General features: G+C 38.4%; 101 protein-coding genes, 1 tRNA gene, 3 pseudogenes and 1 other annotated feature (1 of these 106 running past the window's edge). Of the genes and pseudogenes, 27 read left to right on the top strand and 78 right to left on the bottom strand.

The annotated features are described in order from the left end of the window. From JHE06_RS00520 to pth, 3 genes are all read right to left on the bottom strand, one after another. Window positions 1-1,065, bottom strand: the 5' portion of a protein-coding gene (locus JHE06_RS00520) for a putative polysaccharide biosynthesis protein (protein ID WP_201088989.1). It extends 522 nt beyond the left edge of the window; 1,065 of the gene's 1,587 nt are visible here — the first part of the coding sequence; its start codon is at window positions 1,063-1,065; the stop codon falls past the left edge of the window. Window positions 1,066-1,134: 69 nt separating this feature from the next. Further along, window positions 1,135-4,659: a transcription-repair coupling factor gene (gene mfd, locus JHE06_RS00515; RefSeq protein WP_201088987.1), complete on the bottom strand. Its 3,525-nt coding sequence runs from the start codon at window positions 4,657-4,659 to the stop codon at window positions 1,135-1,137. A gap of 97 nt (window positions 4,660-4,756) precedes the next feature. Then, a complete protein-coding gene (gene pth, locus JHE06_RS00510; RefSeq protein WP_058920300.1) occupies window positions 4,757-5,323 on the bottom strand; it encodes an aminoacyl-tRNA hydrolase in 567 nt (188 codons plus the stop codon). Window positions 5,324-5,634: 311 nt separating this feature from the next. Between pth and JHE06_RS00505 the strand changes: the two genes are divergently transcribed. Beyond that, entirely contained in the window at window positions 5,635-6,612 is a 978-nt protein-coding gene (locus tag JHE06_RS00505; RefSeq protein WP_058919665.1) for an L-lactate dehydrogenase, read from the top strand. A gap of 56 nt (window positions 6,613-6,668) precedes the next feature. On the opposite strand, the gene JHE06_RS00500 is transcribed toward JHE06_RS00505, so the two are convergent. The 5 genes from JHE06_RS00500 to glmU all read right to left on the bottom strand — a co-directional run bounded on the left by JHE06_RS00500 (window position 6,669) and on the right by glmU (window position 13,000). Continuing rightward, window positions 6,669-8,012, bottom strand: coding sequence for a M20 family metallopeptidase (locus tag JHE06_RS00500; RefSeq protein WP_201088985.1), 1,344 nt, complete (start codon window positions 8,010-8,012; stop codon window positions 6,669-6,671). Window positions 8,013-8,048: 36 nt separating this feature from the next. Beyond that, window positions 8,049-9,689, bottom strand: coding sequence for a peptide ABC transporter substrate-binding protein (locus tag JHE06_RS00495; RefSeq protein WP_201088983.1), 1,641 nt, complete (start codon window positions 9,687-9,689; stop codon window positions 8,049-8,051). A gap of 242 nt (window positions 9,690-9,931) precedes the next feature. Then, entirely contained in the window at window positions 9,932-10,363 is a 432-nt protein-coding gene (locus tag JHE06_RS00490) for a NusG domain II-containing protein (RefSeq protein ID WP_201088982.1), read from the bottom strand. Between the two features lie 173 nt (window positions 10,364-10,536). Continuing rightward, window positions 10,537-11,517: a ribose-phosphate diphosphokinase gene (locus JHE06_RS00485; RefSeq protein WP_058919661.1), complete on the bottom strand. Its 981-nt coding sequence runs from the start codon at window positions 11,515-11,517 to the stop codon at window positions 10,537-10,539. 115 nt (window positions 11,518-11,632) lie between these two features. After that, on the bottom strand, window positions 11,633-13,000 hold the full coding sequence (glmU, locus tag JHE06_RS00480; RefSeq protein ID WP_058919660.1) for a bifunctional UDP-N-acetylglucosamine diphosphorylase/glucosamine-1-phosphate N-acetyltransferase GlmU: 1,368 nt from the start codon (window positions 12,998-13,000) through the stop codon (window positions 11,633-11,635). A 283-nt stretch (window positions 13,001-13,283) separates the two neighbouring features. Here glmU and JHE06_RS00475 point away from each other — a divergent pair, with 283 nt between their 5' ends. After that, a complete protein-coding gene (locus JHE06_RS00475) occupies window positions 13,284-13,790 on the top strand; it encodes a cupin domain-containing protein (RefSeq protein ID WP_058919659.1) in 507 nt (168 codons plus the stop codon). Window positions 13,791-13,842: 52 nt separating this feature from the next. Here JHE06_RS00475 and purR read toward each other — a convergent pair whose 3' ends face one another. The 10 genes from purR to JHE06_RS00425 all read right to left on the bottom strand — a co-directional run bounded on the left by purR (window position 13,843) and on the right by JHE06_RS00425 (window position 23,566). Beyond that, window positions 13,843-14,661, bottom strand: a complete 819-nt coding sequence (gene purR / locus JHE06_RS00470; RefSeq protein ID WP_058919658.1) for a pur operon repressor — start codon at window positions 14,659-14,661, stop codon at window positions 13,843-13,845. Window positions 14,662-14,844: 183 nt separating this feature from the next. Beyond that, on the bottom strand, window positions 14,845-15,711 hold the full coding sequence (locus JHE06_RS00465) for a metal ABC transporter permease (protein WP_058919657.1): 867 nt from the start codon (window positions 15,709-15,711) through the stop codon (window positions 14,845-14,847). Continuing rightward, on the bottom strand, window positions 15,657-16,364 hold the full coding sequence (locus tag JHE06_RS00460; protein ID WP_201088981.1) for a metal ABC transporter ATP-binding protein: 708 nt from the start codon (window positions 16,362-16,364) through the stop codon (window positions 15,657-15,659). The genes JHE06_RS00465 and JHE06_RS00460 overlap by 55 nt, the downstream gene beginning before the upstream one ends. A 282-nt stretch (window positions 16,365-16,646) precedes the next feature. Next, window positions 16,647-17,498 (bottom strand): 4-(cytidine 5'-diphospho)-2-C-methyl-D-erythritol kinase, encoded by an 852-nt coding sequence (gene ispE / locus JHE06_RS00455; protein WP_201088980.1) that lies wholly within the window; start codon window positions 17,496-17,498, stop codon window positions 16,647-16,649. 200 nt (window positions 17,499-17,698) lie between these two features. Continuing rightward, window positions 17,699-17,956, bottom strand: coding sequence for a Veg family protein (locus JHE06_RS00450; RefSeq protein ID WP_058919654.1), 258 nt, complete (start codon window positions 17,954-17,956; stop codon window positions 17,699-17,701). A 164-nt stretch (window positions 17,957-18,120) separates the two neighbouring features. Continuing rightward, window positions 18,121-19,008 (bottom strand): 16S rRNA (adenine(1518)-N(6)/adenine(1519)-N(6))-dimethyltransferase RsmA, encoded by an 888-nt coding sequence (rsmA, locus tag JHE06_RS00445; protein ID WP_201088979.1) that lies wholly within the window; start codon window positions 19,006-19,008, stop codon window positions 18,121-18,123. Then, a complete protein-coding gene (rnmV, locus tag JHE06_RS00440) occupies window positions 18,995-19,561 on the bottom strand; it encodes a ribonuclease M5 (RefSeq protein ID WP_201088978.1) in 567 nt (188 codons plus the stop codon). Before rnmV ends, rsmA begins: the two co-directional genes overlap by 14 nt. Beyond that, complete coding sequence (locus JHE06_RS00435; RefSeq protein WP_201088977.1) at window positions 19,549-20,328, bottom strand: TatD family hydrolase; 780 nt, start codon at window positions 20,326-20,328, stop codon at window positions 19,549-19,551. The genes rnmV and JHE06_RS00435 overlap by 13 nt, the downstream gene beginning before the upstream one ends. 127 nt (window positions 20,329-20,455) lie before the next feature. Then, window positions 20,456-22,480, bottom strand: coding sequence for a methionine--tRNA ligase (metG, locus tag JHE06_RS00430; RefSeq protein WP_201088975.1), 2,025 nt, complete (start codon window positions 22,478-22,480; stop codon window positions 20,456-20,458). A gap of 246 nt (window positions 22,481-22,726) precedes the next feature. After that, window positions 22,727-23,566, bottom strand: a complete 840-nt coding sequence (locus JHE06_RS00425) for a Cof-type HAD-IIB family hydrolase (protein WP_201088973.1) — start codon at window positions 23,564-23,566, stop codon at window positions 22,727-22,729. Window positions 23,567-23,792: 226 nt separating this feature from the next. On the opposite strand from JHE06_RS00425, the gene JHE06_RS00420 reads away from it, so the two are divergent. Continuing rightward, window positions 23,793-24,644: a DUF72 domain-containing protein gene (locus JHE06_RS00420; protein WP_201088971.1), complete on the top strand. Its 852-nt coding sequence runs from the start codon at window positions 23,793-23,795 to the stop codon at window positions 24,642-24,644. Between the two features lie 81 nt (window positions 24,645-24,725). Here the strand turns inward: JHE06_RS00420 and JHE06_RS00415 are convergent, their stop codons facing one another. Beyond that, window positions 24,726-25,718 carry an LLM class flavin-dependent oxidoreductase gene (locus JHE06_RS00415; protein ID WP_201088968.1) on the bottom strand — a complete coding sequence of 331 codons (993 nt, stop codon included), beginning with the start codon at window positions 25,716-25,718 and terminating at the stop codon, window positions 24,726-24,728. Between the two features lie 192 nt (window positions 25,719-25,910). Between JHE06_RS00415 and JHE06_RS00410 the strand changes: the two genes are divergently transcribed. From JHE06_RS00410 to JHE06_RS00390, 5 genes and pseudogenes are all read left to right on the top strand, one after another. Beyond that, window positions 25,911-26,429 carry a VOC family protein gene (locus JHE06_RS00410; RefSeq protein WP_058919646.1) on the top strand — a complete coding sequence of 173 codons (519 nt, stop codon included), beginning with the start codon at window positions 25,911-25,913 and terminating at the stop codon, window positions 26,427-26,429. Between the two features lie 212 nt (window positions 26,430-26,641). Then, window positions 26,642-26,859, top strand: a binding site (T-box leader). Window positions 26,860-26,922: 63 nt separating this feature from the next. Beyond that, on the top strand, window positions 26,923-28,185 hold the full coding sequence (gene tyrS / locus JHE06_RS00405; protein WP_201088966.1) for a tyrosine--tRNA ligase: 1,263 nt from the start codon (window positions 26,923-26,925) through the stop codon (window positions 28,183-28,185). A 92-nt stretch (window positions 28,186-28,277) separates the two neighbouring features. Beyond that, on the top strand, window positions 28,278-28,772 hold the full coding sequence (locus JHE06_RS00400; RefSeq protein ID WP_058919644.1) for a GNAT family N-acetyltransferase: 495 nt from the start codon (window positions 28,278-28,280) through the stop codon (window positions 28,770-28,772). Window positions 28,773-28,911: 139 nt separating this feature from the next. Next, window positions 28,912-30,372, top strand: a complete 1,461-nt coding sequence (locus JHE06_RS00395) for an amidase (protein WP_201088964.1) — start codon at window positions 28,912-28,914, stop codon at window positions 30,370-30,372. 344 nt (window positions 30,373-30,716) lie between these two features. Beyond that, a pseudogene (locus JHE06_RS00390) lies at window positions 30,717-31,126 on the top strand (RidA family protein); the annotation flags it as partial. 460 nt (window positions 31,127-31,586) lie between these two features. On the opposite strand, the gene JHE06_RS00385 reads toward JHE06_RS00390, so the two are convergent. From JHE06_RS00385 to JHE06_RS12280, 6 genes and pseudogenes are all read right to left on the bottom strand, one after another. After that, a complete protein-coding gene (locus tag JHE06_RS00385) occupies window positions 31,587-32,231 on the bottom strand; it encodes an SDR family oxidoreductase (protein ID WP_058919641.1) in 645 nt (214 codons plus the stop codon). Window positions 32,232-32,318: 87 nt separating this feature from the next. Continuing rightward, on the bottom strand, window positions 32,319-33,509 hold the full coding sequence (locus JHE06_RS00380; protein ID WP_058919640.1) for an amidohydrolase: 1,191 nt from the start codon (window positions 33,507-33,509) through the stop codon (window positions 32,319-32,321). Window positions 33,510-33,645: 136 nt separating this feature from the next. Next, window positions 33,646-34,815, bottom strand: coding sequence for an amidohydrolase (locus tag JHE06_RS00375; protein WP_236253525.1), 1,170 nt, complete (start codon window positions 34,813-34,815; stop codon window positions 33,646-33,648). A gap of 163 nt (window positions 34,816-34,978) precedes the next feature. After that, window positions 34,979-35,422: pseudogene (locus tag JHE06_RS00370) on the bottom strand (glycosyl hydrolase); the annotation flags it as partial. 79 nt (window positions 35,423-35,501) lie between these two features. Then, window positions 35,502-35,666: an MFS transporter gene (locus JHE06_RS12105; RefSeq protein ID WP_236253524.1), complete on the bottom strand. Its 165-nt coding sequence runs from the start codon at window positions 35,664-35,666 to the stop codon at window positions 35,502-35,504. Then, window positions 35,667-35,792, bottom strand: coding sequence for a hypothetical protein (locus JHE06_RS12280; RefSeq protein WP_268905513.1), 126 nt, complete (start codon window positions 35,790-35,792; stop codon window positions 35,667-35,669). Window positions 35,793-36,533: 741 nt separating this feature from the next. Here JHE06_RS12280 and JHE06_RS00360 point away from each other — a divergent pair. Then, a complete protein-coding gene (locus JHE06_RS00360; RefSeq protein WP_201088960.1) occupies window positions 36,534-37,298 on the top strand; it encodes an IclR family transcriptional regulator in 765 nt (254 codons plus the stop codon). Between the two features lie 214 nt (window positions 37,299-37,512). Here JHE06_RS00360 and JHE06_RS00355 read toward each other — a convergent pair whose 3' ends face one another. The 4 genes from JHE06_RS00355 to JHE06_RS00340 all read right to left on the bottom strand — a co-directional run bounded on the left by JHE06_RS00355 (window position 37,513) and on the right by JHE06_RS00340 (window position 40,884). Further along, window positions 37,513-37,695 (bottom strand): hypothetical protein, encoded by a 183-nt coding sequence (locus JHE06_RS00355; protein WP_201088958.1) that lies wholly within the window; start codon window positions 37,693-37,695, stop codon window positions 37,513-37,515. A gap of 10 nt (window positions 37,696-37,705) precedes the next feature. After that, window positions 37,706-38,398 (bottom strand): NAD(P)H-dependent oxidoreductase, encoded by a 693-nt coding sequence (locus JHE06_RS00350; protein ID WP_058919635.1) that lies wholly within the window; start codon window positions 38,396-38,398, stop codon window positions 37,706-37,708. A gap of 185 nt (window positions 38,399-38,583) precedes the next feature. After that, entirely contained in the window at window positions 38,584-39,624 is a 1,041-nt protein-coding gene (locus tag JHE06_RS00345) for a DUF7309 domain-containing protein (RefSeq protein ID WP_058919634.1), read from the bottom strand. A gap of 174 nt (window positions 39,625-39,798) precedes the next feature. After that, window positions 39,799-40,884: an FtsW/RodA/SpoVE family cell cycle protein gene (locus tag JHE06_RS00340; protein WP_268905533.1), complete on the bottom strand. Its 1,086-nt coding sequence runs from the start codon at window positions 40,882-40,884 to the stop codon at window positions 39,799-39,801. Window positions 40,885-41,175: 291 nt separating this feature from the next. Between JHE06_RS00340 and dhaK the strand changes: the two genes are divergently transcribed. From dhaK to dhaM, 3 genes are read left to right on the top strand one after another with little or no spacing between them, the layout of a single operon-like run. Then, on the top strand, window positions 41,176-42,165 hold the full coding sequence (dhaK, locus tag JHE06_RS00335) for a dihydroxyacetone kinase subunit DhaK (protein WP_058919632.1): 990 nt from the start codon (window positions 41,176-41,178) through the stop codon (window positions 42,163-42,165). Window positions 42,166-42,184: 19 nt separating this feature from the next. Then, a complete protein-coding gene (dhaL, locus tag JHE06_RS00330; RefSeq protein WP_201088956.1) occupies window positions 42,185-42,772 on the top strand; it encodes a dihydroxyacetone kinase subunit DhaL in 588 nt (195 codons plus the stop codon). Next, window positions 42,765-43,139 carry a dihydroxyacetone kinase phosphoryl donor subunit DhaM gene (dhaM, locus tag JHE06_RS00325; protein ID WP_201089888.1) on the top strand — a complete coding sequence of 125 codons (375 nt, stop codon included), beginning with the start codon at window positions 42,765-42,767 and terminating at the stop codon, window positions 43,137-43,139. The genes dhaL and dhaM overlap by 8 nt, the downstream gene beginning before the upstream one ends. Window positions 43,140-43,227: 88 nt before the next feature. On the opposite strand, the gene JHE06_RS00320 is transcribed toward dhaM, so the two are convergent. From JHE06_RS00320 to JHE06_RS00300, 5 genes and pseudogenes are all read right to left on the bottom strand, one after another. Continuing rightward, window positions 43,228-43,959 (bottom strand): MIP/aquaporin family protein, encoded by a 732-nt coding sequence (locus tag JHE06_RS00320; RefSeq protein WP_058919629.1) that lies wholly within the window; start codon window positions 43,957-43,959, stop codon window positions 43,228-43,230. 91 nt (window positions 43,960-44,050) lie between these two features. After that, window positions 44,051-45,546, bottom strand: a pseudogene (gene glpK, locus JHE06_RS00315) (glycerol kinase GlpK). Between the two features lie 270 nt (window positions 45,547-45,816). Next, window positions 45,817-47,499 (bottom strand): peptide ABC transporter substrate-binding protein, encoded by a 1,683-nt coding sequence (locus JHE06_RS00310; RefSeq protein ID WP_201088954.1) that lies wholly within the window; start codon window positions 47,497-47,499, stop codon window positions 45,817-45,819. A gap of 45 nt (window positions 47,500-47,544) precedes the next feature. Next, window positions 47,545-48,423 carry a C40 family peptidase gene (locus JHE06_RS00305; protein ID WP_236253585.1) on the bottom strand — a complete coding sequence of 293 codons (879 nt, stop codon included), beginning with the start codon at window positions 48,421-48,423 and terminating at the stop codon, window positions 47,545-47,547. A gap of 44 nt (window positions 48,424-48,467) precedes the next feature. Further along, window positions 48,468-49,286: a serine hydrolase gene (locus JHE06_RS00300; protein ID WP_201088950.1), complete on the bottom strand. Its 819-nt coding sequence runs from the start codon at window positions 49,284-49,286 to the stop codon at window positions 48,468-48,470. 324 nt (window positions 49,287-49,610) lie between these two features. On the opposite strand from JHE06_RS00300, the gene JHE06_RS00295 reads away from it, so the two are divergent. Continuing rightward, window positions 49,611-50,522, top strand: coding sequence for a 1,4-dihydroxy-2-naphthoate polyprenyltransferase (locus JHE06_RS00295; RefSeq protein ID WP_201088948.1), 912 nt, complete (start codon window positions 49,611-49,613; stop codon window positions 50,520-50,522). A gap of 199 nt (window positions 50,523-50,721) precedes the next feature. Continuing rightward, window positions 50,722-52,155: a SulP family inorganic anion transporter gene (locus JHE06_RS00290; protein ID WP_201088946.1), complete on the top strand. Its 1,434-nt coding sequence runs from the start codon at window positions 50,722-50,724 to the stop codon at window positions 52,153-52,155. A 79-nt stretch (window positions 52,156-52,234) separates the two neighbouring features. On the opposite strand, the gene JHE06_RS00285 is transcribed toward JHE06_RS00290, so the two are convergent. Beyond that, window positions 52,235-53,125 carry a LysR family transcriptional regulator gene (locus JHE06_RS00285; protein WP_058919622.1) on the bottom strand — a complete coding sequence of 297 codons (891 nt, stop codon included), beginning with the start codon at window positions 53,123-53,125 and terminating at the stop codon, window positions 52,235-52,237. A 125-nt stretch (window positions 53,126-53,250) separates the two neighbouring features. Between JHE06_RS00285 and JHE06_RS00280 the strand changes: the two genes are divergently transcribed. Beyond that, on the top strand, window positions 53,251-54,441 hold the full coding sequence (locus tag JHE06_RS00280; protein WP_058919621.1) for a coenzyme F420-0:L-glutamate ligase: 1,191 nt from the start codon (window positions 53,251-53,253) through the stop codon (window positions 54,439-54,441). Between the two features lie 72 nt (window positions 54,442-54,513). On the opposite strand, the gene JHE06_RS00275 is transcribed toward JHE06_RS00280, so the two are convergent. The 3 genes from JHE06_RS00275 to JHE06_RS00265 all read right to left on the bottom strand — a co-directional run bounded on the left by JHE06_RS00275 (window position 54,514) and on the right by JHE06_RS00265 (window position 58,176). Continuing rightward, window positions 54,514-55,131, bottom strand: coding sequence for a GyrI-like domain-containing protein (locus JHE06_RS00275; protein WP_201088944.1), 618 nt, complete (start codon window positions 55,129-55,131; stop codon window positions 54,514-54,516). Window positions 55,132-55,250: 119 nt separating this feature from the next. Then, window positions 55,251-55,652 carry an SRPBCC family protein gene (locus JHE06_RS00270; RefSeq protein WP_201088941.1) on the bottom strand — a complete coding sequence of 134 codons (402 nt, stop codon included), beginning with the start codon at window positions 55,650-55,652 and terminating at the stop codon, window positions 55,251-55,253. A gap of 505 nt (window positions 55,653-56,157) precedes the next feature. After that, on the bottom strand, window positions 56,158-58,176 hold the full coding sequence (locus JHE06_RS00265) for a Na+/H+ antiporter (protein WP_201088939.1): 2,019 nt from the start codon (window positions 58,174-58,176) through the stop codon (window positions 56,158-56,160). A gap of 491 nt (window positions 58,177-58,667) precedes the next feature. On the opposite strand from JHE06_RS00265, the gene JHE06_RS00260 reads away from it, so the two are divergent. Further along, entirely contained in the window at window positions 58,668-59,522 is an 855-nt protein-coding gene (locus JHE06_RS00260) for a DegV family protein (protein ID WP_201088937.1), read from the top strand. A gap of 119 nt (window positions 59,523-59,641) precedes the next feature. Here the strand turns inward: JHE06_RS00260 and JHE06_RS00255 are convergent, their stop codons facing one another. The 3 genes from JHE06_RS00255 to JHE06_RS00245 form a co-directional block, all read right to left on the bottom strand. Next, window positions 59,642-60,865, bottom strand: a complete 1,224-nt coding sequence (locus tag JHE06_RS00255) for an ISL3 family transposase (protein WP_201088935.1) — start codon at window positions 60,863-60,865, stop codon at window positions 59,642-59,644. A 141-nt stretch (window positions 60,866-61,006) separates the two neighbouring features. After that, a complete protein-coding gene (locus JHE06_RS00250; protein WP_201088933.1) occupies window positions 61,007-62,515 on the bottom strand; it encodes a DUF1846 domain-containing protein in 1,509 nt (502 codons plus the stop codon). Window positions 62,516-62,858: 343 nt separating this feature from the next. Next, window positions 62,859-63,383, bottom strand: coding sequence for a DUF1456 family protein (locus JHE06_RS00245; RefSeq protein ID WP_058919614.1), 525 nt, complete (start codon window positions 63,381-63,383; stop codon window positions 62,859-62,861). Between the two features lie 319 nt (window positions 63,384-63,702). Here JHE06_RS00245 and uraA point away from each other — a divergent pair, with 319 nt between their 5' ends. After that, a complete protein-coding gene (uraA, locus tag JHE06_RS00240) occupies window positions 63,703-64,977 on the top strand; it encodes a uracil permease (RefSeq protein WP_201088931.1) in 1,275 nt (424 codons plus the stop codon). Window positions 64,978-65,052: 75 nt separating this feature from the next. Here uraA and JHE06_RS00235 read toward each other — a convergent pair whose 3' ends face one another. Then, the gene (locus JHE06_RS00235; protein WP_058919612.1) at window positions 65,053-65,622 is read right to left on the bottom strand and encodes an NUDIX hydrolase; all 570 of its coding nucleotides are present in this window, start codon (window positions 65,620-65,622) and stop codon (window positions 65,053-65,055) included. Between the two features lie 225 nt (window positions 65,623-65,847). Continuing rightward, complete coding sequence (locus tag JHE06_RS00230) at window positions 65,848-67,359, bottom strand: BCCT family transporter (RefSeq protein ID WP_058919611.1); 1,512 nt, start codon at window positions 67,357-67,359, stop codon at window positions 65,848-65,850. A 174-nt stretch (window positions 67,360-67,533) separates the two neighbouring features. Between JHE06_RS00230 and JHE06_RS00225 the strand changes: the two genes are divergently transcribed. Beyond that, window positions 67,534-67,902: a hypothetical protein gene (locus JHE06_RS00225; RefSeq protein WP_201088929.1), complete on the top strand. Its 369-nt coding sequence runs from the start codon at window positions 67,534-67,536 to the stop codon at window positions 67,900-67,902. Window positions 67,903-67,990: 88 nt separating this feature from the next. Here the strand turns inward: JHE06_RS00225 and JHE06_RS00220 are convergent, their stop codons facing one another. Beyond that, window positions 67,991-68,551 (bottom strand): DUF488 domain-containing protein, encoded by a 561-nt coding sequence (locus JHE06_RS00220; protein WP_201088927.1) that lies wholly within the window; start codon window positions 68,549-68,551, stop codon window positions 67,991-67,993. 181 nt (window positions 68,552-68,732) lie between these two features. Between JHE06_RS00220 and JHE06_RS00215 the strand changes: the two genes are divergently transcribed. Beyond that, entirely contained in the window at window positions 68,733-68,936 is a 204-nt protein-coding gene (locus JHE06_RS00215; RefSeq protein WP_058919608.1) for a hypothetical protein, read from the top strand. A 259-nt stretch (window positions 68,937-69,195) separates the two neighbouring features. Here JHE06_RS00215 and allD read toward each other — a convergent pair whose 3' ends face one another. Continuing rightward, the gene (gene allD / locus JHE06_RS00210) at window positions 69,196-70,254 is read right to left on the bottom strand and encodes an ureidoglycolate dehydrogenase (protein WP_156413285.1); all 1,059 of its coding nucleotides are present in this window, start codon (window positions 70,252-70,254) and stop codon (window positions 69,196-69,198) included. Window positions 70,255-70,643: 389 nt separating this feature from the next. On the opposite strand from allD, the gene JHE06_RS00205 reads away from it, so the two are divergent. After that, window positions 70,644-72,593: a glucose PTS transporter subunit IIA gene (locus JHE06_RS00205; RefSeq protein WP_201088925.1), complete on the top strand. Its 1,950-nt coding sequence runs from the start codon at window positions 70,644-70,646 to the stop codon at window positions 72,591-72,593. Between the two features lie 180 nt (window positions 72,594-72,773). Here JHE06_RS00205 and JHE06_RS00200 read toward each other — a convergent pair whose 3' ends face one another. Both JHE06_RS00200 and JHE06_RS00195 read right to left on the bottom strand, forming a co-directional pair. Then, window positions 72,774-73,031 carry a cupin domain-containing protein gene (locus tag JHE06_RS00200; RefSeq protein ID WP_201088923.1) on the bottom strand — a complete coding sequence of 86 codons (258 nt, stop codon included), beginning with the start codon at window positions 73,029-73,031 and terminating at the stop codon, window positions 72,774-72,776. A 359-nt stretch (window positions 73,032-73,390) separates the two neighbouring features. Then, window positions 73,391-74,347, bottom strand: coding sequence for a 2-hydroxyacid dehydrogenase (locus JHE06_RS00195; RefSeq protein ID WP_201088921.1), 957 nt, complete (start codon window positions 74,345-74,347; stop codon window positions 73,391-73,393). A 521-nt stretch (window positions 74,348-74,868) separates the two neighbouring features. Here JHE06_RS00195 and JHE06_RS00190 point away from each other — a divergent pair. Together JHE06_RS00190 and JHE06_RS00185 are read left to right on the top strand one after the other, a co-directional pair. After that, a complete protein-coding gene (locus JHE06_RS00190) occupies window positions 74,869-75,336 on the top strand; it encodes a hypothetical protein (RefSeq protein ID WP_201088919.1) in 468 nt (155 codons plus the stop codon). A 68-nt stretch (window positions 75,337-75,404) separates the two neighbouring features. Further along, the gene (locus JHE06_RS00185) at window positions 75,405-75,647 is read left to right on the top strand and encodes a PspA/IM30 family protein (RefSeq protein WP_201088917.1); all 243 of its coding nucleotides are present in this window, start codon (window positions 75,405-75,407) and stop codon (window positions 75,645-75,647) included. Window positions 75,648-75,737: 90 nt separating this feature from the next. On the opposite strand, the gene gloB is transcribed toward JHE06_RS00185, so the two are convergent. Continuing rightward, on the bottom strand, window positions 75,738-76,442 hold the full coding sequence (gloB, locus tag JHE06_RS00180) for a hydroxyacylglutathione hydrolase (protein ID WP_201088915.1): 705 nt from the start codon (window positions 76,440-76,442) through the stop codon (window positions 75,738-75,740). Between the two features lie 259 nt (window positions 76,443-76,701). Here gloB and fabV point away from each other — a divergent pair, with 259 nt between their 5' ends. Beyond that, window positions 76,702-77,898 carry an enoyl-ACP reductase FabV gene (fabV, locus tag JHE06_RS00175; RefSeq protein WP_201088913.1) on the top strand — a complete coding sequence of 399 codons (1,197 nt, stop codon included), beginning with the start codon at window positions 76,702-76,704 and terminating at the stop codon, window positions 77,896-77,898. 218 nt (window positions 77,899-78,116) lie between these two features. On the opposite strand, the gene yghU is transcribed toward fabV, so the two are convergent. Further along, window positions 78,117-78,905, bottom strand: a complete 789-nt coding sequence (gene yghU, locus JHE06_RS00170) for a glutathione-dependent disulfide-bond oxidoreductase (protein WP_201089886.1) — start codon at window positions 78,903-78,905, stop codon at window positions 78,117-78,119. A 225-nt stretch (window positions 78,906-79,130) separates the two neighbouring features. Between yghU and gloA the strand changes: the two genes are divergently transcribed. After that, the gene (gene gloA, locus JHE06_RS00165; RefSeq protein WP_058919599.1) at window positions 79,131-79,511 is read left to right on the top strand and encodes a lactoylglutathione lyase; all 381 of its coding nucleotides are present in this window, start codon (window positions 79,131-79,133) and stop codon (window positions 79,509-79,511) included. A gap of 254 nt (window positions 79,512-79,765) precedes the next feature. Here the strand turns inward: gloA and JHE06_RS00160 are convergent, their stop codons facing one another. The 11 genes from JHE06_RS00160 to JHE06_RS00110 all read right to left on the bottom strand — a co-directional run bounded on the left by JHE06_RS00160 (window position 79,766) and on the right by JHE06_RS00110 (window position 92,523). Beyond that, window positions 79,766-80,581: a hypothetical protein gene (locus tag JHE06_RS00160; protein WP_201088911.1), complete on the bottom strand. Its 816-nt coding sequence runs from the start codon at window positions 80,579-80,581 to the stop codon at window positions 79,766-79,768. A gap of 317 nt (window positions 80,582-80,898) precedes the next feature. Then, a complete protein-coding gene (locus JHE06_RS00155) occupies window positions 80,899-83,448 on the bottom strand; it encodes a P-loop NTPase fold protein (protein ID WP_201088909.1) in 2,550 nt (849 codons plus the stop codon). Window positions 83,449-83,607: 159 nt separating this feature from the next. Further along, window positions 83,608-84,087 (bottom strand): 23S rRNA (pseudouridine(1915)-N(3))-methyltransferase RlmH, encoded by a 480-nt coding sequence (gene rlmH, locus JHE06_RS00150; protein ID WP_201088907.1) that lies wholly within the window; start codon window positions 84,085-84,087, stop codon window positions 83,608-83,610. 64 nt (window positions 84,088-84,151) lie between these two features. Next, window positions 84,152-84,334 carry a CxxH/CxxC protein gene (locus JHE06_RS00145; RefSeq protein ID WP_201088905.1) on the bottom strand — a complete coding sequence of 61 codons (183 nt, stop codon included), beginning with the start codon at window positions 84,332-84,334 and terminating at the stop codon, window positions 84,152-84,154. A 194-nt stretch (window positions 84,335-84,528) separates the two neighbouring features. Beyond that, a complete protein-coding gene (locus JHE06_RS00140) occupies window positions 84,529-85,776 on the bottom strand; it encodes a S1C family serine protease (protein WP_236253522.1) in 1,248 nt (415 codons plus the stop codon). A gap of 275 nt (window positions 85,777-86,051) precedes the next feature. Continuing rightward, a complete protein-coding gene (locus JHE06_RS00135; protein ID WP_201088901.1) occupies window positions 86,052-86,864 on the bottom strand; it encodes an MBL fold metallo-hydrolase in 813 nt (270 codons plus the stop codon). 164 nt (window positions 86,865-87,028) lie between these two features. After that, window positions 87,029-87,922, bottom strand: a complete 894-nt coding sequence (locus JHE06_RS00130) for a two-component system regulatory protein YycI (RefSeq protein WP_201088900.1) — start codon at window positions 87,920-87,922, stop codon at window positions 87,029-87,031. Next, window positions 87,912-89,219 (bottom strand): YycH family regulatory protein, encoded by a 1,308-nt coding sequence (locus tag JHE06_RS00125; RefSeq protein WP_201088899.1) that lies wholly within the window; start codon window positions 89,217-89,219, stop codon window positions 87,912-87,914. The genes JHE06_RS00130 and JHE06_RS00125 overlap by 11 nt, the downstream gene beginning before the upstream one ends. Further along, window positions 89,216-91,060 (bottom strand): cell wall metabolism sensor histidine kinase WalK, encoded by a 1,845-nt coding sequence (walK, locus tag JHE06_RS00120; protein ID WP_058919589.1) that lies wholly within the window; start codon window positions 91,058-91,060, stop codon window positions 89,216-89,218. The genes JHE06_RS00125 and walK overlap by 4 nt, the downstream gene beginning before the upstream one ends. Window positions 91,061-91,066: 6 nt before the next feature. Then, a complete protein-coding gene (gene yycF, locus JHE06_RS00115) occupies window positions 91,067-91,774 on the bottom strand; it encodes a response regulator YycF (protein WP_058919588.1) in 708 nt (235 codons plus the stop codon). 227 nt (window positions 91,775-92,001) lie between these two features. Then, the gene (locus tag JHE06_RS00110; RefSeq protein ID WP_058919587.1) at window positions 92,002-92,523 is read right to left on the bottom strand and encodes a PTS sugar transporter subunit IIA; all 522 of its coding nucleotides are present in this window, start codon (window positions 92,521-92,523) and stop codon (window positions 92,002-92,004) included. Between the two features lie 254 nt (window positions 92,524-92,777). Here JHE06_RS00110 and JHE06_RS00105 point away from each other — a divergent pair, with 254 nt between their 5' ends. Both JHE06_RS00105 and JHE06_RS00100 read left to right on the top strand, forming a co-directional pair. Continuing rightward, on the top strand, window positions 92,778-93,224 hold the full coding sequence (locus tag JHE06_RS00105; protein WP_058919586.1) for a DUF948 domain-containing protein: 447 nt from the start codon (window positions 92,778-92,780) through the stop codon (window positions 93,222-93,224). 29 nt (window positions 93,225-93,253) lie between these two features. Continuing rightward, the gene (locus JHE06_RS00100; protein ID WP_058919585.1) at window positions 93,254-93,679 is read left to right on the top strand and encodes a YtxH domain-containing protein; all 426 of its coding nucleotides are present in this window, start codon (window positions 93,254-93,256) and stop codon (window positions 93,677-93,679) included. Between the two features lie 70 nt (window positions 93,680-93,749). Here JHE06_RS00100 and JHE06_RS00095 read toward each other — a convergent pair whose 3' ends face one another. After that, window positions 93,750-95,219: an alpha-amylase gene (locus JHE06_RS00095; RefSeq protein ID WP_236253521.1), complete on the bottom strand. Its 1,470-nt coding sequence runs from the start codon at window positions 95,217-95,219 to the stop codon at window positions 93,750-93,752. 607 nt (window positions 95,220-95,826) lie between these two features. Between JHE06_RS00095 and JHE06_RS00090 the strand changes: the two genes are divergently transcribed. Next, window positions 95,827-96,042 carry a DUF378 domain-containing protein gene (locus JHE06_RS00090; protein WP_058919583.1) on the top strand — a complete coding sequence of 72 codons (216 nt, stop codon included), beginning with the start codon at window positions 95,827-95,829 and terminating at the stop codon, window positions 96,040-96,042. A 109-nt stretch (window positions 96,043-96,151) separates the two neighbouring features. Here the strand turns inward: JHE06_RS00090 and JHE06_RS00085 are convergent, their stop codons facing one another. The 17 genes from JHE06_RS00085 to dnaA form a co-directional block, all read right to left on the bottom strand. Beyond that, window positions 96,152-96,964: a ZIP family metal transporter gene (locus JHE06_RS00085; protein WP_231726799.1), complete on the bottom strand. Its 813-nt coding sequence runs from the start codon at window positions 96,962-96,964 to the stop codon at window positions 96,152-96,154. Between the two features lie 181 nt (window positions 96,965-97,145). After that, window positions 97,146-97,556, bottom strand: coding sequence for a general stress protein (locus JHE06_RS00080; RefSeq protein ID WP_058919581.1), 411 nt, complete (start codon window positions 97,554-97,556; stop codon window positions 97,146-97,148). Window positions 97,557-97,797: 241 nt separating this feature from the next. After that, window positions 97,798-97,870 (bottom strand) — tRNA-Lys (locus tag JHE06_RS00075). 241 nt (window positions 97,871-98,111) lie between these two features. Further along, window positions 98,112-98,930: an aldo/keto reductase gene (locus JHE06_RS00070; RefSeq protein ID WP_058919580.1), complete on the bottom strand. Its 819-nt coding sequence runs from the start codon at window positions 98,928-98,930 to the stop codon at window positions 98,112-98,114. 193 nt (window positions 98,931-99,123) lie between these two features. Next, window positions 99,124-100,416: an adenylosuccinate synthase gene (locus JHE06_RS00065; protein WP_058919579.1), complete on the bottom strand. Its 1,293-nt coding sequence runs from the start codon at window positions 100,414-100,416 to the stop codon at window positions 99,124-99,126. 189 nt (window positions 100,417-100,605) lie between these two features. After that, complete coding sequence (gene dnaB, locus JHE06_RS00060; RefSeq protein WP_058919578.1) at window positions 100,606-101,988, bottom strand: replicative DNA helicase; 1,383 nt, start codon at window positions 101,986-101,988, stop codon at window positions 100,606-100,608. Window positions 101,989-102,211: 223 nt separating this feature from the next. Continuing rightward, window positions 102,212-102,664, bottom strand: a complete 453-nt coding sequence (rplI, locus tag JHE06_RS00055; RefSeq protein ID WP_058919577.1) for a 50S ribosomal protein L9 — start codon at window positions 102,662-102,664, stop codon at window positions 102,212-102,214. Window positions 102,665-102,666: 2 nt separating this feature from the next. Further along, on the bottom strand, window positions 102,667-104,664 hold the full coding sequence (locus JHE06_RS00050) for a DHH family phosphoesterase (protein WP_058919576.1): 1,998 nt from the start codon (window positions 104,662-104,664) through the stop codon (window positions 102,667-102,669). Between the two features lie 388 nt (window positions 104,665-105,052). Then, the gene (gene rpsR, locus JHE06_RS00045) at window positions 105,053-105,289 is read right to left on the bottom strand and encodes a 30S ribosomal protein S18 (protein WP_058919575.1); all 237 of its coding nucleotides are present in this window, start codon (window positions 105,287-105,289) and stop codon (window positions 105,053-105,055) included. Window positions 105,290-105,326: 37 nt separating this feature from the next. Beyond that, on the bottom strand, window positions 105,327-105,845 hold the full coding sequence (gene ssb, locus JHE06_RS00040; protein ID WP_058919574.1) for a single-stranded DNA-binding protein: 519 nt from the start codon (window positions 105,843-105,845) through the stop codon (window positions 105,327-105,329). 48 nt (window positions 105,846-105,893) lie between these two features. Further along, the gene (rpsF, locus tag JHE06_RS00035) at window positions 105,894-106,193 is read right to left on the bottom strand and encodes a 30S ribosomal protein S6 (RefSeq protein WP_058919573.1); all 300 of its coding nucleotides are present in this window, start codon (window positions 106,191-106,193) and stop codon (window positions 105,894-105,896) included. Between the two features lie 229 nt (window positions 106,194-106,422). After that, entirely contained in the window at window positions 106,423-108,990 is a 2,568-nt protein-coding gene (gyrA, locus tag JHE06_RS00030; RefSeq protein WP_058919572.1) for a DNA gyrase subunit A, read from the bottom strand. A 23-nt stretch (window positions 108,991-109,013) separates the two neighbouring features. Then, on the bottom strand, window positions 109,014-110,951 hold the full coding sequence (gene gyrB, locus JHE06_RS00025) for a DNA topoisomerase (ATP-hydrolyzing) subunit B (RefSeq protein ID WP_201088897.1): 1,938 nt from the start codon (window positions 110,949-110,951) through the stop codon (window positions 109,014-109,016). A 2-nt stretch (window positions 110,952-110,953) separates the two neighbouring features. Beyond that, window positions 110,954-112,075, bottom strand: coding sequence for a DNA replication/repair protein RecF (gene recF / locus JHE06_RS00020; RefSeq protein ID WP_058919570.1), 1,122 nt, complete (start codon window positions 112,073-112,075; stop codon window positions 110,954-110,956). Continuing rightward, on the bottom strand, window positions 112,075-112,326 hold the full coding sequence (gene yaaA / locus JHE06_RS00015) for a S4 domain-containing protein YaaA (RefSeq protein ID WP_058920298.1): 252 nt from the start codon (window positions 112,324-112,326) through the stop codon (window positions 112,075-112,077). The genes recF and yaaA overlap by 1 nt, the downstream gene beginning before the upstream one ends. Window positions 112,327-112,595: 269 nt before the next feature. After that, a complete protein-coding gene (gene dnaN / locus JHE06_RS00010; RefSeq protein WP_058919569.1) occupies window positions 112,596-113,738 on the bottom strand; it encodes a DNA polymerase III subunit beta in 1,143 nt (380 codons plus the stop codon). A gap of 267 nt (window positions 113,739-114,005) precedes the next feature. Next, window positions 114,006-115,343, bottom strand: coding sequence for a chromosomal replication initiator protein DnaA (gene dnaA, locus JHE06_RS00005; protein ID WP_201088896.1), 1,338 nt, complete (start codon window positions 115,341-115,343; stop codon window positions 114,006-114,008).

The raw sequence follows: 115,343 nt of genomic DNA, 5'->3' as shown, positions 1-115,343 counted from the left end.
GCCAAATAATAAATGGTTAAGGTAAGGCATCAGCACCACTAACCCAGTGGTTGCGGCCATCGCAAACGTCATCGTGATGCGAATCAGCGAATGTGCTGCTCGAAAAAATTCTACTTCCCGTCTTTGGACAAACGCTCGGCTCAATACCGGAACTAAACTGGCTGAAAAAGCTGTAGCCACCACCATTCCCAATTGAACTAACGGCTGGCCGCGATCGTAGATTCCTTTAGCATTTTTAGCTAATTCAGGCAATTCTCCAGCTTGAATCAACCCTTTGTACAAAGTGAATGAATCTACCAATTGCAATAAAATCAGCATTGCACTCAGCAAGCAAATAGCTAATCCTTCCGTCATAAACCGTTTTGCCAACGAACCGTAACCAATCGAGACGGATTGCTCTGAATCAATAGCTAGTTCGCTATCACTTTGTTTAGTTGTTCTAAAAAACGCGACTCCTAAAACGATACAAGCAGCTAACCCAGCAATCCAAGAACTGCTCATAGCCGCTGCACCCATCTGATAATCGTCCCATCCAATGCGGGTATACAGAAAAGCCGCAGTCAAAATAACAGCCACCCGCACAACTTGTTCGATGACTTGTGACACAGCAGTCGGCAGCATGCGAAAAGTACCTTGAAAATAACCGCGTCCCGTTGCCAATACGGGTACCAGCAAAAACAGCCACGCAACCGATTGAATGATCGGCGTTAGTTGCGCATCACCCATTTCTTGAGCAATCATTTTTGCGCCAAAGTAACTAAACGAAAACAAGCCAATTGAAACGATGCTCAGCAACAAAAAGGATTTTTTCATCACTTTTTTTTGCTGCTCGCTGCTTTTGGTTTCGGCAAAGACTTTGGACAAAAAAACGGGGAAACCATTTAAAGCAATCGTCATGCCGATGCCGTAAATAGGGTAAACTTGTTGATAAACATAAAACCCGGTATTGCCGACCATATTCTGAAACGGCACGCGGTATACAGCACTTAGTATTTTGGCAATCAAAGCTGCTAAAGACAGTAGTAAAGCGCCGTTCATCATTTTTTTCATTTGTTGATTGCTCACATAAAGCCTCCTAAATTCCACAGATAGGATTTTTCTCGTTGCCTTGTTTCCAGTCTAGGTGTTCAAGCATTAAGCAGCTGTTTTTTCTTTGCGGTAAAGCGTGATGGCTTTCACGAATTTTTGGATAGCGTTCAGCCATTGATACGTATATTCTTTTCCAATTTGCAAAGTGACCACATACTGTTCTTTTTTCACAGCCATATTAGCTTTCAAAGAGACTTCACTTAAGGCTCTAAAAATTTCTTCGGCCGGCAATGAGTTCGTGCCAGATACCGAAAAGGTTAAGTCGATGTGATCGTCCGTCCGTTTGATCGTTTCGACCAAGGCTTGTTCACTGTACATTTTAATTAATCCAATCGTCAGCAAATCGGCTACTTCATCAGCGTATTCGCCAAATCGATCAATGATTTCATCTTGCAAGAGAGTATACGTTTCTTCGTCGTGCAGCTCTCGAATGCGTTTATAGATTTCGATTTTTTGACGTTCGTCTTCAATGTAACTGCCTGGCAAATAAGCATCAATGCCTAAATCGATTTCTACTTGGGTTTTCTCTTCTTTATTTCCAAGTCCTCGTTTACGGGCAACAGCTTCACTTAACATTTCTGAATACAAATCGAACCCGACTGAATCAATGAAACCGTGTTGTTGTGAGCCTAATAGATTTCCCGCGCCGCGAATCGATAAGTCCCGCATCGCAATTTTGAATCCTGATCCCAATTCAGTGAAATCCTTGATGGCTTGCAGTCGTTTCTCGCTCACTTCGTTCAAAACTTTATCCGCTTGGTACAAGAAATAGGCATAGGCTACGCGGTTGCTTCGTCCTACACGCCCTCTCAATTGGTAAAGCTGCGATAAGCCCATATGGTCTGCATTCTCGACAAATAACGTATTGACGTTTGGTATGTCTACTCCGGTTTCTATAATCGTAGTGGTCACTAAAACATCGTATTCGCCTTCAATAAATTGGAAGAGGATATTTTCTAATTGGCCTTCTGACATTTGCCCATGCGCATAACCGATTCGAGCTTCCGGTACCAGCATTTGCAATTCTTCTACTTTTTTCTCAATGGTCGCGACACGATTGTACAAGTAAAAAGCTTGTCCGCCGCGTGCCATTTCGCGTTCGATCGCTTCTCGAATCGCTCCTAGATTTTGCTCCATCACGTAAGTCTGAACCGGGTAACGGTTAGCCGGCGGCGTTTCGATCACAGATAGATCCCGCACACCTAACATTGACATGTGCAGTGTTCTTGGGATCGGCGTCGCGGTCAGTGTCAGTACATCCACTTGAGCTTTCAGCTGTTTTAATTTTTCTTTGTGTTTCACGCCGAAACGCTGTTCTTCATCAACAATCAAGAGTCCCAGATCTTGGAATTCAATATCTTTCGATAAAACGCGGTGTGTTCCGATTACAATATCTACTTGGCCTTTTTTTAAGCCCGCAATCGTTTCTTCTTGTTGTTTCTTCGTTCGGAAACGGCTCAATAAACCAATTTCCACTGGAAAATCAGCAAACCGCTGAATCATGGTTTCATAATGCTGCTGTGCTAAAATCGTTGTCGGAACCAAGAATGCTGCTTGCTTGCCTTCTTGAACCGCTTTAAAAACCGCCCGCATGGCTACTTCTGTTTTACCATAACCCACATCACCGACTAATAAACGATCCATCGGTTTTTTGCCTTCCATATCGTGTTTGATTTCGGCTGTGCTACGCAATTGATCATCTGTTTCAGTATAAGGAAAAGCATTTTCGAATTCTTCTTGGTACTCACTATCCGGTGCATACGCATAACCCACTTCTGCTTCACGTGCTGCATATAATTCAATCAAATCATCGGCAATGTCTTCAATTTTACTGGCTACTTTTTTCTTCGTCTTCGCCCATTCTGTCCCGCCTAGTTTATTGATCTTAGGGGTCTTAGCTTCTGAAGAAACGTATTTTTGCAATAAGTTTAATTGCGTTACCGGAATAAATAATTTTGCATCGTCTTTATAAATGATGGACATATAGTCTTGGTGAACACCATTGATCGTTAAAGTTTCCATTCCCATGTATTTTCCGATTCCGTGATTGACATGCACGACGAAATCGCCTGGGTTTAATTCACTGTAGCTTTTCAAGCGTTCTGCATTGGATAATGTTTGTCGTCTGGCTATTTTTTTAGTGATTTTATTGAATAATTCTCTTTCAGTCAACACGACCAATTTGTCTTGCGGCAGTTCAAAACCGTTTTGGATAGAACCTTCCATAACCTGTACTTTTCCAATTTCTATACGGTTTGGTTTCACTACTTTGCTGACGATCTCAAAGTCTTTAAAAATCTGATTTACTTTATCGGCCCGTTCAGCGTTGGGTACCATTACAATAACCGTGTTATTTTGTTTGATCCAACGTTCCATCTCCGTTTTCAATAAGGGCATCTGACCAAAAAACTGCTGCATATTGCGGTATTGGAATGGATGGATATGTGAAAACCGGAGATTTCCCATTCCTTTTTGAAATAAAGAAAAATACAAAACATCTTGTTTTATCTCTTTCATTTTGGCACGGAAATCATTTGAAAAAGCTTGTTTTTGCAAAATACGGCGTTCTGCTAATTTTTCAGTCGCCCATTCTGCTTCTTCTTCGCTTAACCGTCTTTCGGTTTCCAAAATACGAGGGTATTCATCCAAGATCACGACGCTTTTTTTATGGATATAATCTAAAATACTCGTGCGTTCAGGGTAAACGAAATCAGTAAACATCGCTAGTTCATCTGTGGGCTCTCCTTTATCGAAAGCATCCACCACAGGCGTTAAATTTCTAGTGAAAATTTGTCGGTCTTCTGCATGCTGGATCAAACCCAAGTTGCGTTCTACCGCTTGAGAAAACTTTGGCGCCGCTGCTGTCAGCAAATCATGTGTATATAACGTATCGATAGCCGGTAAAATCGTAATCGCATCAATATTTCGAATCGAACGTTGGTTATCTGCATCAAAGTAACGCAAAGAATCAATTTCTGTATCAAATAAGTCGATTCGAACCGGGTGTTCTTCTGTTAAAGGATAAATATCGATGATTCCGCCCCGGATACTGAACTCTCCTGGGCTTCCAACTAATTGTTGGCGCACGTAACCCATATCCACTAGTTTTCGTGCTAAAGGAGTCGGATCCAATTCGCCGCCTGGCTTAACTTCAAAACGAGCAGCTTTCCAGATTTCTTTAGGCGGTAAAAGCTTCCTTACTCCAGCTAAAGGCACAATAACGATTCCTGGCTTGCCGGAAAGTAAAAAATTCAAGGCAGCTACCCGGTCTGTCCTTGCTTCAGGTGAAGCAATCGACATTTCGGCGTACAACATTTCTTCAACCGGAAACAAATGTAGTTTTTCTTCCTCTACAAGCCCAGAAAAGTCTTCCATTAATTGCTGGGCATGAAATAAATTGTGCGTTACCAAAACAATTGGCCGCTTCTTTTTTTCTAAAATAGTGCTGATAACTAAGGTTCTGGCTGATCCAGATAAACCAGTGACCAGCTGTGTATGCTGTTCCCCGATTTGGGCCAGCAGCTCTCCGACATCAGGTGATTCGGCTAGTATTTTTTTGATATCTCCCACTGTAAAGACTCCTCTGCTTAATGTATGTTGTTCATTTTATTTTTTAGATGGTAAAAGAAGCTCAGACATTCTCACTGGGCTTCCATATACGTTTATGCTATTTTTTGTTGTACTGATTCATTGTATCAAGAAAATTGTGGCCATTGACCCAATACTCTATCGCTGCCACGCTGTCTTTTATCGAGAACAGCACATCTTCTTGTTGTTCCTTTGGAAAACCACTCAATACATGGTTAACGACCGTTTGACTGGCATAAGGACGGTCGATTCCGATTCGAATACGATTAAAGTTTGCAGTTCCAAGGTGTTGGATCAAACTTTTAATGCCATTGTGGCCTCCTGCACTGCCTTTTTGACGCAACCGGATTTTACCGAGCGGCAAATCTAAATCATCGTAAATGACTACTAAATCCTCTAGTGCAACATTAAAGTAGTCCATCAACGGTCGAACCGCTCGTCCAGAGTCATTCATAAAGGTCTGAGGTTTGACCAATAGAACTTTTTCCGTTCCGATAAACGCTTCGGTATATACTGCTTCAAATTTGCTTTTATTAAATGCCAAATTTTGCTGCTTCGCATATTCATCCAAAGCCATAAAACCAATATTGTGTTTTGTGTTTGCGTATTTTGAACCTGGATTCCCTAAACCCACAATCATCTTCATCATTTACCTTCTCCATCTGTTTAATTAGTCATTTTTATTCGCTGTTTTACAGCCGATCCTTTTTGCAAATGTACGCAAAAAAGCGCTGCACGAAGTTTTTATCGTCCAGAAACAATTTCGTCTAGTATACCATATTTTAATTGTGAATAGGAACAAGACTGTTTGGCTTCGATGAACATTCACTACAGCTGTTTTTTTCTTTTTCAGCCCGCCATTAAAAATCGGCCAAAATAAGACTTCTATTGCCTCTTTCGCTTGTGAACTGGTATACTTGCTTTGTATGACAAAGTTTATTAAGGAGGAAATTTGATATGGTTAAATCTGAAATAAAAGATCATCAAAAAATCATTATTGTAGGTGATGGAGCGGTAGGTTCAAGTTACGCTTTTGCTCTGGTTACACAAAACATTGCTCAAGAACTTGGGATTATTGATATCGATACCGACAAAACAGAAGGCGACGCAATGGACCTTTCCCACGCACTAGCCTTTACTTCCCCTAAAAAAATTTATTCCGCCAGCTACAGCGACTGCCATGATGCAGATATCGTCGTTATTACAGCAGGCGCTGCTCAGAAACCTGGTGAAACCCGGTTAGATTTAGTTCAAAAAAACTTAAAAATATTTAAAACGATTATTGATCAAGTTATGGCCAGCGGCTTCGACGGTATTTTCTTAGTAGCGACCAACCCAGTCGATGTCTTGACGTATGCAACTTGGAAATTCTCTGGTTTGCCGAAAAGCCGTATCATCGGTTCAGGAACCTCTTTGGACAGTGCGCGTTTCCGTCAAGCTATTGCTAAACTAGTAGGGGTAGATGCACGAAATGTCCATGGCTATATTTTAGGAGAACACGGCGATACAGAATTTCCTGTTTGGTCTCATGCCAACATTGCCGGACTGCAGATCTATGAATGGATCAAAGACAATCCGGGAGTTGACGAAGCCGCATTAGTCGATGTCTTCTTTAACGTTCGCGATGCCGCTTACGATATCATCGAGAAAAAAGGGGCAACGTTTTACGGGATTGCCGTTTCAATGACTCGAATCACCAAAGCCATTTTAAATGATGAAAACTCTGTTCTGCCTCTTTCAGTCTATTTAGATGGCGAATACGGACAGGAAGACATCTTTATCGGAGCACCGGCGATCGTAAACCGCCAAGGCATTCAACAAGTCATCGAAATTCCGTTAAACGATGCCGAAAAAGAAAAAATGAACCATTCAGCTGATACGCTGCGTAAGATTACTCAAGACGCTATGAAAAAGTTAGACGAAGAAACAAATTAATTCAATGACAAACCCTCCCAATCAAGGTAGTTTCATCCTTGGTTGAGAGGGTTTTATTATTCTTCTTCGCAGCACAATTGCACGATGGTTTCAGCATAAATATCCATTGCTTGAAACAATTCAGCTAAAACAATGCCTTCGTTAGCCTGATGAGCCAAACTTTTGGTATTAGGAAAATGGGCGCCAAAAGCAACCATATTTTTCATGGTTCGGGCATAAGTAGCTCCACCTGAAGTGAGCGGCTGGGCTTTATCTCCTGTTTTATTTTGATAGATCGCCATCAGCGTTTGAACGAGGTCGCTTTCTTTCGGAACATATAAAGCCGGTACATGGTCAAATTCTTCATACGTTAACCCGTAAGCCGCAGCCGTTTTTTCAAGAATAGCTGCCAAATCTGCTGCTGGGTAACTGACCGGGATACGTAAATCCAATTCTATTTCCGACTTTGTTTCATCTACTTTGATCGTAGCCACATTAAAGGTCAGCTCTCCCGTCATCTCATCTTTCACTTCGCCAAAGATCCTGAAACCATTCGTTTCTGCACCAACTTTTTCGGCTAAAAATTGCAGGATTGGATGCGGATGCACTTGGACCAAACCTGTTGCCAATTGATTGATTGCATTTATTCCTTGTCCAGCAGCACTCGCGTGAACAGCTTTGCCGCTCACTGTAACTGTCTGATTTGCAAGTGTCTGGCTGATGTCCAATTCAACTAATTTTTGACTTACTTGTTGAGCATCTTGACCTTGGTACTGTGCATTGCCTGGCACGACATTAAAAGCATCGCCGCAATCCAGTGCAAAAGCAGAGCTTCCAGGTCCTACCAGCTTAGCTTGCAACAGACCTTTTTCAGCATATGTTACCGGGAATGCACTATCTGGTACAAATCCTTTTGTCGGCTGTTCTTCTTTTAAATTGTAGTGCGCCATGCACCGCCATAATGTTTCTTCATCTGTTCCAAAAACAAACCGGATGCGTTTATTAAAAGTAAATCCAGCATCCACGACCGCTTTAAAGGCATACAAAGCCGCAATCGTCGGTCCCTTATCGTCTTGGCTGCCGCGTCCGTACATAACGCCGTCTTTCACGACTGCTTGAAAAGGATCTGTTTCCCACAGAGCTAAATCGCCGGCCGGAACGACATCCAAATGACATAAAATAGCAATCAACTCTTCCCCTTCTCCATAGTCAGCATAACCATAGAAACCTGCTGGATCATGATAAGTAGTCATTCCCAAGGCTTCACAAATGACTAATGCTTCTGTCAAACAGTCTTCGATCGCTTTCCCAAATGGCGGGAAGCTGGTTCCATCAGCGGTATTCACAGAGGGAATATCGATCAAGCGTTTTAATGCAGCTAAACTTTCTTTTTGATGCTTTTCCGTTACCCAAGTTTCCATATAAATAAACAGTCCCCTTTTTGGTTTTTAGTTTTTCTATTCTTCAATTGATACATATTTTAAGTTTACACTGTTGATTTGACTCATATGGTAATTTTTAACGGAACTTCTTAACAACATAGCTTGTGCCTGCTGGTAAAGCGGGATGATTCCTGCATCTTCTAACAGGATTTTTTCAGCCGCTAAATCATTGGCCCATTTTTTAGCTGGATCTCCGCTGTCTTCTCCCATTGAGGCTTCAACTAAAGCATCATAATCTTCATTAGAATATTTTCCGCCGTTAAAGACAGAACCGGATAAGAACAAACTTAAAAAATTATTGGTATCGTTCGTATCTGCACCCCAACCAGACAACAACAAATCAAAATCGCCATTATCGCCTAGTTCGATGCGGTTCTTGAAAGGAACACTTTTAATCGTAATTTTTACACCTGCCAGATTTTCTTCAATCGTATTTTGTAAATATTGGCTCACTTTTTTTGTAACTTCATCATCATCTGCTACTAATTGCAATTCGACTGTTGAGACCCCTAATTCTTGCTGGGCCGTTTCCCATAGCTGAGCCGCTGTTTCCGGATCATAATCTAAATAAGAACCAGCTGTTTCTCTGAAATCTTCACCGGTTTGAGGGTCTTCGACTAATCCGCTAGTCACTAGTCCCCCAATGGGTTTAGATCCATTAGCAATGATGCTTTCGGTTAATTCTTCACGTGAAATAGCTGAAGCAAGTGCTTCTCTTAAGCTTTTGTTTTTTAAGGCTGGGTTGTTAACATGATCCAGTTCTAAGTAAACCGATTTGGCCGTTAACGGAGCCATAAATTCAGGATCTTGGTTGTATTGTTGGGCAAATTCTCCAGTTAAAGTAACCAGATCGATTTGGCCGTTATTGTATAGATTCAATCCTGTCGACGTTTCTTTGATCACTTGGTTGGTCACAGTGGTTAACGCTACGTTTTCTTGATCCCAATACTGATTATTTTTTTCGTAGGTCCAAGATAAACCTGTACCATCCCAATCTTTTAAGACAAACGGCCCATTATAAAGAGCAGAATCGCTGCTCGTCCCAAACCCAGAACCTTCAGCAGTAACAAAAGTTTCTTTCTGAGGAGAGAAAGTTGGTTTAGTAATTAATTTCAAGAAATTTTCTACTGGCTTTTCTAATGTGATTTCAAGTTCTGAATCGCTTAACGCTTCGATCCCTAAACTATCGACTTCTGCTTCGCCAGCTAAGATTGTTGAAGCGTTTTTAATATCTGTCATCACAAAAGAATAATTGGCTGCAGTAGCCGGGTCAACGATACGTTTCCAGCCAAATTCAAAATCATGAGCCGTTAATTCGCTTCCATCTGACCATTTTAACTCTGGTTTTAAAGTAAAGGTATATGTTAATTGGTCTTCACTGATCTTCGGCTCCCCTTCAGCCAAAGCCGGAATCGGATTTTCTTGTGTATCTAAGCGGTACAAGCCTTCCATCACTTGATTCAAAGCCGTAAAACTAATCGTATCTTGTGATAAAGCCGGGTCGATCGTAGGCAATTCAGACTTAACACTCAAGTGCAGCGTCTGCTCCGAGTTTGTCTCACCAGCTCCGCTGACGCTATCTTCTCCATTTGCTTCTCCTGCTGTACATCCCCCTAAAATAAACAACGCTGCGGCAAAAAAAGTTGCTTTTTTCATTGTTCTTCCTCCCTATTCTTTTTAGTCGTATCCCCATACTTCTATCAGTCGTTTAAATCTTTTCACTATCATACACTATTTATTATAAATATACAATATTAACCCGCTTTTTTGTTATTTAAATGAAATATATACAAATATACTGTATATTACAGAGTATCGTCGCTTTTTATTCAACAAAAAAAGTTGGAACCAAAGCATTTTCTCGCTTTGGTCCCAACTTCCGCTCGTTTCTTCAATTTCTACAAAGGCACAATGATATCGTCTTCAGAATCTTCAATCGGAGAATCAGCTTTTATCTCAATAATGAGTTTGTGCGGCAAACAAATACTTGTTTCTCCTGGTTTGCTGATCCAACCTGTTTTTACTGCAATTTGATCCGGACTATTGTCTTCTTTATTTCGAATCTTTTTTCCGTCTACTTCAATGATGTTGTATTGCCCCTCTGCCGGATGAAACGTAAATTGTTCATGCGGTGTCTCTTCTGATAGTCGCACTCGCTTTACTTCTTCGCCATCAATAGAGATGACCGCAACGACTTCACTTGTTTCATCGATCGAACGCGTTTGTCTTCCAAAAATATAATGCGGAATAAACGAACCGATCATTAACAGTACGACGATGACGACATCTAGCGGACGAACGAGCTTGGCATATTTTTTAAAATTAGTCATATTGATTGGCTCCGTTCATTCTAAAGCTCTTCAGCTAAACGATTGCTTTGGCTGATTTGAACAAGCAACTGATATTTCCCAATAAGTAAAGACACCTTCGCTTTACTCTAAACAAAAAACGCGATCAGAAGCTGTTTAACCTCTCATCACGTTTTTTAAAATTACGGTAAACTTTAGCGTGTTTCTTTAAATTTTCTTTCAAAAAGTGGGCTGACAGATTTATTTTCATGAATCCGCGTCACAGCATCGGCCAATAATGCACTGACACTAATTTCAACGATTTTATCAATTTTCTTCTCTTCAGGGAGATAAATAGAGTCTGTAACCACCAATTGTTTGATTGCAGAATTTTGAATGCGTTCAATCGCTGGGCCAGATAAAACAGGATGTGTGCAACAAGCATAAACTTCCGTTGCGCCAGCTTCTTGCAATGCTTTAGCAGCTAACGTGATCGTTCCAGCGGTATCAATCATGTCATCGATCAAAATACATTTTTTACCTTCAACTGAACCAATAATATTCATGACTTCCGCAACGTTTGCTTTTGGACGACGTTTGTCGATAATAGCAATCGGCGCTTTTAAGAATTCCGCTAATTTACGCGCACGTGTTACTCCACCATGATCTGGTGAAACAACCACGACATCTTCTTCTGCAAGTCCGCAATTTAAGAAGTAGTTCGCCAAAAGAGAAGCACCTAATAAGTGATCTACTGGCATATCGAAAAACCCTTGAATTTGAGAAGCATGTAAATCTAATGTCAAAATACGGTCTGCACCTGCAGCTGTTATCATATTCGCAACTAATTTTGCAGTGATCGGTTCTCTAGAACGGGCTTTCCTGTCTTGTCTAGCATAGCCGTAATAAGGAATCACTAGATTGACTGTTTTAGCACTTGCTCGTTTTAAAGCATCGATCATAATCAACATTTCCATCAAATTGTCGTTTACTGGACTAGAAGTTGACTGAATAATATAAACATGGTCTCCCCGAATACTTTCTTCAATATTGATTCGAATTTCTCCATCGCTGAACTGATCCACTGAGAGTTTTCCTAATTCTACTCCTACCTCTTTAGCAATTTTCTCCGCTAAGGGTCTGTTTGAGTTTAACGCAAAAATCTTTAACTTTGGATCAAAATAATGTTCTGACATAGTGACCTCCACTTTCTTTATTTGCAAAAAGTTCTTTTATCTCACTTTAATACTATTCATTTTCCCTGAAGAAATCAAGTAAATTCTAGCTTTGCTTTGAATTATCAATCGTTTTCTAATGTGGCAATTGATTGAAATAATTCAACTTGTTTTCTTGACGAGCTCTGGCAATCGCCAATGCTTCCGTAGGGACATCTTTAGTGATAGTTGACCCAGCAGCGATGTAAACATTTTCTTCAACGTTGACCGGTGCGACTAAATTAACGTTGCATCCGATAAAAACGTTGTCTCCAACTGTCGTACGGTGCTTATTTTTGCCGTCGTAATTAACAAAAACTGTTCCACAGCCAATGTTAATGTTCTTTCCTAAATCGGCATCGCCAACGTAAGTTAAATGACCAACTTTTGTACCGGCACCGATTACGGCATTTTTCACTTCAACAAAGTTGCCGATGTGAACCGATTCACCGACTTGGCTGTGTGGGCGCAAATGGCTGTTAGGCCCAATGTTGCTGTCTTGCTCCATAACCGAATCTTTGATGTTTGAGCTTGTAACCCGCACGCGATCGCCAATGGTACTGTTTAAAACTTCAGAGTTTGCTCCAATAAAGCAATCTTCTCCAATGACAGTGTGTCCTTTTAAAGAGACATTTGCTTCAACTACCGTATCAGCGCCAATCGTCACATCGCTATCAATGTACGTTGTAGCTGGATCAATCAGCGTCACACCATTTTGCATATGGCGTTGATTGATTCGGGTCCGCATCAAACGAGTAGCTTCAGCTAAAGCTATCCGATCATTCACTCCCATACCTTCTGCTTCATGTACCATTTTATAGGCATCTACCACTTCATTTTGGCTTTTTAGGATCTCAATAACATCTGGCAAGTAATATTCTCCTTGAACATTTTCATTGCCGACTAGAGACAATGCTTCAAACAATAAACGATTATCAAAACAATACGTTCCAGTATTGATTTCTTGAACCAGCTGTTCTTGTGCGTCTGCATCTTTTTGTTCCACTATTTTCTCAACAAAACCTTGCTCATTGCGGATAACCCGGCCGTAACCTGTAGGATCTTCGGCATGAGCAGTTAAGATGGTAGCTTTCGCACCTTGTTTTTGATGGTAATCGAACAAGTTCGTTAATGTTTCAGAGGTCAACAAAGGAGTATCGCCGCAAATGACTAATGTGATTCCTTCTTTTCCCTTTAACTGTGCTTCAGCTTGAATGACAGCATGGCCAGTTCCCAATTGTTCTTCTTGTAAAGCATATTCAGAACGGTCGCCTAAGTATTCTCTTACTTTTTCAGCGCCAAAACCAACGACCGTCACAATTTTGTCGGTACCTGCAGCTTCTACTTGTTCAATCACATGTCCAACCATGGGTTTGCCTGCAATTGGGTGTAAGACTTTGTATAGTTTTGATTTCATTCGTGAACCCTGTCCTGCTGCTAACACCACTGCATATCTTTGTGTCATCTTAGCGACTCCTTCTTTTTCACTTTTTTATTTTTAACGTTTAATGGGTATTCTTTTATTTTTTAGGTTTTAGCTAACAACCTCTCGCTTTTTGGCTTTAGCTCTTCAATGATAGCCTAAAAACTCAGTATTTTCAAGGTTAATCCCGTTACTTTATCCTTTATTCTTAAGTCTTTAAATGAAGAAAACGATTTTATTTAGTTGGCTGATACGCTCGTCGCTGTTGCCCGTTTCAAAAATCTTGTATACTGATTTAAAGCGACACAAAAAGGAGGAAGTAGTGATGAACGTAAAACCTGAACATTATTGGATCGAAAAATTGGAACTTGTGCCTCATTCTGAAGGAGGGTATTTTAAAGGTGTCTATCAAGCTTCTGAAACAGTGACCACGGCTGAACAAAACGAACGGAAACGATACACTAGTATTTATTTCTTATTGAACCAAGAAAGTCCTTCACATTTTCATCGTTTGAAATCGGATGAAATCTGGTATTTCCATACTGGCGACGCTTTAACCATCCATATGATCCATCCAGACGGGCGCTATGAACAGGTTGCATTAGGAATGGACCCCGAAAAAGGCGAAACCTTGCAATACGTTGTTCCAAAAGGCGTCATTTTCGGCTCAAGCGTTGATAAAGACGGTATTTATGCTTTAGTCAGCTGCATGGTCGCACCTGGTTTTGATTACCAAGATTTTGAGCTGTTTACACAAGCCGATCTGTTAGCCCAGTATCCAGAAAACCATGACATTATTAAACGGTTAGCCTTTGAAACATTGCCAGAATAAGATAAAAAAATCAGAAATCCCGTCTGTATTAGAGGCAGGGTTTCTGACTTTTTTAATCTTTAAAATAGTTTCCCGGTTTAACATAGATCGTTTTATCGCGAATATCCACTTCATCCACACATAAAAGCGAAGTATAATCAGCAATCATTCGATCTCCGCTGAATGTTGATTCAGCAAAAACCGTTACGCCAACTAATTCTGCTTCAAACTCTTCAATCAAGCTCTTCATCCCGTTGACGGTTCCTCCGCCTTTCATGAAGTCATCCACGATCAATACCCGTGAACCGCGTTTTAAACTCCGTTTAGATAGTTCCATTTTTTCCACTCGTTCAGATGAACCCGATACATAATTGATACTGACTGTCGAGCCCTCAGTGATTTTCGAGTCGCGACGAACGATAACGAAAGGCACATTCAAGTAGCTTGATACTGCTTGGGCGATTGGAACCCCTTTTGTCGCAACCGTCATAACAGCATCGATTGACTCATGCAAGTATTGCGAAGCAATAATCTTGCCGATTTGGCGCAAAATCTGAGGATGTCCCAATAAATCGGATAAGTACACATAACCACCCGGCAATAAACGATTCGCTTCTGATAATCGTTCGCACATTTCATCAACAAACTCTTTAGCTTCTTCTTTTGCGATTTCAGGAATATACCGTACGCCGCCCGCTGCTCCAGGGACTGTTTCTAATGTGCCCGTTTTACGTTCTTTAAATGTTTTTTTCACAATCGTCAAATCTTCACTGATAGAAGATTTGGCAGAATCGTAACGATTAGCGAAATAAGTCAATGACACCAATGTGTGCGGTCTTTCTAACAAATAGCGAGTCATATCGATCAATCGTTCACTTCTTTTTACTTTCAAATCTTTCACCTCTTCATAAATTCCTTTTAATTTTAACTATCTCATGCGTCCGACCTTATTATAATCGTATTTAACGAAAAAAGGTAGGTATTTTTGCTTGAAATATCAAAATTGTTCGTTTTTGTTATTATTTTCTCATAAAAAAAAGTACGAACTTTCGGATTCGCACTTTTTCTCTGTTTTTTATTTTTTGTTTTCTGGTTTTTCAGAATAGGCTAACGGTGTCCGGCTTTTTTTGTATTTCACTTGATTAACGCTTTTTTTGATAAAAATGGTGATAATGAAAATAACAATAAACACTAACGTGATCGTCGCTCCTGGCGGTGTTCCGTATTGATAAGAAGCGGTCAGACCTGTAAACATGCCAATGATCCCAATAATGACTCCCATCAAAATAACAATGTTAAAACTTTTGCTTAAACGCATTGCAATGGCGGCCGGCAAAATGATGATCGCCGAAACCAATAATGCGCCTACGATCGGCATAACGACTGCTATTGTAACACCCGTGATGACATTAAAGATAATAGACATCAATTTCGTTGGCAATCCGGCTGTAAAAGCCGTATCTTCATCAAACGTCAAGACATACATCGGTTTACGAAATACTAAAAAGAGCCCTACGACCATCACAAAAAGTGCCCCTAATAAATAAACTTGTTCTTGATTGATGGTCACAATCGAACCAAATAAGTATTGTTGGATACTAGCGTTGGATCCTCCATCGTTTAAACTCATCAGAACCAGCGCTATTGCCATTCCAGCTGACATAAGGATAGCGATTGAGATTTCTGTATAAGACTTGTACAGCATCCTCAAATAGTCAATGAGCACAGCAGCTATAACGACGACGACCAGTGTCATAACGGTGGGATTGATATTTAACAACAACCCCAAAGCAATTCCGGCTAACGAAATGTGCGAAAGAGTATCCGCCATTAAAGATTGCCTTCTTAAAATTAAAAATAAACCTAAAATTGGTGCAATAACAGCGATCAAGAATGAAGCTTGGAATGCTCGCTGCATGAATCCATAGAAAAACATCTCCATGGTGAATCCTCCTTCCGAATCAACTGGATGTGGCGATCCGCATATTGTTTAATGTCTTCATGATCATGGGTAACCATTAAAATGCCTTTGCCATGGGCACGACTATTGTGTTGCAATAATTCATAAAATTCATGACGTGAATCAACGTCCATACCCGTTGTTGGTTCATCTAAAACAAATAGATCAGGGTCCGTTGCGAAAATCCGAGCCAATGAAATCCGTTGTTTTTGACCACCGGAAAGTTCACCGATTTTTTTATGGCGAATGTCCCACATTCCCACTGATTTCAATGCTCGTTCGACATGAACATGATCTTCTGCATCTAATCGTTTAAACCATTTGCCTCTTTGGTAACGGCCTGAACGAACCAATTCTAGTACTGTACTTGGAAAGCCAGCATTAAAAGAAGCGACTTGTTGAGGGATATAGCCGATAGCTAATGGTTCATTTCGATTGTTCATAGGCGAAATGAACGCTGTCCCTTTAGTTGGTTTTAACAATCCCAAGACATTGCGTAGTAAAGTCGATTTTGCTGCACCATTTTCTCCAGTCAGCATAACGAATTCTCCAGCATCAACGGTAAAAGAAATATTTTCTAAAACGGGTTCTTCATCATAGTAAAAAGATAAATCATTGACTTCAATATAATGCAAACTTTTTTCCTTCTTTCTCTATGCTTGTTTAACAGAAAAAAGACGCACGAGTAAGAGTTGTGACCGTCCACTCATCCGTTTCCTGCTGTCAATTATTTTATTTTTTTGCTGCCATAGTGTACGTTCGCAGCTCTTATCTAGCACCATTGTTCGTTTTGAGACCGCTCCGCCACAAAACGTAATGATTACTATTTACGCATTTCTTTAGTAGCATATCATCCTCGTTATTATTCGTCAAGAAAAAAAAGCGAAACAAGCTCAAGTCTTGTTTCGCTTCTCTTCTTACTTTAATGTTCGGACTAAGTAGACTTCATTACAAAAACCTTTTAGCCCATTGTACACTCGTTGAGCTCTGGAGTATTTACGGCAAAGAGCAAAAATAGTCGGCCCGCTGCCGCTCATCAGTGCTGTATCTGCTCCAAACTGCAGCATCTTTTGCTTGATCGTTTCAATAGCCGGTTGTCGGATAATAGACGTTTTTTCCAATGCATTGCCGGCATACTGTGTCATTTTGTTGTAATTTTGTGTTTTGATCGCTGCTAACATCGCTTGCGTGTCCGGATGCTCAATCGTGTCGTAGGCCAAGGCACTAAAAACTGTCCCGGTCGAGATGCCTTTTTTAGGTTTCACTAACACAACCCAGCATTGCGGGATCTCATCCAATGGTTCAATTTTTTCGCCACGTCCAGTTGCAAAAGCCGAACCGCCATAAACACAATAAGGCACATCCGAACCGATTTCAGCGCCTAAAACAGCTAATTCTTCGAGCGTTAAGCCCAGATCCCATAGTTGGTTTAAACCTCTTAACGTCGCTGCTGCATCACTGCTGCCGCCAGCTAATCCTGCTGCGATCGGGATTTTCTTTTCAATCACGATGTCCACACCCAGTTGAATGTCAAACGTTTCTTTGATCAGCAACGCTGCTTTATACGCATGGTTTCTTTGATCCAATGGAAGAAACCCATTATTTGAACGGATGCTGATTTGGTTATCAGCTATCGTTTTCAATGTCACACGATCCGCTAAATCGATTGAAGTCATCACCATTTCAAGTTCATGATAACCATCTTCGCGTTTCTGCAATACATCCAAGCTTAAATTAATTTTAGCCGGGGCTTTTTCAATTACTTCCATACTGGTCTCTGCACTCCTTTCATTTTTTTCATTGTCTCTAGTATGTAGAACATACTAGCTTAAAAAAAATGATTTGCAAAGAACGAATAGGAGAATTTAACGGAACTGTTAGAAAAAACGGTCACATTCAGCTGATTTTATAGTAAAATCCTCTTTTAAAGCAAAAAAAAACGAGCTCATTTCAGCTCGTGGTCTTACGATTAAGCATATTGTAGACTTTCTTCGTCTAGAAATTGGATTTCTACTGATTGAGTCAAAACATCTGTATAACTATAAGAAACACGTTCAAAAGCATTTTCATCTTGGTCTAACTCCACAACAAAAACAGATGGATACGTTTCGGTCAAAATGCCTTTACGTTCTGTTTTTCTCTTGCGACCAACTTGTGCGGTCAACATAATCTTTTTACCTAACTTATGATCTAAACCTTCTTTAATACTAGCTAATGTAATTGGCATCAGATTCACCTCACTAATCTAATGCTATTATAACATACTTTTACAAAACGGACAAGTATATCATAAGAAAAACTTAGACGCAACCAATAATTCTCTAATAATAAAAACCAGTAATCCCTTGGCAATCCAAAGGTTTACTGGCAAACTCAACTTTATTCTTAATGTTAATTTAATACTTTCAAACAAATTCCGTCCGCTAGTTTTCCGAATTCTGTCAGGCTTAATGTTTCGCCGCGGCGTTTCGGATCTATTCCGGCATAGTCTAATGCTTGAATCAATTTCTCTTTCATCGCTTCTTCTTTGCCGTACTTTCCTAGCAAATTATTCCACAACGTTTTTCTGCGTTGCACAAAAGCTGCTCGAGTCAATTCAAAAAACACTTTTTCATCCATTACTTCTACGCTTGGTGTCGTTCTGCGCGTCAATTTGATAATGGCTGAATCCACATTGGGCTGGGGCATAAATACCGTCTTCGGAACAATAAAGGCAATCTCCGCATCCATATGGTATTGGACAGCAATCGTCAGCGATCCATAAGCTTTGCTGCCAGGAGCGGCTGTAATGCGTTCTGCGACTTCTTTTTGCATCATGATCACTAAAGCATCAATGCGCACCACCGACTCCAAAAAGTACATCACAATGGGCGTCGTAATGTAATAAGGCAAGTTCGCTACAACCATCAGCGGTTCTGCAAGATCTACTTTTTCAGTTAGCACTTCTTTCAAGTTTGCTCGCAAAACATCTTGGTGAATAATCGATACATTGTCATAAGGACTTAAAGTATCGGCTAAAACCGGCAAAAGACGATCATCGATTTCAAAAGCAATGACTTCTTTGCTGGCTCTCGCTAAATGTTCCGTTAATGCTCCGATTCCGGGGCCTACTTCAACCACATTTGTCTCTTTGTTTAAACCAGCTGCTTCCACGATATTAGAAAGAATGTTGGTATCAATGATAAAATTTTGTCCTAAGCTTTTCTTTACTGAAAAACCATATTTCTTTAAAATTTCCTTGGTTCTTATAGGTGTTGCAATATCTTTATGATTTGTCATGTTCTTCCTCCAAAATTTGCTGCATCGCTTGAATCACTTCTTCAGGAGAGATTTGGAACATTTGCAGTCTCTTTTGAAGTTGCTTTCCATTCGTATATCCAATATTAAGGCGTTCGCCTAACTTTTCGCGTCTTTTTTTTGCAAATGCTCCCATAATCAACCCTGCATCCATCAACAATTCACGGGAAATCAATGATTCTTGTTCTAAGGTCTCTGTATAACTTTTTGCTAAAGCTGCACGAATGGCTTCAGGCGAAGCGTGTTCGATCCCTAAACTTCCTGAGCCTTTCGGCTTTGCTTCATCGATCGTCAAAAAAGCATGCTTTACACCGGGAACAGCTCGAGAAATTGTCTTACGGATTTTTTCACCCGGAAAATCTGGATCGGTAAAAACAATGACTCCTCTGGTTGCTTGTGCTTTGGCAATCAACTGCAGTGTTTCTTCGTTAATGGCAGAACCGTTTGTTTCAATCGTATCTGCTTCAAGCGACTCATGGATCCGGCGAGTGTCATCCCGTCCTTCGACGACAATGATTTCTTTTACTTTTTCCATTCATCTAACCTAAACAAACGATTGGCATTTTTCATCGTTTGTTCTGCTACTTCAGTATAGGAACAGTTTCTTAACTTCGCTATTTCTTCAGCTACGTATTTAACGTACGCCGGTTCATTGCGTTTGCCTCTAAAAGGCACGGGTGCTAAATAAGGCGCATCGGTTTCAATCAGCAACTTATCAAACGGAACCGCCTTTGCTACTTCTTTGGGTTCTTTCGCATTTTTAAACGTAACCACTCCGCTTAAAGAAATATGCATTCCCAAGTCTAAGAAACGTTCCATCCATTGAGTGTCTCCGCTAAAACTATGCATGATGCCGCCAATATCTTCAACGTGTTCTTCTTTCAACAATTTATACGTATCTTCAATAGCATCCCGCATATGAATGCTGACAGGCAATTTTAGTTCTTTAGCGATCCGCAATTGTCGTCTGAAAGCTTCTTTTTGGCTGTCTTTAGGTGAGGTATCCCAATGATAATCCAAACCCATTTCTCCCATAGCGACCACTTTCGGCAACTGCAATTGGTAATACAGCTGCTCTTCAATGGCATCTGTGTAAAGGTAGCTTTCGGTTGGGTGCCAGCCGATGATGCTGTAGATGTCTTTATACTCTTGGCTTAACTGTAAGGATTTTTCTATCGTAAGCGTATCGAAACCAACGACAGCCATCCGAGAAACATCATGTGCTACGGCATTTTTGATGGTTTCTAGAACGTCTTCGTCAAATTCTGCTGCATTTAAATGCGTGTGTGTATCAAATAACATACTCTCATCCTTTATTTTTAGTCTCTTTCCTCATAATAAAGCTGCACCGCTTTGTGACTATGGTAAATACCCTGCTAAATGCGTTCAGCAGGGTATTTTTTTAGCTAGTCAAGGTCAGCAGTTTCAGTTAAGCAACTTCTGATCCGTTCGGTGCTTCCATTGGAGCTTCGATCAATTGCAATTGACCATCTTTTTCAGCAGATAAAATCATTCCTTGGCTGATTTCGCCGCGCATCTTACGCGGTTTTAAGTTAGCCACAATAACAACTTTTTTGCCGATCAATTCTTCGGGGTTAGGGTACCATTCAGCGATTCCAGAAAGAATTTGTCGATGCCCTTCATCGCCAACGTCTAAACGGAATTTCAACAGTTTATCCGCTCCCTCAACTTTTCCGCAGTCGATTACTTCTGCCACTTTTAATTCCACTTTATCAAAATCTTCGTATTTGATTTGCTTTTCTTTAACAGAAACCAGTTTTGTTTCCGTTGGGTCCCATTCTGCCGGAATTTCTTCCTCTTCAGAAAGAGTGCTGGCTCCGCCGTCCATTTGCTCTTTAATATAAGCTACTTCAGCTTCTATGTCTAAACGTGGGAAAATCGGCGTTCCTTTAGCGACTACTTTCGCGTCAGCCGGGAAATGGCCAAACTGAACGGCAGTCCAGTCCTTAGCTGCTTCAGTTTCAACACCTAATTGTGCGAACATTTCTTTCGGTGCATGTGTTAAGAAAGGTTGCAGTAAAATTGCAGCAACACGCAAGCTTTCGGCTAAATGAGCCATGACGCTCGCCAATTCTGCTTTCTTACTTTCTTCTTTAGCCAACTTCCAAGGCTCTGTTTCATCGATATATTTATTCGCACGTGAAATCAGCACCCAAACATCGCTCAAAGCATTGCTGAACTGCATATTTTCCATTTCTGTTTGGTAATCTAAAATCGTTTTTTCTGCTGTAGCTTTCAGCTCTCCGTCAAAAGCTGTTACGTCTCCTGCGTAGGTAGGAATCGTTCCATCAAAGTATTTATTGATCATGGCAATAGTCCGGTTCAGTAAATTACCTAAATCATTCGCTAAGTCGTAATTGACCCGAGAAACAAAATCTTCTGGTGTAAAGACACCGTCACTGCCAAATGAAACTTCACGCATCAAATAATACCGTAATGCGTCTAAGCCATAGCGTTCCACTAACATTTCTGGATAAACAACGTTGCCTTTTGATTTAGACATTTTCCCGTCTTTCATCAATAACCAACCATGGCCGAAGATTTTTTTCGGTAACGGCAAATCCAATGCCATTAACATAATTGGCCAATAAATGGTGTGGAAACGCACGATTTCTTTTCCAACCATGTGAACATCTGCTGGCCAGAATTTATTAAATAAGCTCGGGTCATCTGTTCCATACCCTAATGCGGTAATATAGTTAGCCAATGCATCGATCCAGACATAAATAACGTGTTTGGGATTGCTTGGCACGTTGATTCCCCAAGAAAAAGTTGTCCGCGAAACAGCTAAATCTTCTAAGCCGGGCTTGATAAAGTTATTGATCATTTCATTTTTACGTGATTCTGGTTGAATAAAATCAGGATGCTCATTGTAGTAAGCCAATAAACGATCCGCATACTTACTCATTCTAAAGAAATAAGATTCTTCTTTGATCAGTTCTACTGGATGACCGCTGTCAGGAGATTTCCCGCCAATCACGTTGCCTTCTGCATCGTGTTGCACATCTACTAATTGTGTTTCTGTGTAGAATGTTTCGTCTGGAACAGAATACCAGCCTTCATACTCATCCAAATAGATATCGCCTTGTGCTACGAAACGCTCAAAAATATCGGCTACGACTTTTTCGTGGACAGGATCGGTCGTCCGAATAAATTTATCATTGCTGATTTCAAGCAAGTTCCATAAATTCTGCATTCCTTCAGCCATATCATCAACGTATTGCTGCGGCGTTATATTTAGTTCCGCTGCTTTATTTTCAATTTTTTGACCGTGTTCATCGCTTCCAGTAAGGTAAAAAACGTCAAAATCCTGCATTCTTTTGTACCGCGCCATCACATCACAAGCAATGGTTGAATAGGCATTTCCAATATGCAGTTTGCCGCTCGGATAATAAATTGGTGTTGTAATATAAAATGTTTTTCTCTCAGTCACTTAAAGTGCCTCCTTGGTTCATTTAATGAAATGTTCTCAATTTTTTAATACAAGTGCAGTTTCTTCAACAAAAACAGACGCATTTCATGAGCGTTACGTTTTTTTGTTCAACTAACGCCGCTTGTTCTTGATATTTCTGGTTTACGCTCTAAAACTATTCTCAAATAGTATACCATAGAACGGTAGAAGAATAAGGATTTTCCTTGGTATTTCTATTGCCTTTTGCAACTTTTAACGTGCTGTCCTTTAAGGCAATACCTTCAATTGCTGGAGCCCTTTTAAGATGCCGTCGTTTTCGGGAGAAACTGTAATGAAGTCAGCGATTTCACATACTTCTCTTCGTCCGCTTTCCATAGCCACTCCTATTCCGACTGTTTGCAGCATTTCAATATCGTTTAAACCGTCGCCAAAAGCTATTGTTTCTTGAAGCGAGATACCTAAGTGTTCTGTCATTTTTTGAATTCCGACAGCTTTAGAATGATTTTTTGTAATGACGTCTACCGAATAAGGATTCCACCTGGTAAAATGACAATCAGGAAATTCTTCCCGATAATAAGCATCAAACTTTTCTGAAGCATGTAAAATACATTGGTAAATAGGACGGTTCTCATAATATTCCGGTAAGACGGGTTTTTTGGTTTTAAAAGCTCCCATAAAATGACTGATGGCTGCCACAACTAATTTGGGCGGTGCAATCGGTGATTTTTGAATCAACCGTTTCAACAAACCTTGCTGGCCTAAAGTGGTCAAAGAGTTGCCTAAAATCTCTTCGCTTCCGCTAAAAGCAATGCCTTGTTGGTAAACTTCAGCTGCTTTAGTTAATCGTTCAATGGAATCACTCGACATGGGGTTGCGGTAAATCACTTCATTTTCATAAACGACGTATTGCCCATTCATAGTAATGTAGGACTGGATATTCAATTCTTCCAAAATAGCATCAATTCTAAAAGGAGGCCTGCCGGTTGCGATAACCGGAATAATGCCGTTGTCTTTTAAGTCTTGAATAGCTTGCTTAGCGGTTTCTGGAATTTTCTTTCTCGCTGTTAGTAATGTCCCGTCTATATCAAAAAAGACCATTTTATGCATTTGGCTGCTCCTTTAGCATTTTTCTTTTCCCGATTTAATAATCCAATTTTACACCGTTTCTAGGAGCAACTGCAAGAGCCCTTTCATTCTTGATTTAAAAAGAAAATGTTTCCCGTGAAACATTTCGAGTGTTTTTTGTTGTGTTAAGAGCTTTTTTTTCAATCTTATCTAGAAATACGGTACACTAAGAGTACCATCTTTTCCCTATGAAAGGAGATTGAACAAGATGATCACGATTGGTTTAACCGGGTGGAGCGACCACGAATTATTAATTACTCATAAAAAAAGAAACTTAGAAGATTATGCCTCGCATTTTCCATTTGTGGAATTAGACACTAGTTTTTATGCTATTCCTCCAACAAAAAATATTTTGAGTTGGATCGACAGGACGCCTGATGCCTTTCAGTTCTTGCCAAAAGCTTTTCAAGCCATGACCCAACACAAAGAATGGCTTGATTTTTTTCCATCTGAAGAAGCGATGTTTCAACACTATCTTGCAGCCTTCGCACCGATGATCGAAGCAAATAAAATCAAAGCTTTTTTGTTTCAATTTCCGCCATTTTTTCATTATTCAGAAGAGCACTTAACTTATTTAAGAAAAATCCGGCACTGGATGGGCGAACTGCCAGTGGCTATCGAATTTCGGCACGCTAGTTGGTATAGCGGAGAAAACCAGCCACTCACGTTGACATTCTTGGAGCAGCAGAACTTTATCCATGCAGTAATCGATCAACCTCAAACGCCCGGGAATAGTGTGCCAATGATAGCGACTGGAACGAATCCCGAACTTACCGTATTGCGTTTACACGGACGCAACTACGAAGGCTGGTTGAATGCTAGCGGCCCAAATTGGCGGGAAAAACGAACATTTTACGATTACAGCCAAGCAGAACTAGCCAGTTTTATTCCTATCATCCGTTCATTGGAAAAAGACTCTAAAGAAGTCGCTGTTATCTTTAATAATAATTCCGGAGGTCATGCTGCTGCCAACGCTAAATACTTACAAAAAATACTTGGCTTAACGTTTGATCAGCTTGGCCCTCAACAACTGGGCTTAGATTTATTCAACGACTTTTAAAAATAATAAAAAACGACTGAAACAAAGCACTAATCTTGCTTTGTCTCAGTCGTTTTAACTGTCCTTCATACTATTTTCGTTTTAAAACAATTCCTTGGCTAATAAACGATAAACATCTAGTCGTTTTTCTTGTGAATGCGGAATACTGCAAATCATTGCTTCGTCAAAGCCATAATGGGCTTGTTCCTCTTGCAAAAATGTTGCTATCTCTTTAGCCTCTCCCACTAAATGCAGTTTCCGATTTTCTTTGATAGCCATTCGGTCCATTTCAGTTAGAGGGTAATCCTGTGCTTCTTCAGGAGTCAATAATTGTCCCATCCGACCTTGCGTTAACCATAAGCGTGCAATGTCTTGCGGTAAAGCTTCGAATTCAGCTTCTTCTTTTGTTTCAGCTGTTGTGACGAGGTAAGCCACATTGATCTCGGGCTTTTCCATAAAAGCAGAAGGCTGAAAATTAGTTTTATAGTGATCAAAAATATCTTTCGTCATCCCGCCCATAAAAAATTGCGCAAAAGAATAACCCACACCCATACGAGCTGCTTTTAATGCACTGCTTCCGCTTGAGCCTAAAAGCCAGGCTTCTGGCAAAGCAATCTGAGCCGGTGTCGCAATCGTTTTACTGTACAAACGGTCTTCTGGAACTTCATCATTGATCAGTTTCAAAGCTGTATCAAACTTTTCATACATATTGTCCAGCATAGGCTGCCGTCCCTCAGACAAAGCATACATAGCATTGGTGTCGCCGCCTGGCGCTCGACCTACCCCAAAATCGATTCGTCCTGGCGATAGTGCGCTTAGCGTTTTAAAGACTTCTGCCAGTTTTAAAGGAGAATAATGCATCATCATGACGCCTCCGGTACCGATTCGAATATTTTTTGTTTTTGCGGCTAAATGAGCGGCCGTAACTTCCGGTGCTGAACTACCATATCCATTTGTCCCATGGTGTTCAGCCATCCATAAACGTTGATAGCCTAATTCATCTGCTACGATTGCTAATTCTTCTGCTTTTTTTAAAGCATCTGCAGCCGTATTTCCTTTAGTGATTGGTGCTTGATCTAATACACTTAATCTCACGTACTACTCATCCTTTCCATCGTATCCGTTTATCTTATCTCTCCAAGTATATCAGTTCATCTAAAGAATAGCACTGGATTGGTTTGGTTTAAATCAGAGACTGTTCTAAGCATAAAACACCTCTCCTCGCTTTATTTTGACTATACTAGAGATAAAGTAGCTTTACTTTAAAATGTTAGGGGAGGATACAGAATGATACGCGGAATCGATCACATTGGGGTAACCGTTCCTGATATGGAACAAGCAACAAATTTTTTTAAAGAAGCTTTTGCTGCTAAGGTTATTTACGATAATTTATCAGCAGAAGATGAACCGAAATCAGGCAAACAAGTAGAAAAAAATCTCGGGCTCAAACCTGGAACAAAAGAAATGCGCATTCGGATGCTGGCGGTCGGAAACAGTGCCAACATTGAACTGTTCCAGTTTGCCAATGTTGCGCAGCAACAACCAGTCATTGCTTCAGATTATGGCTTACAACATGTGGCTTTTTATGTGGACGACATCGATAAAGCAACTGAACGATTCACTGACGCAGGCGGAAAACTATTGTCCAAACCAAATGATTTATCTTCTTCTGCCGAAAGCGGTTCTGGAAACCAATTTGTGTATGGTCAAGCTCCTTGGGGTATGTTGATTGAAATGATCAGCTATCCAGCAGGAATAAATTATCCGGCTGACAGCCAAGCTAAACGATGGACACCACCTAAATAACGCTTTAAGCAGTCAGCAAAATCCATTGAATGACAGGTTGAGTTTTTAACTATTAATTGGTGTATGTAAATAAGCAGGTTTGTCTATTTGAGTTTCTTGGTATCTCAAAACTATTTGATCCGCTTTTAAGCTCTATTTTTCTGGTACACTATGTTGATTTGCCAATTGACAAACCCATGCTTGTTAACTATACTAAAAGCAATCTCATACTAAACATTACAATGAACGAGCACAGTAGTAAAAGATCTCTGTTGATAGAAAGCTAGTGGCTGATGGAAACTAGTACAAGTCTTTTTACGAATTACACTCTGGAGTAACTTGATTAATCTCAAGCGTCTTACTGGCGTTAACAGTCAATGAGTGGTCAACAAATTTTGCACTGAAATTTGTCGGCAAATTGGGTGGTAACACGAAAAATTTCGTCCCGATGAAAAGGTCTAACCTTTTCATCGGGTTTTTTTGTCTAAAAATATGTATTAAGGAGCTTAAAAAAATGAATATTATTGATGAATTAACTTGGCGCGACGCCATCAACCAACAAACTGACGAAATCGGATTAAGTAAATTAATCGAAAAGAAAAAAATTGCTTTATACTGTGGTGTCGATCCTACTGGTGACAGCATGCATATCGGACACTTGATCCCTTTTATGATTCTGAAAAGATTTCAATTGGCTGGACACCGTCCTGTGATATTGATTGGCGGAGCAACTGGAACCATCGGCGACCCAAGTGGAAAATCAGAAGAACGTACTTTACAAACTATGGAGCAAGTTCAGAATAACGTTAAAAAATTAAGCGCTCAAATGGTTCGTCTTTTTGATGCTGGAGAAAGCAACGGTATCAAAATGGTGAATAACTATGACTGGACTAAAGACTTGAGCTTGTTGGATTTTTTACGCGATTACGGTAAAAGTTTTAACGTTAACACGATGTTATCCAAAGATATCGTAGCCAGCCGTTTAGAGACCGGAATTTCATTTACGGAATTCACCTATCAAATTCTGCAATCTATGGATTATTTGCACTTGTACCAACATGAAGACGTCCAATTACAAATCGGTGGTGCTGATCAATGGGGCAATATCACAGCCGGTCTGGAATTCATCCGTAAACAAGAAGGCCCTGACGCTGAAGCATTTGGTCTGACAATTCCTTTGATGTTAAAAGCCGATGGATCAAAATTTGGAAAAACGGCTGGTGGAGCTGTCTGGCTGGATCCTGAAAAAACAACGCCTTATGAGTTTTATCAATTCTGGTTGAATCAAGACGATCGCGATGTTGTTAAATACTTAAAATACTTCACTTTCTTAACCGAAAATGAAATCGGCGAATTGGCTGAAAAAGTTGAATCCGAACCGCATAAACGTGAAGCTCAAAAAACATTAGCTCGCGAAATGACGTTGTTTGTTCATGGAGAACAAGCTTTAGAAGATGCAGAAAAAATTACTGCTGCACTTTTTTCTGGTGATGTAAAAAGTTTAACGGCTCGTCAAATCGAAGAAGGATTCAAAAATATGCCGACTTTCGAAGCTCTTAAAGAAGAACGCAACATTGTTGAATGGTTGGTAGATGTGGTCGGTATCGAACCTTCTAGACGCCAAGCACGTGAAGACATCACTAACGGCGCCCTTTCAATGAATGGGGAAAAAGTAACCGATGTCGATGCTGTCGTAACTCCTGAAAATTCTTTTGACGGACGATTTATTTTGATCCGCCGAGGAAAGAAAAAATATTTCTTAGTAAAATTGGTATAAAGCTAAAGGACTTTCTCTAACAGGTTCAGCAGCAGAAACGCTCTTTGTTTCTGCTGCTTTTCTATCCATTAAAACAATTAAGGAGGATTTATATGACCCAACTTAAACAAGCTACTACTCAAGAAGACGCTGATTTGATCGCTCAACTCGCAAAAGAAATTTGGGAAGAGCACTATACAGCGATTTTAGGCGAAGAACAAGTCGCTTATATGCTGACTCATTTGCAATCCGCAGCCGCTATTCACCAAGAAATACTGGATGGCAAAGCTTATTTCTTAGTTGAAAGCCATCAAACAGCCATCGGCTATCTTTCATATGCCTTGTCAGCAGAGCAGCTTTTTCTGAGCAAACTTTATTTAAAAAGCAGCAGCCGCGGCAATGGAATCGGAAAAGAGCTTATTGAAAAGCTAAAAAACACAGCAAATGAAGCAAATAAAAAGACGGTGTTTTTGACGGTCAATAAATTCAATCACCCTACTATCGCTGTTTATAAAAAATTAGGCTTTAAGATCATTGAGGAGCAAGTAGCGGATATCGGTCATGGTTATGTCATGGATGATTACATTATGGAATATCGCCTGCCATAAAAACAATACTGTCTTTTAAACCGTTCGCTTTAGCAATTAACGGCTTTTGTCCGGCTTTCTTTTTGTCTCTCCATTCAATTTTTAGACTTGTGATGCTAAACTGAATTCATTACAGAATTAAGAAATGAGGCTCTATACTATGTTTAACCGAAAAGAAGACGGATTGGCTCTTGCAAAAAAACTTCATCAAAAAGATGTTTCTCCACAAGAGTTGATTGAAACAGCCTTCAAAAAAATCGAAGCACAAAATCCTATTTTAAATGCTGTTACCCATACGCGTAAAGAAAAAGCGCTGAAAGAAGCTGCAGAACGAGATTTTTCCAGTACATTATTTGGCGGACAGCCCATCCTTATCAAAGGCATCGGACAAGATCAAATAGACGAACCAAGCACCTCAGGTTCTCGTTTGCTGCAGAACAACCGTTCTAAACAAACCAGTCACTTTGTTCGAGCGTTAGAAAAAGCCGGTTTTGTTGTGATCGGCCAAACCAATACACCAGAATTTGCTTTTAAAAACATTACGGATCCGACACTCTACGGGCCATCCCGCAATCCTTGGAATACAGCCTATTCGCCAGGCGGTTCTAGTGGCGGAGCAGCCGCTAGCGTGGTTGCTGATTTAGTGCCCATTGCTAGTGCTAGCGACGGCGGCGGCTCCATTCGGATCCCTGCTTCTTTTACCGGTTTAGTAGGATTGAAACCGACTCGTGGACGAACACCGATCGGACCTGGAGTTGGACGCGGCTGGCAAGGAGCTTCCATTTCCTTTGCTTTAACCAAAACCATTCGCGATACAGCTGCCATGATGGATGCTTTACAAACCGTCCAGCAAAGTGCTGCTTTCCAAACCCCGCTTTTTGAACGGGGCTACTTGAATGTATTAGGTGATTCTGAACCGAAAAAGTTTCGCGTAGCTTATTCGCTGGTATCGCCCGTTCATGGATCGGTCAGCGATGAAGCAAAAGCAGCGGTTTTAAAAACCGTTCGTTGGCTCGAACAAAACGGCCATCAAGTGGTTGAAGAAAAACCAGCCATTGATGGAGTCTCTTTGATGGAAAGTTACTACATCATGAATTCAGGCGAAACAGCCGCTATGTTTGCCAACATTGAAAAAGGTCTGCAGCGTCCCGTTACGAAATCAGACATGGAACTGATGACTTGGGTTTTATTCAATGCCGGACAATCTATTTCAGCGAGCACTTATTCCAACAGCATCGCTGCTTGGGATACGGCTGCAGAAGTTATGGCTGATTTCCACCAAACTTATGACTTGTATCTGACTCCTGCAACAGCTGATGTTGCTCCGCGTGTCGACGCTAAACTTCAAACGGATGAACAGTTGGAACGAATGCATCATGTTACGGAACTGAATGCAAAAGACCAGCAAAAAATTGTCTGGGATATGTTTGCTGCAAGTTTAGACATTACACCTTTCACTCAACAAGCCAACTTAACGGGACAACCTGCTATCAGCTTGCCGGTTCATTTATCTGCTAACTCCGGACTGCCGATCGGCGTTCAGTTTACTGCCCCTAAAGGCAACGAAGATTGGCTGCTGGCTATTGGCCAAGAAATGGAACAAGATGGTTTATTCACCTAAATTGATAAAGAGGTAGGGAGTGATTAACTCCTTACCTCTTTATTCGTTAAACATCTTTACGTTAAGACTCTAACAGAACCGTACTTTAGTGAGATGATTTCTTATTTGATGTGGTTCAGTTCATTGGTACGTGTATCAATTCTTGTTTTATATCCATTATAAATGGCTATCTCCAGAAACAGGTAGTCAAAGCTAGGTAAGTTTGTTACAATTTCACTTATGTAACCGTTTTATAGTTTGCTAATTAAAGTTCGCAGCAGAAATCAAGCCTTAGTATAACTCGGCTGAAACTTGAGTCCATAAACCTATCTATTAAAAATTTTAATTAAAAGGGGATTACTATAATGAGTGGCTACAACGCAGTACTAGCAAGAAATACAGAAAATGCACCAAAAAGTTCTCTATCTACACAAACGGTAGCTTTTTCTCATTACAATCATCTTTCAGCTCAATTACCTATCGATTCAACATCTGGTAAAATGGTAGCTGGTGGTGTAAAAGAGCAAGCTGAACAGTGCTTAAAAAATATCAAAACCATTGTAGAAAGTGTCGACCATGTTATGGACGATGTAGTAAAAGTAACTATCTTCCTTAAAAACATTGCAGATAGTAATGCTGTAGACGAAGTTTATGCGACATTCTTCCCAAGCGGTATTCCTGCACGGACAACAGTTGCATATTCAGCTTTGCCTATGGATGCTTTGGTGCAATTGATGTAGTTGTGTCAAATACTGAAGGAACACCTCCAGTAGCATAACAGGCCTTTATTTGTAACTACAGGAACTATCAAAGTTACTGGTTAATGCCGCCGATGAATCCGAAAACACATATCTTAATCATAAAAAGGGCAGTCTCAAATAAACATTGAGACAGCTTTCGTTTTTTAACAGCGTAGATGAAAAAGTATCGAGATTTCAGCTGGTTAGGCCAGAAACTTTGACACAAAGAAAGTAACTGACTTCGTTTGTTCAATCTCATCTAGTTTCTTTGTGTAATTTAAATTTATAGACAAACGCGCTCTTTTTCTAAGACCGTTTGTCTATTTCTATATTTTCGGGACAAACTCATCTCTTTTTTATCTTAGTTCGTCTCGGATTCACACTTTCAGGACAACTTTACCGCTTTTTAGTGCTAATGTAAAAATACAAAATGTATCTTTGTTGAATAAAAAAATCCGCTGTGTTTTCAGCGGACTTTCTCTTTTTTTATCTGTTTTAAAGTTGCGTGAAGGCTTTCTCGATAGGCGTTTCGCCGGAAACCAGATCAAACTCTTGATTTTCTGCTTTTTTATTATCCAGACTGGCAACCACTACTTTTGCTACATCTTCTCGTGGGATCGAACCTGGTGTGACGTGTTCAGCTAGATTGACTTTGCCAGTTCCTGCTTCGTTTTTCAACGCTCCAGGGCGAATGATCGTGTACGTTAAGTCCATTTGTTTTAAGATTTGGTCTGCATACCGTTTCACTGCATAATATGGTTTCATCCCTTCAGCCCATTTTTCTCTCGTATTTGAAAGAATGGAACTGACCATCACAAAACGGCTGACGCCTGCTTGTTCAGCAGCCTCCATTGTTTTAACGGCTCCATCTAAGTCAATCAGGATGGTTTTATCGTAACCTGTTGCTCCGCCTGACCCAGCGGAGAAAACTACGGCATCGATTCCTTCCATAGCTGCTGCAAGGGAATCAACGGATCCTTCTAAGTCTCCTAAATAAGTGTCGATTCCTTTAGCAGAAAAGTTATCTGCTTGTTCTTGTTTACGAACCAAAGCCCGTACGGCATGTTCTTGGCTTTCCTGCAGTAAATCGACCACTTTTTCCCCAATCTGTCCATTTGCTCCAACGACTAGTACTTTCATGTGCACTTTGTCTCCTTCCATTCTTGTTGCTTACTTAAGCCTACTAAAGAACATCAGTAAAACCAAATCTTATGATCAATGTAAAAATTATTCAATACCAAAATAACCACAAACAACTTCCCCTACTGCTTTTGCTGCAACACTGATCGCTTCCTCATCTATATCAAATTTAGGATGATGATTGTCATAAACAACGTTGTTTACAATGCCTTTTGGCCGACAGCCAATATAGAAAAAACAACCCGGTATTTTTTGTGTGTAATAAGCAAAATCTTCGTTACCAGTCAGCATCGGAGATTCAACGACATCAGTCAAGTAGTCTCCAATACCAGTCGTTAAGTAATCAACTACGCTGCTGGTCAACTCAGGGTCATTGTAGACAGGCGGACACCCTTCAAACAAAGTCAATGTTGTTTGAACGCCGAATAATTCTTCTAATCCGTTTACTAACTGATGCAATTCTTTGCTCAGTACCTCGAATAAACCTGTCGTCATATAACGCATATCGCCTTCAAGCGTAACGGCATCGTTGATCACATTGAAAGACCCTTTTCCATCAAATGATCCAACAGTGATCGCTCCTGCTTCGAAAGGATTGACACGCCGGCTGAGAATCGTTTGGAGCGTAGTCACAAAATAGGCTCCTGCAACAATGGCGTCGTTGGCTTTATGCGGTGACGAACCATGACCGCCAACTCCTTGGATAATCAATTTGAATTGTGTGCCGCCAGCCATGGCTGCTCCGCTTCGATAAGCGACCTCTCCCGCCGGACGGTCAGGAAAAACATGGATACCAATGATGTGGTCCACGTCTGCTAAAGCTTCCGTTTCCATAATGAATTTAGCACCGCCTGGTGGAGCTTCTTCCCCATGTTGGTGAATGACTTTTATAGTTCCGGGAATCTCTGCCTTTAATTCAATCAAGCAATCCGCCAAGACCATCAAATAAGCCGTATGTGCATCGTGTCCGCAAGCGTGCATGACTCCTGGAGACGTTGAGGCAAATGGTAAGCCTGTTTCTTCTTCAATCGGCAGTGCATCAAAATCTGCCCGCAAAGCTAACGTATCGCCAGAGGATGCATCGTTAATGGTGACAATAACAGCATTTCCACCAACGTCTGTTTGAACATCAACAGCTTTTCTTTGATAAAAATCGGCAATATACGCTGCTGTCTTTTCTTCGTGATAAGACAATTCAGGATGTGCATGCAAATGTCTGCGAATCGCAATCATTTCTTCTTTGCGCGCTTCTAACATCGTCATCAGTTTTTCTCTCATGTGAACTCCTCCGCCCAGTTTTCACCACAATTTTTTCTTCTTTTTATTCACTATAGCATATTTTCGATAAAGCGTTTTCTGTTTGTTTTACTGTTCCATTTAATAGTGCAAAAAAGACTACAGGGTCAGGCTCAGTTTAAATACCGAAATAACCGCAAACAATTTCGCCAACCGATTTAGCTGCGACAATTAAGCAATCCTCATCAATCGTAAATTTAGGATGGTGGTTGAAATAAGCTTCTTCAATGCCTTTTGGTTCGCAGCCAATATAGAAGAAACTACCAGGGATCTTTTCAAGATAGTAAGCAAAGTCTTCAGAACCTGATAACAATTCACTTTCAGAAATGCGCGTTAAGTAGTCCCCTTTGCCTTTTTCCAAGTAGCTGATCGCTTGTTCAGTAACTGCTGGATCATTGCAAAGCGGAGGATAGTCAGCTGTATACGTTAATTCAGAAGTTACTCCGAACAGTGTTTCAATTCCTTTAACGATTTTTTTTATTTCCCGCTCAAGCATCTCTTGAGTTTCATCTGTCATATACCGAACATCGCCTTCAAGTTCCACGCTGTCTTTAATCACCTTAAATGTTCCTTTTCCATCAAATGAGCCAATCGTTACAACTCCTATATCAAAAGGGTTTAAGCGACGGCTGATCACTGTCTGAACCGCTGTTACAAAGTGTGAAGCAGCAACAATGGCATCATTAGCCTTATGCGGCGATGAACCATGACCGCCCACGCCTTGAATCTTTAATTTGAAATACGTTCTGCCGGCCATCGCAAATCCGCTGCGGTATGAAATTTCACCAGCAGGTTTGTTTGGAAAAATATGGATGCCAAAAATTGTGCCAACGTCATCCAAAATTCCTGTTGCTAAAATGCTTTTTGCACCGCCTGGAGGCTTTTCTTCAGCATGTTGATGAACGATTTTGATCGTTCCTGGAATCTCGTCCTGCAATTGGATCAAGCAGTCCGCTAAAACCAATAGATAAGCAGTATGAGCATCATGGCCGCAAGCATGCATCACTCCTTGATTTTCCGATTTAAAAGGAACATCGGCTTCTTCAGTAATCGGCAAAGCATCAAAATCTCCTCGTAAAGCGATTGTCTTCCCTGGTTTTCCACCTTTGATAGTCACTACAACCGCATGGCCATTTCCGACTTCCGTTTGAACAAGGGCTTTTTTTCCTTCATACCATTTAGCTATATAAGCCGCTGTTTCGCTTTCTTGAAACGACAGTTCTGGATGAGCATGCAAATACCGTCTGATCTCAATCATTTCATCTTGGCGTTCTTCTAATAAAGCCATTAACTTTTCTCTCAAACGAAACGTCCTCTCTTCTTTTTGATTTTCTAAATTATACCGCATATATCGATATTACTGAAATAATAAAAAAGCACGCCAACAGACTGTCACAGTCAATTGACGCACTTCTTCATAAAGAGAAATATTCTTTTAAAATTGATTTATTCTATAGTTTAGCTTGCCATTTATTGGCCCAAACATTTTCATTTAGAGTTCCTTTAAATTCGGATTTCCCTTCAAGTTTATCAATCAATTGTTTGATATTTTCATCGTTATCATGGTATGTATTGATATATGTTTTTATCATTGTTGCATCATGCAGATGAGTTGTGAAATTCAATGAAGCAAAGACTGTTGGCACTTCGTATACGAACCAAGGAACTTCGTTAGACATTGCTGTTTTCCATTGAATGCGGTAGTTATTTTGAGCACCGTAACCAATGACACCAGCAATTTCTAGAGCTAAGTCGACCTCATTACGATAGTCCAATGTTTTGCCTTTAACACGTGTCGAACCATCGTTTAACGTTACTTTATAGCCGCGGCTTTCTAGTTCTTCCGTGATCGCTTGAGCAACATCAGATCCGGCTTCGTAAATTCCGCCTTTTTCGCTGATTTGCATCAAACTAAGAGTATCATAATTTGAAAGGGTTTCAAGTATTGTAAGAGCTCGATCAATAGTCTGAACTCTAACTGGTGAATTTGCCTTTAGGTCCAATGTTGGTTCGCGAATCGACATAAGTTCCAACCCCAGCATCTGTAACTGCATCGACGAATTTCGTAACTAGAAAAATCATTCCGCCCCAATAAGGAAAAATTCCTAAAACATCTGTATAAAATTTTAGTAAATACATTTATGCCATTTGGAACATTAACCCCTTTCCCAAATCACCTGTACCATAAGCTATCTTTTCTTTTAAACCTGATTTTGCATTTACAGTCGATGTATTTACAGTCGGTTTTTCTTTAATTGCTTCCATTCTGTGTTATTCCCCCTCTTGTATATATGTAAACCATAAAAAGCACTACATCTATTCAATACTTTTCTTCTATAAAAGCGATTTCATTTTTGGCTATAACGTTTTCATCATTTTCCGACGTCCTTGATTGACTAACATTGAGAAGCATTTATAAAATGTAACTTGCTTATTCAGAGTATAAAAATCCGCATCTTTTGCTAGATAGCCTTTTCATAAATCGCTTTCAATTGCAATTTAAAACAAACCTGATTCGCCTCTTCTTTTGCTTATAGTTAAATTTGGCAGAAATCAGATTGAAAAAGATTAAACTTTTTAAAACCGCCGAAGCCTCACTTAGTGAAACTTTATTTTGCAATACGAGTTTTGTTATAACGAGCCTCTGAATCCTTGTCAACCACTCTTTCGTTAATAAATTGTCTTGTAATGGTTGGCGAAGACAGAGTGGTTCGCAGCTTATTTTAAAAAAAAGCGAGCTGATTGAGTTGTAATCCCTTTCATTGTTTTAAAAAGAAAGGCTTATAAAACAACTTATTTTTGTACCATTGTTTGCGAGCGCTTTATCTATTTACTAAAGACATAACTATTTTCTCTTCGTAAATCGGCCGTCTTAAAATGATTTGTAAACAATTCAAGTTTTTTATTACTTGTGCTTTTAGCTTTTTCCACCTATAATTGATTTGCTTAGTACAGTTAGTTTCATATCGTGAAATCTAATTTTAAAATAAAAGGATGTTAAAAACTATGGTTGCAAATTTACCAGTTAGAGTTCAGACTATTGATCGAGCCCTTATAATACTTGAAACCCTTTCAAATTATGATACTCTTAGTTTGATGCAAATCAGCGAAAAAGTTGGTCTCCATAAAGCGACAACTCATCGTTTAGTCAACTCATTACTTGAAAACGGTTATATTGAGAAAGAACCTACTACAAAACATTATCGTATTTCTTTAAAACTATTTCAAATTGGAAATCGACGCGTCCAAAACATTGATTTTCTAAATGTTGCAAAAAGCATGATTCGTCAGTTATCTTTAGAATTAAATCAAACGGTTCATTTAGTCGTTGAAGACAATCAAGAAGTTTTGTATATTGATAAACATGATCCAAGCGATAACGAAAATCGAATGCGTTCAAAAATCGGCCAAAAAGCACCTATGTACGTCACTGCTGTTGGTAAAGCTATTTTAGCAACTAAAACGAATGCACAAATCAAAGAATATTGGGATAATACAGATATTATCGAGTTAACGACCCATACTTTTACTGACTTTGACAGCTTTTTAGCCGAAATCGAAACCATCCGCCAACAAGGTTACGCTTTGGATAATGAAGAAAACGAGTATGGCATTGTTTGTGTGGGAGCTTCTTTTGCGAGCTATAGAGATGCTGCTGCTGGTGCAATTAGTGTATCCATTCCTAGTACAGATATTGAGATGAAACCACTTTATATCAAAAAAATCATTGAAACGACTCACAAAATTTCAAATTTGTTAGGACACTTTTAAAATCAATATACAGTTCAGATATAGAATAGTGACTCTACGCTAGTAGGTGTTAGTGAATAAAAATCACTAACACCTATTTTTGTGCAAAAAAATGAAAACAAGGCTTTCAATTCTGACAATAACCGATAAAAAACCTTCGGAAGGATATCCTTTCGAAGGTTAACATAGAACTCTATTCTTTTTGGAGACCAGCATAAAAATGTCTGGATTTCATTTATTCTCCCCAATTGCTCGGGCTCCAGAGTTTCCCGTCCAGTTCGCCTTCCATTTGGTGAATACGTTTAAATTGTTCTTTGATCAGCTGACTTGTCGCTTTCAATAGCGCTTTTTGCTTATAGTCCTGGCTGTCAGCAAACAATGAATCAAGTTCTAACACTGCCCATTCTTCTTTATCCATTGCTATTCTCCTATTCCATTTCTTCTAAAGATAATTTTAAATCATCAATGGTGTCACGGTTTTCTTCAATGATTTCGATTATATGCGCTAATTTATCCGCGTCTGCCGAACCCGATGCAGCCAAATTTGTTTTTCCTAATTGTTCCAAAAACCAGTTTTCACGGCTGGCTAAGCTCGTTTCATTTTCGTGAGAAAGATAAAGTTGATACTCAATCAGTACATTCATTTTTTGCTCTTCTGTCATATAAGCAAATTGATAAATCGTAAAGGGTCTCAGGTAAGACATTCCAGTTTTTCGAGCCATTGCTTGGAAAGGTTTTGTCAATTCATTTATACTGAATCCTTCTTTTCCGCCAGCTTGGTATTCTCTTTCAGGTATACCGACTGACAGGACCAAACCAAATTCTTTTCCTTGCAAGATCTGCCCTGTTTTTCCATATGCAAAATTTTCTGTCAATACCTCATCTTGCCATTGTTTAAGCAAAGCCGGCGAACTATACCAGTAGAATGGAAATTGGAATATGATTCGATCATGGGCAGCAATTAAAGCCTGTTCTTTTGCGACATTAATTTTAAAGTCGGGATACAGTTGCTCCAAATGATGAAGCGTAACATCAGAATCCTCTGGCACAGAGCTGAGCAGGTACTGCTGGCTGCTTGATTCTTTGATATCAGGATGAGAAAGAATGACTAATGTTTTCATTTTTTATCTATCGCCTCTTTTCGTTTTTTTATTTTTCTTATTATACCTTGGGTTGCTTCCTCTTTAATAGTAACACTTTTTAATAAGAATCCAACTGTTTGGCCTAATGCTTCTTTAGCTTTATTTTTAGATAAGAAAGAACATCCATTACTATGAGCTGCCTCATTAATAATGGATGCTTTTGATTATTGTTCTTTAAAATAATCCAACATATCTTCTTTTATAACAGAAATCATCGGCAGTTTTTGGATGGGAACTAATTCAATGCCTAATTCATTCAACACACTTTCCAAATAACTAGCAATTTGAAAATAGTGATTGGCATCGACGACGATTTTTGGCGGTTTGCCATTCTCTGATAATATCAATTGAATCAAAAGCCGTTGGACTCCTTCAATATCTTCCGGCTTGATAAGTTCGCTGCAAATCACTTGACTGCTTTCGCTGTCGACAACGATTAAAACACTTGGAAAATAAGGCCGCTCATTGGTATCTGGGTGTATTGCCGCACCTACAAAATCGATATCCAGCTCCCAGACAGAAGGGACAAATTTTTGTGTATCAACACGCTTCATTTCAAAATTCGTTACTAAAATAGAGGATTCTTCTTTAGCTAGGTTCAGTCCTTCAGTGATCACCTCGGGCAAGACCAGCAAGCCATCTTCATAGCTTCCATCTTTTTTATACGTTCGAAGAAAAATTTCTACAGCGCTTCTTTCTTCTGCACAAACGACAAGCTTCTTACGAAAATCAAGAGCTGTCGGCAATAGTTTTTCCATTAAGTCGATCATTAAAGGCGTATCTTCTTCTCTCATAGGATAAGGACAGTAACCAGGGCAATAATCGATGAAGACCGGCCATGCCATTTTCCCTCTGAATGTAACGTTGCTTGATTTGATTCGTTGATAATCCGTTTTGCTTAAATTGGTGCGATCATCGTATTCAAGCGAAAGGCATTTTTTTGTTTGAAGGATTTCCATTAAAGAGCGAAATTCTCTGAATTGAGAACGTTTCACCGTTTCAAAAAAGTAAGATAACTCTTCTAAATTTCGATAAAATAAAAAACCGTAATTTTGATCGATTTTGCCCAGCACGGAAACAAATACTGGCTCACTTCGATTGGCCAATTGAATGGCAATTAAATCTTTATCCCAATAATCTTCCCAAAAATTGGCTTCATATAACTGTTTAGCTAATGAAAACAAACGCTCTTCTTGCTGCTCCATTCGTTCCCAACTTTCTTCAACGTTTTAGTTTATTCCTTTTGATGTTTGTTCCAGTTACTTTCACGTTTTCCCTTATCTCACTTTATAGTGCTAGTATACCAAAATAAACCTATCAGAATAGGTTTATTTTTCTTTTTCGATTCACCTTATTTTTATCGCTTTGATATAAATAATTTATGAACTTTTCCGCTCTTTTTTCTGGACATTTAACACCATCCCAATACAAATCGATAAGACGATCATGCTGGAGCCGCCATAACTCATAAACGGCAAGGTCACACCACTGATGGGAAGCCACCCTACTACTCCTCCAATATTGATAGCACTTTGTATCAGCAACAAGCTCGCAACTCCAATACAAATAAGCGAACTAAACGTATCTGTACTTTTAATTCCAACGTAATAAATCCTAGTGATCAAAAAGAACAATAGACTTAAAATAAAGACAACTCCTAGCAGCCCTAATTCTTCGCCAATCACAGATAGTATAAAATCAGTATGCGGTTCTGGTAAATAGCCTGTTTTTTGCACGCTCTTTCCTAATCCCACACCCGTTAAACCCCCACGGGATAAAGCGTAGTAAGAATTTATCAATTGCAGACCTGCTCCTTCTGCTAGTTCAAAAGGCGACCAAAAAGCGGCAAATCGTTCCAATCGGTAATCAGACATTCCGGGCACTTTATCTCCAAATAAATATATTGCACGGGTATATACAGCGATCAATGCAATAAATGCACCGCTGCTCATGATTCCTATACGAAAAGGCATACCGCTTGAAAACACTTGAATGGTGATGACCAAACCAATGATCGCAATACTGCCAGCATCGGGTTGTAATAATATCAGCAAAGAAGCCAGAAATAAAACCACAAAAGGCGGCCATATCCCTTGTATCCAGTTTTTTTCTATGAAATATTGTTTTCGGGAAAGTATGTAGGCTGTATACCATAATAAAATCAATTTCGTTAATTCAACAGGTTGGATATTAAAGGATCCTACTCTTATCCAGCGACTAGCTCCATTTACTTTTTCAGAAAAAAGTACGGTCACTAAAAGAAAAAACATCAATCCGAGTAAAAAGGCTAGCAGTTTCTTATTTTTCAAAAAGCTGATTTTTAAATTAAACGTTACGATCAAGCCAATCAAACCGATAAAGATATACACCAACTGGTTTCTAAAGTAAGCAGCATTCCATCCTGTATAAACAAGCGAAATATCGCTGCTGGAACTATAAACCATCAAAGCTCCTATAAAAAGCAATAAAAAATAAGGAACAACAATATAATAATCCAATCTTTTTATTTTTTATTCACCTGCTTTCTTAAACCATACAGAATAGCACTTTATCCCATATTCTCTATGACTGTATCATAGTTGTTCTTAAAATGTAAAACACAAAATAACGCTTTCAGTTTTTTGGTTTTTTATTCCATTAAAACAGCCAAAAATTTTTATCAGTTGCTTGATTACTTATATTTGTCGTTAACTATGAAAACGTTTATACTAAAAGTGTAGCAGCTTTTTGAAATAAATTATAGGAGGGTTTTATTAATGAAGAAAATTATTAACGATCCCGCAGATATTTTAGATGAAATGCTCGAGGGGCTCGCGTTTGCTTATGAAGATTTAGTTGAACGTCTGCCTGAAACGACGGTTATACACCGTAAAGTAGATCACAACGATAAGGTTGCATTGGTCAGCGGTGGAGGCAGCGGCCATGAACCTGCCCATGCAGGTTTTGTTGGAAAAGGAATGCTTTCTGCTGCCGTTTGTGGCGAGGTTTTCACTTCTCCTACACCCGATCAAATTTTTGAAGCCATCAAAGCCAGCGATGAAGGCCATGGCGTCTTTTTGATTATTAAAAACTATTCTGGAGACGTTATGAACTTTGATATGGCAAAAGATCTAGCTGAAATGGAAGATATTCCTGTTGAATTTGTCATCGTTGACGATGATGTCGCTGTAGAAGACAGCACATATACTGCTGGAAAACGAGGAATAGCTGGTACCGTATTGGTTCATAAAATTTTAGGCGGCGCTGCTGAGCAAGGATTGACGTTGGCTGAAGTCAAAGAACTGGCCGATAAACTGATTCCAAACATCAAATCGATCGGTGTGGCTTTAAAAGCTGCCACTGTTCCAGAAGTAGGCAAACCAGGGTTTGAATTAGCTGATGACGAAATTGAGTTTGGGGTAGGCATCCATGGCGAACCTGGTTACCGAAGAGAAAAAATAAAACCTTCAAAAGAATTAGCAAAAGAATTGATTGAGCGTCTGAAAGAAGAATTTCAATGGAAAAATGGCGATCAGTATGCCGTTTTGGTAAACGGTATGGGCGGCACACCTTTAATGGAACAATTTGTTTTTATGAACGATGTAAGGAACTTATTGGCTGAAGAAGGATTACACATTGATTTTAGAAAAGTCGGAGATTATATGACTTCAATCGACATGCAAGGATTGTCGCTGACTTTAGTTAAACTTGAAGACTCACGTTGGTTAGACTATTTAAACGCTCCAGTAACAACGATTAGTTGGTAGAGAAAGGATGGAAAAATAAATGGTAACTCTTGAAAATATGAAAAAATGGATGACTCTTTTTACTGAACAACTGCTCGAAAACAAAGCTTATTTAAGCGAATTGGACACTGCGATCGGAGATGGCGACCATGGCAATAATTTAGCTCGTGGAGCAACTGCTTTGAAAGAAGCTCTCACAGTCAAAGAACCGGACAACGTAACCGATCTCTTGAAGTTGACCGGTATGACCCTTGTCAGCAAAGTTGGCGGAGCTTCGGGTCCTTTATACGGTTCAGCATTCATCAGCATGGCTAAAGCGAGTCAAGAGAGCGAGGATCTGGCTGTGTTATTAGAAGCTGGATTGGAAGGCGTTCAAAAACGCGGCAAAGCTATGGCAGGCGAAAAAACGATGGTGGATGAATGGATTCCTGTGATTGAAGCAGTCAAAAATAAAAATCTAACCACTGAACTGATTGAAAAAAGTGTAGAAAAAACCATCGACATGAAAGCGACAAAAGGACGGGCATCTTATTTAGGAGATCGTTCTATTGGTCACATCGATCCAGGCGCTATGTCCAGCAGTTACCTTTTCAAAACCATGATGGAAGCAGGTGTCTATGATGAGTAAAGAGTATGGTGTTTTATTGGTCTCACACGTTGAAGGTTTGGCAGATGGCGTAGCCACTTTAGTGAATGAAGTTGCTAAAGAAGTTTCGATCAAAAGTGCCGGTGGAACTTCTGAAGGCGAAGTGGGAACCAGCTTTGAAAAAATTGAAGCTGCTTTACAGTCATTCGAAGAAGAAAACATTTTAGCTTTTTATGATCTCGGCAGTGCTAAAATGAATTTAGAATTAGCGATTGAAACATCTGACAAAACAGTCACGCTTTATGATGCGGCTTTTGTTGAAGGAGCGTATACGGCTTCTGCATTGTTACAAGCAGAAGCGCCTCTTGACGCTATCGAAGAGCAATTGAAAGCCTTAGTTGTAAAATAAGAAAAAACCAAGAGAATCATTGACCACAAAACAGCGCCTCTCCTTAACAATCAAGGAGAGGCGCTGTTTTGTGGTCTTTAATAAAAGCTTATAGCTGTGTGATCGGAATTAAAAGATATAAGAGCGCTGCGATAACTCCGCCAATAATTGGGCCGACTACAGGAACCCATGAATAGCCCCAATCTGAATCGCCTTTATTTTTGATTGGCAACAGTTGGTGAGCAATTCTCGGTCCTAAGTCCCGTGCTGGGTTAATGGCATAACCCGTTGATCCGCCTAGTGATAAACCAATGGAAACAATCAATAAACCAACAACGATTGGATTCAATCCATCGGTAAAGTCGCCACGAGTAAAAACAAGTAATGAGAATACCAATACAGCGGTTCCCAGTACTTCACTGAAAACATTCCAAACGGTGTTCCGAATAGCAGGAGCTGTAGAAAAAACTCCTAGAATTGTAGCAGGATCTTTTGTTTCTTCCCAATGAGGGTAGTAATTCAACCAAACTAAAGCAGCTCCAACGATCCCTCCTGCGATTTGGGCGACGCTATATGGAAGAACTAGTGACCAGCTAAATTCGCCTGCAACAGCCATTGCAATTGATACAGCCGGGTTTAGATGTGCCAGACTCAAGAAACTAGAGGCATAAACCCCTAATGTAACAGCAGCTCCCCATCCTAGTGCAATAGTTACCCAACCTGCTCCTTCACTTTTAGACTTTCGCAAAGAGTTGGCAGCTACAACGCCATCTCCCATCAACACCAAAACTAATGTCCCGATAAACTCACCGAGCATCTGTAACCAAACTGATGTATCCATATTGTTCTAACCCCTTTTCTTATTTTTGCTGAAAACGGCATAGTAGTCCTCCCTCTTTTTAAGCTGCTCCTTAAAAGTTATGAGGTTTGATTTATTTTTTTTCTAATGGTTTATGTTTAAACACTCTTGTTGCTGCCACGGCTTCTTGCCAGCCTTCATAAAGATTTTCACGAAGATCTTCTTCCATTTCAGGTTCAAAGATTCCGCCGCTTTCCCAATAGTTTTTAATTTCTTCTTGGTTTTTCCAAAATCCTGTTGCTAGTCCTGACAAGTAGGCTGCCCCTAAAGCTGTTGTTTCATTAACTTTTGAACGCTCGATAGTTGTGCCTAAAATGTCAGATTGGAATTGAAGCAAGAAGTCATTTTTAGCGGCTCCGCCATCCACGCGCATCGTATTGGTTTGGATGCCTGAATCTTTATTCATTGTTTCGATGACATCTCTTGTTTGGTAAGCTAACGATTCTACGGTCGCTCTAATGAAATGCTCTTTTGTCGTCCCGCGTGTGATCCCGAAAAAGGCACCACGAGCGTCTTGATCCCAATAAGGAGCTCCTAAACCAACAAAAGCCGGCACCATATAAACGTTTTCAGAAGAATCTACGCGCGTTGCATAATCTTCTGATTGCGGCGATTCTCTAAACAACCGCATGCCGTCGCGCAGCCATTGAATAGCTGAACTAGCTACAAAGATACTGCCTTCTAAAGCATACGTGATCTCGCCATTGATTCCATAACCAATCGTTGTCAATAAACCATTTTTTGATTTGATGGGTTCTTTACCAGTGTTCATGATGATAAAGGCACCTGTCCCATAAGTGTTCTTAACCATTCCTTTTTCAAAACAAGTTTGGCCAAATAAAGCAGCTTGCTGGTCTCCTGCGATCCCAGCGATAGGAACTTCAGCGCCATAAAAATGATAGGCCACAGTATGCCCATAAACTTCCGAAGAAGATTTAACTTCATGCAGCATTTCTTTTGGAATGTCTAGTAATTCTAAAATGTCATTATCCCACTCCAAATCATAAATATTGAATAACATCGTCCGACTGGCATTGGTATAGTCCGTTACATGTGCTGCGCCGCCCGTAAGTTTCCAAATCAACCAAGTATCGATCGTTCCAATAACAATTCGCCATCTTTTGCTCGCTCTCTTGAGCCTTCAACACGATCTAAAATCCATTTCACTTTTGTTACAGAAAAATAAGAATCAATAATCAGACCGGTTTTGTCTTGGACCATTTCTTTGTGTCCGTCAGCAATCAATTGATCGGCAATTCCAGATGTTTGTTTAGATTGCCAAACGACTGCATGATAAATCGGCTGCCCGGCTTTTTTATCCCAGATAACGGTCGTTTCACGTTGGTTAGTGATTCCTAAACTGTCTATTTCTTGTGGTTTTAACCCAGATTCAATCAGTACGCCAGCAATAACTGAAAGTGTTGAGATCCAAATATCGTTAGCATCGTGTTCTACCCGGCCAGGTTGAGGGAAATGTTGCGGAAGTTCTTTTTGAAATGTCCAAAGGGGTTGTCCCTTTTTATCAAAAATGATGGCCCGTGTACTCGTCGTTCCTTGATCAATTGACATAATATATTTTTTTCCATTCCTATACCTCCAGACTTTTAATAGCGCTTACATTTTTCACACATCTTTACTTTAGGGGTAATTTCACAGAATGTAAAGCGATAAGCTCAGCCCGCACCACACTTTCTGATTCTTTATAACACGGGTTTTTCACATACGATGGTTTGAATTTCCGACTACTTTTCAATAAAAAAAATCGGTTTTGTTGCACTGACTAAAAAATCTCCTTTTCTTAATGAATGATTCATTAAGAAAAGAAGATTTTTTTAAGGTTTAGTTATCCGCTGAGATCCAAGCCCATTTGTAACTGTCTGGACCAAAAACCCGTTTGTACATATCTTGCACATAAGGCTGCAGCAGATAAGATTCAGCAGATTGGTATAAAGGCGCCAAGGCCGCATCTTCGCCAAGTGCGACTTTTTCAATCTCAACGAGCGTGTTCCAACGCGCTTCATCGTTATCGTAAGTTGCTTTAGATTTTTCTACCAATGCGTCAACTTCAGGATTAGAATAATTCATTCGGTTGATGTCGGTATGGAATCGTTCAACATAATTGATGGGATCCGCAAAATCCGCAACCCATGAATTAACAGCCATATCGTAACTTCCTTTACGGACCGTATCCAGTTTCATCGAGAACGGCATGCTTCTTAACTTAACTGTCATCCCTGGCAAGTTCGTCTGCAATTCATTTTGCAGATATTCGGCTAACCGTTTTGAGCTTTCTGTATCAGAAGTGATCAATTCTAATTCGATCCCGTCAACTCCTAATTCAGACAAGCCTTTTTTCCAAGCTGTTTCTGCTTTTTCAAGATCGTAAGGCAACAGATTGCCAGCATCTTCATGGTAATCAGCATCTGTTTTAGGATTGGCTGCTAGACCAGCAGGTACAAAACCATCGATGGATTCTGAACCATCTTGCAGCACGCTGTCCACATAGGCTTCTTTATCAATTGCTGAAGCAATGGCCATACGAATATTGGGATTGTTTAATTCCGTCGTTTCCCCACTGTTAACGTTATTCATTTCAATGTAAAACGAAACAGCTTGCAAGGTCGAAACAATAGCAGGATCGTCTTTGTATTGTTCGACAAAAGAACCGCTCAATACAGCAATGTCTACATCGCCATTTTCATACAAATTTAATTCCGTTGAAACTTCTTTGATGACACTTACGGTGATTTTATCGAGTAAAACTGCTTCTTTATCCCAGTAATCGGGATTCTTTTCATAAGACCATTCTACACTGCTCGCTTGTACCCAATCCGTCAAAACAAATGGACCATTGTAAACCAAATTTTCGCTGCTCATGCCATAATCCGAACCTTGTGATTCAGCATACGCTCTATTTTGAGGGAAAAAGAAAGGCAATGTCAGCAATTGATCAAAATAAGAAGTAGGTTGAGCTAAGGTGATTTTTAATTCTTTCTCACTAACGGCTTCAATACCTAATTCGGCTGGTTCCATTTCGCTGTTGATGATTTCCGTCGCGTTTTGAATCAACCCATCGTACATATAAGCGTAACCACTAGCGGTCTCAGGATTTACTATTTTTTGCCAAGCATAAACAAAATCATCCGCTGTCACAGCCTCATTGTTTGACCAGACAGCGTCTTCCCGAATGTTAAAAGTATATGTTTTGCCATCTTCACTAATGGACGGTTTACTATCTGCTACTCCTAAAATAGGTTTGCCATCTGGGCCCAATTCATACAGTCCTTCAAAAATATTGTTCATGACAGTAAAACTTGTCAAATCTGTCGCAATAGCCGTATCAAGTGAAGGTATTTCTGAAGCTGCAGTTAAATGCAGTTCTTGTTTTTCAGCAAGATTTTTCTTGTCACTGGTTGACGATGAAGCTGAATCATTCACAACAGCCTCTTTCGTATTCCCGCATGCACTTAAAACTAGTCCAACTCCTATTACACCAATAAGTCCTTTTAACCTTTTCTTCATCTTAATTCACCCTTTCCTTATCCTGTTTGCTGATTTTTAGTTCATTCAAAAGTGACGTCTGACGGTACACAATTCTTTTGCATAATTCGTTCCAGAAATAGTCGTAATGATTACTTTTGATCCAGGTGTTTGCGAATGGATCATTTGATCGTCGCCGATGTAAATTCCTACGTGGTGAACGGCGCCTTTTCCCTCCTCGTAAGCAAAAAATAACAAGTCGCCCAGCTGTGCAGTTGAATAGTGCACTTCCGTACCCTCCAAAGCTTGTTCGTGTGCATCGCGGCTCAGTTCTCTACCGAAAACACGATACAAGCTATAAACAAAACCAGAACAATCAAACCCCACAACACTCGTTCCTGCCCAGACATAACGTAGGTGCAAAAATTCTTTTGCCAAAGAAATGATTTGTTCAGCGCTATCCTGACTAGATTGGCCGAGGAATTGAACGGCTTCTTTAGCAATCCAGCCTGGACCATCAGGAGTGAGAACATAAATGTTTTTTTCGTCTGCCTCAGTGACTGAAAAAACCGTTCCTACTGAAATCTCTTGCTTTTCATATGCCATATCAAAAAAATTCAGTTGAGCTGTTGATTTTTTAATGGCGGCTTTATCTAGTTCCGCTGACCAGTCTTCAGGAATAGGACTTAGATCGTTTGTGAACACCCATCCTGGATAACCAGCCTGATCTTTGGAACTTTTTTGATCGGGAACCACGATTTTAGTGTAGGCTCCACTGGTTTCTTTTGTATCGACTATTTCACCATAAAGCAATTCTGAATCTACTAGCCGATCTGTATATAAAGATAGGACTTCTTCATCTGTTAGTTGATAGAATTTGGCTTTTCGTTCTTGATGCATCAGCTTTTCTTTTACGGCATGCGGTTTATGATCGGACCACAAAAAAGCCGAACTCTTATTTATCATTTTTTTCACTTTTATCCGCCTTTCCTTGTTTCCTTTTTCTCACGTCACGTTGAATGAATAGACTTTGACTGAGCGTCAGCCGCTTTTAAGGTTTCAAAAGCAAGCTTGCCAATTTCTTGCATCCATTCGTATGCTTTCGCTTCTTCTTGCCCTTCTTTCGTCAAAGCTGCGATAAACAACTCTTGATCATGGTAACGAAACAATGCAACATCATGGCGAATGCCATTGTCTTCACCGGTTTTATTCAGCATTTCTAAAACAGGAATTTCTCGTTCATCTAAAGCGCCTGGTAAACCGGTACGAAATTGCTGCTTCACTAAAGGCTTTTCGATTCTATCCTTCCATAGTGGGGCTGTCTGGCCCAAGGCGATGATGTCTTGCAAGACTTGAACTGCGCCTCTTGCTGATACTTCGTTGATTAAACCAGAAGCATAATCCATCAAGTACCGTCTGAGTTTAATTTCATCTCCCCATTCTTTGGTTTTTATCCAACTTTGAAGCGTTTTCAAATCAGCGTAACGAATTAATTGATTCGTGGCTTCATTGTCTGAAACAGCGATCATCAACTGCAATAGTTCTTCTACTGTCCAACTCTCTTTCGTCGTCAGTAAATGAAGGACCCCCGAACCGGTTACGCGCCCTTCAGCTGGCAGCGTTAGCGTTTCAGACAAATCCAGTTTTCCTTCAATCGCTTTTTCGTAATAGTATAAATAAATCGGTAGTTTTATGATGCTCGCTGCCCAAATCAATTCTGCTTCCTGATCTGCTGCTAACACCTGCTTTCCATCCGTTATGTATAACGCAGAATGCATATAGGGTACAAATGTTTCTTTCAAATTTTTTGTTTCTTTCATCCAATCCATGTCTGCTCTCCTTTGCTTAAACCTTTTTTAGTTCATCACCGCCGTTCATAAAATCTCCACATTAAACTAACAGCGTTTTATTACTTTTATCTAATTATAATGAATATTTTTTCATTTCACAATTCAAATAAAACGTTTCCATCTAAGACGTTGTCTAATCGGGTGCATTGAATGCCTCTAATCGCATTGTATATGAAGTATAATTAAGATACTATTGCCAGGAAGCATCACCAAGTATATTGCAAGAAAGGTTCAGGAAACGGAAAATAAGAACAGTTATACAAGTAATTTGAATCTATTAAAGTAGGAGAGTTGAATAATTTTATGGAAGATAAAAAAGAACTAAGCTCTGCAAAACTGATGTGGAAAATGACGCGTCCACATACCCTAACAGCGACTTTTTCTCCAGTCATTTTAGGAACCGTAATAGCCATGTCCGAATCAAAAATCAATGGGCTTTTATTTATTGCTATGATGGCTGCCTGTTTAGCGCTACAAATCGCAACAAACTTATTTAACGAATACTATGATTTTAAACGAGGGCTGGATACCGCTGACTCTACTGGAATTGGCGGTGGCATCGTACGGCATAGTTTACAACCGAAAAACGTATTAGCAACAGCATTTTTATTGTACGTTCTAGCTGCTTTTATTGGTGTATACATTTGTATGAACAGCAGTTGGTTGTTGGCAGCAATTGGTTTACTGGGGATGGCCATCGGTTATTTATATACTGGCGGGCCATTCCCAATTGCGTATACTCCTTTTGGAGAATTATTCTCTGGATTATCAATGGGAATAGGTTTCGTATTGATTGCTTTTTTTATTCAGACACAGACCATCACTCTTCAAAGTCTCTTGATTTCTATTCCAATCGGGATTCTAGTTGGTGCCATCAACCTGTCCAATAACATCCGCGATATCGAAGAAGATAGTAAAGGTGGACGGAAAACATTAGCGATTCTTCTTGGAGATCAGAAAGGAATCATTGTGTTATCTATTGCATTCGCTGTTTCATATGTATGGATCGTATTTCTAGTTGCGTCGGGATATATCAGTCCTTGGGCATTTATTGTTTTCTTAACGGTGAAAAAACCGTTCGAAGCCATTCAAGGATTTCTTAGAGGGTATACTGAACCGCAATATATGCGCATAGCAATGAAATCAACTGCTCTGACCACTACCTTCTTTGGGTTCTTGTTAACTGCTGGGTTACTCATTAGTTATTTATTTTAAAGGACATAGCATTTCTGAACGGCTTTGTCAGATAAAATCAGTTCCTATTTCCTTGATGCTGCTGTCTTGTCTATTTTCTAAGAAAATATCAAGGTGCCGGCAACTACGCCTTTCTATCTTATCTGCATTTGGCTATAATGAAATCTGTATTGCTGCTAAGTTGAATAAACTGAAAATTTTAAAGAAAAGGAATGAAATAATGTTAATTGCTATAAAAAAAGAAGAATGGTTGGGAAATGTCAAAAATGATCTCCTAGCCGGAATGGTTACTTCTATTGCTTTAATACCCGAAGTTATTGGTTTTGCCATTATTGCTGGGGTTAACCCTATGACTGCTTTATTTGCATCTGTTACAACGGCACTGGTGACTTCTTTCACTGGTGGGCGTCCAGCGATGATTTCTGCTGCTGCTGGCTCTATGGCTCTAGTAATGGTGAGTCTGATCAAGAATCATGGGATACAGTATATGATTGCAGCCACTATTTTAACTGGGATCATTCAATTGATTCTAGGTTACTTAGGCATTCAAAAATTGATGCGCTTTGTTCCAAAACCCGTTATGCTCGGTTTTGTTAACTCGTTAGCTTTGCTGATTTTTACTGCTCAAATCCAACAATTGGTCGGCGGAAATCAATGGACTTACCTAATGGCCGGAGTCACTATTGCTTTAATGTATTTAATTCCCAAAATCACAAAAGCAATCCCTCCTGCACTGATTGTCATTGTTTTGATGACCGTGTGCTCAATCGTATTTCCGATGGGCATTCAAACAGTGGGGGATATGGGCGATATGAATGGCCTTTTGCCACGCCTATCGTTTCCCAACATTCCGTTAAATTTTGAAACTTTAAGAATTATTTTCCCGACAGCATTAGCTCTTTCGATCGTTGGTCTAGTAGAATCTTTATTGACCGCTCCATTGATCAACGAGATGACCGATACAACAAGCGATAACCAGCGCGAAGTCAAAGCACAAGGATTAGCGAATATCGTGACTGGTTTCTTAGGCGGTCCTGCTGGTTGTGCCATGATTGGACAAGCTGTTATCAACGTTAAATCAGGTGGACGAAAACGTTTGTCGACTTTTGCGGCCGGCTCTTTTCTTTTGTTTTTAATCGTCGTTTTAAAAGGACTGATGATTCAAATCCCTACAGCAGCCTTAATTGGAATTATGATCACTGTCGCTATTGCCACATTTGATTGGAAAAGTTTCCAGTATCTCAAAACGATGCACATCACCGAAGGAGCTATTATGCTGATTACTGTAGGAATCGTTATCTACACACATAATCTAGCCATCGGAATTATCGCAGGAGTTGTCTTAAGTGCTATAGTCTTTATGACGAAAATCTCTTTAGTCTATGTTGTAAAAGAAAATAATCGTTTTAAGATTCATGGGCAATTATTTTTTGCTTCTACTCATGACTTTACACAAGCTTTCGCAGAACCTATTCAAGATGATTTGATTATTTTGGACTTTACGCACTCGCATATCTGGGATGATTCCAGTGTAGAAGCGATCATCAAAGTAATCCAAAAACTTAAAGCACAAAATAAACAGGTTGAAATAGAAGGCTTGAATGCTCAAAGCCAAGAATTAGTCGAAAAATTAAAAGGATACTTTTTAGACTAATTCCATGATTGACACAAAACCCCCTACAAAAACAGTTGTTTTTTTAGGGGGTTTTTAAATTGGCGATAAACCAAGAAAATTAAATTTCTTGGTTTTCGATCATCTCAATAAATTTCGTGGCAGCTGAAGATAAAGGGACGCTTTTTAACGAACAGGCTCCTATGTTTCTCTGAGGTATTTCTTCAACCAAAGGAACTTCGTAGACTAATCCTTTGGTTAAATATTCTTGCGAAAACTCTTTTGTCACACAAGCGATCCCTAAATTTATTTTAGCGAATTCCAATAATAAATCATGTGAACCTAATTCAAATTCCGGTGAGATTTTTATCCCTTTGGTCAATAAATAATCTTCGACATACTTTCTAGAGATTGATTTCGGCTCAAGTAAGATAGACGGGAATGCTGCTACTTCAGTAAGAGTTAACGGTTTTGTTAAGCGGCTTTTATATTTCTCTCCGCAAACAAAAATATCTTGGATTTCCAGGCAAGGTCGTAATTCTAATGCAGGGTCATTTAACGGAAAATTACAAATAATGATATCGACTTCGCCTGATTTTAATAGTGCGCTAAGTTCTAATGTTGTGCCATTAAAAATCTTAAATTTTATCTGAGGGTAGCTATTATGAAACGCCTCTAAATAAGGCAGCAGAAAATATCTTGAAATCGTATCGCCTACTCCTATTCTCAGTTCTCCGGCCATTAAATTTTTGGATTCCACCATTTTCTCTTCTCCGATACGAAGCAAATTCAACGCTGAGTTAGCATATTCAAATAAAAGCAGCCCGTCATGAGTCAAAGTGACTCCTTTAGGTGTACGATTAAAGAGGCGTATCTCTAGTTCTTTTTCTAACTGCCTGATGGCTTGGCTTACCGCCGGCTGTGTCATGTACATATCTTTTGCTGCTTGAGAAAAGCTCTCGCTTTTGCCGACCGTACAAAATACTTTATATAAATCTAATTTGCTTACCACATAATCACTCCTTATACCTACCATTCAATAGATTAATTTTACTTATACCACTAAAATGGGGTATATTACAAGTAGATAGAATCATTGTTTAAATAAACTTTAAGAGTTATAAGGAGCGGTTTATATTGGAACGTGTAGTTGGAACAGTTACTAGAGGGCTTCGTTGTCCTATTGTTAATGAAGGAGATCGGATTGAAGAGATCGTAATGGAAAGCGTATTGGCTGCTTCAGAATCTGAAGGCTTTCAAATTCTTGATAAAGATATTGTAGCGATCACAGAATCGATCGTTGCCCGGGCTCAAGGAAATTATGCAACCACAGATCAAATTGCTCAAGATATCCAAACAAAATTTGGCCAAGAGACGATTGGCGTCATCTTTCCTATCTTAAGCCGTAACCGTTTTGGAAACTGTTTGCGCGGTATTGCTAAAGGAGCTAAAAAAATAGTTTTGATGCTTAGCTATCCAGCAGACGAAGTTGGGAATCATTTAGTTGATCTTGATATGCTTGATGAAAAAGGCGTCAATCCTTGGACTGACGTTTTAACAGAAGAAGAATTCCGCAATCATTTCGGATATAAAAAACATGCATTTACAGGTATTGATTATATTGAATTCTATAAATCATTAATAGAAGAAGCCGGAGCCGAATGCGAAATAATCTTCTCTAATAACCCAAGAACGATTCTTGACTATACAAAAAATGTTTTGACTTGTGATATCCACACAAGAAACAGAACTAAAAAAATATTAAAAGCAAATGGCGGAGAAAAAATCTACAGCCTTGATAATGTCTTAGCTGAATCAATCGATGGCAGTGGATATAATGAAGAATTTGGCCTTTTAGGTTCAAATACAGCAACGGAAGACAGCATAAAACTGTTTCCGCGCAATTGCCAACCTGTCGTAGATCAAATCCAACATATGCTTAAAGAAAAAACTGGTAAAAATGTAGAAGTCATGGTTTATGGAGATGGAGCATTCAAAGATCCAGTCGGAATGATTTGGGAACTGGCTGATCCAGTTGTATCTCCCGCATACACATCAGGACTTGAAGGAACTCCTAGCGAAGTAAAATTAAAATACCTTGCTGACAACAATTTTGCTGATTTAAGAGGCGAAGAATTGAAACAAGCCATTTCTAGCTTCATTGACAATAAAGATGTCGATCTTGTTGGTTCTAATGAAACGCTAGGAACAACTCCACGTCAATTAACGGATTTAATTGGATCATTAGCTGATTTAACTTCAGGCAGCGGAGATAAAGGCACTCCTATTGTCTTTATCCAAGGCTATTTTGACAACTATACAAACTAAAAACAGCTTTCTTTAACGAAAGGCAGTCAATTGAGAAATCACTCAATTGACTGCCTTTTTTAGTCTATAGTTCTATTTAATTGGAAAACGCAACACTGTTTTCAATTTATCTGGCGCCACTTTTCGAGCATCGGAAAGATAGATTTCCTTGTGAACGTGTCCAATACGTTCCAGACCCTGTTCGTCACAATAGTCTGACATTCGTTGGAAACTTCGAGGTTCATCATCGTAACTTCCTACATGCAGAATTTGTAAGTTGCGACCTTCCACGAGGGATCGTAAGAAGACACGGTCACGCATTTCTTTCGGCACTTTCTTCGCAACGGTTTCTTCGACTTTTTCTACTAACATTTCGGTTATAAATTCTGGTTGTCGAATCATAATACAATAAAGAAGCTGATCTTTGTCAAGAGGGGCGCCCTTAACAACCGGTACTTTGGAATCCCAAAAAGCTTCTAAAGGAAAAACAGTGTAATCATAATAACCAGCTGTTTCAATCCCTTTTCGTGGGGACATCTTTAAAGCATAAGAATAAGCGTAAAGCGCCTCAATGGTTTGAGAAAAACCACTGCCGTTAGGGTTTCCTTCCCCTTCAATCATCAAATACTGCATTTTAGGAAGTGTCACGATCGTCGGTTGTTCTTTGGGCAAGTAAATATTCTTGTCCTTTTTCCGCCATTCGTATTTCATGGAAAAAATCTCCTTTTTAACAAACTACTCTGTGTTCTCTGCTTTAAAACCACGAAAAAAAGCTGTCTAAAATTTCTTAGACAGCTTTTTTCGCATGTCTTTTTTGTACAGTGTTGGTATTACATTTCAGCTAACACGTTTTCAAGTTTTCCAACTAATGCTATCTGACCAGATTCAGCTCCTTCTAAGGCGCCTGGTCTTTCACTAATTCCGGTTTGATCAAGGTGCAAGTGAGTCGTTTCAACACCTGTTGCTGTCAGTGTCCATGTAACCGTATGGACTTCAGAACCTGTGCCCCATGTGTAAGATAATGTATTCGGAGTGTCCACCACAAGGACTTTGCCTGTTACAATTCCATCCCACCATTCATTTGGTTCCGCTTGAAATTGAAAGGTATGCCCTACACTTGGTTTAAAATCATTTTTCCATATCCATTTTTCTAACATAGTTGAATCGGTTAGTGCGCTCCAGACAGTATCGATTGAACTTTTCAACTGAAAATCTAATGAAAATTCTGCCATTATTTTCCCCACCAATAATCTTTTTTACATTTTACTATTTATTCCAAAACTTCTCCTAATAAACAATATGCATTCAAGTATTTTTTCTGTCTCTAGTATCTCATATTATTTAATTGCTGTCTTTGATGGTGACCACACTTTAGCTGATTTAACTTCTGAGAATAACCGTGCAGATTTAAAAAAGGAGTTCAAAGACTCCTATCTCATACATAAAGTCTACATGATGTTCTTATGTCCCTTAACAACAGAGATTTAACATACTTAAGGTGCTTAAATGGGGTTTGCGTACCTTATCGATAGCGTTTTGAAATCCTTACGGTACTCACAAAAAGATAAAAGAAATTTTAAAACAAACGAACAATAAAAACCTCTAAAACACCTTTATAACAGGCATTTTAGAGGTTTTCACTGTCATATATGAGACTTTATTAGATGGTTGCCTTTGTTGCTGACTACACTATGCTATTTTAACTTCTGGAAGCAAAGATAATAGCGACCTATCGTCTTATTCTTCAGCTGCTTCGTACAGAATAACATTTTCAATGTAATTGACAAACCGTCTTAAACCTTTCGATTGTTCATTGTTGATTTCTCCTGATTTGTACATGCGGCTTATTTCAAAGCGTTCTGTATCCATCACTTTAATGCATAAACCTTCTCTTAGTTCTTCTCTTTTCTCATTGTATTGAGCTCGAGTATTTACCAGTCGATTCAGCATGCGTTTATAATCCAATACAACAATATGAATCATATCCGTTTCAGGGTGTTCTTTTGCATAGCGCTCTAACTTTTCATGAGCCGCTTCAAAAGCTTTTAACTGCACATCTCTTCCCAATTGCAACTGTGCTTTGTTCGTTTCATCATTTAGAAGATAATGTCCTTTATATCGTAACCAGCCTCTGAAGGCTTTTCCCAGAATATACTTTGCGTCTGTACGAACATTGTTAGACAGCACTTCTTCTCGGTGATCAAGTGAATTTTCAACTACTTCAAACGTTTCTTGGTCAATTTGGCCTTTTTCTCTGATGTTTTGAATGTATTTTCGTTCTTCTTTTAGGCCCATTAATCTGATTTCAGTAATTTTACGTTGATATTCTTTCGTTTCGGCTACATTTTTTTCAGTCTCGATTTTCCCAAGTAACCTTCTATACTCCGCTATCAATTCATAAGCTACTAGCTCATTTTCTTCATCTACTTCTTGTCTGATCTGTTTGATTGCTTCTACAATAATTTTACGTTTCGCTTCAGTCAAATCGCTTTTAGGAACAAATTCTCCTGCAGTACTCAAAAGCGGTAAGAATATTGTTGCCACAACTAATGTAAACAGGATCACGCCTGCTGCTAAAAACAACATCAATGAACGCTCGGGAAACAGGGCGCCGCTCTGTACAACATAAGGAATTGAAAGAACACCGGCCATTGTGACCGTCCCGCGAACACCTGTTAAGCTGATCAATAAACAGGTTCTAAAATCTAATTTCTCACTACCTTTTATCTTCCCAAAGTAATATTGATAATGGAAGAAAATATAGGTCCAAACAAAACGAATAACTAAAATAGCTAAACCAATGGCTACTACGTACTCAATCGCTAAACCATTTCCGATCCTAGGATTGGAAACTGTTTCGATTACGGAAGAAGGGATATTTAATCCTAATAATAAGAAGACGATCCCATTTAGAACAAATAAAATCATCGACCAGATGTTTTCTGTTAGAAGCCGTTCCTCGGCCGCCAGAATTTCTGTTCGCTCTTCGACGATCGAATGCACTATCCCCGCTACCACTACTGCGATAACACCCGAGGCATGCAGACCTTCTTCTGTAATGATGTAAATAATAAACGGAGTCAGGATTTGCAATAACGAATGGAAAGAAGCATCACTGATTCCTTTTTTCCGCAGACTATGTTTGATCCATGTAATTATTAAACCAATCACCAGTCCAAAAAAAGCTCCTGCTATAAAGATATATGAAAAGTCGAAGATCGCTTCTTTTAATGAAAAATAACCGGTTATAACCGCAGCAATCGCGTAATTAAAGGCTACTAAGCCTGAAGCATCATTGATCAGCGATTCTCCTCTAACCAACGTCAGTACTTTTTCCGGCAAGTGGATTCGTTTTGTGATGCCGTTTACCGCTACTGGATCGGTCGGCGACAAAATAGCGGCCAAAGCAAAAGCAGCTGCAAGCGGAATACTGGGGATGATCCAATGAATAAATATTCCGCCGCCAATCGTCGTCAATAAGACCAATACTATGGCATTACCGAAAATAGGCGCGCGCATCTTCCATAATTCTTCACGAGGAAAATGCCTTCCATCATTATATAAAAGCGGTGCAACAAATAATAATAGAAACCATTCCGTCTCTAATTCAAACGAAATATCCTTAAATGAACTAGCAATAAGGATTCCTAAAGCTATTTGAATCAATGCTGTCGGTATAAAAGGGATATAGTGACTAATAACATTTGAAATCAACAAACAAACTAACAGTAATAAAACTGTCATTAATAAACTCATATTTTCCCTCCCAAATTCTCAATTTGGTTTCGTACTTTAGCATTGGCTGCCAAGCTTTCAACCTTTAACTCATGAATAGATTTTCCAGAAATACTTTACATATTTGCTACATTTTCCAAATGAAATCAAACGAATTAAAAATAAGGTAAGACCTAGTCATGCAACGAAATTCTCTTTAATAGCTGTTACATTATTTTTGAAACGTTTGAAGACAACCGTTGATCTCCGTTCATTATCCTCTTTTACTGAGAAAAACAATCAGTATGGCTGGTTTAAAGAACAATGATAAAATAATTTTACTGGAAAAAGGCCAAATCACCTAACACTTTTTAATAGGTTTTTCTGATTTTAATAAATGTTCGCTTTTCTTTGTAACTGATTTCATACAAGTATGGTGTGGCCTTTTAATATATGCTATAGTAAATAAAAAGTATAGAACGCACGGACTGTATAGAAATACTTGCAGGAGCTTGTGCATTAGGAGAAGTTTTATGAAAAAAATTGTTTTTTCAACTGAAAGTGGAGCAGATCTTCCAATAGATTTGATCCAGCAACACGCTATTCAAGTTGTCCCTATGCACGTCGTTATGGATGGAAAAGACTATCTGGATGATGGATCTACACCTGTAACAGACATTTACGATTTTTATGAACGGACAAAAACGATTCCCACGACAACTTCTACAAACCCCAATGAATACCATGAATTCTTTACAAAGATAGAAAAAGCATACCCAGACTGCATTATTGTTCATATTGGCTACACATCAAAAGCTTCTTCATCCTTCCAAAATGCACGTATCGTATCCGAAGACTTTGCAGATCTTTACCTTATTGATGCTTTAAATGTTTCTGGCGGGTTAACGGCTATTGTGATGTATGCAGTAGATTTGTTAGAAAAACAACCTAATATAGAACTTGATCAATTGCTGACTCACATTAGAGCAAGTGTCTTTAAAGCGCGTCTAGCGTTTGTACCAGGCAGCTTAGAGTTTCTAAGAGCTGGCGGGCGAGTATCAAATATGGCTTACCTTGGAGCCTCTTTATTAAAATTAAAACCACTTATTGAGTTGATTGACGGTAAACTGATGTCCACAAAAAAATACCGGGGAAAAATGAGCCGTGTGGCAGAAGAATTGCTGCACGACTACTTGAACCGTTACGACATCGATAAAGAACAACTTTACTTCCTTTACTCGCTTGGACTTGAAAAAAGCATTCAGCATCGTATGAGTGAGCTCGCAGCTGAGAAAGGTTTTAAAAATATCAAATGGATCCAGACTGGATCGGTGATCTCTACTCATGGCGGTCCAGGGGCTTTCGGAGTTGCTGGTTTAGAAAAATAATAGGGCTCTTTATCAAATCGTGTTGGTGTCTCTTAGATTGAAATTTCCTTCGGAACTTACGTGTTTGCTTGTAGAAATCCATGGGACCGCCCTGGAGGGCCCTTTGGGTCTCCAGGGATTCAAGCAGCCACTATTCTTCCAAAAATTTCAAGATTGTAGCATATAGTCATTTCATTTACCAACACCCAAAATGATAGATCTTTTTTAATGGGCTCCAGATATTTTTCAAACGTTTGAAGAACAGTTCTCGCTTTTCTTGGTAAAGCATATTTTTTTGATTCTTCTAAATATCTTTTGAATCGTTTGAAATCACGGTGTTCCAGTGCCCACTTCAATTGATTGAAAAGCCCATAGACACGTTCAAGTCTGGAATCAAGTTGCACAAGGTAATCCGCCATCATTTTTTCAGTAACAGCCCCTTCATATAACCGGTGGGTAAAATAACGGGAAAAATCTAAATCGTCTTCATTTTTAAGCACCAACTTCCATTGTTTTTTTAGTTTTCGATAATCCCTTGGCCTCGTGTAACGCAGTTCATTCATAACCTTGATTCGTTCGCTGTTCAAAGCCCGATTCATATGTTGAACGATGTGGAATCGGTCAATGATGATTTTAGCGTAGGGGAAACAATCTCTCACAAGCTGTGTATAGGGTGAATACATATCCATCGTGACCGTTTTGACTTTGTTTCTTGCTTCTACTGGATACCGCATAAAATAATCCAGCAGGTAAGGCAGTTGTCTATTCTCGACAACATCCGTCAACCGGTGGGTTGACGCATTAATAAACAGGAAGCTCATCGCTCCGGATACATCCTTGACCGACTTGAATTCATCGATGGAAAGATGTTGGGGCAGTTCCTGATTGTTTGGTTCAAGCGTCTCCCCCACTTGGCGCATTACCCGAATCACAGTAGGAGGAGAAACGGACAGGTGCTGGGCGATAAGTGTCATGGATTGTGTCTCTTTCAATTCCATGGCAATAGTTGTCTTGATCGAATTAGAGATGAAGCAATGGCGATCGACCAGGGAGGTTTCCGCTATGAAAGTCGAATCACAGTGCTTACAAAGAAATCGCTGCTTTTTCAATCGGAGCAGTACAGGCTGGAAATTGACATGAGTCAGTGTGAGTGTAGAACACTTTGTGCCGTGTTTGATGAGATCCTGGTGAGAGTTGTTTTTGACACCACACACTTTACAGCAGGTAGGCCGATAGGTCAATTTCCCATGCACTACCAGATATTCTTGATCCTTTTTCTTTTCCTTCATAACAGGAACTTCAGATAAATAAATATTTGGGTCTTTAATATTGAGCAGTTTTTTTATAGAATGAGTGTAGGCCATGTGAATTCTCCTATTCTTTTGTGTGGTAACTTAATTATAGGAGTTCACTGGTCTTTTTTCATTTAAAAATAAAAAATAGTGCCAGTGAACCGATTGGTTCACCAACACTAAATATTATAGAGCCTTTTTTGCATGTTCTATTTAAATATAATACAAATTTTCTGATGGATAGACTGGATCGCAAGTGATATCTAGTCCTAATTTTCGAAGTGTTTGTTCATCATCTTTGTTTAACATAACCGTTGAGTGAGCTTGCACGTCTTGCAGTTCAGACAACTTATTATAGGCCAATTGGGCAGCAGGGTTAGTCACTGCACTAATGGCAAGGGCAATAAGGACTTCACTTGCATTCAAAGCCGCTATTTTACTGTGAAGATCATTTACTTTAAGATTTTGAATTGTTTCTAAAATATTAGGAGACAATAAATGGATTTCATCTGAAATATGAGCTAAAACCTTAATGGAATTTAAAATGGCTGCAGAACAAGAATCCATTAAAGCCGTTGTTCTTCCTGTAACGATTTGGCCATCTGGTAATTCGAATGCAAGAACTGCTGGCATATCGCGTGTTTCTGAGCGTTCTCTCAACTGTTCAGCATACTTACGAGCTGGTGCCACAGGAACTCTATCTTCTTTCTTCAGTTCAACTTCTTGCATAATCATTTTCATATGATTAAGGATTTCCTCGTCAATTAGTCCTTTTTTAAAATCACACTCTGTTGAAAAACATCTGCGAATAATTTCTTGTTTAGAGGCTTCTTTTACAACTTCATCATCAATAATACCAAATCCAACACGATTAACTCCCATATCTGTCGGAGATTGGTATACCGATTCTCTTCCGGTAATTTTTTCAATGATCCTTTTAATAACTGGGAAGGTTTCAAGATCACGATTGTAATTGACCGCTACTTGATTGTATTTTTCAAAGTGAAAACTATCAATCGCATTTACATCATTTAAATCTACAGTTGCTGCTTCATAAGCAATATTAAGCGGGTGTTTTAATGGAATATTCCAAACTGGGAAGGTTTCAAATTTTGAATACCCAGCTGTTTTCCCTTGGTGGCTTTCGTGATAAAGCTGAGTTAAGCACGTTGCCAATTTTCCGCTCGCAGGACCTGGCGCCGTAACCACAACAATTGGTTTAGTTGTTGGAATGTACTCGTTTTTCCCAAAGCCCTCTTCACTGACAATGTTCTCGATATCTGATGGATACCCTTCAATTGCCGCATGAGTAAAGACTTTGATATCTCTTCTTTCTAATTTATTAATGAAGAGTTTCGTAGAGGGCTGTCCGTTATACCGAGTGATGACCACACTATTGATCGCTAAGCCATACCCTCTTAATTCGTCAATTAATCTAAAGACATCCATATCGTACGTGATTCCGTAATCACCGCGAATTTTATTCCGCTCTATGTCTCCCGCATAAACACAAATAATGATTTCAGCTTGATCTTTTAATTTTTGCAATAACTTTATTTTTGCATCTTCATCAAATCCGGGCAATACCCGTTTAGCATGTTTATCGCCAATAAGTTTTCCGCCAAATTCAAGGTACAATTTATCGTAATCATTTACTCGTTCTAGGATATATTTTGACTGTTCTTCAATATATTTTTGTAAATCAAATCCTACTTTTTTCATGTGCTTTTCCTCCTATATGATTGTTGAGTTTTAGCAGCATACGTCCGAAACAAAAAAAAGTTAGACGATTTTTGTCGTCCTAACGGTTTTATTTCTAACTACTATTAAAAATGCATACGTTTGTCTATAATTTAAATTTTGCCTAAATCTACTGCACTATTTTTACATCCTTTTTAATTATAGGGGTTTATTTTTTATAATCAATGTATTTTGTCTATGAAATTGTGTAGAATCAATTAAAATATTTTTTTATCGTACTAATAAAATACTGGACTAAACTTCAGCAACTAAGAGCGAAAGTTCAGTCCAGTATTCTACTGCATAAAACGGTATTAAAGAATCGTTATTCACGCCATGCGATAGCTAACCCTTTTAAAAAGTTTCTAGCGTATCGATCGCCGCATTCTTTGTAATTCCGGTGTCCTTCTTTTCTAAGCACCGCACTCAATTCGCTTTTTGATAAATGAACGCCAGCATTGCCTAATACGCCCAACATGTCTTCACTAGTAAGCGAAAGAGCTATTTTAATTTTCTTAAGCAACACGTTGTTCACATTACGATCGTTTATCATCATTAGAACTGGTTTTTCCGTTTCTTTAGCTTCTGAATCTCGTCTGCCTCTTTTGAATACGATCAAACCATTTAAAAAGGATTCTAGCGTTTGGTTAGAACAGTCTTTTACATAATCATTTTTTTGGAATTCCTCTTCTTTTACTTTATCAGAACTTTCGTTTATTGATTTAGTCAGCATTTTCTTTACGTCTTCTTTTGTTAATTCCAAACCACCTAGTTTAAAAATTTCTACCATATCTGTATCTTTAATATCTAAAGCATATCTCAATCTCACTAATCGGTCATTATTGTTCATCTTATTAACCCTCCAAAAGCTTTCCAATAGTTATCTAGTATCAGTATAAAGCTTTATTCCTATTATTGCATCCTTTGCCAACAGATAACCATCATTTAATGATCCGTCTAGAAGAGTTAAATTATTTCTCTTGTTTAATTAATAATCGGTTGTTGTAATTCGAGATATTTACTGCTAGAATAAATCAAAGCAAAGTCCTTTTAAATTAATCCAGAGAGATTAAAAAGGGTAACAAGTCAATATTTGATACCTTAGGTCCTTTTGCGAATATACCATTCAAAGGGGCATTTTTTGTGCCCAAAAATAGGAGGAATCATAGATGTCAACGAAGAAAATCATACAAGTCGATGAGAAGGTACCAGGAAAATTGCTTGTCCCTCTCAGTTTACAACATACATTCGCTATGTTCGGAGCTTCGGTTTTAGTTCCCATTATTTTTGGTATTGATCCCAGCATTGTTTTATTGATGAACGGGGTCTCCACTCTGTTATTCATTTTGATTACAAAAGGAAAAGCTCCAGCTTATCTAGGTTCAAGTTTTGCGTTTATCGGACCGACGAGTATTATCATTGCTAATCAAGGCTTTCAATATGCCCAAGGCGCTTTTGTAGTGCTGGGTATTATCGGGTGCCTGTTGGCCCTTTTCGTTCGTCGTGTAGGTACCAAATGGATCGATGTCGTGCTTCCGCCAGCAGCAATGGGAGCAGTCGTGGCTTTGATTGGATTGGAGCTAGCAGGCAACACCGTTCAAGGCGGCTCAATTGGCGCAAACTTGATGACGGATACTGCTGCATCTCAAGACTTTATCGTTTTTTTCATTACGTTGGGAGTCGCTATCCTAGGCTCGGTCCTATTCAAAGGATTTTTATCCACGATTCCGATTTTGATTTCTATCGTAGTCGGTTACCTATCAGCGATCGCTTTCGGGATGGTCGATTTTACACCTGTATTAGAAACTTCTCTTTTCACCATGCCGCATTTTCAATGGGCAAAATTTGATTTGAACGCTATTTTGACCATGCTGCCTGTTCTGCTAGTACTGACTTCTGAACATATCGGCCATCAAGTAGTTACATCAAATGTAATTGGACGTGACTTGATGAAAGAGCCTGGTCTGCATCGCTCATTATTCGCTGATTATTTTGCCTCTGCCTTGTCAGGTTTGATTGGCGGAGTGCCGACCACCACCTATGGCGAAAACATTGGTGTGATGGCTATTACCCGTGTTTATAGTGTTCGTGTGATTGCCGGAGCGGCTATTTTTTCAATCTGTATGGCTTTTGTAGGACCTTTAGCCGCGTTGATCTCTACCATCCCCGGCAACGTTATTGGAGGAGTGACCTTCTTACTTTATGGAATGATCGGGACAAGCGGACTGCGTTTATTGGTCGAATCCAAAGTCGACTACAGCAAATCAAAGAACTTGATTTTGACTTCTATCGTTTTTGTTGCTGGGTTAAGCGGATTAACCGTCAACTTTGCTGGTATCGAATTAAAAGGTATGATTCTGGCAAGTGTGGTCGGAATTATTTTAAGTGTCGCCTTCTATTTATTCGATAAAGCTGGCTGGATGAACGAATCAGCTGAAGAATAAAAACTAACTTTCAATAAAAAGCAAAAAACAGACAGAAAACTTCTTCATTAAAGAAGCTTTCTGTCTGTTTTTGCTTTAGTCCTTCTGCTTAAAAGTCTCTAGCTTCTCATTCAATTTTTGATAAACGACTCGCATCTCAGGCTCTGTGCAAGCTTTAACAGCTTCCGTTAAACTCATCCATTCAACTGCGCTATTTTCATCCGGTTTGATGGTTGTGTCCTCGTTTTCATCGGCTTCAATCAAATAAGTTACATTTAAATGCAGATGTGTCGCAATCGGTTCGCCTTTTTTTAAGTGAGCCGGGACACCTAATATTTCAAGAGAATAAACGTCCCTCGATACTGGAGCAATAGCTGTTACCCCTGTTTCTTCTGCTGTTTCCTTTAGAGCCACTTGCAGCAGATCTGCATCACCGTCTGCATGCCCGCCGACCCATGACCAAGACTGATAGATATTATGATAAGCCATCAATACCTTCGTTCGTGCACGGTTAACGACCCAAGCCGATGCCGTAAAGTGCGCAAATTCATTTTCCCGTGTCAGCAGGTTATCGAATGTATCCATATAACGCAGCATGACTTCTTGCTCTTTAGCTTCTTGAATAGTATAAGGTATGTAATGGCTGATTTGTTCTTTTAAATTCATGTCTACTTCTCCTTCAACAAGTTCTTTACAGAAATTTGAACTATGCACTTAATCGTTTATCTTAATTTACTAAAGTTAGATAAATTCTTTCCATTTAGTTGTTATTCTACCAAAACCTGTCCATAAATTCACCTTACCATCGAACACATAATTTCTGCTCTATTCTTAATGAACAAAAAGGGCTATCTGAAAAGACATAGCCCTTTTTTAAAATCTGAATTTCCGTCATTTTTCTTCCCTTAACCACTTAAAGAAATTGATGGTCATTAAGATCACAACGAATAAAAACGGAAATGAACCAAGTACCGCAATAGCTTGCAGAGATTCCAGCCCTCCTGCATAAAGCAAGATCGCAGCTATACTCGACATGATAATTCCCCATAAGAGCTTGACACGTGCATGCGGAGTCAGATTACCATTTGTACTAAACATGGCCAATACGTAAGTAGCAGAATCGGCTGAAGTAATAAAGAAAGTCGAAATCAGTAAAATAGCCAGTCCAGTGATTACTTTCCCAATACTTCCATAACTTTCCAGCATTGCAAACAGTCCTGTCTCTGTTCCTTTTTCCGTAATAACTTGAATAAGATTGTTATCATTGAACAATTCTTGCCAAATTCCAGTCCCGCCAAACACAGAAAACCAAAGAAAGGTAAAGACTGTTGGAACAATAAGCACTCCTCCGACAAATTCCCGAATCGTTCTGCCTTTTGAAATTCGAGCAATAAAAGAAGAGACGTAAGGTGCCCATGAAATCCACCACGACCAGTAAAAGATGGTCCATTTGTCGATCCATTGTCTATTTTCGGAACTAAACGCTGCTAAACGAAAGCTCATTTCCGGTAGTTTTTGGAAATAATTCCCAACACTTTGCACGAATAAATCTAGCAGATACGCCGTCGGACCAATAAGAAGAACTGCAAGCATCAAAAGAACAGCCAACACAATATTCAGATTGCTTAAAATTTTTACCCCTTTATCTAATCCAGTTGTAGCACTGATAAGATAAAGAACTGTTACAGTTATGATAACGACCAACTGAATAGCAAATGTATTCGGTATCCAGCTGATTGAAAAACTAAGGCCCCCTGCGATTTGCTGAGCCCCTAAACCTAAAGAAGTTGCTACTCCGAATACCGTGGCAATAATAGCGATCGTATCTACGATTGTACCGATAGTTCCTCTATACCTCTTTGCAAACAACGGTGTGACACTCTCACTAATAATAGCAGGCTTGTCTTTTCGGAAAGTCGTATAAGCAATGATAAGCCCAATTAGAGCGTATAAAGCCCAGGGTTGCAAGCCCCAATGAAAAAAAGTATAGGTCATGGATTCTCTAGCATTTGCTAACCTATCAGAAGATGGAATGGCTGGATCATGCAAATGCATGACGGGTTCGGCTACTCCCCAGAAAACCAATCCAATCCCCATCCCTGCACTAAACAACATGGCTACCCAAGAAAAATAACTAAATTCCGGTTTGTCATCCTGACGGCCCAGTTTGATGTTGCCATATTTAGAAAACAGCAAGTATATCACCGCTATCAGAACCGCTGCCATTAACAGCACATAAAGCCATCCAAAACCTTTAGAAATCCAATTTTGCAAAGTCTCTGCAACACGGCTCATAGAGTACTTTCCCAGCAAACTGCCAGGTATGGCACCCCAAATCGTAAAAAGCACACAAATAACGACGGATGATAGATAGGCTGTATAACTTTTTTTCCCACGTTTCATGTTCTCGTCTCCTTTCGTATAGTTTCTTCTTATTATACGGAGAGAAAGGCATTAGACCAAGTTAATTGTCTTTGGATTCTATCTAATCGACTTCCTTCTTCATTTATCATAAAATTGTAGCGAGGCAATACTATCATCATGCATTTTAAAAATTCTTTAAATGGAGGGTTTCAAATGAAAAATACGATAAATATTGGACTATACGTTGAAAATGTAGAAGAAAATGCTTCTTTTTGGAAACAGTACCTTAAAGCTAAAGAAATTGAGCGAATGGAACTGGGTAATTTCGTTGCTATTACGCTTGAAGTGTCGCCTTACTGTCACTTTCAATTATTAGATATCGACTTTATCAGAGAACAATCCCCTGAAGTTGCAGATAACAAACCGTCTATTTTGATTCATACTCCTATTTTCGCAGAAATCCATGATCAGCTGGAAAAAGATCATTATTACACCGGCGAATATGTCTACCAAGGCGATTTTAGAACGTTCAACTTCAAAGACAATGCTGGCGATTATTATGCTGTACGAGAAATGAATTAAACAGCATCCTTTCAAAAGAATAAGAATACCGCTTATGTTAACCAAAACATAAACGGTATTTTTTCTGTTCTTATCAAAAATCGTATCCTTAATCAGCAGAAGATTCCATATCTTCTTGCTGCTTGGGGTAAATTAATTTTGAGCCTTCTCTTACGGCTTTTGCCCCGTACATTCCGATTTCATGCAGAATCGTTTTTTTCTCTGTCATGATATGATGAACCGACAGCCCTTTTAAAACTAACGTATTTGAAATAACCAATCGGTGACACCTCCATGGCACGCTTTCAGAACACATGTAGCATACGCGTTCTTTATCTTCAATTGCCATCAATCCGCTTATCCCTTTTTCATACTCTTCAGTTAAACTATAGGCAGCATAATTTCGAAAAGAAGGATTGCGCCAGCCGTTGATCAATGATTCATCTATTTCCCGGTTCTTCTTTCTTCTGCCGCCTAATTCCGGCATATGAAGATAGCGAATACCCTGTTCCGGTATCCACTTTTCCATATTTTCTTTATTAAATTGAGGCATATGTTTGCTGCCTGGATACGAACGAACATCAACCAGTGTCTCTATCTTGTAAGCCTTGAGCCAATCAGTAAACTCCTCACTGCTATGTGTTGAATGCCCAATGGTATAAATATCCACTTTTATCTCCCCTTTCTTATCAGTTTCGAAATGCTTTACAGTCTGCTTTCTATTTTTACTTTTATTTTAATTTGTGTCAATATAAGAGACTGGCACATCTTATTCATGCCATCGAATAATCAAAAAAAAATAGAAGTGTGTGTGTGTTTCATTTAAATTCAACCCTTAAGGAGGTTTTAAAATGAAAAAGAATGATAGATCATTATATGCAGCGCTAACTGGAATAAGTGTCTTTCTTGTACAGCTTATTATGGAACTATTTGTAAAAGATCTTATTTCTAATTCTTTTGTTTACGTTATAATCGATTCAATAGTACTTTTTGCAGTCATATATGGAGTTCATATTGTCCTAAAAAACAAAGACGGTAAAAAAAATAAATCCTGAACCAGGATTTAATAAAGTAGTTTCTAACATTTTTGGTGTTGGTAAGCTAAATAAATGTATGCCTGTTCTATACCTTTGAAATTTTCGGAGGAATAGTGGCTGCTTGTAGCCATGAAGAGGATTCAATGCGAATTACGAAGCGTTTACGCTTCGTTTGAGGCTTGAAAACCTGGAGAGCCAAGAGGGCGGTCCCATGGCTTTCTACAAGCAAACACGTAAATTCAGGAGGAAATTTCACTCCCTAAAAGTATCAAACATTCTAGCCATTTAAATCTGGCTTTTCTGCAAAAGCATTTAATCCATTGTACCTATCTGTATGAACGATATCGCTTGCTAAATAGTCATAAATGCTTTTCTCAATTGGTATTCCTTCTTTAAGAAATCCTTTTTCACGCAATTGACCTCTCTCGCCTGGCACGTATACTTGATCGAACCCTTTTGCTGGACGGATTTGGTGCAACTCATCAATCGTTTCTTCAATATCATCTTTAAAACTATCTAAGTTGGTAAAACGCTTAGGATCAATCAAAATATAGAGTTGCCCTAAGTTTCTTCCTTCTGTCATATTTGCGTACATGGAAGAAACGTGCTTGCCAAATGGTAAACCTAACAGCATTCCTGAAAGGATATCCACCATCATCATCAACCCGTATCCTTTAGGGCCAGCTATCGGCAACAAGCCCGCCACGTCGTGAGGGTTTGTGGTCGGCACACCTTCATCATTTACTGCCCAAGTGTCGGGAATATCTTTATTTTTTGAGCGGGCATCCAATACCTTACCCCATGCTTGAACGGTTGTAGCCATGTCAAATAAAATCGGCTCGCCTGTTTTTCTAGGTACTCCATAAGCAATTGGATTCGTGCCATAGTAAGTTTCGGCTCCTCCAAAAGGAACAACCATAGGATCTGACTGGCACATTGCAATACAAATCAAGTCATTTTCTGCTGCTTTCTTTACATAATAAGAAAGAACCCCGCTGTGGCTCATTTTTGAGACACCTACAATGGCCACACCGCTTTCTTTCGCAAAAGGTATTGCTTCATCTATCGCTAAGTTGCAAATGTACTGGCCTATTCCATTATCTCCATGAAAAATGGCTGAACTTGGACCAGTCTTTTCAAATTTAACTTGAGGATCTAAAGTGACTCCTCCTTTAGCTATTCTTTCTGCATAGTATTCAACACGCACAGCTCCATGAGAGTGAATCCCTCTAGAATCTGCGTAGACTAAGTGGTTAGCAACTTCTTCAGCCTGATCCGAATGCAAACCGGCTTTTTCTAGTTTTTTCTGGATTAAATCGTGTAATTTATCTGGCATTACTTTCACTACGTCTGTCAATACACTCACCTATTTCTTATTATTTTAAGTTACTGTCTATACTTGCACCAGAGGTACGTTTAGTTCTGTTGAAAAACTTATTTAGCTGTCTCTTCCGAAAAAAGAAGTAGACTATCTTTCTCTACCACACCAGTGTAAGCGCATACTGTTTTTATTGCATTAGATTAAACTAACAAATCTATTTATAAAATTGTGCAAATTAGATAACCACGTTTGTATGCTGCGTTTTTTGAATGGCATCAATCCATAAGAATTGCCCAACTTCATTCGTTTATCAAAACCGTAAAAGTCAATTAGTGGAACGATTTGCAAAGATGTGAGAATATACGTTTAATGAAAACATACTAGAATAAAGGGGCTTAAAAGTTATGAAAGATATATATAACCTCAGTGTCTACTCTCCAGCCAGCGGGCGGATAATCAAACTGTCAGACGTGGACGACCCAGTATTTTCAAAAAAAATGATGGGAGACGGCTTTGCAATAGAGCCAATGGATGAAAAAATCGTTAGCCCAGCAGCTGGAAAGATTGCTTTTATCGCTCCAACTAAACATGCTATCGGTATTGAAACAAACGAAGGTTTAGCTATTGTCTTGCATCTGGGAATTGATACAGTAGATCTTAACGGTACTCCTTTTGAGCTTTTTGTTAAAGAAGGCGACTCAGTTGCTGAGAACTCAAAGATTTGCTCCATGGATCTTAAAGCAATTGAATCGGCAGAAAAAAAGACGACCGTTATAACAGCCATTACAAATTTCTCGGAAAAAATAAAAGAAATGACGGTTGAATATGGCAATACATCTGCTGGTAATTTGGCTGCTTCTATTGAGCTTCTACCTGGTAACAAAAAAAGCAAACAACACCAAACAGAAAATTACCAAAGTTTAGCTGAAAACATTATTCGTTATGTCGGCGGCGAAGAAAATATCGATAGTTTGATTCACTGCATCACACGTCTTCGTTTTTACTTAAAAGATGAATCAAAAACGAATGGCGATGCAATGCAAGATTTAAAAGGTGTCCTCGGAGTAGCAACAGCCGGCGGCCAGTATCAAGTTATTATCGGCCCGGCTGTTAACGATGTCTACGAGGCCGTTATGTCGCAACTGTCTTTTTCTGAAAACAAACAAGATGCTGCCAGTCCTATTCCTGACAACTCAGAAGATAAAACCGTCTTAGAAAAAATAAAAAATGGTTCTAATCAATTATTAGGGACCATTACTGGTTCAATGACTCCAATCATCAGCATTCTTGCTGCTTCAGGTGTTATGAAAGGGTTATTGGCTTTATTAACAGGATTAAATGTTGTCTCTGAAGCGGGTAATTTTTATTTGCTGGTAAGCGCAATGGCTGATGCAGTCTTTTACTTCTTGCCTATTTTGATCGGCTTCAACGCTGCAATCAGATTAGGCGGCAATGCCATTTTAACAGCGGTCGTTGGCGGTGCCATTGCCTATCCTACCCTCCTCGAAGCTGCTGACAAGGGGCTGAATGTTTTATCGATTGGACCCGTTGATTTTCCATTTGTTTCTTATTCCTATTCTATTTTTCCAATGATATTAGCTGCCTGGTTGGTAAAGAAAATAGAAGCTTGGCTAAAAACATGGGTTCCTGCTTTTCTGCAAGCAATTATTAATCCAATCATTGTTATTGGATTAGTCACTTCAATCACATTTTTGATCACTGGACCGGTCATTACCTGGTTATCTTTTGCTTTGGCAAGCGGCCTTGAAACCTTTCTAAACTGGAACGCGCCTATTTTTGGAGCCATTATTGATGGTTTTTATCAAATACTCGTTATCTTTGGATTGCACTGGGGCATTATGCCGATATATATTAATGACTTTGCAACTTTAGGTTATAGCCACCTCTCAGCCATGGTAAGTGTTACAATCGTCGGCCAAGGCGGCGCAGCATTGGCTGTCGCTATGAAGACTAAAAAAGCAGAGCTGAAAGAAATAGGATACGCAGCAGCCATTTCCGCATTCTGTGGAATTACTGAACCAGCTATTTATGGTATAACACTGCGTTACCGACGTCCTTTCATCTGTGCCAGTATAGGCAGCGCGGTTGGCGGTTTTCTTGTCGGTTTATTAGATGTTAATATGTGGAGCATTATCGGGTCGATCATTGGTCTGCCATCCTATATCGATCCTAAATTAGGGATTACCTCTAACTTTTGGTTTGCAGTTCTTGCAACGGCGATTACATTGATTGTTTCCTTTACACTCACTTATTTCTGGGGGTACAACGATTCCATGCAAATGAGAGAAAAACGTGAAAAACCAAAAAATCCAGCAAAAATGCAGCAATTTTAGTTTTTTAGTGAAAAGAAACCAGATCACTTCCTAATGGATGCCAATTATTAACTAGTAAACGCATTAATGTATTTCTTTCCTACATTAAAAATAAATATTAGTGGACAGCACTCCAAAAAATCAGAATAGTTCTGTTTTCTTGGGGTGCTGTCCATATGAAAAGGTAACGTTATGTTTAGCTTAATCATTGTTATGCGGAATGAAACCAAGTGGTGTCGGTCCCGCAATTCCTAACATAATGAAATCTTCATCAGAATTATTCGCCATACCATGCTTTTCACCTGCACGGGCAACTATAACGTCCCCTGCTTTGATTTGAACTATTTCGCCGCATTCAGGATAATAATCGGCCGTTCCTTCAATGACGATCCAAATATCGTCAGCCTGCTCATGTGAGTGGGTCGGCAATGTCTGGCCTGGATACATGCACCATACCATACAGCTCCTACGCTATTAGGTGTTTCATAGAAAATATGTTTTGTCGCTTCTTCTTCTCTAAATTCTTGAATATCGGGCTAATGGAAAATATGATTCTTTAAATCTTCTCTTGCTAATTTTGTTAAGTTCGTTGTATTTCCTCCTCATTTTCTATTTTTGATTTTATTATACATTAATTGCTCAATAATTCACATATGACTTGTTGCTTGGTTTAAATAACTAACGGATTACTTAACACAAAATTGTACTATTTAGACTGTTTTCTAAATAGCACAAGTTTTTATGTTGATCAATCAACTTTACAAACGTACGTTAATGGTTGAAACGAATCACGATTTTGGACGAAATTCTGTCTAGCATTATCGCTCAATAACGTTTTTAGGCTCGCCTTCTAAGAACGCAAGTGTGTTATCGAACGCAATACCAGCCCGCAGTTCCATTGCTTCATTAGTAAGGAAACCTACATGTGGTGTTAAGATCGTATTTTTTGCGTGTAATAATTTATAGTCCCCAGGAATAGGAGGCTCCATATCAAACACATCAATACCGGCTCCAGCAATCTGTCCGTCATTTAATGCATCCGCCAAGGCATCATTATCAACAATTGGCCCCCGCGCGCAGTTGATTAAAATAGCTGATTCTTTCATTAATGCTAACTTTTCTTTAGAAATCATTCCTTTTGTGCTAGGAGATAATGGAACATGTAAGGATACAATGTCAGAGTTTCTCAGCAATTCATCTAACTCCATATATTCAATATCTAACCTCTCAGCTTCTGGACTTGGAGAATGATCCATAGCAACTAACTTTACTCCAAATGCTTTAAATAAACGAGCAGTCATGGAACCAATTTTCCCCGTACCAATAATTCCAACCGTTTTCCCTTTTATTTCGCTGCCTTGGAACGCTCCTGAGAACTGTTCAGCACGGATGTCTTGATTGCCTTGTGCGATTTGGCGATATAAATCTAAAACTAAACCAATCGTTAGTTCTGCAACAGCCTGGTTTGCATATCCAGCTGCGTTACAGACCAAAATGTCTTGTTTTTTAGCATCAGCGATGCCAACATGGTCTACACCAGTAAAGGCGACATTGATTAATTTTAATTTTTCATTTTGATCAATCACTTCTGTAGGATAGGGGTTATTAGCAATCATAATAACATCTGCGTCTTCGCTTCGTTTCGCTAACTCTGTCGGATCAGTTGTTTTTTCATTGTAGTAAACAAATTCATGCCCAATCTCTTTGATAGGCTCCGCCAATTTTTCAATAAGCGAATTTGGAACATTTAATGGTTCTAATAACTTAACTAACATTTAATCCATTCCTTTCACTATAGGTTAATGACTTACTAAACGGCTTTCCCGAACGCATAGTGAATAAATTCACAATCCCTTTTGCTATACTTATATATTAACACTAACGCTTAAGGATGACACTGTCAACTCATTTACATTAAAAAGGAACAAGAAAAAATTCTGCTTCCTCTTTTTGCATTTTTGGATTTTAAGCTTACCTATTACTGAGCTTTTTTATCGATGAATGCTACGAATGTACCTGCAATAGTTTGCAAATATTCAACTCTCTTGTTAGTTTTTTCGTTTCAATTCTATTCTATTCCCATCATCAATTCCTTCCCTTTTAAAGGAAGAATACCGGTAAAATATAATTACTTTATAATGCAGGAACCATCTCTCGAAATATACCAAAAACTTCTAGTTTCGGGTATATTGCTTTGAGTTGTTTGCTGATATAGTTAAGTCTATCCATCAATGTTCTAAAGTAATCAATCTTCTCTATATAAAAACGATAGCAGAATAAAAGAGAGTGCGATTTCATGGGCAGAAGTGGTGGAAGACCAGGCGGCGGAGAAACCATTCTGATCATCTTATTCATCCTGTTTATTTTATCTTCTTTATTTGGCAGTTTTATGTTCAACAGTTCTGGCAATTCAAGCAGTTCGAATGATATCTCGAAGTCAACAATAGAACGTGATCCGTTAGACAAAGTTGCCGTAAATGAAACGACTTACTTTACCGACGAAGCCAGTTGGATCAGCAACCAAACAAAGCTGACTAAGGACTTGAAGTACTTCTACGATAAAACAGGAGTACAGTCTCACGTTTACATAACAGATAACATCGACGGTTCTACCAGTCTAACGAACGAAGAAATGTCCAACTTTTCCAGAGAACTATATGATCAGCTGTTTACAGACGAGGCGCATCTCCTGCTTGTGTTCTATGAGCCTGTCCCCAATCAGTATATAGTTTACTATGTGTCCGGAACCCAGCGAAAAGTGTGATCGATACAGAAGCTGGCGATATCCTATTGGATTATATCGACCGTTGCTGCACATGAAAATGATGCAAAATGCGTCAGATGCATGATAAATTAGCTTCTGATATCGAGACCTTAAAAGGCCGCCGTGCTATGGGTTCATTCTTGCGTATTGAAGATAAAGCTGACAGCATGCTGGATGAAACCAATGCTATGTCAGAATTAAATCAAGAACCAGTTGACGAAGCTAAGCCACTGGAAGAAAAATATTCGAGCGAAGGTTCAACCGCTGTTGAAGACGAGTTGAACCGTCTAAAATCAGATATGGGCTTATAATAACGACACTTTTTCTATTAAATAAAATAAGTAAAAGCAGAACGGTTTATTTAAAAGACCGTTCTGCTTTTTTTTGTTTGAAAACACCCTTTAGAAATCATCACGCGCTTTACGCAGTTCTACAAAAGCTTCTAACGTCTCTGCCTGAAGAAACAGATTGATTTTTTTCTCTCGGCCGATGATTGATGGTAAAGTGGGCTCTTCTTTTGCACGCAAATCATTGGCTTGGTCTAATGCTTCAGAAACTGATTTGTTAGACGGCTGCATAGAATGGGCAAAACGCAGATTCGTTTGCGTGTATTCATGAGCTGCATAGACTTGTATCTCATCATCTAAGCGTTTGAATTTCTGCAAGGCATCGTATTGGGCTTGGTAATCTCCTGTGAACACCCGGCCGCAGCCTGCTGAGAACAAGGCGTCTCCACAAAAAAGGGCTTCCTCTCCCATCAAGAAACTGATGTGCCCATGGGTATGCCCACCTGTTTTGATGACTTGAAAAGTCTGGCCCAATAACCTGAAACTTTCTCCTTCTTGAATAATACGATCAGCTAAGGGTTCCGTTTCTTTTGGACCATAAATGGGGGTATCCGGATATTTCGCTACCATTTTTTTCACTCCACCGATATGGTCCTCGTGATTATGGGTCAAAAGAATGGCGGTTAAATGCAGCTGTTGTTCTTCCAGGTAATCCATCACACCTTCAGCTTCTCCTGGATCGACTACCACTACTTCTGTTCCTTCTTCAATAACCCAAATATAATTGTCAGAAAAAGCCTTGATTGGGTGAATGTTCATTCTTATTCCTCCTCATTTTTAATTTTTACTGTAACTAACGCATTTTTAAATAAATCGATGATTTTTTCAAATCTTCAGCCAAGATGACTATGGATTGATTGGTTCTGGCAGGAGTAAAAATAAGCTTTTCTTGTTCACACAACTCCTCATCTATAATTTGCTTTAATCGTTTAAAATTGAAATTTTGGTAGTTAATTATTCTTTAGGTCCTTTTTCTGATATTATATTCCTATGAGGATGAAATGGAGGAATATGAATTATGTTGAAATTTGAACAAAATATACGTGGAAATGTAGCTCTAGGTATAAATCCACTTGGATGCAAACAGGAAGTATTGAATCAAATCGACTATGTGAAAAATAAAGGGACTTATCAAGGCCCCAAAAAAGTATTAATCATTGGTGCATCATCAAGCTACGGTTTAGCCACTCGAATAAACTTGGCTTTCGGTGCGGGAGCAGATACGATCGGCGTTTCTTTTGAAAAAGGACCAAAGAACGAAAGAAACCTAGGAACAGCTGGTTGGTACAACAATATTGCTTTCCGAGAAGCTGCTGAAAAAGACGGGCTGATTGCTAAAAACTTTGTTCAAGATGCCTTCAGTCATGAGAGCAAGCAAGAAGTTATCGATTATATAAAGAGCGAATTTGGGGGCAAAGTAGACTTAGTCGTTTACAGTCTGGCAAGCGGCAGAAGAACAGATCCTGATACTGGGGAGACATATAGTTCTTCTATTAAAGCTATTGGAGAGCCTGTAGTGGGACCGAATATCAATATGCAAAAGCAAGAATTCTACACGGAAACCTTAGATCCCGCAACTGATCAGGAAATCCATGATACAGTCAAAGTAATGGGTGGAGAAGACTGGCAACTATGGATGGAAGCACTAAAAGAAGCAGACGTATTGGCGGATGAAGTGCTAACAACTAATTATTCTTATCTAGGAACTGAACTGAATCACGATTACTATGGCGGCGGTACTCTTGGCCGTGCCAAAGCAGATTGTGATGAAAAAGCGGATAATATCAACGCATTACTTACAGACATCAATGGCAAAGCCTTGATCGTGGTTGCTACTGCAGTTACTACTAAAGCAAGTTCAGTTATTCCTTTCTTCCCAGTTTATTGTATCGGTCTTTACAAAGTAATGGCAGAAAAAGGAACTCATGAAACAACCATTATGCATCAAGACCGAATTTATCGAGAAATGATTTATGGCGACAAGCCCGAGTATGATGAAGTTGGCCGATTGAGACCTGATAGTTGGGAACTTGACAGCGACACTCAAGCCAAAACGAAGGAACTCATTCTAAAATTAAATGAAGAAAACTTTAATTCCGAATTAACAGCTTATGACATCTTTTACAAAGAGTTCTCAAATTTAAGTGGCTTCATGGTTGATAACTATGTTGACCAAGAGGTTACTCTTGAAGAATTAAAAGCATTAAAATATTAATTTTGGCGCCGCATCAAACTATGCCAGTAAGGATTAGGAAGGTTATGGCTCTATAGTCATAGCCTTTTTTCTGTGTATTAATAATGTTAAACGATTTTCTTATCTCATCTCAAAATAGAAAACCTCATTTATTTATAATACGGCTCTCCGTAGTATATCTAAATGAGGTTTTAGTTCTATCTATGAGGAGAAAAACCTCAATGCATTATTTTCTTGAATTACTCCCCAAGCGGTTGAGACTCTGCTGCAAGACCTCTTTGAACGCCTGGTCGTTCTGCAATGCGGTGAGACCATTCTAAGAGATGAGGGTATTCATCCAGATTTAAAAATTCATATGATCCTTCATATAATTTTCCTGAAGCTAAACGACCGTACCAAGACCAGATGCCAATATCTGCAATGGTATAAATATCGCCAGCTATATAAGGACGCTGTGCTAAAGTTTTATCGAGTAAATCCAATTGTCGTTTCGTTTCCATCGTGAAGCGATCAATCGGATATTTCATAGGCTCTGGAGCATAAGCGAAAAAGTGGCCAAATCCTCCACCAACATAAGGACCTGCTCCTGTTTGCCAGAATAACCAATTAAGGGTTTCAGTCCGACCATGAATATCAGTTGGAATCAGTTGGTCAAATTTCTCGGCCAAGTAAAGAAGAATGGAACCTGATTCAAATATTTCCACACGAGGACTTTGACTTTGGTCAACAAGGGCTGGAATTTTAGAGTTAGGATTAATCTCGACGAAATCCGAACCAAATTGGTCGCCTTCCCCGATATTAATAGTGTACAAGTCATAGTCTACGTCTTCTATACCTAATTCTTTTAGCTCTTCGAACATAATCGTGACTTTAATGCCATTCGGTGTTCCTAGTGAATAGAGTTGGAACGGAGCGTCACCGACTGGTAATTTTTGTTCGAAACGACTGCCAGCTGTTGGACGATTGCCGCCTTTGTTTGAATTCTCTTCTTCCCACTGCCATACTTTTGGTAATTCATATGCTGTCATCATACCACTCCTCATAATGTTTATAGTACCTCCATCATACTACTCCTGTACCAATATGCCCAAGTTTTAGCTTATTTATTTATTATACAGGTCTCTCAACTCCTTTAAGCTGTGCTTTTTGCCTATTGATCTATTAGAAAGCAATATAGAAGATAACATGGGCGTGCCTATATGACCTATTCATGCTAGAATAAAAATAAGAAACTATTGGAGGATGATATTATTATGAAGCAAGAACTCGTTGAGATTTGCCTGCGTGTCAGAAATATTGAGGCTACTTTAGACTTTTATACGAATCTATTCGATTTTGAAGTTGCCAGCCGCAGAGAATTCCCTGAAAATAAGTTTGATTTAGTTTACCTGAATTCTCCCGGTTCGTCTGTTCAAATTGAACTCACTTACAATTACGATGCCGAGCCATATAATGTAGGAAATGGCTTCAGTCATTTAGGTGTGACTGTCAGTGACTTAGAAAAAATGCATGAAGTTTGTAAGGCTTCTGCTTATGAAACAGGTGAGTTAAGAGGACTTTCAGGCGGCACACCCACATATTTCTTTGTGACAGACCCTGATGGCTATCGAATTGAAGTAAAGCGTGCAAAATAATTTTTTCTACTATTTTAAATGTAAGCATGTTGGTTGTTGCCAATATGCTTACATTTTTTAATTCCCTCTTATTATTTCTCAAAATTATTTGTACGTTCATTACTTTCTAAAAACCTCATTTACTTATGGTACGGTTCTCCGTATCCTTTGTCTCTGCGGTTTTTAATCAACGTAGAGTTGTTTCACATATCTTTTTGATTAACAGTATATATTCCTTATCATACTACATAGATTCACTCACGTAATAGACCTTTTTACTGATTATCAATAGTATTAATTATTGAAACCATTATCAACATAGCATTTTCATCAAAATAGAATGTTTCTTTTGAATAGAACGATCCCCCTACATCTTCGCCCAAACTAATTGAATCAGGAGAAAAGAAGTAATCTCCATCCTTGTACGGTTGAAAGTACTCTCTTAATATTTTAGTGGTATTTTTATCAATTGAAAGACAAAATTCTTTAGTGACTATACTAAACAAGTCTAAAATGTTTTTCTCCCATTCTGGTAAATAGTTTAATACATTAATTTCCTCTAGCTCTATACTGCTAATATATTTATCGTTTTTATAGTTCTTTCCTTTATTTTTTTCAAGGTGATTCTTTTCAATTATCAACTCACATGTTATTTCACCGCTAACAATATCAATTTCTTTTGAGAAATTAGTTATTGGCAATGAAAAATGTTGCCCAAAATCTCTCAATACTTTCAAGAATTGACTCTCGTCCTTTTTTTCATATTCTTTTATTATCGTTTCTATATTCTCATTCTTAATTTGGGCACCAAAAGATTTCATATTGTCGACTAACTGTCTAGTAAATAAAATGTATTTATATATAAGATATTTATATTCAGCATATAGTATATTTAAAGTAATTTTATCATCGTACTTAGTACCTTCATTAAATGTATTAAGCTCCTCTAAAGACTTCATTACATTGAAGCAACAATCATAAATATTTGCATACTTTTGGAAATCTTCATTAAAATCTTTCAATAATTCATATTCTTCTTCAGTTATTTTCTGAGTAACTAACTTCTTCCTTAAGTTGTTTAACGTATACAAGGTTTCCCTCCTTAAAACATGTTGTATTTTTTCACTTTCAAGATAGCTTTTAAATATACTGTCATTCTCGTAAAAACCTCATTTACTTATGATACGGTTCTCCGTACTATATCTAAATGAGGTTTTAATTTTATCTATTACAATATTTTTATTAAATCACTTTTCGATTAACTAGTACTTAGCTACTAAATTATCTTGAATACAGGATTCTTCTGCACTAAATTAAAGATACTAATCTAAGAATAAAAACTCATAGGTGCTTTCATACAATTTTCCTAAGCCAAACAACTACTACTCCCTAAGTAGGCACTAGAAAATCATAACCTATAATTCAAATTCATTACACCTCTTTCAGACATATCAGATGATGTAAATATTTCTTCTTTAGTCAAAAAATATATTTCTTTAATTATTGTTTGTTTTTCATCTTCAGGCTCCGTTTGATTTATTAACTCAAATATCATTTCCATATCATTTAGTTTTTCGAAATCTTGACTCACATAATATTCATATGTGGATCCATCAGTTGAGCTAAAAATAAATTCATAAAGTATTTTATAAAGAGTATTTTTGTTGTATAATCCCTTTAAATATTCTTTAAGCTCATCTAAATCTTTATCTTCACTTAAGTAATATTTATAAACAGAAATTAAATTGCCTTTTTTATTTAAATCATAATCAAAGATATTTACTTTATTACTCACTATTTTAATGATAATATTACCCAAATGTTCTTTTACAATACTCGCTATGTTGTCGTTCTCAATTTTTACTTTTTCCTTAGAGTTTGTCCAATATATAAGACTGTCTAAATTCGAAATATCGTTTATTTTATTTAAATTTTCATTTAGAAAAGACTTGATAGTTTTCTCATCTTTTATCACTACCAACAACTCAGAAATAAGAATGATAATTCTTTCTCTATTACTTATACCTAAGAATGGACGTTCATCAGATAACGCATCTAAATTCTTCAATAATTCTTCAATAAAATATATTCGATTCTCTAAAAGGATGTCATCACCAATATATTCTATATGCATCAATGAATAATTCTGCTCTTCTATGTCTAAACTGTAAATATACTCTATTGCTGCATCAGTACCAGATTTTGAGGGGTTATTACTACCAAGGAATTCATTCATTTTTTCAGATATTTCTGCTTCTTTAGTCAAGCTAAAATTAAAATACATTGAATAAAAGTCTGCACTATATATTCTTTTATTTTTATGAGCATTTTTATACGCAGGATCTTGCCGTGTATACGAAGTTCTTAAGTTTAAATCTGATCCGTTAAGATAATCTTTCACTTTAGAAAAATTTAATTGCAATAAAGAAAAATAATTTCCATGTTTTTTTGAAAGTTTATCAAAATATTCCTTATTTTCATTATTTTGTTTAGCCTTATCCCATGCGTAATCTTTACTATCAAATGTTATAAACATATCAGGGTTTTCGTACATTTCTAGATACAAATCGTAGTCAAAATATTTAATTAGTTCCAATATAAAATAATCAGTAAAATATTTATGCGTTGTAAATTTTCTCAATGGTAAAATTATAGAATTTATTATTCTTTTCAATTCTCTTAATTCTAATCCTTGATTTACTAAAGAATTGACAATAAATTGTAATTCAGTTTCAGAATATTCTATATTAAATCCCTTTAATATATTTGATAACGATAAATATGAAATTCTTACTATTGTTGATTTATTCGGAACCGGTAAAATTATTCTTTTTTGAATTAACTTGCTTAAATATTTTTTAGATATATTCTCACTTAGTAAGATATCATTTAATTCTTCTTGATCATAAGCTAAAATTATAATGAAATTTTCTATACCACTTAGTACGTTATGGACAAAACTTAAAATTAAAACTATCTTGTCACTAGATAACCTATCTAAATTATCAATAATTAAAACTATCTTTCGATTATTTTTATTTAAATAATTATTGATCCTTTTCAAAAGAGCTTGCTCATCATATTTAGTTTCATTTATTAAGTTTTGTAAACCATTAAATTTTTCACCGAATACTAATGAAAAAAAAGATTTTTTTATTCTAGTTAATTCTTCTGAAGAAATCTCAAAAGTCTCTCTATCAAACACTTTATCGAGTAATCCCTTGAACATAGCCGCATTATTTTCATATACCCATGGATTAAATTCGTCAATAATCAATATTTCATCGTTATCTTTTATTTCATTGCTTAGATTATTAACAATTGTGGATTTTCCAGTTCCCCATTTACCTTCTATGCCAATAACCAAACGTTCTTCAGAATTGTAGTCTTTTATTAAACTTTTTAACTCATTAACTATAGGCTCTCTATCTAGTAAATCGTATTCAACTGCATCCTCACCTAATATAAAGTTTTTCTCATATTCAATTTCATTATTTATTATTAATCGCAAATCAACAGTAATACTAGTAACCGGTTCCTTTAGAGAATCGGTACCTATTCTTAAAACTCTTAAAAATATCAATCCAAATAAAGCTAAAAATGAAAAAAATAATATTATAGTAATAAAATTTAAGTTATATAAGGCTATAATTCTAAAACATAATAAACTCACTAAGTTAATACTAACGGAAATTAATATAATGTCGGTTTCAGACAAATCTTTAGCGTATAGTGAGTAAGATAATTTTTTATAATTTAAAAAAACTAAAAAGAGCAAGATTACGAGAAAAAATATTATCATAAACTTGCCAAAAACATCACTACCAAATTGACTTATCAGATTCTTATAATCCATCCATATCAACAAAAAACTACTAATAAAAGAATTAAACAAAATTTTACTTGGACTAAAGTATTCATTTAAATCGGTAAAATATTGATGGAGTTTATTTTTCATACTGGTTCTCCTTTTGTCACTATTTAAAATCATCTTTGTTAATACTCACTATTCTAATTTTGATAAGTTGAAAAAATTTTTAATATCATTTTTTGAACAAATTGGGATAATTTTAAAATTTGTAGTAATACGAATAAATCATAAAATTAAAAACCTCATTTACTTATGGTACGGTTCATTCTTCATAATTCTAAAGCTGCGGTAAATTTGTTCGATCAGCACTAAACGCATCAATTGATGCGGCAGCGTCATTTTTCCAAAAGAGATTTGAGCATTGCTGCGTTTCATCACTGCTTCGCTTAATCCCAATGAGCCGCCGATGACAAAAACCAAATTGCTTTTTCCTTGAATACCGAGCTGTTCAATTTCTTTAGAAAATGCTTCAGATGTCCGCTGACTTCCTTCAATCGCTAAAGCAAATACATAAGCCTGATCTGAGATTTTAGACAGTATCCGTTCGCCTTCTTTTTCTTTGACTTGAAGCATTTCTGCTTCGCTTAATTTTTCGGGAGCTTTTTCATCTGGAACTTCAATTAATTCAATTTTGCAGTAGCTTACTAGCCGTTTCGTATATTCTGCGATTCCCATTTTTAAATACTTCTCTTTTAATTTTCCAACAGTAATAATTTTGATATTCACAGTTATCCCCCTTAAAAACGTAGTTATCCACAAAAGTTATCCACATGTACACAACTCCAGCACTTCATATGGTAGACGAATACCCGTTCTCTACCACATATATGGCTGGGCTTTGGCAATAAGCACATTTCACTTCAACGTTATCCACAGGGTCAACAGGCTTCAATATCGGCATTTCAAAACCGCCATAAACTGCATCATCTAGCGCTTCTTCTACATCTTCTTGACAAGCATAAATACGTTCCATCCACAGTCTCCTCCAATTTTTGTGGATAACTTTCGTTTCCACGATGTGTGTCTTTTTCCATTTTACAGCACTTATGCACAATGTTCAAAACTATTTTGATTTGTTTATCCCCAGTTTTGAATTTTTTGCGAAAAAAAGCCTAAAAAAACCGAGTATCCACATTGGTTAAAATGTGGATACTCGGTTTTTTATCTTTAAGTTATCGACTCTGTATCGGTCATGGTGATGGTTGTTTTTTCTAATTTTCCATTGCGGTAATACTCAACTTCGATTTCTTTGCCAAGTTCAGTTTTGTAAATTTCTTTACGCAACGAAATGGTATCAACAACGTCCTCGCCATTAAATTTCACTATAACATCGTATTGCTCTAAGCCGCCTTTTTCTGCTGCTGAATCAGGTTGTACCTGTCCAACGACTACACCTGCTGTCACATCTTTTGGCAATTTCAAGACACTTGCTTGTTGCTGCTCAGATATTTGTGAAATATCCAAGAGGCTGATGCCAAGAACAGGACGAACAACTTTACCTTCTGTTTCTAATTGATTGATAATGCTGACAACATCGTTACTAGGAATAGCAAATCCCATTCCTTCAACCGTATCTGTCGAGATTTTCATGGAGTTGATTCCAATTACTTGTCCAGCAATATTGATCAAAGCCCCTCCTGAGTTTCCCGGGTTGATCGCTGCATCGGTTTGCAGAGCTGTCATTTCCCAGTCAATGACGCCATCTCCGTTAATATCTGTATCCACACTCCTATTTTTAGCAGAGATGATACCTTGAGTAACAGAAGATGCGAAATTAGTACCTAGCGGTGAACCAATAGCAATAGCAGGCTCGCCAACTGTTAAGCTATCAGAATCTCCAAAAGTTGCTGCTTTCGTCACGTTTTCAGATGGAATAGATAAAACTGCTAAATCGGTCCAAATATCTGTTCCAATAATTTCAGCTTCTACTTTTGTGCCGTCTTTCATCAGCACTTCAACGGCATCCGACTCATTGATAACATGATTATTGGTCACGACATAAGCGGTATCGCCATCGATTTTATAAATGACGCCGCTGCCTTCACCAGCAGTCTGCAAACTAGAATCCTCTGACATATTTGTACCATCAGAATCAGAACCAAAAATGCCGCCGAACCCTTCTGTATTTTGCTCTTGCATATTTACGACTGAAACAACCGAATCTTCAACTTTCGCTACTGCATCGGTTACTTCAGAAGTAACATTGACGCTGACATCGGTAGTTGTTACTTTGCCATTCTTATCGACTATCCCTGTTGAATTAGTGGGCATATCGGGTTCCATCGTATAAAGGTATCCTCCACCCAACAAAGCGACGACCAATCCCCCAATCACTCCGCCAAGAATACCGGACTTTAATGTTCCACGTTTTTTAGGTTTGGTTTCATTTGTTGATTTTTTATTATTTTGGCTCACTTTAATCACCTCTCACCTTTTTTTTATAGCTTTAGTTTAACCTTAACCTTTGAATTTTTTATGAAAACAATTAGACCAATTAACACTATTTTTCTTTTAGTTTACCATAAGTATCCTTTTTACTAGCGTTATCTGCTCTCACTTTTCTTTATTCTAACCTTAATTTTTAGGGATAGCCATCATCTTCCCTTATTCGCATTTTTTGCAAAAAAAATCCAAACCATAATTGTTCTTTTCTATGGTCTGGAGAAGTGTTCATTTAATTTTCGTTTATATTAAATAACAAATAAAGAAGTTGGTTCACTGGGATCTGTGTCATAAACAGTGAAGGTTTCGCCTACTCCGGTCCCTTTTTCTTTTAATATACTTTCCGCAGTCATACGGGCTAATTCTTTGATATTATTGTCTTTGCTTAAATGGCCTAGGTATACACGTTTGGTTTTTTCTCCTATGATTTCAGCTAAAGCTAAAGCACCGTCTTCATTTGATAAATGACCTTTATCGCCTAAAATCCGTTGTTTTAAATGCCAAGGGTAAGCACCCATCCGCAACATTTCTAAATCATGGTTGCTCTCGAATAAATAAGCATCCGCATCCGCTAAAATACCACGCATCCTATCGCTCACATATCCTGTATCGGTCAACATCACAAATCGTTTATCGTTCTTATGAAACGTATAAAATTGGGGATCCACAGCATCATGAGACACACCGAAACTTTCTACATCTACGTCTCCAATTGCCATTGTTTTACCCATTTCAAAAACAAATTTTTGCTCTGTTTTGATATCGCCAATAATCGGAGACATTGCTTCCCACGTTTTTTCGTTAGCATAAACATCTAATTTGTATTTACGAGCTAACACACCAACCCCATGTACATGATCCCGGTGCTCATGGGTAACTAAGATACCGTCCAAATCGGCAACATCACGATCGATTTTTTTTAATAATTCAGTAATTTTTTTTCCGCTTAATCCACCGTCAACTAATAGTTTCTTTTTTTCTGACTCAATATACGTCACGTTTCCAGAACTGCCACTCGCTAGAATACTGACTTTTAATCCTTGATTTTGGCCTTTTAACATTTCACTAATCCCCCTCGATCATCCCACTCATTTTATACCAAATACCGCAAAATATCTACCTGTCTGTTTGATCCTAATAATGACCAACACGGTTTGATAAAGAACCAAAAAAACCAGCGAACCAAGAAAAATCTCTTAGGTCGCTGGTTTAAGGGTTTGATTGTTTATTGTTTCTCTGAAGACAGCTCACTGGAACTCGATTCAGAAGAATCGGCAGATGAGTCGTCTTTTTCTTCTGATGGCGGTGTCTCTGTAGAAGAACTCTTGATAATAGTCCCATTAATAGCATCAACACGCTTCGCTTGCGTATCGGTACTGGAATCTATTTCTACAAACCAGACAGGCGCGTACATGCTTAATTCTTCCAAATTCAGTGTGCGGTAATAACCTAAAATAGGCTTTTTCACAGTAGTATCTGCCGGTATTTCATTATTTTGATACAAAATATCGACGGCATTTTTATCTGTGATCAATTCACGACTTTCACCTTGCACCGTGACTGGTCCTACATAACGTTGTTCGTAAGAAATGACTTGCTTACTGCTGTCTAAATGAAAAATGATTTCTGAAGTTCCATCGGTAATTGGAATATTATTTGCAATTTGTGCATAAATAATTTGTTGCCCCGAGGGAATATAGCGGAAAAATTGATAGTCTTTTCCAAACAAGATTTGATCGCTTTTTACGAAATCGTTTAATTTTTCGATATCTTTAGACGTTAATTTTTTTTCTTGAGACAAGGCAATTGGATTAGATAAGATACTGCTGTAAATCGCTCCATTTTCTTCAACAATTCTCGTTTGATTGCTAAGTTTGTCGCGGTTTTCTGTTAACAAATCGTTTGCTTCAGTTTGAACATAAGGAACTTTATTTGTTTCATTTTGGAATTTAGGCAACTTGATGTTGGCTTTATCCATTTCATCTATAAAATTCACTTGAACATTAGAATCATTTTCTGAGAAGTCATTGTAATTTTTATCAAAATAAGTCACTAGGAGAAAAACATTCAGTGCCAGGAAGGTCAGGACAAAAATGATTTCAATTCGCTTAAAGTCCATTGCTCTCATCTCCTCCATCCTGATGCAAATCTCGAGAGTTCAGCCAAGAACCATTGACATAAATGTACCAATCAGGCTCTAAACTAATCACTCGGCTGGATTCAGAACTATTAGACCATGTGTACCCTAATTGGATATCTTCGATCTCTTCGATGGCATAACCTTGTTCTGCTAAATACAGCAGCAATTCTTCCCCATTTAGTAGTTCTTTTTGATTGTCTTCATCTGAAATCGGCGTTTGTGCAACCATTAATGGTACTTGTAATTCTGACATGCCATTTTCAACAACTGTAATGTGTGTTGCCCCATAATCGGTCGTTCCGAAAACAGGATAACCGTCAATATACCGACGATAGGTGACGACATTGCTTTGGCTGTTGTAGTCAAAGAAATGGATTTCATCGGACCAGTTTTCATACAACATCAATTCAGTGAACGAATCTCTTAGCGTCTCAGTTAACGGCATTTTTTTGTCCGATGCGCGATTACGGTAATAACTTAGAATATTCGTGTCTTCGTTGACAAACATTTTACTAATGTAGTCAATATACTGAACGGAATTTTCACTCCGCGTTTCTTTCACTTCAGAAGTATCGTCAAATAATCGTTCAATAAACAGACTATTCGGCTGTCTTTCCACCATATAGGTTAGATAAGGCAGTTCAAACGGGGCAATCGGTAAATATATGTTGTTGTTCTTGGCCTTCACGGTCATCACAGACTGATAAGCTGCTTCTTCTTTTCGAAGAGCCGCCATCAATTTTTCCTGATCCACACCTTCTAGGCTGCTGCTGTACAATAAATCAGAATCCGTATTATAGAAATAAATTCTGTCTGGGTCAGAAATAGAAAGATACACCCGATCAAACGTCCGATTCTGGTACTCTCCAGGCAAATTGGTAAATTTATCGCTCATCATTCCAAAAGGAATATTTTCCAAATAAATCAACTCTATTTTATCTGATTGAGACAGACTGTTCTGATAGTTCTCATTCGAAATTTCTAAAGGATCTTCTAAATTTTCCATTTGCCAATCCACCATAAAAAATTTGGAGAACGTCGACAAAGTCGCACGATTAGTCGTTATTTTGTCCATTCCTGCTTCATGTAAAACAATCTGCGAGGGACCGAACACATGCGAAAGCTGTCGTGAAATTGTCACAGAAGAGGTCTTTTTTTGATCGTTGTTGGTTTGTTCATCGTACTGACTCGGCATAGTCCAAATCGCCCAAGTCAGAAAAAGACTGAGGATAATGAGAAATATCAAAGCTATTCTGATAAATCCTGTTCCTTTCATTCCCAATCATCCTCCTCATAAGGGAGATACGGCAACGAAACATAAAAGGTTGTCCCTTTTCCTTCGATGCTGTCTACCCAAATTTTTCCGCCATGTCGTTGAATCACTTCTTTAGAAATGGCTAGACCCAGACCTGTCCCGCCCATCGAACGTGCTCTGGCCTTATCTACTCGATAAAAGCGGTCAAAGACATGCGGCAAGTCTTTCCTTGGTATTCCCATTCCTTGATCAGAAACGCTGATAACGACGCTATTATGCGTTTCCTGCAGCCGACAAGTGATCGTTCCGCCGTCCGGCGAATATTTAATAGCATTATTCATAATGTTATCAAATACTTGCATCATTTTATCCGTATCTATTTCGGCCCAAATCTGACGATTGGTAAATTCGCGTTTGATTGAAAAGGCCTTTTTAGGTTTATCCGAAGATTGGATCATCATATCAAAGCGATCCAGTACGTGGCTCATCAATTCATTGATATTGATGTACTCCAATTCCAATTCGCTATTGCCTGCATCCATTCTTGATAAGTTCAATAAATCAGAAATCATACGAATCATGCGATCGGTCTCTTCTTGCGTAACTTGCAGAAAATTCGGTGCGATCTCAGGATCTTTCCAAGCCCCATCGATCAGAGCTTCCAGATAGCTCCGCATGCTGGTTAATGGTGTTCTTAACTCGTGTGAAACATTCGAGACAAAGTCTCTGCGTTCCCGTTCTATTTTCTCTTGTTCCGTTACATCATGCAAGACGCAGACGATTCCGCTGATAAAACCCGTTTCTCTTTGGATCAAAGAAAATCCTCCTTGCAAAATCAAGGGGTTTTCAGGCGTTGAAAAATTAAAAGATAACTCTTCTTCATTTTCTAATAATTTACGCAATGAAAATTCTTTTTCTTTTTTCAGAACTTCCAGAATGGATCGGCCAATCGCTGTTTCTTGCGTAACATTTAGCATCTCCATGGCCATCTCGTTGATGATCACAATTTTCCCTCTGCGGTCAGTGGCGATAACGCCATCTGTCATGTGGGTCAAGACACTGTTTAATCTTCTTCTCTCTGCTTCTGTTGATTCCTGTGCTTCTTCTACTTTGATGGAAAGGTCATTGATCGCTAAAGACAATTGTCCCAACTCATCCTCACTGTAAATTTTTACTTGTCCAGAATAATTGCCTTCTGCCATTTGAATAGTTTGGTGAGTCATTTCAGTGATTGGTTTAGTGATTGCTCGCGAAATAAATAAAGCCAGCAATACTGTCAGACCCATAGAAATAAGCGAAGCATTTAAAAAGATGATCGTAATTTCTTCAATTTGTTGATAAACACTTTCAATATTGGTTTTTAATGAAATGACGCCTAATACTTCATTAGAGCCGTCATTCGCTATAATTGGAGAAACCAACTTCCAGATTCGGTCGTTGGTTGTTTGATCCGTATATTGACTTGTGGTTTTACTGCTTAACAATAAAGCTTGATGAACATCACGATCTTTCGATTTCATGCCGACAACCGATTGATTCGTTGTGTCGCTTGTTCCTAAAATGTAGTGTTGTGGATTGATGACTTGGGCTTCTAGTACACCATTTCCTGAAAAATCTCCTAACAACCTTCCAATTTCTTCATTCAAATTCCGATTTTCTTTGTCTACTAACAGAGGTTGCAACGTATTGTCCAAAAATCCTACTTGAAGTCTGCGTTCCTCTTGAAAGTTATCAATCAATTGTGTTTCTAATTGTCTAACAAAATAGGCTCCTATCAATTCTAAGGCAACCAATAATAAAACAATGAACACGAAGACAATTTTAAAATCGATCGATTGAAAAAACCCAATTTTTTTCTTCATGAACTTCTACTCCTGTTCAGGGTTTCTTAAATAATAACCAACGCCACGTCTTGTAACTAACCAAGCCGGATGGCTAGGACTATCTTCAATTTTTTCTCTTAATCTTCTGACTGTTACGTCGACCGTTCGAACATCTCCGAAATAGTCATAACCCCAGACGGTCTGCAACAAATGTTCTCTGGTCATTACTTGTCCTAAATGTCTCGCTAAATAATGCAGCAGTTCAAATTCCCGGTGAGTCAATTCAATTGTTTCGCCTCTTTTTGAGACAATATAAGCATCCGGGTGAACGGTTAATGCCCCAACTTCAATGTCGTTTGTTTCTTCTTCTTCTACAACTGCTGCTTTTGCATTTCCATGTCGTCTCAAGTTAGCTTTTACACGTGCAACCAATTCTCGATTCGAAAACGGTTTGGTTACATAATCGTCTGCACCCAATTCTAACCCTAGTACTTTATCAATTTCTGAATCTTTAGCCGTTACCATGATAATTGGCATATCGTGCGTTTTACGTATCTCGCGACACACTTCCAACCCATCGATTTTAGGCAGCATCAAATCCAATATAATTAAATCCGGTTCAACTTCTTCAACTTTTTCGAGGGCTTCTTCACCATCATAAGCCGTATATACATCGTAACCTTCTTTTGTTAAATTAAATTTCACTATATCTGAGATTGGTTTTTCATCGTCTACTACTAATACTTTTTTCAATTTAAACCCTCCTTAGAGTTTTAAGCTCTCACATAAAGGCACATTACTTCCATTGTATCCTTTCATTATACCCAACCTAAGAACGAAGTGCAAAAAAATTAGAGAAATGGCTTTCACTCTCTAATTTAGGACAGCTGGATTATTTTGCTCCAGTAGTGTGTTCAATTGTTCTTTTGGGACAAATAGGCCTGAAAAAATCTGATCTTTCAGGCTGCTGAGCTCTTCTATCATTTATCTGGACTTTTCAAAACCACTAACGCAAGCGTTTCTCCTGCAACAGCATGTTCCTCTTGATTTAATTCATAATGATAAAGAGAGCTGCATCCATTGATAACGACCACTGAAGTAGTCGTCTTGCAGCCTTGACTGATGAGGTAATCAAAGTCTACGGTAACTAAGGGCTCTCCTTGTTTAACCATCATACCTTCTTTTAATGAACTTACAAAGCCTTCTCCATTTAAAGTAACGGTCTCTAATCCAACATGAACCAAAACTTCTATCCCTTTATCCGTCACGATACCATAAGCGTGTAAGGCACCAGCAACTTGAAATAATCTGCCGCTGACTGGAGCAAGCACGATGTTCGATGTCGGTTCCATGGCGAAACCGTCTCCCATCATTTTCTCAGAAAAGACCGGATCAGCTACGCTCTCGATTGAGATGATTTTTCCATCTGTTACCGCAAATAATTCTGTTCTTAGCACTTGGTTTGGGTTTGCTTGTTCATTTTGATTTGAAAATGCGTCCAATTTTAGCTCTCCTCCTAACTTCCCTACCTTGTTTCATTGTATTCTCCATTGTTGTACCGTATGTTTTATTTACCTTTTATTGTAACTGATAATGGCGCGTTTGACTACACGTTCAAAAAAACGTTCTTTCCTTTGACAAATAAAGCTAAAAGCAAGGAGAATACGATTTCATATTATTTGGAAATTCCTTGCTTTAATGGTATTCTATAGACACTAAACGGTGTTTTTACTTTAGAAGGGAGCGTGAAAATGACATGTCAGGTGGAATCATTGCAGTTGTCATTGTTGGTTTAGCTTTGATCGCGTTAATTGTATTTGGAATAATTTTCGGAAAAAAAGTTTCCAGTCTAATGAAAGCTGCAGAAAAAACCGCAACGAATGCCCAAGATAAGATTGATTTTTTCACGAGAGAAGCAGATGCAATAAAGAACAAAATAGATCAGTTAACACAAGAGGTTAATGGAATGACTACAGAAGTTAATGATAAAATGAAAAATATTGATTATTTTTCTCAATCGATCACCGATTTTCAAAATGCTCTTGACGAATTGAAACAATCAGGTACAGATGCAGTTTCTCAATTTTTTGGCTCTTCTAGCAAAAAAAACAGCAGTCTTCCAACTTTCTCATTGCTTAAAAAAACAGCAGTAAGGCTGTTTAAAAAGAAAAGTTCGAAAGAAACAAACGTTGATTTTAATTAAAAAATACATTTTTGAAGGAGAATTTAAACATGTCTAAAAACAATTTCATGGGAACTTTATTTGTAGGTACAGCTGCTGCTATTACGGCTTTGCTCTTTGCTCCAAAATCAGGACGAGAGCTACGTGCAGATCTAAAAAAAGAAGCACTTTCGCTACAAGAACAGGCGATGGATAAAGTTAACCAATTCACTGATGAAATAAAAGAAACGTATCACGAAGTTGAAGAAGAAATCAATTATACAAATCCTGATTTAGCAGAAACGATGGAAAATATTGAAGATGATTTGTACACAACGAATGTCAAGACACATGGTTCTGACGTTGTTCTTCATTCAAGCAACCTTAAAGAAGAAGACACAACTACTGCGCCAGACCAAGAATATCCGCCGATTGAAGATTTAGAAACACCAATGCCGACAGATTTCAAAATCGATGACAAACGTGGACAAATCTAAACAAACATTCTCATTAAACAATTAAAAAAATAGGATTCCAACAGTTCGTTACGCTGTTGGAATCCTATTTTTACTTTTCTTCCGCTGCTTCTTCTGGCTTTACGCCTTCTTTTGCCCAAACGGAAATCGATCCGGCTTGGACTAAAAAATGCCCATTTCCGTTTTCATCAATAACTACTTTTTCTTCATGATTTCCAGTATAATCCGCGAAGGTTTCCCCGGCATGTTGTTTGCCCATCTGCATCTCTTTATAACCTGCTTCTCCATTTGACAGCACCACTGCGCAGCCATAAGGATGTTGTTCATTCCCTAAACGCGTCCAGCCAATACAATTAGGGTGATCAAAGTAATCGACTTGCTCGCCATAAGCATGATGAGTCCGAATATATAACAGCTTATCAATCATCTCTTGTTGTGGAGCTATAGGGTTCTCTCCTTGTATCCCATAATAATCCCCATAAAATAAACAAGGATACCCTTCTGCACGCAATAAAATGACACCATATGCCAGAGGTTTAAACCAAGATTCAACAAAAGACTCCAACGATTGACCTGGCTGTGAATCATGGTTATCGACAAATGTCACCGAATACGAAGAATTTTTTTTCATCAATGTAGCATCAAATAGCTGGCATAAATCGTATTCATTTCCTGATTTTGATGCTTGTTCTAGGTTAGTATGCAACCCCACATCAACTAATGCCAAATTGAAGTCTTGGTCTTCCAAATAACCTTCTACACTTTCATAAGCTGAATCCCAGTATTCACCGACCACAAAAAATTGTTCGCCAAATTCATTTCGAATCGTTTTAACTAGATCGTATATAAAGTTCTCGTTAATGTGCTTCACAGCATCCAACCGGAACCCATCGACACCTGTTTCTTCTATGAACCACTTGGCCCATTTTTTAGTTTCCTCAATGACTCCTGGATGTGCATAATCGATATCTGCATACATTAAATAATCATAATTACCATATTCGTTGTTTACTTTGTCGTCATTGGCCCAACCTTTATTTTCGCCTTCAATACGATAGATTGCTTTTTTCCCATTCTCTTGATTGTAATCAATTCCTGAAAAATGGACCCATGACCACTGAAAATCAGAATAAGTGCCTTTTCTGCCTGGGAAAGTAAATTTTGTCCATCCTTCAATTTCATAAGGTTCGCTTATCGTTTGATTACGATCATCCGGATTCACTTCGCTGGCCATAAAACGTTCTGTTTCATCTGCCCCGGCTTTATGGTTCAATACGATATCCGCATAAACTTGAATGTCATATTTATGTAGCTCATCAACCGCAGCTTTTAATTCTTTTTTCGTTCCATATTTGGTTCGAATAGCGTCTTTTTGATCAAATTCGCCTAAATCATACAAGTCATAAATACCATAGCCTACATCATTGATGCCCGTTGCTTTAAAACAAGGCGGGATCCAAACACCTGTCACACCCATTTTACTTAGGTGTTCTGCATCTGCTTTTAACCGTTCCCAATGTTTTCCGTCTGCTTCCAAATGCCATTCAAAATATTGCATCATAATCCCATTCTCTTTCATGTTGCACTCCCTTTCCAAATTGTTTTATTTTCGAAATGTTCTTTAAGTAAATAGTACTGGCTATTGCTCTTTTTAGCAATTTTTAAGCCATTCTTGCTTGGTGAAACCAAACTTATTCTCAAAATCGGTAAAAGTTTAAAAAGCACGTTTTTCTCTTTATTCCTACCACTTCTAATATGGGTTGCTTTTCGTTTGGTTTTTCTTATAGTGAAATTTTCGAAATCGAAATTTTTCTGATCAACTAGTAATCTCCTTCATCATGCAAACTCATTTTTGAGAAAAATGATAAGGGAAATACCTTCTAATGACGCACCGATAGCCGTTTCTTATATTATTATGAGCTGGGCAGGTTCACCCTAACAAGTCGCTAATATTTTATTACCCGTTTGTTAGGCAGAGAGCTGATTGCTCACAATGGGTTACGGTTTTCCTATTAAATTGTGACCTACCCACTAATCTAGGACCCAAGAGGGTATCCCCAAAAAATAGTTTTGATATAAAAAGCGGTTATTTAATTTAAGTCATATCATTCGACTCTTTAATAAGCGAATAGTATAGTAAGGTTAATAAACGAAGGAGGGAAATAACAATGAAAACATTAGACAGTGTTGCTTTAGGCCTATTGATCGTTGGTGGATTAAACTGGCTGTTAGTTGGACTTTTCGAATTTGATCTTGTAGCTATGATTTTTGGTGGACAAACTGCAATTCTTTCAAAAATCATTTACGTAATTGTTGGCTTGTGTGCATTATATGCTTTAAAGTTCTTCCCCTTAATTTCGAATTCGGATCGCAGAAATAGATAAGTCTAGTTAAAAACAGGAGTTGGGATATAATCCCAACTCCTGTTTTTAACTGTTTCATTCTTTTTCCTAGATTTCAAAAAGCAATAATAAACTTCGTTTTTAAAAAAACTTATCCTAAGGCTACATCAAGAATCATCATGATCGTAAACCCAATCATCAACCACATAGATGCTAAGTCCTTATTGCCATTTTCTTGCGAGCCTGGAATAACTTCTTCAGCTACGACAAAAATCATCGCGCCTGCAGCGAAACTTAAAGCAAATGGAAGAAGAGGCTGCATTAAGGTTACAGCTGCTACACCTATCAGAGCTGCAATAGGTTCAACAACTCCCGAGAGTTGTCCATAATAAAAACTTTTCCAGCGGGATAAGCCGTCTCGTCTAAGCGGCATCGAAACTGCTGTGCCTTCCGGGAAATTTTGAATGCCCATCCCAATAGCTAAAGCAGTTGCTCCAGCTATCGAAGCTTCAGGGTTTCCAGTTGCGACAGATCCAAACGCCACCCCTACTGCAAGCCCTTCTGGGATATTGTGCATCGTGATCGCTAAAACTAATAATGTGCTTCTGTGCCTCTTATATGGCTGAATTCCTTCAGCTTCGGCACGCGGCGTGTTGGGATGTAAATGCGGAATGACTTTATCTACTCCCCATAAAAAGAGGCCTCCTGACATAAAACCAACTGCCGCTGGAAACCAAGATGGAAAGGGTCCGCTTTCTGCCATAGATAAGGCTGGTGCTAAAAGAGACCAAAAACTTGCGGCGATCATAACTCCGCCAGCAAAACCAAGCATCCCGTCCATTAATTTTTGATTCACTTTTTTTGTCGTAAACACAAGGGCTGCTCCAAGAGCTGTCATTCCCCAAGTAAAGAAAGTCGCAAGTAACGTTTGCATTACGGGACTCAGTGAGCTTATGTATTGAATCAACTATTTCCCTCCTATTCTTTTTTTTCATATAAAATAGTTTTCTAACTGACTGATCACTTTCTTCAAATAAAAGTGTTTTTTTGCTGTTATAACCAGATAAAGGAGGAAAGCAAGAACAACGCTCTTTGCTTATCCCCTTATTATTCTATCTTTTTTAGGCAACACTGCCAAATATTATTTAAATCAATGGTTTTTTCTCTGGAGAATTTTTTTGCATTTCTTTAGCATCATCCACGACAATCAAAATTCTGCCTTTTTCCAGCTCGTTTTTATAATCTAAATCGCTAGCGACGTCATCGGACACACCATATTCAGCTAACGGGTTTCCTACAGAATTTCCCTTTTCATAGTCTTTCACTGTGAACACATCTTTGATTTTTTCCCAAACAGATTCTTCATCTTCGTGATCTTCTTTTGTGGCATCAGCAGTCGACACTTTTGCTTCATTTAAATCTTTCAAATTAGGATTTTTATTTTGACCGGTAACAACAGTAATTTCATTTGCTGTATAACCTTCTGATTTTAACTGGTTAACGGCCTCAAGTGTTTCTTGGGCATTATCGTAGATACCTTTTACCATCATGCTCATTATGAACCCCTCCTATTTTCTCCACTTCATTGTGGTTGTTCTTCCACTACAAATAAAAGGGTACCGTTTTAACTAAAGCAAAACAATAAATATGCTTATTTCTAATTCGAGCTAACACAATGACCGCAGTACTTTTTCATGTTGTTTCTCTCTGTAAAAGAAAACAAAAAAAAGACGCAACAAAACGTTTTCAAAATGCTTTCGCACCAACGTTTGTCCGTCTCGTGGGTTTGGCACCCAATGGGCTGTGGGGGGATCGAACCCTCGACCCGCTGATTAAGAGTCAGCTGCTCTACCTACTGAGCTAACAACCCTTATATCGATCATGTCCATCTATAAGAATAATTTTAACACAACAATTGCTACTTGCGCAAGGTATCCTTTAATTATTTTTCGTTGTTCCGCTTAAAAAATTATGGTCCAGGCCATTTATAGAGTGATCTTTGAATTAAAAAACGTAGAATAGAGCAAAGAACATCTACTAATGAATTGTATTATATAAAAAATAGGAGCTGAGACATATGCCTCAACCCCTTAGTTTATAGTAAAGCTTATTTATTTTGCACGAACATCTTCAATTGCATCAAGTTTTTTGACGTCTTCAGGAGTAATCTTGAAATCAAGTTTGCTGTTTTCAATAATGCGCTCTTCATGCGTTGACTTTGGAAGAGGCAGCGTTTCGTGTTCTAAGCAGTAACGGATACATAATTGAGCTGGCGTTACACCATACTTTTCTGACATCTCTTTAATTTCAGGACTGTTCAAAATTTGCCCAGTTGCCAGAGGAGAATAGGCTTCAACGACGATATCGTGTTCTTTACAGTAAGCTAACAAACTTTTTTGATCGTGGCCAATGTAAAATGGTATTTGATTGACCATTGGTACGATCTCACAAGCATCGATGATAGCTTGGATATCGGATTTAGAAAAATTAGATACACCGATCGCGCGGATCTTGCCGTCATTATAAAGCTTTTCCATCGCTTTCCAAGTTTGAATATTTTCTTCGGTGCAATCTTTGCCTTTTTCGTCCCATGGCCATGGTGCATGAATAAGATAAAGATCCAAATAATCCACACCTAGATTGGTAATGGTTTCATTAAATGCTTCTAGTGTTTCTTGGTAACCTTTGATTTGTGCTGGAAGTTTACTCGTGATAAAAACTTTTTCACGGGCAATATCGAAATCTTTAATTGCTTTTCCAACGTTTTCTTCATTGCGATAAGCTAATGCCGTATCAATATGAGTATACCCGTTTTTAAGAGCCATCGTTACAGCATCATAAGCCTCTTCGTTTGGAATTTGCCATGTACCAAAACCGATATTAGGAATTTCCACACCATTGTGAAATACGAATGTGTTTTCTTTCATCATTTAGAGCTTCCTCCTTATAGTTAACCTGAATACTTTTTAATTGTATGCTAAATTCCAAAGAGAGTAAAATTTTTAGATTGCTTAGCTTTTTTAGCTGGTCCTGTAGAGAACACAAAAAAACTAACCGAATCCTCACCGCTATTTTACGAGAAAGGTTCGATTAGTTCTGATTCAGCATCGTTAACGTTAGCGGCTAGAGTTGTGACCAAATGTCTTCCAGTACATTGGTTTGGTCACGATCTGGTCCTACTGAGAACGTTGATATACGCACACCAACTAATTCTGCAATGCGGTAAACATAGTTACGGGCATTTTCAGGAAGGTCTTCCAATGTGCGGCAAGCAGTGATGTCTTCGCCCCAGCCTGGTATTTCTTCATAAATAGGAGTGCATTCAGCCAGTTCTTTCAAACTTGCTGGATAATGAAGGATTTGTTCGCCATTGCGTTCATACGCTGTACAGATTTTGACTGTTTCCAATCCGCTTAATACATCAATTGAATTTAAAGCTAGATTTGTGATACCGGAAACGCGTTTTGAATGACGCATGACCACTGTATCGAACCAGCCAATACGACGTGGACGTCCCGTTGTCGTTCCATATTCTTTCCCGATTTCACGAATTTGCTGCCCAACTTCATCATGCAATTCAGTTGGAAAAGGACCATCTCCTACACGAGAAGTGTAAGCTTTACAAACACCAACAACTTTGTCGATTTTTGACGGGCCAACACCACTACCGATCGTTACTCCTCCTGCAACTGGATTAGAAGACGTTACAAAAGGATACGTGCCTTGATCGATATCCAGCATCACACCCTGTGCACCTTCAAATAAAACTCGTTTATTTGCATCTAAAGCGTCATTTAAAACAACTGAAGTATCGCAAACGTATTGTTTGATTTCTTGACCATATTGATAATATTCTTCAAAAACATCCTCAAACTCAATCGGAGCAGTACCGAATAGTTTAGTGAACGTACGGTTCTTTTCTTCTAAATTGCTACGCAAACGCTCTGCAAAAATTTCTTTGTCTAGTAGATCTGCTACTCGTATACCGACGCGAGCAGCTTTATCCATATACGCTGGGCCAATTCCTTTGATCGTTGTTCCAATCTTTTGGTCGCCTTTTGCATCTTCTTGTAATTGATCTAATAAAATATGATACGGCAGCACGACATGTGCACGATCTGAAATACGTAAATTATTCGTTGCTACTCCGTGTTCATGTAAATAACCGATTTCTTCTACGAGCGATTTAGGATTGATCACAACACCGTTTCCAATCACACTGATTTTATTTTCAGCGAATATTCCTGAAGGGATCAAGTGCAATTTATATGTTACGCCATTAAATTTAATGGTATGTCCCGCATTATCTCCGCCTTGGTAACGCGCGATAACTTCGGCCTTCTCACTTAAAAAATCAGTGATTTTTCCTTTTCCTTCATCGCCCCACTGTGTGCCGACTACTACTACTGAAGACATATAAACACCTCGCTACTTATTTTTTTGCTCATCATTTACCAGCTCAGTTTATCAGTATTTAAACCAGTATTCAATAAAAAGCGAATATTTTATTCTATCAAAGCCTATTAAAAGCTGATAAACGAATATTTTATTTTTAAAACAAAAATAAAAGGCTGAAAAACGAACGATATCGTTTTCAGCCTTTTTCTATCTTTGTGGCATATCTTCTGGAAAATAAGCCAATGACGAAAATTTATTGTATTCTTTTATAAACAATAATTTAACGGTTCCTCGTGCCCCGCTCCGGTTTTTTTCAATGATGACTTCGATAACATTGTCTTCTCCTGCCATGTCTTCGTCCTCATCCTCACCATCTTCACGATCGTAATAATCATCTCGGTAAAGGAATGCTACGATATCAGCATCTTGTTCAATCGAACCAGACTCACGAATATCGCTTAGCACCGGCCGTTTATCTTGCCTTTGTTCCACGCCACGAGAAAGTTGAGACAAGGCCATTACGGGTACACTCAATTCTTTAGCTAATTTTTTTAATTGCCGTGAAATTTCAGAAACTTCTTGTTGACGGCTTTCACGACCCGTTCCTTCGATCAATTGCAAATAATCAATAAGAATCAAGCCTAAATCGCCTTTTTCCTGTTTCAAACGACGGCATTTGGCGCGTATTTCAGCCACCCGAATCCCTGGAGTATCGTCAATGTAGATGCTTGCTTTAGACAAACTTCCCATTGCCACGATCAAGTTTTGCCATTCTTCTTCAGAAAGATTCCCTGTTCTCAGATTGCTTGCATCAATGCTGCCTTCTGCACACAGCATCCGGTTTACCAACGATTCTGCTCCCATCTCCAAACTGAAGATTGCAACTGTTTCATCTGTTTTAGTTCCAACATTTTGAGCAATGTTCAACGCAAAAGCTGTCTTACCAACTGCCGGTCTAGCTGCCAAAATAATGAGTTCATCTTTTTGTAAACCAGCCGTCATTTTGTCTAGTGCTTTATAGCCCGTCGGCAATCCTGTAATTTCTTCATCATTTTGATACAATTCATCGATGCGGGCGATGGAAGTGTTCAGTACTTCAGAGATGGATAAAAAACCGCTTCTATTGCGTTTTTCCGATACCTCTAAGATTCCACGTTCAGCTTCATCTAGAATCGTTGCCAGCTCGTCTCCTTCGTCATATCCTTTAGTAACGATTTCAGTTGCTGTTCGAATCAAATTACGCAAGATCGATTTTTGTTCAACGATTTTAGCATAATGTTCCATATTGGCAGCTGTTGGGACCGTTACAGCCAATTCAGCCAAATAAGCCATGCCGCCGACGTCTTCAAGTTGATTTTTAGATTCCAGCGCATTAGTGATCGTTACGATATCAATTGCTTCGTTATGGTTATTTAAATCTAACATCGCTTGAAAGATAAGTTGATGGCCTCTTCGATAAAAATCTTTTGCTTCAATAAATTCTAATGCTCCAACAACCGTATCTGGATCTAAGAAAACTGACCCGAGTACAGCTTGTTCCGCTTCAATACTTTGTGGCGGTAAGCGATCTTGAAAAGCTTCATTTGCCAAATTTCCTCTTCCTTTCAGCAGCCTTTTGTCCCTTTTGTATAGACTGGCTACTTTAGTTCAATGCTCTTATTTTACCGCAAAATTTCTTGAAATACAATCTAGCAATAAGAACGAGTGTTCCGGTATAGTTTGCATTTTTACGATTCATTAGATAAAAAATGTTCGATCAGAATTTCTTATCCTGACCGAACATTGTTTGTTCATGCGTTTAGTTTTAGGTATTTTATTCAGGCGATACATTTACAGTCATCGTTGCTGTTACTTCTGGGTGAATTTTAATATCGATTTTCATCGACGTTACGGTCCGAATCGGAACGTTTAATTCGATTTTTCGTTTATCCAATTTAATGCCTAATTGTTTTTGGACAGCTGACGCAATTTGTTTGGTTGTGATTGAACCAAATAAACGACCGTCTTCCGCTGCTTTAGCTTTGATTTCAATAGCATTTTCTTCTTTTTCTAAAAGGGTTTTTAATTCTTCAGCTTCTTGTTTGATTTCTTCTTGTTGTTTTTCTTCAGCTTTGATTTTCCCTTTTAATTCGCTTAAACTTCCTGCAGTTGCTTCTTTAGCTAAACCATTTTTGATCAAGAAGTTATGTGCATATCCATCAGCTACATTTTTGACCTCGCCTTTTTTACCTTTGCCTTTAACATCTTCTAAGAAAATAACTTTCATTTTTATTCCCCCTCATCTTGATTAACTACTACTGCTTTTAATTTTTCTTTTGCTTCTGCCACAGTGCAATTATCTATTTGCGTTGCAGCATTGGATAAGTGCCCACCGCCGCCAAGTTCTTCCATGATAACTTGAACATTGATTTCGCCTAAACTACGAGCACTGATTCCGACACGCCCATCTGAGCGTTTGGTAATCACAAAAGCCGCGTCGACATTTGTCATAGACAACATCGTATCTGCTGTTTGTGCTGCTACTACTGTATCATAAACCCTGTCTTCTTCGCCAATTGCAACCGCCATTTTATCGCTGATAAAATCGATTGATTCAATCAAATGACTGCGCAGTAAGTAAGTGTCCGTATCTTCTTTCAATAGACGTTGAATCAACACCGCATCTGCCCCACAGGACCTTAAATAACTTGCAGCATCAAATGTACGTGAACCTGTTCGTAATGAGAAACTTTTCGTATCTACTATGATTCCGCCCAGCATAGCTGTAGCTTCAATCTTATTGATTGGATCGGCTTCATTAGATTGATATTCAAACAACTCCGTTACCAACTCTGCTGTCGAAGATGCATAAGGTTCAATATAAACCAAAACTGGTTTTTCTGGAAACTCTTCGCTGCGGCGGTGGTGATCGATTACCACAATGTTATTCGTCTTCTTGACTAAATCAGGTGCAATCGATAGTGAAGGCCGATGATGATCGACCATGATCAATAACGTATTGGAAGTGATCATTTCTTCAGCCGTTTCTGGAGTAATAATATAACGACTAATAGAATTATCTTTTTCAATTTCTTCAACCAACTGTGCAATGTCTTTACTGAAACCTTCAGGATCGATAATGATCCATGCTTCTTTGTTATTCATTTCAGCAATTCTTCGAACTCCCAACGAAGACCCAATAACATCCATATCTGGATAACTATGACCCATAATAAAAATTTGATCCGATTGTTTCATTAACTCTTGAAGCGCTTGGCTGATCATACGAGAGCGAACACGCGTTCTCTTTTCCATTGGATTCGTTTTCCCGCCATAATATCTTGGTTCGCCATTCTTTGACTTCACAACGACTTGATCTCCGCCTCTTCCTAATGCCAAATCTAAGTTGCTTTGTGCTAATTTAGCTAATTCACTTAAATCTTCATCGCCATAAGCTAATCCCATACTAAGCGTTACTGGAAAATTTTGCTTAGAAGTTCTTTCGCGAATACGGTCGATGATAGAAAATTTATCTTCTTCAATCGACAGGAGCGACATTTGATGCATCATAACAATGAAGCGATCCTCTGAAATTCTTTTTAAGTACACATGGTGTTTTTTTGCCCATTGAGATAAATGCGTCGTAACAAAATTATTTAAATTTGAAATGCTGCGGTCGTTCATCCCTTGGATGATCTCATCGTGATTATCTACAAAGATATTTCCAATCACAATTTTTTCATCTTCGTATTTTTCTTTGATTTGTGCATACTCTGTAATATCCATTAAATAGACCACTCGGATATCTTGTTGAACAATTATCTGAAAAACTTTATCGTCCCAATGGGCTGTCTTCAATCCAGAAGAATGACTTTCTTGAATTAAATCCGCTAATTCCTGGTCTACTTCATTAATTTTTTTGCCTAGAACTTCTTGATAACCCAAATGCGTTTGAAGATAAGGATTCATCCATTGCAATTCGTAATCTTCATTAAACAATAAAATGCCAATCGGCATTTTAATCAAGGCTTCCTGCTCTCCTCGTTTAATACGATAGGATAAATCAGCAATGTACTTATTGGTTTCCACCGTGATTTCTTTAGCTGTATTATACAATAAAACAACAACCACAATAAAAATTACAATCAGAGCAATTCCAATAGCAATATGCGTCATAAAGCCTAAGACAATTGTCAGCAGTTGTAAGAGACAAATGCCAACTGCAATGAACTTAAATTTGTCATCATTTAAAAACTTTGGGAGTTTTTCTTGAGACAGTTTTTTCATAATAAGCTCCTTTTCCCATATGTTTCTTTTAAGATTCATGTTCTATTTTACCATGTTTTTCTTTTAGATACTAGACAGTTAAAGATGTTTCACATGAAACAATATTAGCTCTCCAGTTTGTTACACGTGAAACATTCCTTGTATTTTTTATGCTTTTTTTAAAGGAATTTATCATTTTGACGTGGGTAAGTTAAATGAACGTATTTCATATTCCACAGTCTTAAAATTTCTAGAAGAATCGTGTTTGCTTGATCCTCTTCATAGCTTTCTATAAGCAAACACGATTTAACAAAGGTGCTTTTAAAGCTGGATTCCATAGTATGAGAGATACATGAGCGAAATAAAAAAAGAACCATGATATGTATCACGATTCTTTTCTAAGTTTCTATTATTCAGCTGTAACGAATGGTAATAATCCCATGATACGTGCACGTTTAATTGCAATTGTTAATTTACGTTGGTTTTTAGCTGAAGTGCCAGTGACACGACGAGGTAAAATTTTACCTCTTTCAGAAATAAAACGTTTCAAAAGATCTAAGTCTTTAAAGTCGATGTATTCGATATGGTTTGCTGCGATATAATCAACTTTACGGCGCTTACGTCCGCCTCTACGTTGGATAGCCATTTTTATTCCTCCTTACTCCTAAGTTTCTAATGGTGCATTAGAACGGTAAATCATCGTCCGAAATATCTATCGGTTGGCTGCTCTTTTCAAAAGGATCAGAGTTTCCAAAATCTGGATATTTCGAATCTGTCGGAGCTGATTTTTGTGAATAATTATTTTGTGTTTGGTTAGATGAATTTTGTTGAGGAGCAGCTCCTGAATGATTCGTATCAGATCCACGACGTTGTTCTGTTGTCGTTTTTGATTCTAACATTGAGAAAGTGTCTACAACAACTTCAGTAACGTACACTCGTTGTCCTTGTTGGTTATCATAAGAACGCGTTTGAATACGTCCTTCCACACCAACTAATGACCCTTTACGAGTAAAGTTAGCCAATGTTTCAGCTGTCTTTCTCCAAGCAACACAGTTAATAAAATCCGCATCCCGTTCACCTTTTTGGTTTGTAAACTGTCTGTTTACAGCCACGGTGAATGAAGCCACAGCTGTACCGTTCGAAGTGTATCTTAAATCCGCGTCTTTAGTTAATCTTCCAACTAAAACAACATTATTAATCACATTATTAGCTCCTTCCAAAAAAGTGTTTCACATGAAACAATCTTAACTTTAAGCTTCTAATCTAATAATCATATGACGTAAAATATTGTCATTGATCTTAGAAAGACGATCGAATTCATTGATTGCCGCTGCATCTGTAGCAGTTAGTTTTACGATATGATAAATTCCTTCTTGGAACTTCTTAATTTCGTAAGCTAAACGGCGTTTCGACCAGTCTTTAGATTCAGTAATTTCAGCGCCATTATCTGTTAAAATTGTATCAAAGCGTTCGATTAAAGCAGCTTTTTCAGTTTCTTCAATGTTTGGACGGATAATGTATAAAATTTCATATTTTGCTGTTTGACTCATCTTGACTGTCACCTCCTTATGGACTTTGGCTCATTCTTTTGAACGAGCAAGGAGAGTATTCTGTAGTAGATTACTCACGTCTAATAAATATATCATAATGCATAAGATAATTCAATGTTTTTTTAGTTATAAAATTAAATAACAACTAGTTTTTATGTTGATGTTTAAGTAGTGCACATAAAAAACACTCCCTTATTCCTAAAATCAGAAATAAGGGAGCTGCTTTTTTTTATTCTTGGTCTTCTTCCTCTTCAGTACTATCTTCACTATCAGTATCTTCAGCACTGTCCTCTGATTCATTTAAAATCTTCGCTGGTACTTCTGTAGTGACTTCTGAAGAAGCGGCTGGAGTAGTTTCTTCAGCTTCTTCTGGTTCGACAATAGCCATTGTTGAAACGATGACATCGTCCGCTACACGAATCAAACGAACGCCAAGAGTAGCACGTCCTGTTTGAGAGACGCTAGCTACATTGAATCGTATGATGACACCTGAATTGGTGATCAACATAACGTCTTCATCGCCTTTTACAGTCGTTAAACCAGCTAATTTACCGTTCTTTTCAGTAATGTTGGCTGTCTTAACTCCTTTTCCGCCACGGCCTTTAATGGCGTATTCACTCGCACTCGTTCGTTTGCCGTAGCCTTTTTCCGTAATGATCAGAACTTCTGAATCTGGAGTCAAGAGATCCATGCCGACGACATAGTCATCTTCACGTAAACGAATCCCGCGTACTCCGCTCGCACTCCGTCCCATATTTCGAACAACGTTCTCATCAAAGCTGACAGCATAACCTAAGTGAGTTCCGATGATGACATTTTGTTTGCCATCCGTAACCGAAACCTTCATCAGTTCATCATCTTCACGTAAGACAATCGCTCTGATTCCGTTGCTGCGTATGTTAGCAAAAGCAGACACTGCAGTCCGTTTGACCGTACCTTGACGTGTTGTAAAGAATAAATAATGATCGTCATCTGCTTTGCCTCGGACATTAATAACGGCTTGGATAGTTTCACCAGAATCGATACCCAATAGATTGATTACCGGTATTCCCTTAGCCGTTCGGCCATATTCAGGAATTTCATATCCTTTAGAACGATATACTTTTCCGCTATTGGTAAAGAACAGCAGTGTATCATGAGTCGAACAAGAAACTAATGTCTCAATGAAATCGTCATTATGGATTCCCATTCCTTGCACGCCACGACCGCCGCGTCTTTGAGATTTGAAATCTGAACTTGGAAGACGTTTGATATACCCATTATGTGTCAATGTGATCACAACTTCTTCTTCTTCGATCAAATCTTCGTCTTCAAGACTCAATACTTCGCCTACTAGTAATTCTGTACGACGAGCATCGCCAAAGCGTTCTTGGATTTCAAGCAATTCAGTTTCAATAATTGTATGGACACGTTCTGGTCTAGCTAAAATATCGGCCATATCATTAATGAAAGCTGACAATTCATTATACTCTGCTTCAATCTTATCGCGTTCTAGACCTGTTAAACGAACCATACGCATATCTAAAATAGCTTGCGCTTGTTTTTCTGATAAACCGTATGTTTCAATTAAAGTTGTTTTAGCAATATCTCCAGTTTTTGAACCGCGGATGATTCGAATGATTTCATCAATGTGATCTAAAGCTATTCTTAAACCTTCTAAAATATGTGCACGCGCTTCAGCTTTCCGTTTATCGTAAGCCGTTCTTCTACGAATGACCACTTCCTGATGTTTCAAATATTCTTCAAGAATGGCTTTTAAACTTAATACTTTTGGTATACCGTTCACGATTGCCAACATATTAAAACCAAATGATGTTTGCAATGATGTTAATTTATATAAATTATTCAAGACGACACTTGCGCTGACATCACGTCTAACATCAATAACTACCCGCATACCGTCACGGTCAGATTCATCTGCTAAGTCAGTGATTCCTTCGATGCGTTTGTCGCGTGCCAAATCAGCAATTCGTTCAACCAACCGGGCTTTATTGACCATATAAGGCAATTCGTGCACGATTATGCGTTCTTTTCCGTTTTTTAATACCTCGATCTCAACTTTAGCCCGAACCATAATAGAACCTTTACCAGTTTCATAAGCTTTTCTGATTCCAGATTTCCCCATAACCAGTCCACCAGTCGGAAAGTCAGGACCAGGCAGTGCTTCCATCAAATCTGCTGTGGTAGCATCAGGGTCGTTCATCAAAATATGCAAAGCTGAAATAACTTCTGTTAGATTATGCGGTGGAATATTGGTTGCCATACCTACAGCAATACCAGTAACGCCGTTTACAAGCAGGTTTGGAAAACGAGCTGGCAATACATCGGGTTCACGTTCTGATCCATCATAGTTATCATGGTAATCGACCGTATCTTTATTGATATCCCGCAGCATTTCTACTGCTATTTTTGTCATCCGAGCTTCTGTATACCGCATTGCCGCGGCCCCATCGCCATCCACTGATCCAAAGTTTCCATGGCCATCTACTAATGGGTAACGGTAACTCCAATTTTGTGCCATCCGAACCATTGATTCATAAATCGCACTATCTCCATGCGGGTGGTATTTCCCCATCACATCCCCGACAATACGTGCTGATTTTTTATACGCTTTATCCGGCGTTACCCCTAATTCGCTCATTCCATATAAAATACGGCGGTGAACCGGTTTTAAACCATCCCGTACATCTGGCAATGCGCGTGCTACAATAACACTCATAGCATAATCAAGGAATGACGTACGCATTTCATGGCTTAATTCAATTGTTTTTATATTTTCTTTAAACTCTTCAGCCATTCTTTATTGTCCTCCTATTTGGATTAAATATCTAAATTTTGTACATAACGTGCATTTTCTTCAATAAATTCACGTCTTGGTTCAACACGGTCACCCATTAACATATCCAAGCTTTTATCTGCCTCAATAGCGTCTTCCACAGTCACTTGCAGCATCCGTCTATTTTCAGGGTTCATCGTTGTTTCCCATAATTGTTCAGCGTCCATTTCCCCTAGTCCTTTATACCGTTGTATAACCGGTTTTGGCGAAACTGGCAGTTCTTTCAATAACTCATCTAATTCTTCCACTGAATCCAAATAAACCATTTTTTTCCCTTGTCGCACTTGATACAATGGCGGTTGTGCGATATACACATAACCTGCTTCAACGACTGGACGCATATAACGATAAAATAACGTCAATAGTAGAGTACGAATATGTGCTCCATCGACATCCGCATCGGTCATGATAACCAATTTATGGTAACGAGCTTTAGACAGATCAAAATCGCCGCCAAATCCTGTACCCATTGCGGTAAACAACGCTCGGATTTCTTCATTTGCTAAAATACGATCCAAAGTTGCTTTTTCGACATTTAAGATTTTTCCTCGAATCGGCAAAATCGCTTGGAATAAACGCGACCGGCCTTGTTTAGCAGAACCTCCAGCGGAATCTCCCTCAACAATAAACAGTTCACTGATTGATGGATCTTTGCTTGAACAGTCGGCTAATTTACCCGGCAAGTTGCTGATTTCCAACCCGCTCTTCTTACGAGTGACTTCACGTGCTCGCTTTGCAGCTAGACGTGCTCTTGAAGCTAGCGAACCTTTTTCAAATATTTTTCTAGCCACTTGCGGATTTTCCATTAAGAATTTATCAAAATGCGCTGAAAAAAGACGATCGGTAATTGTTCTTGCTTCAGAGTTGCCCAATTTTGTTTTGGTTTGCCCTTCGAACTGCGGATCAGGGTGTTTGATCGAAACAACTACTGTCAATCCTTCACGCACATCTTCACCAGTTAAGTTTTCTTCGTTTTCTTTCATCAGTTTATTGCGTCGCGCGTAATCATTAACCACACGTGTCAAAGCTGTTTTAAAGCCTGATTCATGCGTTCCACCTTCATAGGTATGGATATTGTTAGCAAACGTCAATAAATTCGTGTGGTAGCCATCTGTATACTGCATAGCCACTTCAACGGTAATTCCTTGTTGTTCGCCTTCTAAAAAGATCGGCTCTTCAAATAAAACATTTTTATTTGTATTTAAAAAGGCAACGTAGCTCTTAATTCCGCCCTCATAATAGTATTCCAGTTTTTGAGGTTTTTCTTCGCGTTTGTCTTCGATCGTTATCTTTAATCCACGATTTAAAAATGCTAATTCGCGGACACGAACAGCCAAACGGTCAAAATCAAAAACGACTGTTTCTTTGAAAATTTCTGGATCCGGCAAAAAGTTCACAGTTGTCCCGTGACGTTCGGTCTCTCCAATGATTTCCAAATCATTTAAAACGGCTCCTCTAGAGTAGCCTTGGAAATAAATTTTCCCATTTTTGTGCACACGAACTTCTAATCTAGTAGAAAGGGCATTAACAACGGAACCACCAACGCCATGTAAACCACCTGAAACTTTATATCCGCCACCGCCAAATTTACCACCAGCATGAAGAATGGTAAAAACTGTCTCGACAGCCGGGCGACCTGTTTTGGCTTGGATATCAACCGGGATTCCACGACCGTTATCTATGACAGTAATACTGTTGTCTGCTTCAACGACAACGTTTATCTCATCAGCAAATCCAGCTAAAGCTTCATCGATCGAGTTGTCAACGATTTCCCACACCAAGTGATGTAACCCTTCGCCGCTGGTTGAACCAATATACATACCAGGACGTTTACGGACAGCTTCCAGACCTTCTAAAACTTGAATTTGACTTGCATCATAATCTTGCGCAATATCAGCTTTATCTCTAATTTCTTCAGACAAACTTATTCACTCTCCATTTCTACATGACCATCTACAATTCGAAAGACTCGCGGAGTCTCCAACATACTTTGTTTTACACCGTCTAAACTAGTCGTCGTCAAAAAGGTTTGCACTTTGCTTTGAATCGCTTTTAACAAATGCGTTTGACGCTCGTCATCTAATTCAGATAACACATCATCTAACAATAAAAGCGGGTATTCCCCTGTCATTTCTTTCATCAAATCAATTTCTGCCAATTTCACACTCAAGGCTGTCGTTCTTTGTTGCCCTTGCGAACCAAATGTCTGTACATTCCGGCCATTAACGCTAAATTTCAAATCGTCACGATGCGGTCCAAAAAGAGTGACGCCTTGTTCTATTTCACGTTTTTGTCCTTTTTCAAAAGCTTGCAGAAAATCTAAATAAATTTTCTCTTTGTCTTGATGATCTGTTATGGACAAGCCGCAATGGTACTCAATTTCTAACACTTCTTTTTGTTTTGAAATCTCGTCATGAATAGGAGCAGCCCAGTTGCCTAGCTTTTCCACAAACAAAAAGCGTTCGGCTAAGATAGCTGCTCCATGTTCAGCAAGTTGCTCGGTCAATACTTCCAAAAAAGTCAGATCTTGTTTTTTTTGAAAAGCCAATTGTTTTAAATAATGATTGCGTTGTTTTAATATGCGTTGGTATTGAACCAAATGGTGCAAATAAATAGGGCTCATTTGGCCCATTTCCATATCTATAAATTTTCTTCTGACCAGCGGTGAACCTTTGACCAAAGACAAGTCTTCTGGTGCAAAGAGAATCACGTTTAAATTGCCTATATAAGCACTTAATTTTTTTTGCTCTAAATGATTAAATTTAGCTTTTTTCCCTTTATTAGAAATGGAAATTTCCAGCGGGAAGCTAGATCCTTTTTTTTGAATGCGGCCGCTTACGCGAGCAACATCCTGATCCCATCGAATCAACTCTTTATCATTGGCAGTACGATGACTTCTAGCCATCGCCAATACATAAACAGCCTCCATCAAACTTGTTTTTCCTTGGGCATTTTCACCAATAAAAACATTGATGCCCTCAGAAAAAGTTGCTTGGGCGCTTTCATAATTACGGTAATTTGAAAGCTGAATTTCTTTCAAAAACATTAGAGCTCATCCTCAGGAATCTGATTGTTTGATTCGACAGATTGAATGAAAAATGTTCCTTCTCCAGGAATTTCGATAACGGAACCGGGGTAAAGTTTTTTTCCTCTGCGATTTTCTGGTTCGTTGTCAAGTAAGATCGTATGTTCAGCTAAATACCATTTTGCCATACCGCCACTGCTGATAATGTCCGCATGCTTTAAAAATTGTCCTAAAGTAATAAATTCGCTATTGATTAAAATAGTCTTTTTCATAAAATCACCTGCTTTCAATAAAATAAGCGTGGAGAGTTGAAAAATCCACGCATTACGCACTTAGTTGTTAGTTCTATTATACTCCTTTTTGAGTTAGATTACAAATCGAATTAGAAATAAACTAGCTTCTATCCACTTTAATAGAATGATACAAAAAGACCCTAAAAACGTAAAAGTTGCTTAAAAGAGAAAAAAAGGCGGTTTTTGGGCAAGACAGCAAAAAAACTGCTTTTCTCATTTGGTGAGAAAAGCAGTTTTTTGTTGATTCTTTAAAAAGTTCGTACTGGAGTAATCAATTGAATGAAATCTTGGTTATTTTCACTTGGGACCAAGATAAATGGTCGTACAGGTGAAGTAAACTTGATTTTTATATCGGTTTGCCCGAATGTCCGCAAAGCATCTTTCATATAGTCGGGGTTAAAAGAGAGTTCGATCGGTTCCCCTTCAACAGATAGGTAATCTAAATCCTCTTGGACATTCCCTACATCTGGTGAATTTCCTGAGATTTTTACTATATCTGGATTAATGGTGATTTTGACCACGTTGTTCTTTCCTTCGTGTGACAACAAGGAAGCTCGTTCAATTGCGCCTAATAAAGAAACAGCATTAAATTCGATTTCTGTTGCTGAATTATCCGGAATCAATCGTTTTGTATCTGGATAATAGCCTTCCAGCAAACGAGAATAGAAAAACATGTTTTCAGTTTTAAATAAAACTTGATTTTCGGTCACCATCATTTCGATCGTGCTGGAGTTGTCATCCAAAGTACGAGCCAATTCTATTAAGCTTTTACCAGGAATAATAACATTGTATTTTTTACTGGTCTGTTCTTCAGATGTTTCTAATGGAATCACACGCTGACTTAAACGATGACTGTCTGTAGCGACTGCTAACAGCTTGCCATTTTCGATAACCATGTTGACACCCGTTAAAATTGGACGACTTTCATGAGTCGAGATGGCAATAACCGTTTGTCCAATGACCTGTTTAAATAAGCCAACCGGTAAAGTAAAGGACTCATTTGTGTCAATGACTGGCAAATGCGGATAGTTGTTGGCATCCAAACCATTAATGGTAAATGAAGCTGTTGCTGAAGTGATCAAGGTTTGGAAATGATCCAAAACTTCGATCTCCATATTTTCTTCTGGTAACTTTTTAACGATTTCACTAAAAAAACGAGCTTGCAATACAATGCTACCTGTTTTTTCAATCGTTAAGGCATTTGCTTCGTCTGTTGTAGGAATGAACGTTTCAATGGAAATATCTGAGTCGCTCCCTGTCAGTGTCAACCCTTCTTCATTCGCAACGATTTTTATTCCCGTTAAAATTGGGATAGTTGTTCTCGAAGAGATCGCCCGTTGTACGTCAGCTAAACTCTTTAAGAATGCACTTCTTTTGATGGTAAATTTCATTAAGTAAACCTCCAGAATAGTAGTTAATTAATTTAATAAGATCTTTAGTAATAGTAGTAGGGCCTGTGGATACTGTGGGAAAGCAAAGTGAGACTATGCATACCAAGGTTTTCCACATGTGGATAAGTTGTTGATAAATCTGGAATAACTTTGAGAGTTATACACAAGCTCTTTAAGTTATTTTTTTTATTTCCTTACGAGTAGTCTAACGGATAAGTCCATAAAATGTAAATTTATAAGTCAGTATAAGGCAAAATAATGAGCAGATTATTTCAATTTATTTTTAATTTCTTCTATATCTTGTTTTAACTGATGATCATTCGTTAAAGCATGATTGATCTTTTCATAAGCATGGATCACTGTCGTATGATCTTTACCGCCGAATTCAGCACCAATTTTCGGCAAAGAATTTGCTGTTAGTTCACGGGATAAAAACATCGCAATTTGTCGTGGCAAAACAATCGATTTGACGCGTTTTTTTCCTTTTAGATCGACTAATGATATTTGGTAATACTTACTGACAACGTTTTGAATATCCAGAATGGATAAAGTCGTCGGTTTATTAGAAGGCAACATACTTTTTAAAGCATCAGCAGCTAAACTTGTTGTGATATCACGGCTTTCAATCGCAGCATAAGCTTGAACTCGAACAAGAGCCCCTTCTAATTCGCGAATATTAGAATCAATTTGACCAGCAATGTAACTGAGTGTATCTCCTGGAATTTCCAATCTTTCTGCGTTAGCTTTTTTGCGTAAGATAGCGATCCGAGTTTCTAAGTCAGGCGGAGTAATATCGACCGATAATCCCCAAGCAAATCTTGAGATCAGCCGTTCTTGTAACTTAGGAATTTCATTTGGCAAACGATCGCTTGTTAGTACGATTTGTTTCCGATCGTCGTAAAGTGCGTTAAATGTGTGAAAGAACTCTTCTTGTGTTCCTTCTTTATCAGCAAAAAATTGAATATCATCTACTAATAGTAAATCTACGCTCCGGTATTCATTTCGGAATTTTTCCTGCATTTTATTTTGTATGGAATTGATAAAATCATTTGCAAAAGTTTCACTGCTGACATATTTTACTTTGGCATCTGGATTTAATAAAAGCATTTGATGACCGATAGCATGCATCAAATGTGTCTTTCCAAGTCCAACGCCTCCATAAAAAAATAGCGGATTATAAATTGTACCGGGTTCTTCAGCAACTACTAAAGCTGCTGCATGGGCCATTTGGTTGCCCTTGCCGATAACGAAGGTGTCAAATGTATATTTATCATTTAATAAAACATCTTTTCTAAAGGCATTTTTTTGAGTGAGCGATTGGCTTTTTTGTTTGCCATTAGCGTCGGCATTCTCATTTTCATTTTTTATAACAAATAATGGAGAAATTTCGCGGCTGGAATATTCATAAATATTTTCGACGATACGAGTGGCTAAATTATTTTCCCAATATTCTTTGTGTAAAGAAGAAGGAACTTCAATAATAATATTATTTTCAGTAATGCGAATTGGAACGGCGCTTTCGATCCAAGTATCGTAACTAACTTTGGAAAGGGAGTCTTTAAATTTTTCTTTTAAAAAGTTCCACAAAGTTTGTAAATCATCCAA

This window comes from Carnobacterium sp. CS13 (assembly GCF_016653495.1).
In the GTDB taxonomy this organism is placed as follows: Bacteria; Bacillota; Bacilli; order Lactobacillales; family Carnobacteriaceae; genus Carnobacterium_A; species Carnobacterium_A antarcticum.
Note: the sequence above shows the minus strand (reverse complement) of the source record. Positions and strands in the feature narration are given on the sequence as shown.

Excerpts from the sequence above, each read along its gene's own strand:
- gloA (WP_058919599.1), top strand. The coding sequence starts at position 79,131 with ATGAAGCAAGAACTCGTTGAGATTTGCCTGCGTGTCAGAAATATTGAG.
- rsmA (WP_201088979.1), bottom strand. The coding sequence starts at position 19,008 with ATGACAAATCATAAAGATATTGCAACACCTATAAGAACCAAGGAAATT.
- JHE06_RS00385 (WP_058919641.1), bottom strand. The coding sequence starts at position 32,231 with ATGAAAGTACTAGTCGTTGGAGCAAATGGACAGATTGGGGAAAAAGTG.
- JHE06_RS00295 (WP_201088948.1), top strand. The coding sequence starts at position 49,611 with ATGGAAGATAAAAAAGAACTAAGCTCTGCAAAACTGATGTGGAAAATG.
- JHE06_RS00505 (WP_058919665.1), top strand. The coding sequence starts at position 5,635 with ATGGTTAAATCTGAAATAAAAGATCATCAAAAAATCATTATTGTAGGT.
- walK (WP_058919589.1), bottom strand. The coding sequence starts at position 91,060 with ATGAAGAAAAAAATTGGGTTTTTTCAATCGATCGATTTTAAAATTGTC.
- JHE06_RS00380 (WP_058919640.1), bottom strand. The coding sequence starts at position 33,509 with ATGAGAGAAAAACTGATGACGATGTTAGAAGCGCGCAAAGAAGAAATG.
- recF (WP_058919570.1), bottom strand. The coding sequence starts at position 112,075 with ATGTTTTTGAAAGAAATTCAGCTTTCAAATTACCGTAATTATGAAAGC.
- JHE06_RS00475 (WP_058919659.1), top strand. The coding sequence starts at position 13,284 with ATGAACGTAAAACCTGAACATTATTGGATCGAAAAATTGGAACTTGTG.
- JHE06_RS00190 (WP_201088919.1), top strand. The coding sequence starts at position 74,869 with ATGGGCAGAAGTGGTGGAAGACCAGGCGGCGGAGAAACCATTCTGATC.
- JHE06_RS00135 (WP_201088901.1), bottom strand. The coding sequence starts at position 86,864 with ATGTTAAAAGGCCAAAATCAAGGATTAAAAGTCAGTATTCTAGCGAGT.
- JHE06_RS00100 (WP_058919585.1), top strand. The coding sequence starts at position 93,254 with ATGTCTAAAAACAATTTCATGGGAACTTTATTTGTAGGTACAGCTGCT.
- JHE06_RS00495 (WP_201088983.1), bottom strand. The coding sequence starts at position 9,689 with ATGAAAAAAGCAACTTTTTTTGCCGCAGCGTTGTTTATTTTAGGGGGA.
- JHE06_RS00320 (WP_058919629.1), bottom strand. The coding sequence starts at position 43,959 with ATGGATACATCAGTTTGGTTACAGATGCTCGGTGAGTTTATCGGGACA.
- JHE06_RS00070 (WP_058919580.1), bottom strand. The coding sequence starts at position 98,930 with ATGATGAAAGAAAACACATTCGTATTTCACAATGGTGTGGAAATTCCT.
- JHE06_RS00305 (WP_236253585.1), bottom strand. The coding sequence starts at position 48,423 with ATGATAAATAAGAGTTCGGCTTTTTTGTGGTCCGATCATAAACCGCAT.
- JHE06_RS00265 (WP_201088939.1), bottom strand. The coding sequence starts at position 58,176 with ATGAGTTTATTAATGACAGTTTTATTACTGTTAGTTTGTTTGTTGATT.
- rpsF (WP_058919573.1), bottom strand. The coding sequence starts at position 106,193 with ATGAGTCAAACAGCAAAATATGAAATTTTATACATTATCCGTCCAAAC.
- JHE06_RS00420 (WP_201088971.1), top strand. The coding sequence starts at position 23,793 with ATGATCACGATTGGTTTAACCGGGTGGAGCGACCACGAATTATTAATT.
- JHE06_RS00375 (WP_236253525.1), bottom strand. The coding sequence starts at position 34,815 with ATGGCTTTATTAGAAGAACGCCAAGATGAAATGATTGAGATCAGACGG.
- JHE06_RS00270 (WP_201088941.1), bottom strand. The coding sequence starts at position 55,652 with ATGGCAGAATTTTCATTAGATTTTCAGTTGAAAAGTTCAATCGATACT.
- fabV (WP_201088913.1), top strand. The coding sequence starts at position 76,702 with ATGTTGAAATTTGAACAAAATATACGTGGAAATGTAGCTCTAGGTATA.
- JHE06_RS00225 (WP_201088929.1), top strand. The coding sequence starts at position 67,534 with ATGAAAAATACGATAAATATTGGACTATACGTTGAAAATGTAGAAGAA.
- JHE06_RS00500 (WP_201088985.1), bottom strand. The coding sequence starts at position 8,012 with ATGGAAACTTGGGTAACGGAAAAGCATCAAAAAGAAAGTTTAGCTGCA.
- gloB (WP_201088915.1), bottom strand. The coding sequence starts at position 76,442 with ATGAACATTCACCCAATCAAGGCTTTTTCTGACAATTATATTTGGGTT.
- uraA (WP_201088931.1), top strand. The coding sequence starts at position 63,703 with ATGTCAACGAAGAAAATCATACAAGTCGATGAGAAGGTACCAGGAAAA.
- yaaA (WP_058920298.1), bottom strand. The coding sequence starts at position 112,326 with ATGAAAAAGACTATTTTAATCAATAGCGAATTTATTACTTTAGGACAA.
- dnaN (WP_058919569.1), bottom strand. The coding sequence starts at position 113,738 with ATGAAATTTACCATCAAAAGAAGTGCATTCTTAAAGAGTTTAGCTGAC.
- JHE06_RS00105 (WP_058919586.1), top strand. The coding sequence starts at position 92,778 with ATGTCAGGTGGAATCATTGCAGTTGTCATTGTTGGTTTAGCTTTGATC.
- JHE06_RS12105 (WP_236253524.1), bottom strand. The coding sequence starts at position 35,666 with ATGTATTTACTAAAATTTTATACAGATGTTTTAGGAATTTTTCCTTAT.
- JHE06_RS00095 (WP_236253521.1), bottom strand. The coding sequence starts at position 95,219 with ATGATGCAATATTTTGAATGGCATTTGGAAGCAGACGGAAAACATTGG.
- JHE06_RS00215 (WP_058919608.1), top strand. The coding sequence starts at position 68,733 with ATGAAAAAGAATGATAGATCATTATATGCAGCGCTAACTGGAATAAGT.
- JHE06_RS00130 (WP_201088900.1), bottom strand. The coding sequence starts at position 87,922 with ATGGACTTTAAGCGAATTGAAATCATTTTTGTCCTGACCTTCCTGGCA.
- dhaK (WP_058919632.1), top strand. The coding sequence starts at position 41,176 with ATGAAGAAAATTATTAACGATCCCGCAGATATTTTAGATGAAATGCTC.
- JHE06_RS00255 (WP_201088935.1), bottom strand. The coding sequence starts at position 60,865 with ATGGCCTACACTCATTCTATAAAAAAACTGCTCAATATTAAAGACCCA.
- JHE06_RS00245 (WP_058919614.1), bottom strand. The coding sequence starts at position 63,383 with ATGAACAATAATGACCGATTAGTGAGATTGAGATATGCTTTAGATATT.
- JHE06_RS00230 (WP_058919611.1), bottom strand. The coding sequence starts at position 67,359 with ATGAAACGTGGGAAAAAAAGTTATACAGCCTATCTATCATCCGTCGTT.
- ispE (WP_201088980.1), bottom strand. The coding sequence starts at position 17,498 with ATGGAAGTAATTGAAAAAGCCCCGGCTAAAATTAATTTAAGCTTGGAT.
- yghU (WP_201089886.1), bottom strand. The coding sequence starts at position 78,905 with ATGACAGCATATGAATTACCAAAAGTATGGCAGTGGGAAGAAGAGAAT.
- JHE06_RS00050 (WP_058919576.1), bottom strand. The coding sequence starts at position 104,664 with ATGAAAAAACTGTCTCAAGAAAAACTCCCAAAGTTTTTAAATGATGAC.
- gyrA (WP_058919572.1), bottom strand. The coding sequence starts at position 108,990 with ATGGCTGAAGAGTTTAAAGAAAATATAAAAACAATTGAATTAAGCCAT.
- JHE06_RS00290 (WP_201088946.1), top strand. The coding sequence starts at position 50,722 with ATGTTAATTGCTATAAAAAAAGAAGAATGGTTGGGAAATGTCAAAAAT.
- JHE06_RS00205 (WP_201088925.1), top strand. The coding sequence starts at position 70,644 with ATGAAAGATATATATAACCTCAGTGTCTACTCTCCAGCCAGCGGGCGG.
- JHE06_RS00410 (WP_058919646.1), top strand. The coding sequence starts at position 25,911 with ATGATACGCGGAATCGATCACATTGGGGTAACCGTTCCTGATATGGAA.
- JHE06_RS00360 (WP_201088960.1), top strand. The coding sequence starts at position 36,534 with ATGGTTGCAAATTTACCAGTTAGAGTTCAGACTATTGATCGAGCCCTT.
- JHE06_RS00260 (WP_201088937.1), top strand. The coding sequence starts at position 58,668 with ATGAAAAAAATTGTTTTTTCAACTGAAAGTGGAGCAGATCTTCCAATA.
- JHE06_RS00395 (WP_201088964.1), top strand. The coding sequence starts at position 28,912 with ATGTTTAACCGAAAAGAAGACGGATTGGCTCTTGCAAAAAAACTTCAT.
- JHE06_RS00200 (WP_201088923.1), bottom strand. The coding sequence starts at position 73,031 with ATGGTATGGTGCATGTATCCAGGCCAGACATTGCCGACCCACTCACAT.
- JHE06_RS00080 (WP_058919581.1), bottom strand. The coding sequence starts at position 97,556 with ATGAGCATGATGGTAAAAGGTATCTACGATAATGCCCAAGAAACACTT.
- JHE06_RS00435 (WP_201088977.1), bottom strand. The coding sequence starts at position 20,328 with ATGTTATTTGATACACACACGCATTTAAATGCAGCAGAATTTGACGAA.
- pth (WP_058920300.1), bottom strand. The coding sequence starts at position 5,323 with ATGAAGATGATTGTGGGTTTAGGGAATCCAGGTTCAAAATACGCAAAC.
- JHE06_RS00145 (WP_201088905.1), bottom strand. The coding sequence starts at position 84,334 with ATGGAACGTATTTATGCTTGTCAAGAAGATGTAGAAGAAGCGCTAGAT.
- JHE06_RS12280 (WP_268905513.1), bottom strand. The coding sequence starts at position 35,792 with ATGGAAGCAATTAAAGAAAAACCGACTGTAAATACATCGACTGTAAAT.
- JHE06_RS00310 (WP_201088954.1), bottom strand. The coding sequence starts at position 47,499 with ATGAAGAAAAGGTTAAAAGGACTTATTGGTGTAATAGGAGTTGGACTA.
- allD (WP_156413285.1), bottom strand. The coding sequence starts at position 70,254 with ATGCCAGATAAATTACACGATTTAATCCAGAAAAAACTAGAAAAAGCC.
- JHE06_RS00250 (WP_201088933.1), bottom strand. The coding sequence starts at position 62,515 with ATGAAAAAAGTAGGATTTGATTTACAAAAATATATTGAAGAACAGTCA.
- JHE06_RS00185 (WP_201088917.1), top strand. The coding sequence starts at position 75,405 with ATGCGTCAGATGCATGATAAATTAGCTTCTGATATCGAGACCTTAAAA.
- glmU (WP_058919660.1), bottom strand. The coding sequence starts at position 13,000 with ATGACACAAAGATATGCAGTGGTGTTAGCAGCAGGACAGGGTTCACGA.
- JHE06_RS00465 (WP_058919657.1), bottom strand. The coding sequence starts at position 15,711 with ATGGAGATGTTTTTCTATGGATTCATGCAGCGAGCATTCCAAGCTTCA.
- JHE06_RS00345 (WP_058919634.1), bottom strand. The coding sequence starts at position 39,624 with ATGGAGCAGCAAGAAGAGCGTTTGTTTTCATTAGCTAAACAGTTATAT.
- JHE06_RS00090 (WP_058919583.1), top strand. The coding sequence starts at position 95,827 with ATGAAAACATTAGACAGTGTTGCTTTAGGCCTATTGATCGTTGGTGGA.
- JHE06_RS00450 (WP_058919654.1), bottom strand. The coding sequence starts at position 17,956 with ATGCCAATTACATTAGCTAGTATTAAAGAAGGTTTAGATCATAAGTTA.
- JHE06_RS00125 (WP_201088899.1), bottom strand. The coding sequence starts at position 89,219 with ATGAAAGGAACAGGATTTATCAGAATAGCTTTGATATTTCTCATTATC.
- rpsR (WP_058919575.1), bottom strand. The coding sequence starts at position 105,289 with ATGGCTATCCAACGTAGAGGCGGACGTAAGCGCCGTAAAGTTGATTAT.
- JHE06_RS00300 (WP_201088950.1), bottom strand. The coding sequence starts at position 49,286 with ATGGATTGGATGAAAGAAACAAAAAATTTGAAAGAAACATTTGTACCC.
- rnmV (WP_201088978.1), bottom strand. The coding sequence starts at position 19,561 with ATGGAAAAAGTAAAAGAAATCATTGTCGTCGAAGGACGGGATGACACT.
- dhaL (WP_201088956.1), top strand. The coding sequence starts at position 42,185 with ATGGTAACTCTTGAAAATATGAAAAAATGGATGACTCTTTTTACTGAA.
- JHE06_RS00350 (WP_058919635.1), bottom strand. The coding sequence starts at position 38,398 with ATGAAAACATTAGTCATTCTTTCTCATCCTGATATCAAAGAATCAAGC.
- JHE06_RS00275 (WP_201088944.1), bottom strand. The coding sequence starts at position 55,131 with ATGAAATACGAATGGCGGAAAAAGGACAAGAATATTTACTTGCCCAAA.
- JHE06_RS00485 (WP_058919661.1), bottom strand. The coding sequence starts at position 11,517 with ATGTCAGAACATTATTTTGATCCAAAGTTAAAGATTTTTGCGTTAAAC.
- JHE06_RS00425 (WP_201088973.1), bottom strand. The coding sequence starts at position 23,566 with ATGCATAAAATGGTCTTTTTTGATATAGACGGGACATTACTAACAGCG.
- JHE06_RS00400 (WP_058919644.1), top strand. The coding sequence starts at position 28,278 with ATGACCCAACTTAAACAAGCTACTACTCAAGAAGACGCTGATTTGATC.
- JHE06_RS00490 (WP_201088982.1), bottom strand. The coding sequence starts at position 10,363 with ATGACTAATTTTAAAAAATATGCCAAGCTCGTTCGTCCGCTAGATGTC.
- tyrS (WP_201088966.1), top strand. The coding sequence starts at position 26,923 with ATGAATATTATTGATGAATTAACTTGGCGCGACGCCATCAACCAACAA.
- JHE06_RS00195 (WP_201088921.1), bottom strand. The coding sequence starts at position 74,347 with ATGTTAGTTAAGTTATTAGAACCATTAAATGTTCCAAATTCGCTTATT.
- JHE06_RS00235 (WP_058919612.1), bottom strand. The coding sequence starts at position 65,622 with ATGAATTTAAAAGAACAAATCAGCCATTACATACCTTATACTATTCAA.
- JHE06_RS00355 (WP_201088958.1), bottom strand. The coding sequence starts at position 37,695 with ATGGATAAAGAAGAATGGGCAGTGTTAGAACTTGATTCATTGTTTGCT.
- JHE06_RS00065 (WP_058919579.1), bottom strand. The coding sequence starts at position 100,416 with ATGTCTTCAGTAGTAGTAGTCGGCACACAGTGGGGCGATGAAGGAAAA.
- JHE06_RS00155 (WP_201088909.1), bottom strand. The coding sequence starts at position 83,448 with ATGAAAAATAAACTCCATCAATATTTTACCGATTTAAATGAATACTTT.
- dhaM (WP_201089888.1), top strand. The coding sequence starts at position 42,765 with ATGAGTAAAGAGTATGGTGTTTTATTGGTCTCACACGTTGAAGGTTTG.
- rplI (WP_058919577.1), bottom strand. The coding sequence starts at position 102,664 with ATGAAAGTTATTTTCTTAGAAGATGTTAAAGGCAAAGGTAAAAAAGGC.